General features: G+C 63.7%; 104 protein-coding genes (2 of these 104 running past the window's edge). 47 read left to right on the top strand and 57 right to left on the bottom strand.

Translation table 11 applies throughout. The annotated features are described in order from the left end of the window. The 5 genes from exoK to EB233_RS01295 form a co-directional block, all read left to right on the top strand. A protein-coding gene (gene exoK, locus EB233_RS01315; RefSeq protein WP_081294156.1) for an endo-1,3-1,4-beta-glycanase ExoK crosses the window boundary here: on the top strand, window positions 1-808 show its 3' portion. The gene continues 74 nt to the left of window position 1, outside the view; 808 of the gene's 882 nt are visible here — the last part of the coding sequence; its start codon lies off the left edge, out of view; its stop codon occupies window positions 806-808. Between the two features lie 50 nt (window positions 809-858). After that, on the top strand, window positions 859-2,190 hold the full coding sequence (locus tag EB233_RS01310) for a UDP-glucose dehydrogenase family protein (RefSeq protein WP_064990381.1): 1,332 nt from the start codon (window positions 859-861) through the stop codon (window positions 2,188-2,190). 67 nt (window positions 2,191-2,257) lie between these two features. After that, window positions 2,258-3,703, top strand: a complete 1,446-nt coding sequence (locus EB233_RS01305; protein WP_064990382.1) for a GMC oxidoreductase — start codon at window positions 2,258-2,260, stop codon at window positions 3,701-3,703. A 13-nt stretch (window positions 3,704-3,716) separates the two neighbouring features. Then, window positions 3,717-4,166 (top strand): hypothetical protein, encoded by a 450-nt coding sequence (locus EB233_RS01300; protein ID WP_064990383.1) that lies wholly within the window; start codon window positions 3,717-3,719, stop codon window positions 4,164-4,166. Between the two features lie 67 nt (window positions 4,167-4,233). Further along, window positions 4,234-5,313: a glycosyltransferase gene (locus EB233_RS01295; protein ID WP_064990384.1), complete on the top strand. Its 1,080-nt coding sequence runs from the start codon at window positions 4,234-4,236 to the stop codon at window positions 5,311-5,313. A gap of 28 nt (window positions 5,314-5,341) precedes the next feature. On the opposite strand, the gene EB233_RS01290 is transcribed toward EB233_RS01295, so the two are convergent. Further along, window positions 5,342-6,364: a phosphoribosyltransferase family protein gene (locus EB233_RS01290; RefSeq protein WP_027052697.1), complete on the bottom strand. Its 1,023-nt coding sequence runs from the start codon at window positions 6,362-6,364 to the stop codon at window positions 5,342-5,344. Between the two features lie 52 nt (window positions 6,365-6,416). Next, window positions 6,417-7,913: a lipopolysaccharide biosynthesis protein gene (locus EB233_RS01285; protein ID WP_027052696.1), complete on the bottom strand. Its 1,497-nt coding sequence runs from the start codon at window positions 7,911-7,913 to the stop codon at window positions 6,417-6,419. Between the two features lie 185 nt (window positions 7,914-8,098). Here EB233_RS01285 and EB233_RS01280 point away from each other — a divergent pair, with 185 nt between their 5' ends. The 6 genes from EB233_RS01280 to EB233_RS01255 all read left to right on the top strand — a co-directional run bounded on the left by EB233_RS01280 (window position 8,099) and on the right by EB233_RS01255 (window position 15,776). Beyond that, window positions 8,099-9,271, top strand: a complete 1,173-nt coding sequence (locus EB233_RS01280; protein WP_064990385.1) for a glycosyl transferase family 1 — start codon at window positions 8,099-8,101, stop codon at window positions 9,269-9,271. Between the two features lie 10 nt (window positions 9,272-9,281). Then, a complete protein-coding gene (locus tag EB233_RS01275; protein WP_064990386.1) occupies window positions 9,282-10,271 on the top strand; it encodes a glycosyltransferase family 2 protein in 990 nt (329 codons plus the stop codon). Beyond that, window positions 10,271-11,221 (top strand): glycosyltransferase family 2 protein, encoded by a 951-nt coding sequence (locus EB233_RS01270; protein WP_064990387.1) that lies wholly within the window; start codon window positions 10,271-10,273, stop codon window positions 11,219-11,221. Before EB233_RS01275 ends, EB233_RS01270 begins: the two co-directional genes overlap by 1 nt. Then, the gene (locus EB233_RS01265; RefSeq protein ID WP_064990388.1) at window positions 11,211-12,194 is read left to right on the top strand and encodes a glycosyltransferase family 2 protein; all 984 of its coding nucleotides are present in this window, start codon (window positions 11,211-11,213) and stop codon (window positions 12,192-12,194) included. Before EB233_RS01270 ends, EB233_RS01265 begins: the two co-directional genes overlap by 11 nt. 74 nt (window positions 12,195-12,268) lie before the next feature. Further along, window positions 12,269-13,165, top strand: a complete 897-nt coding sequence (locus EB233_RS01260; protein ID WP_064990389.1) for a UTP--glucose-1-phosphate uridylyltransferase — start codon at window positions 12,269-12,271, stop codon at window positions 13,163-13,165. Between the two features lie 226 nt (window positions 13,166-13,391). Further along, window positions 13,392-15,776: a polysaccharide biosynthesis tyrosine autokinase gene (locus EB233_RS01255; protein ID WP_064990390.1), complete on the top strand. Its 2,385-nt coding sequence runs from the start codon at window positions 13,392-13,394 to the stop codon at window positions 15,774-15,776. 85 nt (window positions 15,777-15,861) lie between these two features. On the opposite strand, the gene EB233_RS01250 is transcribed toward EB233_RS01255, so the two are convergent. Together EB233_RS01250 and EB233_RS01245 are read right to left on the bottom strand one after the other, a co-directional pair. Continuing rightward, window positions 15,862-16,944 (bottom strand): acyltransferase family protein, encoded by a 1,083-nt coding sequence (locus EB233_RS01250; protein ID WP_064990391.1) that lies wholly within the window; start codon window positions 16,942-16,944, stop codon window positions 15,862-15,864. A 140-nt stretch (window positions 16,945-17,084) separates the two neighbouring features. Continuing rightward, window positions 17,085-18,992, bottom strand: coding sequence for a propionyl-CoA synthetase (locus EB233_RS01245; RefSeq protein ID WP_064990392.1), 1,908 nt, complete (start codon window positions 18,990-18,992; stop codon window positions 17,085-17,087). An 804-nt stretch (window positions 18,993-19,796) separates the two neighbouring features. Between EB233_RS01245 and EB233_RS01240 the strand changes: the two genes are divergently transcribed. The 3 genes from EB233_RS01240 to EB233_RS01230 are packed head-to-tail and all read left to right on the top strand — an operon-like array spanning window position 19,797 to window position 21,498. After that, window positions 19,797-20,081, top strand: coding sequence for a PqqD family protein (locus tag EB233_RS01240; protein ID WP_027052687.1), 285 nt, complete (start codon window positions 19,797-19,799; stop codon window positions 20,079-20,081). Continuing rightward, complete coding sequence (locus EB233_RS01235; RefSeq protein ID WP_064990393.1) at window positions 20,081-20,515, top strand: lasso peptide biosynthesis B2 protein; 435 nt, start codon at window positions 20,081-20,083, stop codon at window positions 20,513-20,515. The genes EB233_RS01240 and EB233_RS01235 overlap by 1 nt, the downstream gene beginning before the upstream one ends. Beyond that, window positions 20,512-21,498 (top strand): phosphoenolpyruvate carboxykinase (ATP), encoded by a 987-nt coding sequence (locus EB233_RS01230; RefSeq protein WP_064990394.1) that lies wholly within the window; start codon window positions 20,512-20,514, stop codon window positions 21,496-21,498. The genes EB233_RS01235 and EB233_RS01230 overlap by 4 nt, the downstream gene beginning before the upstream one ends. A 60-nt stretch (window positions 21,499-21,558) precedes the next feature. Here EB233_RS01230 and EB233_RS01225 read toward each other — a convergent pair whose 3' ends face one another. From EB233_RS01225 to EB233_RS01155, 15 genes are all read right to left on the bottom strand, one after another. Beyond that, window positions 21,559-22,587 carry a nucleotidyltransferase family protein gene (locus EB233_RS01225; protein ID WP_064990395.1) on the bottom strand — a complete coding sequence of 343 codons (1,029 nt, stop codon included), beginning with the start codon at window positions 22,585-22,587 and terminating at the stop codon, window positions 21,559-21,561. Window positions 22,588-22,651: 64 nt separating this feature from the next. Continuing rightward, a complete protein-coding gene (dhaK, locus tag EB233_RS01220) occupies window positions 22,652-23,638 on the bottom strand; it encodes a dihydroxyacetone kinase subunit DhaK (RefSeq protein WP_064990396.1) in 987 nt (328 codons plus the stop codon). A 32-nt stretch (window positions 23,639-23,670) separates the two neighbouring features. Further along, window positions 23,671-24,096 (bottom strand): hypothetical protein, encoded by a 426-nt coding sequence (locus EB233_RS01215; RefSeq protein WP_027052682.1) that lies wholly within the window; start codon window positions 24,094-24,096, stop codon window positions 23,671-23,673. Between the two features lie 9 nt (window positions 24,097-24,105). Next, window positions 24,106-25,680: a phosphoenolpyruvate--protein phosphotransferase gene (gene ptsP / locus EB233_RS01210; RefSeq protein ID WP_064990397.1), complete on the bottom strand. Its 1,575-nt coding sequence runs from the start codon at window positions 25,678-25,680 to the stop codon at window positions 24,106-24,108. A 41-nt stretch (window positions 25,681-25,721) separates the two neighbouring features. Further along, entirely contained in the window at window positions 25,722-26,024 is a 303-nt protein-coding gene (locus EB233_RS01205) for an HPr family phosphocarrier protein (protein WP_027052680.1), read from the bottom strand. 18 nt (window positions 26,025-26,042) lie between these two features. Continuing rightward, window positions 26,043-26,432 (bottom strand): dihydroxyacetone kinase phosphoryl donor subunit DhaM, encoded by a 390-nt coding sequence (dhaM, locus tag EB233_RS01200; protein ID WP_027052679.1) that lies wholly within the window; start codon window positions 26,430-26,432, stop codon window positions 26,043-26,045. Beyond that, on the bottom strand, window positions 26,429-27,031 hold the full coding sequence (gene dhaL / locus EB233_RS01195) for a dihydroxyacetone kinase subunit DhaL (RefSeq protein ID WP_064990724.1): 603 nt from the start codon (window positions 27,029-27,031) through the stop codon (window positions 26,429-26,431). The genes dhaM and dhaL overlap by 4 nt, the downstream gene beginning before the upstream one ends. A 72-nt stretch (window positions 27,032-27,103) precedes the next feature. Beyond that, window positions 27,104-28,747 carry a dihydroxyacetone kinase subunit DhaK gene (locus EB233_RS01190; protein ID WP_064990398.1) on the bottom strand — a complete coding sequence of 548 codons (1,644 nt, stop codon included), beginning with the start codon at window positions 28,745-28,747 and terminating at the stop codon, window positions 27,104-27,106. Between the two features lie 58 nt (window positions 28,748-28,805). Beyond that, window positions 28,806-29,819, bottom strand: a complete 1,014-nt coding sequence (locus tag EB233_RS01185; RefSeq protein WP_064990399.1) for an ABC transporter ATP-binding protein — start codon at window positions 29,817-29,819, stop codon at window positions 28,806-28,808. Beyond that, on the bottom strand, window positions 29,812-30,924 hold the full coding sequence (locus tag EB233_RS01180; protein ID WP_064990400.1) for an ABC transporter ATP-binding protein: 1,113 nt from the start codon (window positions 30,922-30,924) through the stop codon (window positions 29,812-29,814). Before EB233_RS01180 ends, EB233_RS01185 begins: the two co-directional genes overlap by 8 nt. A 2-nt stretch (window positions 30,925-30,926) precedes the next feature. Beyond that, window positions 30,927-31,133, bottom strand: coding sequence for a hypothetical protein (locus tag EB233_RS01175; RefSeq protein WP_027052674.1), 207 nt, complete (start codon window positions 31,131-31,133; stop codon window positions 30,927-30,929). After that, window positions 31,130-32,080 (bottom strand): carbohydrate ABC transporter permease, encoded by a 951-nt coding sequence (locus EB233_RS01170; protein WP_027052673.1) that lies wholly within the window; start codon window positions 32,078-32,080, stop codon window positions 31,130-31,132. The genes EB233_RS01175 and EB233_RS01170 overlap by 4 nt, the downstream gene beginning before the upstream one ends. Beyond that, complete coding sequence (locus EB233_RS01165) at window positions 32,077-33,024, bottom strand: carbohydrate ABC transporter permease (RefSeq protein WP_027040434.1); 948 nt, start codon at window positions 33,022-33,024, stop codon at window positions 32,077-32,079. Before EB233_RS01165 ends, EB233_RS01170 begins: the two co-directional genes overlap by 4 nt. Before the next feature lie 214 nt (window positions 33,025-33,238). Next, on the bottom strand, window positions 33,239-34,570 hold the full coding sequence (locus EB233_RS01160) for an ABC transporter substrate-binding protein (RefSeq protein ID WP_027052672.1): 1,332 nt from the start codon (window positions 34,568-34,570) through the stop codon (window positions 33,239-33,241). 233 nt (window positions 34,571-34,803) lie between these two features. Further along, on the bottom strand, window positions 34,804-35,502 hold the full coding sequence (locus tag EB233_RS01155; protein ID WP_064990401.1) for a PIG-L deacetylase family protein: 699 nt from the start codon (window positions 35,500-35,502) through the stop codon (window positions 34,804-34,806). Between the two features lie 28 nt (window positions 35,503-35,530). Between EB233_RS01155 and EB233_RS01150 the strand changes: the two genes are divergently transcribed. From EB233_RS01150 to nhaA, 5 genes are all read left to right on the top strand, one after another. Beyond that, window positions 35,531-36,421 carry a DMT family transporter gene (locus EB233_RS01150; protein WP_064990402.1) on the top strand — a complete coding sequence of 297 codons (891 nt, stop codon included), beginning with the start codon at window positions 35,531-35,533 and terminating at the stop codon, window positions 36,419-36,421. Window positions 36,422-36,468: 47 nt separating this feature from the next. Continuing rightward, on the top strand, window positions 36,469-38,928 hold the full coding sequence (gene hrpB / locus EB233_RS01145) for an ATP-dependent helicase HrpB (protein WP_064990403.1): 2,460 nt from the start codon (window positions 36,469-36,471) through the stop codon (window positions 38,926-38,928). Between the two features lie 119 nt (window positions 38,929-39,047). Next, window positions 39,048-40,379 carry an ActS/PrrB/RegB family redox-sensitive histidine kinase gene (locus EB233_RS01140; RefSeq protein WP_032917113.1) on the top strand — a complete coding sequence of 444 codons (1,332 nt, stop codon included), beginning with the start codon at window positions 39,048-39,050 and terminating at the stop codon, window positions 40,377-40,379. A gap of 64 nt (window positions 40,380-40,443) precedes the next feature. After that, the gene (locus tag EB233_RS01135) at window positions 40,444-41,007 is read left to right on the top strand and encodes an ActR/PrrA/RegA family redox response regulator transcription factor (protein WP_064990404.1); all 564 of its coding nucleotides are present in this window, start codon (window positions 40,444-40,446) and stop codon (window positions 41,005-41,007) included. 297 nt (window positions 41,008-41,304) lie between these two features. Then, complete coding sequence (gene nhaA, locus EB233_RS01130; RefSeq protein WP_064990405.1) at window positions 41,305-42,501, top strand: Na+/H+ antiporter NhaA; 1,197 nt, start codon at window positions 41,305-41,307, stop codon at window positions 42,499-42,501. A gap of 13 nt (window positions 42,502-42,514) precedes the next feature. Here nhaA and EB233_RS01125 read toward each other — a convergent pair whose 3' ends face one another. The 3 genes from EB233_RS01125 to cueR form a co-directional block, all read right to left on the bottom strand. Then, window positions 42,515-43,015 (bottom strand): MmcB family DNA repair protein, encoded by a 501-nt coding sequence (locus EB233_RS01125; RefSeq protein ID WP_171892196.1) that lies wholly within the window; start codon window positions 43,013-43,015, stop codon window positions 42,515-42,517. A gap of 138 nt (window positions 43,016-43,153) precedes the next feature. Beyond that, window positions 43,154-43,321: a hypothetical protein gene (locus EB233_RS01120; protein WP_154674559.1), complete on the bottom strand. Its 168-nt coding sequence runs from the start codon at window positions 43,319-43,321 to the stop codon at window positions 43,154-43,156. Window positions 43,322-44,218: 897 nt separating this feature from the next. Beyond that, entirely contained in the window at window positions 44,219-44,635 is a 417-nt protein-coding gene (cueR, locus tag EB233_RS01115) for a Cu(I)-responsive transcriptional regulator (RefSeq protein ID WP_064990407.1), read from the bottom strand. 224 nt (window positions 44,636-44,859) lie between these two features. Here cueR and EB233_RS01110 point away from each other — a divergent pair, with 224 nt between their 5' ends. After that, window positions 44,860-45,477, top strand: a complete 618-nt coding sequence (locus EB233_RS01110) for a L,D-transpeptidase (RefSeq protein ID WP_064990408.1) — start codon at window positions 44,860-44,862, stop codon at window positions 45,475-45,477. A 143-nt stretch (window positions 45,478-45,620) separates the two neighbouring features. On the opposite strand, the gene EB233_RS01105 is transcribed toward EB233_RS01110, so the two are convergent. From EB233_RS01105 to trpS, 3 genes are all read right to left on the bottom strand, one after another. After that, window positions 45,621-46,190, bottom strand: a complete 570-nt coding sequence (locus EB233_RS01105) for a NifU family protein (protein WP_027052658.1) — start codon at window positions 46,188-46,190, stop codon at window positions 45,621-45,623. 146 nt (window positions 46,191-46,336) lie between these two features. Continuing rightward, window positions 46,337-46,828, bottom strand: coding sequence for a universal stress protein (locus tag EB233_RS01100; RefSeq protein WP_027052657.1), 492 nt, complete (start codon window positions 46,826-46,828; stop codon window positions 46,337-46,339). Between the two features lie 130 nt (window positions 46,829-46,958). Next, complete coding sequence (gene trpS / locus EB233_RS01095) at window positions 46,959-48,026, bottom strand: tryptophan--tRNA ligase (protein ID WP_064990409.1); 1,068 nt, start codon at window positions 48,024-48,026, stop codon at window positions 46,959-46,961. Window positions 48,027-48,261: 235 nt separating this feature from the next. On the opposite strand from trpS, the gene EB233_RS01090 reads away from it, so the two are divergent. Further along, window positions 48,262-48,507: a type II toxin-antitoxin system VapB family antitoxin gene (locus tag EB233_RS01090; RefSeq protein WP_064990410.1), complete on the top strand. Its 246-nt coding sequence runs from the start codon at window positions 48,262-48,264 to the stop codon at window positions 48,505-48,507. After that, entirely contained in the window at window positions 48,507-48,911 is a 405-nt protein-coding gene (locus EB233_RS01085) for a type II toxin-antitoxin system VapC family toxin (protein ID WP_064990411.1), read from the top strand. Before EB233_RS01090 ends, EB233_RS01085 begins: the two co-directional genes overlap by 1 nt. Here EB233_RS01085 and murJ read toward each other — a convergent pair. From murJ to EB233_RS01055, 6 genes are all read right to left on the bottom strand, one after another. Further along, on the bottom strand, window positions 48,886-50,484 hold the full coding sequence (gene murJ, locus EB233_RS01080) for a murein biosynthesis integral membrane protein MurJ (RefSeq protein WP_064990412.1): 1,599 nt from the start codon (window positions 50,482-50,484) through the stop codon (window positions 48,886-48,888). The genes EB233_RS01085 and murJ overlap by 26 nt on opposite strands. 46 nt (window positions 50,485-50,530) lie before the next feature. Then, window positions 50,531-53,332 (bottom strand): [protein-PII] uridylyltransferase, encoded by a 2,802-nt coding sequence (locus tag EB233_RS01075; protein ID WP_064990413.1) that lies wholly within the window; start codon window positions 53,330-53,332, stop codon window positions 50,531-50,533. Window positions 53,333-53,547: 215 nt separating this feature from the next. After that, the gene (locus EB233_RS01070; RefSeq protein WP_064990414.1) at window positions 53,548-54,345 is read right to left on the bottom strand and encodes a glycosyltransferase family 25 protein; all 798 of its coding nucleotides are present in this window, start codon (window positions 54,343-54,345) and stop codon (window positions 53,548-53,550) included. Beyond that, the gene (locus tag EB233_RS01065; protein WP_064990415.1) at window positions 54,342-55,148 is read right to left on the bottom strand and encodes a glycosyltransferase family 25 protein; all 807 of its coding nucleotides are present in this window, start codon (window positions 55,146-55,148) and stop codon (window positions 54,342-54,344) included. The genes EB233_RS01070 and EB233_RS01065 overlap by 4 nt, the downstream gene beginning before the upstream one ends. 340 nt (window positions 55,149-55,488) lie before the next feature. Beyond that, the gene (locus EB233_RS01060) at window positions 55,489-56,292 is read right to left on the bottom strand and encodes a glycosyltransferase family 25 protein (protein ID WP_064990416.1); all 804 of its coding nucleotides are present in this window, start codon (window positions 56,290-56,292) and stop codon (window positions 55,489-55,491) included. A 69-nt stretch (window positions 56,293-56,361) separates the two neighbouring features. Further along, entirely contained in the window at window positions 56,362-57,213 is an 852-nt protein-coding gene (locus tag EB233_RS01055) for a glycosyltransferase family 25 protein (protein WP_064990417.1), read from the bottom strand. A gap of 197 nt (window positions 57,214-57,410) precedes the next feature. On the opposite strand from EB233_RS01055, the gene EB233_RS01050 reads away from it, so the two are divergent. The 3 genes from EB233_RS01050 to EB233_RS01040 all read left to right on the top strand — a co-directional run bounded on the left by EB233_RS01050 (window position 57,411) and on the right by EB233_RS01040 (window position 61,295). Next, window positions 57,411-59,936, top strand: coding sequence for a heavy metal translocating P-type ATPase (locus EB233_RS01050; protein ID WP_064990418.1), 2,526 nt, complete (start codon window positions 57,411-57,413; stop codon window positions 59,934-59,936). 43 nt (window positions 59,937-59,979) lie between these two features. Then, window positions 59,980-60,372 carry a CopM family metallochaperone gene (gene copM, locus EB233_RS01045; protein WP_027052650.1) on the top strand — a complete coding sequence of 131 codons (393 nt, stop codon included), beginning with the start codon at window positions 59,980-59,982 and terminating at the stop codon, window positions 60,370-60,372. Window positions 60,373-60,449: 77 nt separating this feature from the next. Further along, window positions 60,450-61,295 (top strand): aldo/keto reductase, encoded by an 846-nt coding sequence (locus tag EB233_RS01040; protein WP_064990419.1) that lies wholly within the window; start codon window positions 60,450-60,452, stop codon window positions 61,293-61,295. A 75-nt stretch (window positions 61,296-61,370) separates the two neighbouring features. Here the strand turns inward: EB233_RS01040 and mutS are convergent, their stop codons facing one another. After that, window positions 61,371-64,097, bottom strand: coding sequence for a DNA mismatch repair protein MutS (gene mutS / locus EB233_RS01035; RefSeq protein ID WP_064990420.1), 2,727 nt, complete (start codon window positions 64,095-64,097; stop codon window positions 61,371-61,373). Window positions 64,098-64,291: 194 nt separating this feature from the next. Between mutS and EB233_RS01030 the strand changes: the two genes are divergently transcribed. Both EB233_RS01030 and EB233_RS01025 read left to right on the top strand, forming a co-directional pair. After that, window positions 64,292-65,452 (top strand): glycosyltransferase family protein, encoded by a 1,161-nt coding sequence (locus tag EB233_RS01030; RefSeq protein ID WP_244277711.1) that lies wholly within the window; start codon window positions 64,292-64,294, stop codon window positions 65,450-65,452. 132 nt (window positions 65,453-65,584) lie between these two features. Continuing rightward, complete coding sequence (locus EB233_RS01025) at window positions 65,585-67,864, top strand: NADP-dependent malic enzyme (RefSeq protein WP_064990422.1); 2,280 nt, start codon at window positions 65,585-65,587, stop codon at window positions 67,862-67,864. A 175-nt stretch (window positions 67,865-68,039) separates the two neighbouring features. On the opposite strand, the gene EB233_RS01020 is transcribed toward EB233_RS01025, so the two are convergent. Beyond that, window positions 68,040-68,945 carry a LysR substrate-binding domain-containing protein gene (locus EB233_RS01020; protein ID WP_064990423.1) on the bottom strand — a complete coding sequence of 302 codons (906 nt, stop codon included), beginning with the start codon at window positions 68,943-68,945 and terminating at the stop codon, window positions 68,040-68,042. A gap of 117 nt (window positions 68,946-69,062) precedes the next feature. Between EB233_RS01020 and EB233_RS01015 the strand changes: the two genes are divergently transcribed. Together EB233_RS01015 and speB are read left to right on the top strand one after the other, a co-directional pair. Next, complete coding sequence (locus EB233_RS01015) at window positions 69,063-70,163, top strand: polyamine ABC transporter substrate-binding protein (RefSeq protein WP_064990424.1); 1,101 nt, start codon at window positions 69,063-69,065, stop codon at window positions 70,161-70,163. Between the two features lie 75 nt (window positions 70,164-70,238). After that, on the top strand, window positions 70,239-71,198 hold the full coding sequence (gene speB / locus EB233_RS01010; RefSeq protein WP_064990425.1) for an agmatinase: 960 nt from the start codon (window positions 70,239-70,241) through the stop codon (window positions 71,196-71,198). Here speB and EB233_RS01005 read toward each other — a convergent pair. Continuing rightward, window positions 71,195-71,884, bottom strand: a complete 690-nt coding sequence (locus EB233_RS01005) for an antitoxin Xre/MbcA/ParS-like domain-containing protein (protein WP_064990426.1) — start codon at window positions 71,882-71,884, stop codon at window positions 71,195-71,197. The genes speB and EB233_RS01005 overlap by 4 nt on opposite strands. A gap of 342 nt (window positions 71,885-72,226) precedes the next feature. Further along, entirely contained in the window at window positions 72,227-73,219 is a 993-nt protein-coding gene (locus EB233_RS01000) for an adenosine kinase (protein WP_064990427.1), read from the bottom strand. A 259-nt stretch (window positions 73,220-73,478) separates the two neighbouring features. On the opposite strand from EB233_RS01000, the gene EB233_RS00995 reads away from it, so the two are divergent. Continuing rightward, window positions 73,479-74,381: a DMT family transporter gene (locus tag EB233_RS00995; protein ID WP_064990428.1), complete on the top strand. Its 903-nt coding sequence runs from the start codon at window positions 73,479-73,481 to the stop codon at window positions 74,379-74,381. An 89-nt stretch (window positions 74,382-74,470) separates the two neighbouring features. Beyond that, window positions 74,471-75,169, top strand: coding sequence for a sulfate transporter family protein (locus EB233_RS00990; RefSeq protein ID WP_064990429.1), 699 nt, complete (start codon window positions 74,471-74,473; stop codon window positions 75,167-75,169). A gap of 16 nt (window positions 75,170-75,185) precedes the next feature. Here EB233_RS00990 and EB233_RS00985 read toward each other — a convergent pair whose 3' ends face one another. The 5 genes from EB233_RS00985 to EB233_RS00965 all read right to left on the bottom strand — a co-directional run bounded on the left by EB233_RS00985 (window position 75,186) and on the right by EB233_RS00965 (window position 78,698). Then, the gene (locus tag EB233_RS00985; RefSeq protein WP_027052638.1) at window positions 75,186-75,989 is read right to left on the bottom strand and encodes an isocitrate lyase/PEP mutase family protein; all 804 of its coding nucleotides are present in this window, start codon (window positions 75,987-75,989) and stop codon (window positions 75,186-75,188) included. 74 nt (window positions 75,990-76,063) lie between these two features. After that, the gene (locus EB233_RS00980; RefSeq protein ID WP_064990430.1) at window positions 76,064-76,918 is read right to left on the bottom strand and encodes a hypothetical protein; all 855 of its coding nucleotides are present in this window, start codon (window positions 76,916-76,918) and stop codon (window positions 76,064-76,066) included. A gap of 69 nt (window positions 76,919-76,987) precedes the next feature. After that, the gene (locus EB233_RS00975; RefSeq protein ID WP_064990431.1) at window positions 76,988-77,650 is read right to left on the bottom strand and encodes an HAD family hydrolase; all 663 of its coding nucleotides are present in this window, start codon (window positions 77,648-77,650) and stop codon (window positions 76,988-76,990) included. Continuing rightward, a complete protein-coding gene (gene dut, locus EB233_RS00970; RefSeq protein WP_064990432.1) occupies window positions 77,647-78,132 on the bottom strand; it encodes a dUTP diphosphatase in 486 nt (161 codons plus the stop codon). Before dut ends, EB233_RS00975 begins: the two co-directional genes overlap by 4 nt. A gap of 95 nt (window positions 78,133-78,227) precedes the next feature. Beyond that, complete coding sequence (locus EB233_RS00965; protein WP_064990433.1) at window positions 78,228-78,698, bottom strand: Lrp/AsnC family transcriptional regulator; 471 nt, start codon at window positions 78,696-78,698, stop codon at window positions 78,228-78,230. Between the two features lie 115 nt (window positions 78,699-78,813). On the opposite strand from EB233_RS00965, the gene EB233_RS00960 reads away from it, so the two are divergent. Next, window positions 78,814-79,062: a DUF6356 family protein gene (locus EB233_RS00960; protein WP_064990434.1), complete on the top strand. Its 249-nt coding sequence runs from the start codon at window positions 78,814-78,816 to the stop codon at window positions 79,060-79,062. Window positions 79,063-79,077: 15 nt separating this feature from the next. Then, window positions 79,078-79,878, top strand: a complete 801-nt coding sequence (locus EB233_RS00955) for a class II glutamine amidotransferase (protein ID WP_064990435.1) — start codon at window positions 79,078-79,080, stop codon at window positions 79,876-79,878. Between the two features lie 22 nt (window positions 79,879-79,900). On the opposite strand, the gene EB233_RS00950 is transcribed toward EB233_RS00955, so the two are convergent. Further along, a complete protein-coding gene (locus EB233_RS00950; RefSeq protein WP_064990436.1) occupies window positions 79,901-80,974 on the bottom strand; it encodes an NAD(P)/FAD-dependent oxidoreductase in 1,074 nt (357 codons plus the stop codon). A 194-nt stretch (window positions 80,975-81,168) separates the two neighbouring features. Between EB233_RS00950 and EB233_RS00945 the strand changes: the two genes are divergently transcribed. Next, complete coding sequence (locus tag EB233_RS00945) at window positions 81,169-82,761, top strand: peptide chain release factor 3 (protein WP_064990437.1); 1,593 nt, start codon at window positions 81,169-81,171, stop codon at window positions 82,759-82,761. Window positions 82,762-82,839: 78 nt separating this feature from the next. On the opposite strand, the gene EB233_RS00940 is transcribed toward EB233_RS00945, so the two are convergent. From EB233_RS00940 to EB233_RS00930, 3 genes are all read right to left on the bottom strand, one after another. Beyond that, window positions 82,840-83,310, bottom strand: coding sequence for a VOC family protein (locus tag EB233_RS00940; RefSeq protein ID WP_027052629.1), 471 nt, complete (start codon window positions 83,308-83,310; stop codon window positions 82,840-82,842). Window positions 83,311-83,340: 30 nt separating this feature from the next. After that, window positions 83,341-83,868: an SRPBCC family protein gene (locus tag EB233_RS00935; RefSeq protein WP_064990438.1), complete on the bottom strand. Its 528-nt coding sequence runs from the start codon at window positions 83,866-83,868 to the stop codon at window positions 83,341-83,343. A 96-nt stretch (window positions 83,869-83,964) separates the two neighbouring features. Further along, complete coding sequence (locus EB233_RS00930) at window positions 83,965-84,309, bottom strand: ArsR/SmtB family transcription factor (RefSeq protein WP_064990439.1); 345 nt, start codon at window positions 84,307-84,309, stop codon at window positions 83,965-83,967. A 197-nt stretch (window positions 84,310-84,506) separates the two neighbouring features. Here EB233_RS00930 and ilvD point away from each other — a divergent pair, with 197 nt between their 5' ends. Further along, on the top strand, window positions 84,507-86,351 hold the full coding sequence (ilvD, locus tag EB233_RS00925; protein WP_064990440.1) for a dihydroxy-acid dehydratase: 1,845 nt from the start codon (window positions 84,507-84,509) through the stop codon (window positions 86,349-86,351). Window positions 86,352-86,390: 39 nt separating this feature from the next. Here ilvD and EB233_RS00920 read toward each other — a convergent pair whose 3' ends face one another. Beyond that, window positions 86,391-88,145: an ABC transporter ATP-binding protein gene (locus EB233_RS00920; RefSeq protein ID WP_064990725.1), complete on the bottom strand. Its 1,755-nt coding sequence runs from the start codon at window positions 88,143-88,145 to the stop codon at window positions 86,391-86,393. Between the two features lie 204 nt (window positions 88,146-88,349). On the opposite strand from EB233_RS00920, the gene EB233_RS00915 reads away from it, so the two are divergent. Both EB233_RS00915 and EB233_RS00910 read left to right on the top strand, forming a co-directional pair. Continuing rightward, a complete protein-coding gene (locus tag EB233_RS00915; RefSeq protein WP_064990441.1) occupies window positions 88,350-89,630 on the top strand; it encodes an amidohydrolase family protein in 1,281 nt (426 codons plus the stop codon). Between the two features lie 109 nt (window positions 89,631-89,739). Continuing rightward, window positions 89,740-90,663, top strand: a complete 924-nt coding sequence (locus EB233_RS00910; protein ID WP_064990442.1) for a DMT family transporter — start codon at window positions 89,740-89,742, stop codon at window positions 90,661-90,663. Here the strand turns inward: EB233_RS00910 and EB233_RS00905 are convergent. Further along, entirely contained in the window at window positions 90,660-91,562 is a 903-nt protein-coding gene (locus tag EB233_RS00905; RefSeq protein WP_064990443.1) for a phosphotransferase family protein, read from the bottom strand. The two genes, EB233_RS00910 and EB233_RS00905, sit on opposite strands and share 4 nt — an antisense overlap. A gap of 95 nt (window positions 91,563-91,657) precedes the next feature. Between EB233_RS00905 and EB233_RS00900 the strand changes: the two genes are divergently transcribed. Next, complete coding sequence (locus tag EB233_RS00900) at window positions 91,658-92,290, top strand: class I SAM-dependent DNA methyltransferase (protein ID WP_064990444.1); 633 nt, start codon at window positions 91,658-91,660, stop codon at window positions 92,288-92,290. Here the strand turns inward: EB233_RS00900 and EB233_RS00895 are convergent. Next, window positions 92,287-94,740 (bottom strand): GcvT family protein, encoded by a 2,454-nt coding sequence (locus EB233_RS00895; protein ID WP_064990445.1) that lies wholly within the window; start codon window positions 94,738-94,740, stop codon window positions 92,287-92,289. The two genes, EB233_RS00900 and EB233_RS00895, sit on opposite strands and share 4 nt — an antisense overlap. Continuing rightward, window positions 94,737-95,624, bottom strand: a complete 888-nt coding sequence (locus EB233_RS00890) for a phosphotransferase family protein (RefSeq protein ID WP_064990446.1) — start codon at window positions 95,622-95,624, stop codon at window positions 94,737-94,739. The genes EB233_RS00895 and EB233_RS00890 overlap by 4 nt, the downstream gene beginning before the upstream one ends. Window positions 95,625-96,047: 423 nt before the next feature. Here EB233_RS00890 and EB233_RS00885 point away from each other — a divergent pair, with 423 nt between their 5' ends. Continuing rightward, a complete protein-coding gene (locus tag EB233_RS00885) occupies window positions 96,048-96,824 on the top strand; it encodes a DeoR/GlpR family DNA-binding transcription regulator (RefSeq protein ID WP_064990447.1) in 777 nt (258 codons plus the stop codon). Between the two features lie 65 nt (window positions 96,825-96,889). On the opposite strand, the gene EB233_RS00880 is transcribed toward EB233_RS00885, so the two are convergent. Both EB233_RS00880 and EB233_RS00875 read right to left on the bottom strand, forming a co-directional pair. Then, window positions 96,890-98,251, bottom strand: coding sequence for a sensor histidine kinase (locus EB233_RS00880; protein WP_064990448.1), 1,362 nt, complete (start codon window positions 98,249-98,251; stop codon window positions 96,890-96,892). Window positions 98,252-98,261: 10 nt separating this feature from the next. Then, on the bottom strand, window positions 98,262-98,936 hold the full coding sequence (locus EB233_RS00875) for a response regulator transcription factor (protein WP_064990449.1): 675 nt from the start codon (window positions 98,934-98,936) through the stop codon (window positions 98,262-98,264). 284 nt (window positions 98,937-99,220) lie between these two features. Here EB233_RS00875 and EB233_RS00870 point away from each other — a divergent pair, with 284 nt between their 5' ends. From EB233_RS00870 to EB233_RS00835, 8 genes are all read left to right on the top strand, one after another. Next, window positions 99,221-99,820 (top strand): class I SAM-dependent methyltransferase, encoded by a 600-nt coding sequence (locus EB233_RS00870; RefSeq protein WP_027052615.1) that lies wholly within the window; start codon window positions 99,221-99,223, stop codon window positions 99,818-99,820. Continuing rightward, window positions 99,817-100,434: a DedA family protein gene (locus tag EB233_RS00865; RefSeq protein WP_027052614.1), complete on the top strand. Its 618-nt coding sequence runs from the start codon at window positions 99,817-99,819 to the stop codon at window positions 100,432-100,434. Before EB233_RS00870 ends, EB233_RS00865 begins: the two co-directional genes overlap by 4 nt. A gap of 79 nt (window positions 100,435-100,513) precedes the next feature. After that, entirely contained in the window at window positions 100,514-101,425 is a 912-nt protein-coding gene (locus EB233_RS00860) for a LysR family transcriptional regulator (protein WP_064990450.1), read from the top strand. A gap of 221 nt (window positions 101,426-101,646) precedes the next feature. After that, window positions 101,647-102,801 (top strand): ABC transporter substrate-binding protein, encoded by a 1,155-nt coding sequence (locus EB233_RS00855; protein ID WP_064990451.1) that lies wholly within the window; start codon window positions 101,647-101,649, stop codon window positions 102,799-102,801. Between the two features lie 186 nt (window positions 102,802-102,987). Then, entirely contained in the window at window positions 102,988-103,986 is a 999-nt protein-coding gene (locus EB233_RS00850; protein ID WP_064990452.1) for an ABC transporter ATP-binding protein, read from the top strand. 14 nt (window positions 103,987-104,000) lie between these two features. Further along, entirely contained in the window at window positions 104,001-104,951 is a 951-nt protein-coding gene (locus tag EB233_RS00845; protein ID WP_208986335.1) for an ABC transporter permease, read from the top strand. After that, window positions 104,941-105,756 carry an ABC transporter permease gene (locus EB233_RS00840; RefSeq protein ID WP_027052609.1) on the top strand — a complete coding sequence of 272 codons (816 nt, stop codon included), beginning with the start codon at window positions 104,941-104,943 and terminating at the stop codon, window positions 105,754-105,756. The genes EB233_RS00845 and EB233_RS00840 overlap by 11 nt, the downstream gene beginning before the upstream one ends. Window positions 105,757-105,855: 99 nt before the next feature. Next, on the top strand, window positions 105,856-107,283 hold the full coding sequence (locus tag EB233_RS00835) for a gamma-aminobutyraldehyde dehydrogenase (protein ID WP_064990454.1): 1,428 nt from the start codon (window positions 105,856-105,858) through the stop codon (window positions 107,281-107,283). A gap of 132 nt (window positions 107,284-107,415) precedes the next feature. Here EB233_RS00835 and EB233_RS00830 read toward each other — a convergent pair whose 3' ends face one another. The 7 genes from EB233_RS00830 to fdhF form a co-directional block, all read right to left on the bottom strand. Beyond that, window positions 107,416-107,730: a hypothetical protein gene (locus tag EB233_RS00830; protein WP_064990455.1), complete on the bottom strand. Its 315-nt coding sequence runs from the start codon at window positions 107,728-107,730 to the stop codon at window positions 107,416-107,418. Between the two features lie 89 nt (window positions 107,731-107,819). Further along, window positions 107,820-108,182, bottom strand: a complete 363-nt coding sequence (locus tag EB233_RS00825) for a nuclear transport factor 2 family protein (protein ID WP_027052606.1) — start codon at window positions 108,180-108,182, stop codon at window positions 107,820-107,822. Between the two features lie 85 nt (window positions 108,183-108,267). Beyond that, complete coding sequence (locus EB233_RS00820) at window positions 108,268-108,747, bottom strand: carboxymuconolactone decarboxylase family protein (protein ID WP_027052605.1); 480 nt, start codon at window positions 108,745-108,747, stop codon at window positions 108,268-108,270. A 109-nt stretch (window positions 108,748-108,856) separates the two neighbouring features. Then, window positions 108,857-110,410, bottom strand: coding sequence for an alpha/beta fold hydrolase (locus tag EB233_RS00815; protein ID WP_064990726.1), 1,554 nt, complete (start codon window positions 110,408-110,410; stop codon window positions 108,857-108,859). A 112-nt stretch (window positions 110,411-110,522) separates the two neighbouring features. Next, window positions 110,523-110,834, bottom strand: a complete 312-nt coding sequence (locus EB233_RS00810) for a formate dehydrogenase subunit delta (RefSeq protein ID WP_064990456.1) — start codon at window positions 110,832-110,834, stop codon at window positions 110,523-110,525. Further along, window positions 110,824-111,654 (bottom strand): formate dehydrogenase accessory sulfurtransferase FdhD, encoded by an 831-nt coding sequence (fdhD, locus tag EB233_RS00805; protein WP_064990457.1) that lies wholly within the window; start codon window positions 111,652-111,654, stop codon window positions 110,824-110,826. Before fdhD ends, EB233_RS00810 begins: the two co-directional genes overlap by 11 nt. Window positions 111,655-111,656: 2 nt before the next feature. Continuing rightward, window positions 111,657-114,535, bottom strand: partial view of a formate dehydrogenase subunit alpha gene (gene fdhF, locus EB233_RS00800; RefSeq protein ID WP_064990458.1) — the 3' portion only. Its footprint extends 34 nt past the window's final position; the window shows 2,879 of its 2,913 coding nt (coding positions 35-2,913); its start codon lies off the right edge, out of view; the stop codon is at window positions 111,657-111,659.

Genomic DNA, 114,535 nt, shown 5'->3' with positions numbered 1-114,535 from the left:
CGGCCTGCGGCGATTGAGTCTGCTCGGTGCGCTGTTGCTGTCCGCTCTTGGCTGCCTCACGGCGGTCCCTGCCCATGCACAGGATATCCAGTCCTCCCCCTCTTTCGTCGACGATTTCAAAAGCTTCGATCGTTCGCGCTGGTATGTGTCCGATGGCTGGAACAACGGCAGCCATCAGAATTGCACCTGGTCGAAGGGACTGGTCGCGCTTTCCGATGGCGTGCTGTCGCTCGGCTTCGAAAAGCAGAAGCTGAAGGATCGCGAGTTCGCCTGCGGCGAGATCCAGACCAAGCAGCGCTTCGGCTACGGCACCTACGAGGCGAGGATGAAGACCGACACAGGCTCCGGCCTCAATGCGGCGTTCTTCACCTATATCGGTCCGTCCGACAAACAACCCTGGGACGAGATCGATTTCGAGATCCTGACCAAGGACACCTCCAAGGTGCAGGTCAACGCCTATATCGCCGGCAAGGGCAAGAACGAGAAGCTGGTGGAGGTGCCGGGCGGCACCGACAAGGCCTTCAACGACTACGCCTTCGTCTGGGAGAAGGACAGTTTGCGCTGGTATGTCAACGGCCAGCTGGTGAACACCATCACCGACCCGGCAAAGCTGCCCAGCCATGCGCAGAAGATTTTCTTCAGCCTTTGGGGCAGCGACACCATGAAAGGCTGGATGGGCGCGTTCGAGGATCCGGGCCGCAAGCTTTCTCTGCAGGTCCAGCGCGTCGCCTTCACCGCGCTGGGTGAGCCCTGCCAGTTTCCCGAATCGCTCGTTTGCAGCGTAAAAGAGCTGGGAAAGACCAATTGAACCGGCCGGACCGAAAAACGGTTCGCGGCCATGGATGGGAATGAAACCGAATGAATTTGACGGTGTTTGGAATCGGCTATGTCGGCCTCGTGCAAGCGGCGGTGCTTGCCGAGGTTGGCCACCAGGTTGTTTGCGTCGATATCGACGCAAACAAGGTGGAGCGGCTCAACCAGGGCTTCGTCCCGATCTTCGAGCCGGGCCTCGAAAGCCTCGTCAGGGAAAACCATGCCGCCGGCCGCATCAAATTCACCACTGACGCCGCCGCCGCCGTCCGGCACGGCGAAATCCAGATGATCGCCGTCGGTACCCCGCCCGGCGAGGATGGATCGGCCGACCTGAAATATGTGCTGGCGGTCGCCGAGACCATCGGCCGCGAGATGGAAACCACCAAGATCGTCGTCGGCAAATCGACCGTGCCGGTCGGTACCTGTGAAAAGGTGAAGGCAAGGATCGCCGAAACGCTGAAGAAGAGAGGACGCGACGATCTGAGCTTCGATGTCGCCTCCAATCCCGAATTCCTCAAGGAAGGCTCGGCCGTCGCCGATTGCATGAAGCCGGACCGCATCATCGTCGGCACCTCCAGCGAGGCAACCGAGGCGGTGATGCGCGAGCTCTACGCGCCGTTCAACCGCAACCACGAGAAGATGATCGTGATGGACGTGCGCAGCGCCGAATTCACGAAATACGCCGCTAATTGCATGCTGGCGACCAAGATCAGCTTCATGAACGAGATGGCCAATCTGGCCGAGCAGCTCGGCGCCGACATCGAGGAGGTGCGCAAGGGCATCGGCAGCGATCCGCGCATTGGCTACCACTTCATCTACCCAGGTCTCGGCTATGGCGGCTCGTGTTTTCCCAAGGACGTTCGCGCCCTGATCAAGACCGCCGAGGGCGTCAAGTTCGACGCCAAGCTGCTGCGTGCCGTCGAGGAGCGCAACAACGATCAGAAGTCCGTGCTCTTCGACAAGGTGCACCGCTATTTCAAGGGCAGCCTCAAGGGCAAGACCTTTGCTTTGTGGGGTCTCGCCTTCAAGCCCAACACCGACGACATGCGCGAGGCGCCGGCGCGTGTGCTGATGGAGGCGCTGTGGAACGCCGGCGCGACCGTTCAGGCCTATGATCCCGAGGCGATGCAGGAATGCCAGGCCATCTATGGTCAGCGCGACGACCTGCTATTGTGCGGCACCAAGGAAGCCGCGCTGCGCGGCGCCGACGCGCTGCTCATCGCCACCGAATGGAAGAGTTTTCGCGCCCCGTCCTTCGATGCCTTGAAGGATGCGCTGGCCACGCCTGTCATCTTCGACGGCCGCAACCTCTACGACCCCAAGGTCGTGGCGCGCCATGGCATCGAATATCACTCGATCGGCCGAATCGCGGCATGAGAGCGGACATGGACAGCGGGAACCCGAATCAGGCGGTCGCGCGCGGCGCGGAAAGGAATTGCAGCTGATGGTGCTGGACGTAAAGCCGGAGCAAATCACCAGGGATCATTTCGATGTTGTCGCGATCGGTTCCGGTTTCGGTTCGGCCTTCTTCCTGCACGAGTTCGCCAAGCGGCGTAAGGCACGCATCCTGGTGCTGGAATGGGGCCGGCACAACACCCATGAATGGCAGCTCGGCCAGAACGCCAACACCGACATCGACGACGAGACGACCTACAAGACAGACAATGCCGACAAGCCGTGGAACTACACGATCGGGCTGGGTGGCGGGACCAACTGCTGGTTCGCGCAGACGCCGAGGTTCCATCCCAACGACTTCAGACTGAAAAGCACCTACGGCATCGGTAATGACTGGCCGATCAGCTATGACGACGTCGAGCCGTTCTACTGCGACGCCGAAGAGATCATGTCGATCTCCGGCGATCCCGACATGGCGGCGATGCTGCCGCGCTCGAAACCGTTTCCGCAACCGCCGCATCGCATGTCGACGCCGGACAAGATGATGAAGGCGGCCCAGCCCGACCAGCACTTCGTCATGCCGACCGCCCGCGCCCGGGTGCCGACCTCACAGCGCACCTCGTGCTGTGCCAATCTGCGTTGCTGGCTGTGTCCGGTCGACGCGAAATTCACCGCCAACAATGGCCTGATGCATGTCTTCGAGCATCCCGACGTTTCGGTCTGCCTCGGCGCGGAAGTACGGCGGCTCGATCATGCCGGCGGCACGGTCCGGGCCGTCAGCTTCGTTCATGACGGCAAGGAATATCAGGTCAGCGGCGACCTCTTCATTCTCGGCGCCAATGCCATCCAGAGCGCCGCGATCATGCTGCGTTCGGGCCTTGGAGACGAATTCGTCGGGCGCGGCCTGCATGAATCCTATGGTTGGAATTTCGAGGTCTATCTCGACGGCGTCGACAATTTCGACGGCAGCACCATCACCACCGGCCTGAATTTCGGCCTTTATGACGGTCCGCACCGGTCAGAGCACGCAGCGGCGCTGGTCTATTTCGAAAACCGCTGGCAGCACGGGATGCGGGCCGAGAAGGGCCGGGTGCGCCAGGCGCTGCCGCTTGTCGTGGTCACCGAAAACCTGCTCGATCACGAAAATTTCGTCACCCTCGACGAGAACGACAACGCCTTCGTAAGCTTCAAGGCACCGTCGGACTACGCGGTCAAGGGCATGGCCCGGGCGCTGGATAAATTGCCTGGACTGCTGGCCCCGCTGCCGGTCGAACGGCTCTTCGACCGCGGTATCCGGCCGACGGAATCGCATGTCCAGGGCACGCTCAGGATGGGCACCGGCCCAGCCGATTCAGTGATCGATAGCAACATGATCCATCACCGATTGAGAAACCTGGTTGTCGTCGGCACCAGCACCTATCCAAGCTGCTCTTGCGCCAACCCGAGCCTGACCGCGGCGGCCTTGTCCCTGCGGGCGGCGAGCCGGATCTCGTGAAAGGAGCGGGCCGATGATCGAAGTCACACGGCGCTCGGCACTGGCCATCCTGGCGGGAGGCGTCGCGTCGACGGGCGTTGCCTATGCGGCCGTCTCCTCGTTTTCCGACGAGGACCTGATTCGGGTCTCCCTCGAAAAATACCTCGGCAGGCTGAACATGCGCATCGAGCATCTGCAGCAGTTCGCGCTGGAATTCCGCAATCGAAATCCGTGGGTCTTTCCAAGCGAGAAATTGAGCGATGCCGTCACTCTGGTGGAGGCGCTCAAATTGGGCGCCGCACGCCGCCTCCTGCCCCAGCAGAAGCGCGAAGATCTGCGGCGTTTCGACCGCTGGGTCATTGCCGAATTCCATATGCTGACGGACTACGCCTGGCGCAGTTCGCCTGACGATCCGATCCGGTTCACCGGATGGCACTCATGCACCAATCCGTTCGCGGCGCTTGATCCGCCGCGCAATGCCTGAGACGGCCTTCTGCGCGGCTCTTCATCGGTCGCAGGAATGAAACGTGAAAGACCAGGAGCCAGGGACCATGAAAGTTCTTTTTGCAGGCGGCAACGGCTACCCGCCGGAGTTCAGCGGCGGCGTTCAGTCGAGCACGCATCATCTGGCCGAACAGCTGATCGAACACGGACATGAGGCCGCGGTGCTTGCCGCCCTCTTCGGCGACGGCGTCTTCGGCCTGAAGGCGCGCGCCAAGATGAAGCTCTTGCGCCAACCCGCGGTCGTCGACAGTTTTCCCGGCTACCCGGTGATCCGGGCGTGGTTTCCCTGGGAAGCAGCAGGTTTTGCCGTCAAGAAACAGAGGCCGGATGTGGCGGTGGTCCAGTGTCACAAATCGGTGCCGCTCGGCAAGGCGTTGCAGGCCGAGGGCGTGCCGCTGGTCGTCTATCTCAGAAATGTCGAGTTTCATGAACTGGCCGGCGATCTGCGCGAATTGCGCTCCGCGCTCTACATCGCCAATTCGGAATTCACCGCGCGGACCTACAGCAGGGAATTCGGCATCGAGGCGACAGTGATTCCACCGACCATCAATCCGACGCATTACAGCACGCCGACCACGGGCCAGTTTGTCACGTTGATCAACCCCTATGAGGAAAAGGGCTTCGAGCTGGCGGTGCGCCTTGCCGGCGCCTGTCCTGAAATCCCGTTCCTGTTCGTCGAGAGCTGGAAGCTGGAGGACGACCATCGGGCGCGCATCGAGGAAACGATCGCACCGCTCGGCAATGTCACGCTGGAAAGCCGCACCAGCGACATGAAGACGGTCTATGGCCGCACCAGGATCCTGCTTGCGCCGTCGAAGTGGGAAGAGGCCTGGGGCCGCGTCGCGTCGGAGGCCCACTGCAGCGGCATTCCTGTCGTAGGCTCGCGGCGCGGTGGCCTGCCCGAAGCGATCGGCCCCGGCGGCGCGGTGCTCGACTATGACGCTCCGCTCATCGACTGGGTCGCGGCCGTCAGGCTGCTGTGGAACGACAACAAGGAGTATGAGCGGGTTTCCAGTCTGGCGCGCGGTTTCGCGGCGCGCCCGGAGCTCGATCCCGATCGCCAGTTCGTCACCTTCTCCTCGATATTGGACAGGGCGGTCCGGCAGCGTGCCCTGCAGGCTGCCTGAAAGGCACCCGCACAGCGCACGATCCGGATCAGGCCGGGCGCTTGACCCGGTTTTTCAGGCTCTCGTAGCCACGCGCGCCAAGCAAGGCGCGGGCTAGTGCCTTGGCTGCCCCCTTGCGGCCGTCCTGCGAGTTGATCTGCCGCAGCCTGGCCGGCAGGTTGCGCGCCGCATGGCCGAGCGCCGGCAGCGACAGCTTGTCGGGAAAGCTCACCATATGCGTTTCGACGCACAGCACCGGCTTGCCCGACAGTTCGGTGATCCTCAACGCCTGCGGATGTTCGCTTTCGATGAACAGGATGGCGTCGGATTTGCGGTAGAAATCGGCCTTGAAACTGCCATGCGCGCCAAGCCGCTGCCGCTCCGCCTTGCTCGGCAGGTCGAGCATGACCAGTTGATCGTACTGGATGCCGTTTCTGGCCAGCCAAGCCTCGGTCAGCGCGCGGTATTTCTCCAGCCGGCTGGTGACCAGCCAGCCGATCCTGTGGGTCGGCGCATGCAGCGGCCGTGCTTCGCTGAGGAATTTCTCGTAGGCCGGCCCGTCGTCGTTTTCCGCCTCGGTCGGATCCAGGCAGAGCACGCCGTCGATGTCGACGCAGCATTGCGCCAGGAATTTGTGATGCATGAAATTCCACTGGAACATGCGCGGATGCAAGACCACTTCGAAGACGAGGTCGGTTTCCGCGTGCCGCGGCTCCAGGCCGAACACGGCGGCATAGGTGAAATCGCCCTCGATGCCGGCAGCCTCGATACGGGCACGGGCATCGCGCATGGCGTTGCCGCCGGCGATGCTGTCGTCGATCACCAGCACCTTGCGCATGTCCGAGACCTTGCGGTCGAGCGCGGCGCGGCGCTTGGTGATGCCTGATGTGTAGACGCGGCCGTCCAGGAACGAGTCCAGGTCGGTCATCGGAATGTTCGCCGCAAGGCTGACCAGCGTCGCCGCCAGCACGCCACTTCTGGGAACGCCTACCACTAGGTCGATGTCGCGTGGCAGCCGGTGAAGGTTGCTGACGATCGTGTCGTTCATGTCGGAGATCGATCGGTAGTGCATGGATCAGGCCTGATGCTCGTGTGGATGTGGTTTGCTCAAAAAGGCGCCGAAATCATTGCGCCTCGCGCGGCGTTGCCGCCGGCTGTCTTGCCGGCAGCATTTTCAGGGCCTCGCGCAAGGCCTCGCGGCCGGATGCGAAGGCCAGCGCGACGGCGATGGTGATGAGGTAGGCAAGAATGGCGCCGCTGGCCAAGGCGATGACATGCTGCTGCGGCAGCAGCGGCTTGATCAGCCAGACCGCCGCCAGCGCCAGATGGGCGCCGAGCACGAATGGCGTTGCGGCGCGCAACACATGGCTGGCCCGCAGCGGTCCGCTCTTGCCGACATAAAGCCACAGGAACGGCGTGCGCAGATATTCGCTGACTGCGTAGGCGATCGCCACGCCGAGCGCGCCATAGGGCAAGCCGATCGCGAAGGCGAGCACCGATGTCACTGCCGTGATGATGCCCCAGCGCATGAAGTCGCCTGAGCGGCCCTGGCTGACGAAAAGCCAGCCCGCGGGGTTGTTCAGCGGCTGCAGCAGGCCGGCAAAGCCGAGCGCCAGGAAGATCGCGGCGCTCGCGCGCCACTGCTCGCCGAGCACGAAGGGGATCAGCACGTCCGACATGGCGGTAGCGAAGGCGACGCCGGGCAGCGCCACCAGCAGGATCAGCGGCATGACGCGCAGATAGGCGCTGCGATAGCGATCCGGTTCGTCCTTCAGCCTGGACAGCGCCGGCACCATGACCTTCGACAGCGGATTGGTGATCTGGCTGAGCGGGAACAGAAGCAGCTTGTAGGCGCGGTCGTAAAGGCCGAGCTGGGCCTCGCCCCAGTATTTGCCGATCAGCACATTGTCGAGGTTGCGGGCGAAGAAATTGGCGAAATTGAAGCCGGTGATGCCGGCGCCGAAATTGATCAGCTCGCCGATGCCCGCGACCTTGCGCGGCATGCCGGGCCGCCAGCGCGAGCTTGCCCAGAAGCACAGCGTCGGCAGCACCGCACCGGTCAGCGTGCCGGCAAACAGCGCCCAGTAGGAGCGGTCGATGAAGGTCCAGGCGATCGATACGGCTAGCCCGGCAACCGCGCTGGCGACATCGATGACCGCCAGGCGTCCGAACTGCATGCGTCGCGTCAAAAGCGCCAGATGCTGGGCGCCAAGCCCATAAGCCATGATCTGCAGCCCGAACGCGGCCACCAGTCCGGCGACGCGCGGCTCGCCGTAGAAGGCGGCGACCAGCGGTGCTGCGGCCGCAAGCACGCAGGCCAGGATGGCGCTGACGGCGACATTGATCCAGAAGAGGTAGTTCACCTCCTCATGCCGGATGCCCGATTTCTGGATGGTCGCCTGGGTCAGGCCGAAATCCTGGAACAGCGCGATGAAGGCCAGCACCGGCGCGCACATCGCGACGACGCCGAAATCCTGCGGCGACAGGAGCCGCGACAGCACGATGACGGATATGATCTGTGTCGCGACCCGCACCGATTGCGACAGGGCGGTCACCACCGCGCCTCGGCCGACCGACTTGCGCAGCGAGCCTTCTGGCGGATCGAATGGATTGGCTTCCAAATTCAGGATTCCTGATCTTTGCGCGGATTCCGAAAAATCGAAACCCACAACCGCCGCCAACCCCAAACTACGGCAATAATTTTGCAGTGCAACAGAAAATGTCCACGGCCGCGCCAAAAATGTTGCGATGCAGCAAGAGCTGTACTAGCATCCCTTTGGGTGGGTCAAACAGCGGTCGAGTTTTAATGCTGCATGTCTTGTACCTGGTGCACGATGTCTCCGATCCGGCGGTTCGCCGACGCCTCACAATGCTCAGGACAGGTGGCGCCCGGGTCACGCTGGTGGGCTTCCGCCGCACCGCCACGCCGATTGCCGATATCGAAGGATTGCGCCCAGTCGACCTCGGCGTGACGCGCGACGGTCGATTCGCGCAGCGCCTGGCAGCGGTGGCGAAAGCTGCGATTTCAATCGGTTCAAAGCTCAAGGACACGCCCAGGCCCGATCTCATCATCGCGCGCAATCTGGAAATGCTGGCGCTTGCTCGCCGCGCCAGGTCGGTCTTCGGCGCCATGGTGCCGATCGTCTATGAATGCCTCGACATCCACCGCCTGGTGCTGCGCGACGATGTCCTTGGCAAGGCGCTGCGTGCCACCGAGCGCCATCTGGCGCGCGACGTGAAGCTGCTGGTGACCAGTTCGCCGGCCTTCATCGCCAATTATTTCAAGCCCTTCCGCCAGGTTGCCGCACCCGTCGAGCTGGTCGAGAACAAATATTTCGAGGCAGCGGCGATCTTGCCCGGCGAACCTGAGGCAATGGAAGGGCCTGCCACCCCACCATGGCGGATCGGCTGGTTCGGTGCGCTGCGCTGCCGCCGCTCGCTCGAGCTCCTGGCAGATTTCACACGCCGCATGGATGGACGTTTCGAAGCCGTGCTGCGCGGCCGCCCGGCGCTCTCCGAATTTCCGGACTTTCATGCCTTCGTCGATGCCGAGCCCTATCTGTCGTTTCGCGGGCCCTACCGCAACCCGGAGGACATGGCGGCGATCTACCAGGACGTTCATTTCTCCTGGGCGATCGATTTCTTCGAAGAGGGGCAGAATTCGGAATGGCTGCTGCCCAACCGCCTCTATGAAGGCTGCCGCTTCGGCGCGGTGCCGATCTCGATGGGTCATACCGAAACCGGCCGATTCCTCAATGAGCAGGACATCGGCGTCCTGTTGCCCGAAGCTTCATCGGACGCACTCGAAACAGCACTCGGCAAGATGGAGGAGCACCGCTTCGGCAGGCTGAAGGCGCGCGTGCTTGCATGCAATCCGAGGACATGGAGCTACGATCGCAGCGACTGCCGGGCATTGGTCGAAAAACTGCGCCGCCTGACCACCGTGCGCGAACCGCTCGCCGCCGAAGCCCTGGCATAGGACCTACCCGATGACGCAAGCGCCTCTTTCCTGTCTGATCGTGATTCCCTGCCTGAACGAGGCGACCCATATCGGTACGCTGCTTGATCAGTTGCGGCCCTCCGCCGAAAGGCTTGGCGCCAGGATTGTCGTTGTCGATGGCGGCAGCACCGATGGCACGCTGGCCATCGTCGAGCAGATCGCCGCCGCCGATGCATGCGTCATCCTGCTGCACAACGAGCGGCGCATCCAGAGCGCGGCGATCAATCTCGCCGTCGGCACGTTTGGCGAAGGCGCGCAGTATCTGATCCGCATCGACGCCCATGGCGGCTATCCCGACGACTATTGCGACCGGCTGGTCGAGGAAGCACTGGCCACATCAGCGGATTCGGTCGTGGTTTCCATGCGGACCAGCGGCAGCGGCGCCCTGCAGAAATCGGTTGCGGCGGCGCAGAATTCAAAACTCGGCACCGGCGGCTCCAAGCACCGCCATCTCTCCGCCGGGGAATGGGTCGACCACGGCCATCACGCCCTGATGCGGATATCGGCATTCGGCGCTGTCGGCGGCTATGACGAGACGTTCAGCCACAATGAGGATGCCGAGCTCGACTACCGGCTGCGGCAGGCCGGCTACAAGATCTGGATGAGCGGCAAGACGCAGATGGTCTATTATCCGCGCGCCTCGCTCAAAGGCCTGTATCTCCAGTATCTCGGTTATGGCCGCGGCCGCGCCAAGAACGTGCTGAAGCACCGCGTCATCCCCAAGGTCCGGCAGATGGTGCCGCTGGCGGTCTTCCCGGTGGTCCTGCTGGCGGTCTTCTCGTTCGTGCACTGGATCGCGGCGGTGCCGCTGCTGGTCTGGGCTTCGGTGTGCCTGGGCTACGGTCTGGTGACGGCCATCCGCCAGCGCAATGCCGACATCGCGCTCGCTGGCGTCTCGGCCATGGTCATGCATTTCGGCTGGTCCGTCGGCTTCTGGCTGCAGCTTCTCGGCCTCGGCGCGCGACGAGGGGTGGCGTAATGGCGGTCCAGGCCAGGAACCGCAGCATCGACATCGGCGTGTGCACGTTCCGGCGGCCGGAGCTGGCCGATACGTTGCGTTCGCTTGCCGCCATGGGGATGCCCGAAGGCTTCGATGTAGGTGTCATCGTCGCCGACAATGACGACGCGCCGAGCGCCCAGGCCCTGGTGGCAGCGCTGTCGCGGGATTTGCAATTGCCGATCCGCTATCGGCATGCCCCGGCGCGCAACATCTCGGTCGCCCGCAACGCTTGCCTCGATGCCAGCGAGGCGGATTTCCTCGCCTTCATCGACGACGACGAGACTGCTTCCACCCGTTGGCTGTCCGAGCTGGTCGCGACGGCCGAGGATAGCGGTGCGACAGCTGTGCTCGGCCCGGTGCGGGCGCTCTACCGCCCGGATGCACCTGAATGGATGCAGCGCGGCGATTTCCATTCGACCTTGCCCGTCTGGGTGCGCGGCGAGATCCGCACCGGCTACACCTGCAACGTGCTGCTGCGCATGGGATCGGACAGCCTGCATGGCCGTCGCTTCAGCCTGGCGCGCGGCCAGACCGGCGGCGAAGACACCGAGTTCTTCGATCAGATGGTCAAGGCCGGCGGCCGCATTGCCTTCTCCAGGGAGGCCTGGGTGGACGAGGTGGTGCCGCGCTCGAGGGCGGCGTTTGACTGGCTCGGCCGCCGCCGTTTTCGCGTCGGTCAGACGCATGGTCACCTTCTGGGCAGCAATGCGCGTGGCATCGGGCTGATCAAGCATGTCGGCCTCGCCTCGGCAAAGGCCATCTATAGCTTCGCCTCGGCGCTTGCCGTCGTCGCCAGCCCGGTGCGCAGGAACCGCAGCGTGCTGCGCGGCATCATGCATCTCGGCGTCGTCAGCGGCCTTGTCGGTGTCCGCGAAATCCGCCTCTACGGTCAATCCTCACCTGGGGAAGGAGGCAAACGTGCAGTCTGACGTTTCCCCAACCTCCGATGTTTCAGTCCCCGATATTTCCTTCGTGATTGCCGCCTACAATGCCGAGGCAACGCTCGACCGGGCGATCGCCAGCGCCATCGCGCAGAAGGGCGTCAGCGTCGAGATCATCGTCGTCGACGACCAGTCGCGCGACGCCACGCTCGATGTGGCTCGGTCCTATCCCCAAGACATTGTGCGCGTCGTCGCCCTGGCCAGGAATCGTGGTCCCGGCGGCGCCCGAAATGCCGGGCTCGACGTCGCCCGTGGCCGGTGGATCGCGGTTCTTGATTCCGACGATGCCGTCTTTCCCGGCCGTCTCGCCGCCATGATCGGCCGCGCCGAAAAGGCGGATGCCCAGATCGCCGTCGACAATCTCCAGGTCATCCGCGAGGACGGCGTGGTCGAGGATGCGATGTTCCCCAGGCACTATCTGGAAGGCTTGCGTGAGATTTCGCTGGCCACCTACATCGCCGGCAACATCGTCTTTGAATCGAAGTTCAACCTCGGCTACCTCAAGCCGATCTTCCAGCGCCGGTTCCTGGACGAAAACCGGCTGCGCTACGATGAGCAACTGAGGATCGGCGAGGACTACATCCTGTTTGCCGAGGCGCTCGCCAAGGGCGGCAGATGCGTGGTCGAGCCCGACATCGGCTACGCCTACCATATTCGCAGCGGCTCCATCTCGCGTGTGCTCGAGCTTCACCATGTGGAAGCGATGCGCAAGGCGGATGCCGTATTCGCTCAAACCCATCGGATGGACGAGGCAGCCCAGGCGGCCTTTGCCCGGCGCGGCCGCAGCCTGCGCAAGGCGGCCTCCTTCCTGGCGATGGTCCAGCACATCAAGGCGCGGTCCCCGCTCAAGGCGATCCGGACGGCGCTCAGCGACCCGGCGGCGATCAGGCACATGGGTATGCCTATCGCCGTGCGGTTGCGACGAGTAGCGGCACAGTTTGCCGTGGGGGTGGGGAGGTGAAGATGCAGGCACATGGAGGGATTTTTCGTGGCCTGTGAGTGGACTGAAGTCGATCTCCTCAGAAGGAATTTGCGATGAAGAAAATCAGGAAGGCCGTGATACCGGTGGCGGGGCTTGGAACGAGGTTCCTGCCGGCGACCAAGTCGATGCCGAAGGAAATGCTTCCCGTGGTCGACAGGCCTGTCGTGCAATATGCGGTGGACGAGGCCTTCGAAGCCGGCATCGAGCACGTCGTCTTCGTGACCGGCCGCAACAAGGCGGTCATCGAGGACTATTTCGACCTGCATCCGGAATTGATCGGCACCCTTGAGCAGACCGGCAAGAAGACCCAGCTGGAGGCGCTCGAAAGCATGCTGCCGGTGGCCGGCGCCACCTCCTTCATCCGCCAGCAGTCGCCGCAGGGCCTCGGCCACGCCGTCTGGTGCGCCCGTGAGGTCATCGGCAACGAGCCCTTCGCCCTGCTTTTGCCCGACATGGTCTCTTTCGGCGGGCGCGGCTGCCTGGCCGAGACCGTCGACCTTTATGAGCGTACCGGCGGCAACGTCATCGCCGTGGAACGTTGCGATCCGGGCGAGACCAACAAATACGGCATTGTCGGCCGCGGCGCCGATATTGGCGGCGGTTTCGAGGTCTCCGCCATGGTCGAAAAACCGGCCCCGGCCAACGCGCCGTCGAACTTCTACATCAACGGCCGCTACATCCTGCAGCCCGAGATCTTTGCGCTGCTCGGCAATCAGCAACGTGGCGCCGGCAACGAGATCCAGCTGACCGATGCCATGGTCCGCCTGTCGAAGGACCAGCCATTCTTCGCCCAGCCTTTCCTGGGCCGCATGTTCGATTGCGGCTCCAAGGAAGGCTTCATCCAGGCCAACATCGCCTTCGCGCTGGCGCGTGCCGACATGAAGGGCCCGGTCTTCGAGATGCTTCAGGAGTTCGTCCGGTCGCATGAACGTCAGGAAGAAGCCGCATAATGCCCATCTTTCGGGAGTATTGCCGGATGGCTGGCGGCGAGGGGCCGACAGGCCCCCGCCGTCTGGCATGAAGCTTGCTTTGCTTCGTGGCAATGCTCCCGACCGTTGAGGCGCCTGCAAGCCAAGGCACGATCCCGGAGATTTTCGGAAAAGATCATGCCCAAACAAAGAGATAGAGCCTCAGCCCGATAATCGGGAACGCAACAGGCTCTGGATTGGACCGACGATGAACTATGCCAATTTCCCTCTCGACAAGAGGATGCCATTGCCGAATTCGGACGCAGGAAACGGCGAAGACTTCATCGATATCGAGCGGCTGCTTGGCATGGCCGCGCGGCAGGCCAAGGTGGTTGCCGTGTGCGCCGCCATCGGTCTTTTCCTGGGTATGCTGTATCTGCAGACAACACCGCCCAAATATGTGTCGATCTCGAGCGTGCTGATCGACGAGGGCCTGAACAAGATCGTCGACGATATTTCGGCGGCGTCGACGACCATGCAGACCGATAGCGCCATTCTGAGCCAGATCGAGATCCTGACCTCGACGCGGCTTGCCGCGGTGGTCGTCGACAAGCTCAAGCTCGACCAAAACGACGCGTTCATGAACCCGCCGCAGTCGGCGCTTGCCCAGGGCGTCGGCCTGATCCGCGGCCTGATCCAGTATGTTCGTCCGAGCCCTATCATCCCAGGCGTCGGCGACATCAGCAAGCTCGACCCGGCTGCCCGCGACGCGCTGATTGCCGCGTCGCGCCGTGACTACGCGATTCTCAAGCTGCAGAACGAGATTCGTGCCGATCGCGTTGGACGAAGCTACGTCATCGCGCTTGGCTATCAGGCGACGGATCCGGGCCTGGCGAAAGCGATCACCAAGGCCTATGCCGATGCCTATCTTGCCGATCAGCTCGACGCCAGCTTCGATGCCACCGAGCGCGCGGCGGTCTGGCTGCAAGGCCGGCTGACGGAACTGCGCGAAAGCTCGCAGCAGGCATCCCTGGCGGTCGAAAAATTCAGGGCCGCACACGGCCTGTCCGCCAACAGCGATGGCCAGTTGATGAGCGACAAGCAGCTTGCCGACCTCAACGCCCAGCTCATCGTGGCGCAAGCCGACACGGCGCGCGCCAGCGCCCGCTACCAGCAGTACAAATCGATCATCGACAGCGGCTCCGAAAACGCTTTCAGGGATGCCGCCATATCGGCCGACCAGCCGAGCAGCTCGGTCATCTCCACCCTCAAGACCCGCTATCTCGCGGTCGCCAAGCGGCAGCAGGACGTCGAGGCGAATTTCGGCCCCACTCATCCGCAGGCCGTGGCGCTCGCCAAGGAAAAGGCCGACATATCGGCTCAGATCTTCGGCGAGCTGAAGCAGCTCACCGAAAGCTATCGCAACGAGTATGAGGTGGCGTTGGCGCGCGAGACAGCGCTGCGGGCCAATGTCGCCACCGCACAGGGCAAGAGTTCCATCGACAACCAGTCGCAGGTTCAGTTGCGCGAGCTCGACCAGAAGGCGACGGCGCTCACCACGCTCTATCAGACCTTCCTCGGCCGCTATGAGGAAGCAGCGCAGCAGCAATCCTTCCCGGTCGGCAAGATCCGCATCATCTCGGACGCGTCGACGCCGCTCTCCGCCTCGAGCCCGCGCACCATCATCGTGCTCGGACTGTCCCTCGTGCTCGGCATGCTGATGGGCGCCGGCTTCGGCGGCCTCAACGAGTTCAACGAGCGGTTTTTCAGGACCGGCGAGGAGGTCCGTGACCGCGTTGGCCTCAAATTCCTCGGCTATTTGCCGACCATCGGCAGCAAACCGGCCAAGGAGGACAAGCAGGCCGAGGCTCAACCGGATCAGAAGGATGCCAGATCGCCGGCCGCCATCGAAAGGCGGGCACGCATGCGGGTCAGCATCGACGCTCCGGCATCGATGTTCTCCGAAACACTGCGCAGCGCCAAGATCGCCTTCGATGTAGTGATGGAAGGGCAAGGCAGCCGTGTCATCGGCGTCATCTCGGTGCTTCCCGGTGAAGGCAAATCGACGGTCGCGGCCAATCTCGCCGGGCTGCTTGCCGCTAACGGCGCCAAGACGCTGCTCATCGACGGCGACTTGCGCAATCCTGGCCTCAGCCGCAGCCTCGGCATGGAGGCCGAGCAGGGCCTGATGGAGGCCGTGGTCAACGGCCAGACCTGGCAATCCGTCGGCAAGATCGACCGGCAGACCAAGCTCGCCATCATCCCGGCCGTGCTGCGCGGCAACTTCTCGCACACCAGCGAGCTTCTGTCCTCGGCCGGAATGCGGCGTTTCATCGAGAATGCCAAGGAGACGTTCGAGTACATCGTCGTCGATCTGCCGCCGCTCGGACCGGTGGTTGACGCCAAGGCCTTCGCGCCGCTCGTCGACGGCTTCGTGCTGGTCACCGAATGGGGCCGCACACCGCGCGCCATGGTGCGGTCGATGTTGGAATCCGAACCCTATGTCGCCAACAAGATCGTCGGCGCGGTGCTGAACAAGGTCGACCTGAAGAAGCTCGCCAAATACGGATCGTTCGGCGCGTCGGAGAAATTCTTCGACAAATATTCGAGCTACTATCTCGACAAGTCGGAAGTGCGCAGCAGGGCGGCCTGAGCCTGGCCGTTGCCCTTGAGGCCCGGCCGCATTTGTCGCCACTGGGAGATAGCTTGGCCATTCGCTATCTGGGGCAGGCGGTTGGTCACGCCGCCTTGAGCCGGTAGCGAAAAACGGTGTGATCGAGCAACAGCCGGACGCGCGGCTCGGCTTCGGTGGCCACCAGCCAGCTTGCCGCGATCATGGTCGCGCCGACCAGGGCCATGGAGACGAGATAAGGCACCCCGGCACGGACCATCGGCCCAAGCATCGCCGCGCCGATGACGTCGTGGATCAGATAGAGCGGATAGGTCATCAGGCCGATCCGGCGCCAGCCCCTCCAGCTGAGGTCGAGGCGCAGCGACCACGCCATCAAGGCGATGGCGACGAGGAAGATCAGGATCGGCGGCGCATAGGGCATCACGGCATTGACCTTTATGCTGTGGACGTTGACCGAACTGGCGATCTGCAGCACGCTGCCGCCAAGGAACAGCAGGCAGAAGCCAAGACGAGGGACCGTCAGCGCCTTGAACCGCATCAGCCAGATGAGCACGCCGACGGCGAAGAAGCAGCCGTGATGCACCAGGGTGAGCTGCAGCCAGCGCGTTTCAGCGAAGTCGGCCCAGCCGAGCGGATAATAGAGGCACCAGAACAGCGTGCTGATCAAGCCTATACCGATGGCGACCGTCTCCATCAGGTGGAAACGGCCGAGCCGCAGCAGCACCCAGACGATGGCGTAGAAGGCGATCTCGATGCCGAGTGTCCAGTAGACGCTGTCCACCCAGGGGCCATAGGGCGCGAACAGGCCGGTGCGGACCAGCCTCACCACCGCATCGGTCGGCCAGCTCAGGCCGATGAGCAGCAACAGCACGGCGGTGATGGGCGCACAGATCCAGACCGCCGGCGCCAGCCGCTTCACCCGGGCCTCGAAGAAGCGCAGCGGCGTCGATTTCTCGGCGCTGAAGGCGATGACGAAGCCGCTGATGACGAAAAAAACCTCGACGCCGACCCAGCCTGACCCGACCCAGGCGCCTATACCAGGCTGTGCCGGCACGCCGCCCGTGGCCTGCGCCGAGATGCCATCGGGATAGGCCCACACCCAGAAGCCGTAGTGGTAGACCATGACCATCACGGCGGCGAGGAACCGTAGGATGTCGACGCCGCCAAATGTAATTTTCTGCTGAGCCATACCGCACCGCCGGATGGCCCCCCACGAAAAGTGTAGGGTGGAATGTTGCGATGCACAATCAACGATTGCGGACCGCGGCGATCACAAACTTCGCCGCCGCGAAACATCCGGATGGCGGCGCGTCACATGCGCCGATGGTATCAAACCCCGATGCCGCGTGCCTTCATCGCAACGGTGATCTCGTCCAGGATGGCCGGGTCGTCGATGGTTGCCGGCATCGCCCACGCTTCCTTGTCGGCGATCTTCTGCATGGTGCCGCGCAGGATCTTTCCCGACCGCGTCTTGGGCAGGCGCTTGATCGTCACCACGGTCTTGAAGGCGGCGACCGGACCGATGCGCTCGCGCACCAGCGCGACCACCTCCGTCTCGATGGCGCCGCCGTCGCGCGTAACACCGGCGTTCAGCACCACGAAACCGAGCGGAATTTGCCCCTTCATCGCATCGGCGATGCCGACGACTGCGCATTCGGCGACATCGGGATGGGCGGCCAGCACCTCTTCCATGGCGCCGGTCGACAGCCGGTGGCCGGCGACATTGATGATGTCGTCGGTGCGGGCCATCACATAGAGATAGCCGTCCGCGTCGATCATGCCGGCGTCGGCCGTCTTGTAGAAGCCGGGGAACTCGTCGAGATAGGCCTGGCGGAAGCGCTGGTCGGCGTTCCACAGCGTTGGCAGGCAGCCTGCCGGCAGCGGCAGCTTGACCACCACATTGCCGAGCGTGCCGCGCGGCACCTCGTGGCCGGCATCGTCGAGCACGCGGATGTCGTAGCCGGGCATCGGCACGCCGGGCGAGCCATATTTCACCGGCAGCAGGCCAAGCCCGGTGGGATTGATGGTCATCGGCGAACCGGTCTCGGTCTGCCACCAATGGTCGACGACAGGCACATTCAGCTTCTGCTCCGCCCATTTGATGGTTTCGGGGTCGGCGCGCTCACCGGCCAGGAACAGCGTACGGAATTTCGACAGATCGTATCTGGGAACGAACTCGCCTTTGGGGTCCTGTCCCTTGATGGCGCGGAAGGCCGTCGGCGCGGTGAACAATGCGACGACGCCGTGGTCGGAAATGACCCGCCAGTAGGTGCCGGCGTCCGGCGTGCCGATCGGCTTGCCTTCGAACAGGACGCTGGTGCAGCCATGCAGCAGAGGGCCGTAGACGATGTAGGAATGTCCGACCACCCAGCCGACATCGGATGCCGCCCAGAACACTTCGCCGGGCTTGACGCCGAACTCGTTTTCCATCGTCCATTTCAGCGCGACCATATGGCCGCCATTGTCGCGCACGATGCCCTTGGGCTGGCCGGTCGTGCCGGAGGTATAGATGATGTAGAGCGGGTCGGTTGCAAGCATCGGAACGCAGTCGACATTGGCGCCTGCTGCCCGTTCGCGCGCGACGGCATCGGCATAATCGATATCGAAATGGTCTTTCAGGTCGCAGCGCAGCTGGTCGCGCTGCAGGATCAGGCAGGCGTCCGGCTTGTGGCGGGACATCTCGATCGCCTTGTTGAGCAGCGGCTTGTAGGCAACGATACGGCCCGGCTCGAGGCCGCAGGAAGCCGAGATGATCAGCTTCGGTTTGGCGTCGTCGATACGGGTGGCCAATTCATGCGAGGCAAAGCCGCCGAAGACCACCGAATGCACCGCGCCGATGCGGGCGCAGGCGAGCATGGCCATGGCCGCCTCCGCCACCATCGGCATGTAGATGATGACGCGGTCGCCCTTGCCGACGCCACGGTTCTTCAGCACCGAGGTCAGCGCCACCACTTCGCGCTTCAGCTCGGCATAGGTGAATTTCTTCACCGTACCGGAGATGGCGCTGTCGTAAATCAGAGCGATCTGGTCGGCGCGGCCGCCCGCGACATGGCGGTCGATGGCGTTGTAGCAAGTGTTGCAGGTCGCACCGGGAAACCAGCGGCCGTAGACGCCGGCATTGGCATCGAACACCTTGTCCCAGGGCGAATACCAGTCGATGGCGTCCGCCGCCTCCGCCCAGAATTTTTCCGGGTCGCGTTTCCAGCCGTCATAAACCTCGTGATAGCGTGAAGCCATCCGTAACCTCCCCAGGAACCATTTGCCGTCTTTGCTAGCAGCCTATGCTGTTTGTTCCGGCGCTGTCTTCCCTGATTTTAGTCTGAACCGGTCCCGGCTTGACCCTTGGCGCGCTCTGTCATGAAGTGAAGCCTTCTCGGGGGAGGATCCGACAATGCATCATCTCGTGTCGAACGGGGCAAAACCGGTGTTTGTGGTCGATCGGTGCGGTGCTCGCGCCCGCAACCGCAACTGCGCCGGCCGAAGACGCGTCCGCACGGTGATCTTGCAGGGCCAGGACGGCAAGCCGCTCGAGACACCGCATGAGGAGCGGCCGGCGCGTCCTTATCGTGACCGGACAGCCTCGCTAATGCAGGCCGGTAGCCGACTAACAAACAGCATTCATTGGATAAAATTCGACCGCGCTAGATCGGCAGAGCCACAAGCATGAGGCCGACGCCGCCGAAGATCAAAATAGCTGCCGCCAGGGTCTTCCGATGACGTTCGAAAGTCGTCGGAGCCCGCTCCCAGTTGTAACGCATACGCTATCTCCCCAAAACCCCGGGAGTCCTTACCTTACTTAGGGGAAGAAATGCAACGGCCCTGCCGGTCAGTTCACCTGCTTGTCATCTCGCGCGAACGACTATTTCTGGGGCGATTTCGGACACGAACAGGCACTTGAATGCGATTTGTCGACAGGGAGGATCATGCGAAGCTGCAAGACCGCACAAGCCGGGATGCTATCTCTCCCGGCCGGCCGATAGACAGCACTACACCACCGCGCTATCTCATTTCAGGGATCTTGCGGGCTTGTTGGGGTTGGTGATGGAAATTGTCTCTGGAACGATATTGCGGTTGGCGGACGACGCCTCGGTTCAGCATGTCGGTGACGGTGCGGTCGTGCTTCTGGCGCGCAGCGGCCAGCTTTATACCTGCAACGGCACGACCGAAGCCTTTCTCGACAAGGTCGATGGTGCGCGCAGCTTCGATCAGATCGTCGGCCTGCTTTGCGAGGAGTTCGAGGCCGATAAGGATACGCTCGACGAGGACATGGCGGCATTGGCCGCCGATCTCGTCTCGGAAGGCATTCTCGCCACCCCGGGGTCTTGATGGCTGACGGTCCGCTTCTGCGCGCCCTATTTCGCTGCCATCTCTGGGCAAGCGCGCGGCTGCTTCCGGTCCTCATTGCCGGGCGCAGCTTCGAAGATATGCTGAAATGGGCGCCGCTTGCCTCATCGACACCCTATCGGGGCCTGTCCGCCGCCTACATCGTCGCCCACGTCAACCGCACCGTGCGCCATCCCTGGCTGATGCGCGACCGCAGATGCCTGCGCGAAGGCCTGCTCGGCCATCGCTTCCTGCGCCTCGCCGGCTTCGATCCGGAGTTGCGCTTCGGCGTCGATCCGAAGTCGCTGCAGACGCCACGCGTCTCGGCGCATTGCTGGGTCTGCCTCAACGGCAGGCCGGTGGTCAGTGATAGCCTTCCCGGCATGGTCGAGATTTACCGTCACCATGCCGATCCCTCGAAGGTGCACCCCGCTTGAACAGGCCTTCAGCATGCTATGGCCTCAACGGCCAGGTCCTTGGCATTGCGGCCGACCGGCCTGAGCTGTGGCGGGATTTCGACAGGATGCTGGGCATCCTGCGTATCGACGATGCCGTCGAACCGGGCTTTCGCCTCGACATCGCCGAGATGGATGTCCTGGACGAGGACCCCGGCGGATCGCTCGTCTTCGACGGTGAGATACCCGAAGACGGGTACTGCCGGATGATCGTCCACGGTGCCACCGTCAATCTCATTTTTCCCGGACGACAGACCGTTGCCGTCAATGACGAGGAAGGGTGGGCGAAACTCCGGGTTCGTCCTGGCAGCAAAGCAGCCTGGACGCCATCGATGCTGGTGCTGGACGCCGCGCTCGACGCCGGCGGCCAGCATATGCTGCACACGGCCGGGCTGACGCTGCCAGGCAGTGACGCCGTCGTGCTGATCCATGCGCCGAGCGGCACCGGCAAGACCACGACGTCGCTGGCGCTTGCAACGCAAGGCTTTGGCCTGTGTTCGGACGATGCCATGATCCTGGATCCTGCTGCGGACAGTCCGGTGGCCTGGGGGTTGCCGCGCCATGTCAAGATCCACGAGAAGACCGCCGAAATGATCCCGCAGGTTGCGCCGTGCCTTGGCCGGTCATGGGACAGGAATGGCGAACAGGCCGTCTCGCTGGAGCGGTTGAGCGAGATCGTCCGCGTCGAAAGCCCGGTCGCTCGGCCGGTGGCGGCCCTGCTGCACCTGGCCCGCTCGCCCGACAGTCAAACCCGGCTCGTGCCCATGGCGCGGACCGACGCGATGGTGGCGCTGGCGATGGACAATGTCCGCACCGGCATGACCGGCCTGCTGCCGCTGCAGAAACGCCGGCTGGCGACGATCGGCAGGTTGGTTTCCTCGGTGCCGACCTTCACCCTGGAAGTGGGCGCCCGCCCTGCCGACGCGGCGGCGCTGATAAGCGCCACGTTGGGAAAGCAGGACTGAGGACCTAGTCACACTGTCTGCGGCCTCCTTGTTTTGCGCAATTCCGGGCGGAAAACCGTTTCACACTTTTCCTGGAATTGCTCTTGCCTTGGCCAGCCGCTGGATCCAGCGGAAAGCATCGCGGCGCAGGCGCGAACCGATCTTTTCCCGAGAATTGACCCTGAGCAGCGTGGTCGTCGTTATCAGCCGCTTGGCAAGCCTTATCGAGAGATCGGGCTTGATCCGCCCGGCGAGCTCAAGCGCGCGGGCCTCGCCGAACAACTGGCCGGTGACATTGAGCACGATCGCCAATTCGAGCTCGATGCCGGTCATCCGGGCGGCGTCGAGCAGGCGGGTTTCCGATTCGGCTGACTGCAGAGCCCGCACCCCTTGCAGCACGTCGACGCAAAGCTGCAGGCGATGGAATTTGTGGCCACCGGCGGCGTGCACGATGGCGATCGTCAAAAGTGCGGCCGGCGTGTCCGTCACGTCGCCGTCGATGATGCCCAGTTCACGGAAACCCAGCGACAGGCGCCGCCGCATGCCGGTGTCATGCACGAGATCGCCATGCAGTTCGACCAGCAGGCTGGAGTTCTCCTTTTCCAGCCATTTGAATTCCTGCAGCTGGTAGGACTCGGCCTCATTGCTGCCGAGCTCGAAGCCGCATCCCGCGATCACCTGGTTTGCCCGGGCAAGGTTTGCTGGCTCGACGAGGATATCGATATCGGTAAACGGCCGGTCGGAAACGTTGCGATAGAGCTTGCGCGCAAAGACCGGCCCCTTGACGATCCGCGCCGGAATGCCTGCTGTCGCCATCCCCTTCATGATGCGGTCGCCATGGTATTGCAGCAGCATCGACTGGCCGGTGGCGATCGTCGCCTTGTTTCGCAAATCGTCAAGCTTCTCCCGCAAGCCGGCGTCAGGTGGCAACCGCGCGTCGCCCCCCTCTTGCAGTTTGCGCAGCATGATCGGCAGGACGCCGTGGAATTCGGCATTGTCGAGCAGCGCCGACAGCACCTTTGCCGACAAATTGTCCTCGACCGCAGTGGCCTCCGGATCGGCGAAGCGCAACAGCAGTCTTTCTTCGGTGGAAGTAAGGGATGGCAGCATCAACCGGACAAATGTTGTGTAGATTAACCGGAATGGTTGCAGAAAAGCGTGGCTGTTGCCAGCTTTACATGCCCCAGTGCAAGGCTGCCGTGTGGACAGGCGCGTCCCACCAGCCGGTCATCTCGTCGTCGAGCATGGTGAGGGTGATCGAGCAGCCGGCCATGTCGAGCGAGGTGACAAAGCTGCCGACCAGCGAGCGAGCTATCGTCACGCCCCGCTTCTCGAAGATTTTTCGCGCGCTATTGTACATCAGATAGAGCTCCATCAGCGGCGTGCCGCCGAAGCCATTGACGAACAGCAGCGCTGGACCTTTCGCCCTGTCTCCGAGATCGCCCAGGATCGCGGTGCAGATCTCCTCGGCGATCGCATCAGCGCTTTTCAAGCTATCGCGGCGGCGGCCGGGCTCGCCATGGATGCCGACGCCGAATTCCATCTCGCCGTCGCCGATATCGAAGGTCGGCTTGCCGGCCGCCGGCACGGTGCCGCTGGTCAGCGCCACACCCATCGAGCGGGTTGCGGCGTTGACGCGTTCGCCCAGCGTCTTCAGCACGGGCAGGGCCAGGCCATGTTCGGCCGCCGCGCCGACGATCTTTTCCACCACCAGCGTGCCGGCGACGCCGCGCCGGCCGGTCGTGTAGGACGAATTCTCGACGGCGACGTCGTCATTGGTCACCACCTGCAGGACGCCGTCGGACATTTCGGCCGCCATGTCGAAGTTCATCACATCGCCCTCGTAGTTCTTGACGATGAACAGGCAACCGGCGCCGGTGTCGACGGCTTGCGCCGCCGCCAGCATCTGGTCCGGTGTCGGCGAGGTGAAGACCTGGCCGGGGCAGGCGGCGTCCAGCATGCCATGGCCGACAAAGCCGCCATGCATAGGCTCATGGCCCGAGCCACCGCCGGAGATCAGCGCCACCTTGCCCGGCCGCAAGGTCCTGCGGCGGACGAATTTGTGCTCCTCGCCAAGCACCAGTATATCGGCATGCGCGGCGACGAAACCGTCGAGGCTCTCGGTCAGCACCGTGTCCACCGCGTTCATAAATTTCTTCATGGCGTCCTCCCAAACAGCCCGGCAAGAAACGGTCAGCTGCCACTCTTGCCGGCGATGCTGGTGATCTTCTGGATGAATTCGTTGATCGCCCGGTCGAGCGCCGCGTTCTGCTTGTCGTCGCCGAAATCCGGCACGACAAGCGACACATGCCGCGTCTTGCGCATGCCTGCGGCGACAGACATTTTTCCCGGATGCGCCTGATGGTAGGCGGCGAGGAACTGATCCCGCTCGGCCGGGCTGAAATGGCAGACGGAAAAGATCGAAGGCAGATGTTTTGAGGGAATCGGGATCGTATAGGCCGGGCTCGAAATCTGCGTCACGAAGCTGCGGTGTTTGCCGAGCGCGTCGGCGAGGCGCTGGCGCATGCCCGATGGGCGCTGGTCGATGACCTGCGACAGGATCGTCTTGTAGGCACGGATCGCCTCTTCGGAACCGGGTTCGGGTTTGATGTCCGCCATGCCAGCCGCCTAGACCGAAACATCTGATATGGCCGCTTTGGCCATGGCGAGTTGCGCCGGCGCGACGGACAGATCGCGCAAGCCCGCTTCGAGCAGCGAAGGGATCGCGGCGGGATCGCCGCCGGCATCGCCGCACAGGCTGACGGGAATGCCGGTTTCCCGTCCGAAGGCCGTGACCGAGCCGATCAGCCGCAGCACCGCCGGATGGCGGACCGAATTGAGATGGGCGACCGCTGCATTGTCACGCGCCGCCGCCATCACATATTGCGTGAGGTCGTTGGAGCCGATCGAGAAGAAGGCGACATCGGCGAACGCCTCGGGCGCGATGGCCACCGACGGCACCTCGACCATGATGCCGAGCGGCGGCATCTCTTGTGCCACACCGCGCGCGGCAAGCGCCGCCTGCTCCTCGGCGAACAGAGCGGCTGCGCGTTCATACTCATCGGCCATCGCGATCATCGGAAACATGACCCTGAGATTGCCGTGTGGAGCGGCGCGCAGCAATGCCCTGATCTGCGCGCGGAAAATGTCGAGCCGCGCCAGCGACAGCCTGATACCGCGCAGCCCGAGGAACGGATTGCCTTCCTCGACGGTGAAGCCCGGCACCGGCTTGTCGCCGCCGGCGTCGACGGTGCGGATCGTCACCGGTTTGTCCCCGGCCCACTCCAGCACCTTGCGGTAGGCGCGATACTGCGTCTCCTCATCCGGCAGCGTCTTGCCGAACAGGAACTCGGTCCGCATCAGCCCGACACCGTCGCAGGTCGCGATATCGATGCCGTCGACATCCGACGGATCGGCGATGTTGACCTGCACGCGCACCGCCGTGCCGGCCTTGGTCACCGCCGGTCGGGCGAGAAAACGCCGTGCCATGCCCTGGCGGGCCGCGAAGGAAGAGGACGAATGCCGGAACGAACCGATCTCATCAGGCGAGGGTGCGAGCACGATGCTGCCGTGCTCGGCGTCGAGCAGCGCGATGCCGGCAAAATTGGCAAGTGGTTCACGCAGCCCCACCACCATCGGCACGCCACGCGAGCGCGCCAGCATGGCGACGTGGCTGGCGGTGCTGCCTGCCTTCAGCGCGATGCCACCGCCATTGCTCCAGTCGGTCTCGAGAAAGCGCGTCGGGGCGATGTCCTCGCCGCAGAGGATGGCGCCGGAAGGCGCAGCAGCGCCGCCGTCCGCTGTCAGGGCGCGCAGCACCTGGTCCCTGATATCGCGCAGATCCGTGGCGCGGGCGCGGAAATAGTCCTGGTCCGAGGCCTCATAGCCGGCGATCTCGGCATCGAGTGCCTGCCGCCAGGCCGCGTCGGCGGCCTTTCCGGACGCGATCGATGCGAAGGCGGGTCCGCTCAGCGCGTCGTCCTCCAGCATGGCGATGTGGAATTCGAGTATGCCGGCGGCGTCGCTGTCGGCGGTTTCCACTATTGTCGCAAGCCGGCTCACCGCCTTGCCGATCGCGGCTTGCAGCGACGTCGTCTCTTCCGCTGATGTGGCTTTGCCTGTGTAGACGGCCGGCGGCCGGTCGAGGTCGAACAGCGGCCCCTCGGCATAGCCGGCCGAGGCCGGAACGCCCTCAATCCGCATAGCCCATTTTCCTTGCGCGCCGGCGCAGATGCGAGCCGGCTTCAGGCCGAGCGGACATGGCCGGCATCCTCGTCGAAGTCGCGCCGCACCAGGTCGATCAGTGCGCGGACGGCGTCATCGGCACCGTTGCCGCTGGCCCTGATATGCAGCACCGTGCCCTTCGGTGCCTTGGCCGCCATCACCTTGACGATGCTCTTGGCGTCGAACCACGGTCCGTTGGCGGCAAGCGCTATTTCCACGTCGGCGGCAAATGTCTTGGCCAGCTTGGTGAACTTCACCGAAGGACGCGCATGCAGGCCCACATCGTGGGTGATCAGGACGGTCGCTTCGGCGGCTGTGGACATCTCAAAATTCCCGTTCACTCACGACGGCGACAATTCATGCGCCGTCGCCACCACTTCCTTCAGCGAGGCGCCGCCGGACGACTCGGTCGCCGCCATCACCGCGCCCTCGACGATCGGCGCGTTGCAGACGATGATCTTCTGCGCCCGCGGCTCGCCGATCATCTCCACCGCCATTTCCGAATTGGTCTCGGCGCCGCCGAGATCGACAAGGATGGCGACACCGGCTTCCGACCAGGCCTTGTCGATGGCGCCCATGATCGCCTCGACGCTGGTGCCAAGCCCGCCATGGCCGTTTCCGCCGCACCATGCAAGCGGCACTTCGTCGCCCACCATCTGGCGTACCATGTCGGCGGTGCCCTCCGCGACCAGCGGCGAATGCGAGACGATCACGATCCCGACATTGCTCATGCGCTTTCCCCGATCGCCTGTCCCACCGTGCGCACCAGCAGCGCGGTCGAGCGCGCGCCGGCATCCATATGGCCGATCGAACGGTCGCCGAGGAACGAGGCGCGGCCGCGCAGCGCCCTCATCGGCACGGTCGCCTCGGCGGCGGCGTCGGCGATGTCGGCTATTTCCGCCGCTGGCTTTCCGCCAGCCAACGCGTCATGCACCGGCTGCAGCACATCGAGCATGGTCTTTTGTCCGATCTGCGACTTGCCGCGCGCGGCCACCGCCTCGATCGCCTTGCCAAAGGCAGCCGTCAAGTCGGCACGGTCGGGGTCCGCCGAAATCTCCTTGCCCAGCGCCATGAACAATGTGCCGAAGAGCGGGCCGGAGGCGCCGCCTACCGTCATCACCAGCTTGGTGCCGATCGCCTTCAAGGCATCCGGCAGCGGCTTCGCGGCGAACGCGTCGGCCTCGGCTCGCACGGCTTCGAAGCCGCGCTTCATGTTCAGCCCGTGGTCGCCGTCGCCGATCGCCTGGTCGAGCGCCGTCAATTCCTCGGCGTGAGCGGCGATCGCGTCGGCGGCCGCCGCGATCAGCCCGGCAAGATTCAACGCCGCCATGTCGTCAAGATTCCCGGTTTCCAGCTTGCCGGCAGTAGCGAAAGAACGGTCGTTCGACAACTGGTGCATGCGTCAGGCCGTGACGAGAAGCGTCGCGGCGGTCGCGAACACCTCGGCCACCGCGTGGGCGCCGGGGTCGATCACGCCTTGCAATTTGGCGCCGACATAGGCGGACCGTCCAGCCTTTGCCTTCTCCATGGCGGCCGTCGCCTCGGCGCCACGCCGGGCGGCCGCCGCTGCCGCCTCCAGCCCGTTGGCGTCGAGCGCTTTCAGGGCTGGCTCCAGCGCATCGACCATCGTGCGGTCGCCAAGCTTTGCACCGCCATAAAAAGTCATCCGTTCGAGCCCAGCAAGCAGCGCCTTGGCCACGTCAGCGCCGCTGTCCACGGCCTGCGCGGCCGCAGTGAAGAAGATCGACAGCAGCACGCCGCTGGATCCGCCCATCGACCCGCTCAATATGTCGCCGATCGCGCCAAGGGTAGCCGCCGGGCTCACCAGCGGCAACGTGTCGACCCGTTCGACGATGCTGCGCGCGCCGGTCGCCACCGTCGAACCGGTATCGCCGTCGCCCGCCTTGGCGTCGAGCCCGTTCAAGATCGCTTCGAGCGAGATCAGTCTTTCGCAGAGCGTGACGATCAGGCGCCTTGTGGCGGCATCCTGGCTGGCCTTGCGTGCCGCGCTGTGTCCGCCGGCTTTCGCCATCGGCACGATGGCTGGTGCCGCGACCGGTTTGGCCGGCATCCAGGCGTGCGGGCCGACCGGTGCCATCAAGGCGGCTTCGCGCGCTGCATCGAGCCGGATCAGCGACAGCGAGAAGCCGTTCATGTTGAGCGCCGTCATCAGCGATCCCGGGCCGATCACCAATTTGATGGTTTTGGCCAGAGGCGAGGCCAGCACCGCATTGGCAATCAGCGACATCTCGAGCGGCGTGACGGAGCCCAGATTGTTGATCAGCAAGGCATGGCTTGCCTTCGGATCGTGCCGCACTGCCAGGCGCTCCGCCATGATCGCCACCAGCTTCTCGGCGCTCTGCACAGCGATGCGTTCGACCCCGGGCTCGCCATGGATGCCGAGGCCAAGCTCGCCGTCATCTTCGCCGAACCTGTCCTCGTGCGGCTGGCCGGGGATGGAGCAGGACGACAGCGACATGCCGAGCGAGACGATGTCCTTCGCCGCCGCGCGCGCGGCTGCCGCAATATCGGTCAGATCATAGCCGGCTTCCGACAGATAGCCTGAAACCTTGTGCACGAACAAAGTGCCGGCAACGCCGCGCGGCTGGGCAATATCGGGCAGCGCGATGTCGTCGGCGACGATCACCATCTCGACACGAAAGCCCTCGGCGCGCGCCTTCTCGGCCGCCAGGCCGAAATTCAGGCGGTCGCCGGTGTAGTTCTTGACGATCAACAGGCAGCCGGCCGGCCCGGTGACCGCGCGGATGGCCGCCAGCACCGCTTCGACGCTCGGCGAGGCGAAGATTTCGCCGGAGACAGCCGCCGTCAGCATGCCCTTGCCGACAAAGCCGGCATGCGAAGGTTCGTGTCCGGCGCCGCCGCCGGACACGACGCTGACCTTCGTCTTGTCCCAATCGGCGCGCAGCACGACCTTGATCTCGGGATAGCCGTCGAGGCGCGCAAGCTCGCCCGAGCCGATGGTCCGCAACAGGCCGTCCAATGCCTCGGTGACGATCGTTTCCCTGTGGTTGAAAAAGTGCTTCATCGAATTCGTCCCGTATTCGCGATCGTCAATCAGAAGCGGCGCGATGCGCCGGAATGGTTCACATCAGTCTTTGCCCGTCGGCGCCGAAATACAGCGGCGAGCGGTAGCGGATCATCACTCTGTCGCCTTGCGACAGATCGGTATCCGGGTCGGTCAGCGTCACCAGCTTCTTCGGTCCCACCGTCACGTGCAGATGGTTCTGGTCGCCGAGATGCTCGACCCAATCGACGACGCCGTCGGCGTGGCCATTCATGGCCTTCTCGATCGCCAGATGTTCGGTGCGCGCGCCGATCGTCCTGGTGCCGGCCGGCGCGCCTGCATCGGGCAGCAGGCCGGTCGGCAGAAGGTTGATCGCCGGCTGGCCGAGCCTCGCCGCGACATGCAAGTTCGCCGGCTCGGAGTAAATCGTTCGCGGCGATCCGATCTGCACCAGCACGCCATCGGCGAGGATGCCGATGCGGTCGGCCATGGTCATCGCCTCGATCTGGTCGTGGGTGACATAAAGCATGGTGGCGCCGAGCTCTGACTGGATGCGCTTCAGTTCGAGCCGCAGATCCGCCCGCAGCTTGGCGTCGAGTGACGACAGCGGCTCGTCCATCAGATAGATCGCCGGCTTGCGCACCAGCGCCCGGCCGATGGCGACGCGCTGCATTTCGCCACCCGACAGTTTGGTCGAGCGGTTGGTGAGCTTGTGATGGATGCGCACCATCTTCGCCACCTCCTCGACCCGCCGGCGGATCTGGTCTTCCGGGATCTTGCGTGCCGGTGAGCGCAACGGGAAAGCGAGATTGTCGAAGACCGACAGATGCGGATAGAGCGAGTACTGCTGGAACACGAAAGCCGTGTCGCGTTCCGCCGGTGACAGTGTCGTCGCATTGTGGCCGCCGATTTCGATCGTGCCGGTGTCTGGCCGTTCCAGGCCGGCGATCAGCCGCAACGTCGTCGTCTTGCCGGCTCCCGTTGGCCCGAGCAGCACGACGAATTCGCCGTCTTCTATATGTAGGTCGAGACCATTGACGGCGACATGCTCGCCAAAACTCTTGGTCACGTTCTTGATGTGCACGTCAGCCATGCTGCGCTCTCCCCTGAGAGGCGGTATCGTGAACCGCGGTTCTCACCGCGCGGCCCGATCCCTTGTCGAACAGCGACAGCCGGGCGCTGTTCAGCGTGAGGCCGACATGGTCGCCGGCATTGAGCCGGATTTCGGCCGGCACACGCGCCTTGATGATGCCGTCCGCCGTTTCCACCGCGACGATCTGCGTGGTGCCGAGATATTCCGTTCCATAGATGGCGCCGCGTAGTTTCGAGGCGTCGTCGAAACGGATGTGTTCGGGCCGGATACCGAGCGCCATGTCGGCTGGTGCGATGTCCTCGCGCACCTCCGGCACCGCGACCTTCGCGCCCTGGACGACGATCTCCTTGGCGCCCTTGGCGAGCCCGCCGCCGAAGCCGAGGAAATTCATCGGCGGCGAGCCGATGAAGTCGGCGACGAACATGGTCGCCGGGCGATCGTAGATCTCGCGGGGCGTCCCGAACTGTTCGATGACGCCGTGGTTCATGACAGCGATCTTGTCGGCCATCGACATCGCTTCCATCTGGTCGTGCGTGACATAGACAGTGGTCGCATGAATACGGTTGTGCAGTTCGCGCAATTCATGGACCATCAGATCGCGGAATTCGGTATCGAGCGTGCCGAGCGGCTCGTCCATTAGGAAGCACTTCGGCCGTCGCACGATGGCGCGCCCGAGCGCCACCCGCTGGCGGTCGCCGCCGGCAAGGCCCGAGACGGATTTGTTCAACAGATGGTCGATGCGCAAAAGCTTCGCGGTCTCTTCGACGCGGCTGCGGATCTCGGCCGACGGCATTCCTTGCGCCAGGAGCGGAAAGCCGATGTTCTTGCGCACGTTCATGTGCGGATAGAGCGCGAACAGCTGGAAGACGAAGGCGATGTCGCGCTCGCGTGCCCGCAGCATGGTGACGTCCTCGCCGCCGAGCAGGATCTCGCCGCCGGTCGGCAGTTCCAACCCGGCGATCATGCGCAGCGTCGTCGTCTTGCCGCAGCCCGAGGGCCCGAGCATGACGAAGAATTCGCCATCCTCGACGACGAAGTTGGAATCCTGCACGGCGACGAAATCGCCGAAGGCCTTTCTCAAGTGCTGGACGCGGATTTCGGCCATGGTTATTCCGGGAATTTCGAGACGATGATGAACATCACGGTGCCGGCAAGCATGGTGATGAAGGAATAGGTGTAGAGCGACAGCGCGAAGGGCTGGAACAGCATCAGGAAGCCGATGGCGATCAGCGCCGTCGCAATGTTTTCCATCAGCCCGCGCCTTGCCCAGCGGGGCCAGCGCGATCTGCGTTTGACTGATTTGGTCATGCTCATTTGCGCACCGCGCCGAAGGTGATGCCGCGCAGCAATTGCTTGCGAAGCAGGATGGTGAAAACCAGGATCGGCACCAGGAAGATCGTCGTGCCGGCGGCCACCGCAGGCCAGTCCTGGCCGCCTTCGCCGATAATGGTCGGAATGAAGGGCGGCGCGGTCTGCGCGGTTCCCGATGTCAGCAGCGCGGCGAAGGCGTATTCGTTCCAGGCGAAGATCAGGCAGAAAATGGCGGTCGCCGCGATGCCGGTGGTCGCCTGCGGCAGCACCGTGCGCCAGAAGGCCTGCAGGCGCGTATAGCCGTCGATCATCGCCGCTTCCTCATACTCGCGCGGGATCTCGTCGATGAAGCCTTTCAAGAGCCACACCGCCAGCGACACGTTGACCGCCGTGTAGAGCAGGATCATGCCGAGCGCCGTGTCCGACAGCCCAAGCTCGCGGTACATCAGGTAGATGGGGATCGCGACCGCGATCGGCGGCATGAAGCGCGTCGACAGGATGAAGAACAGCAGGTCGTCGGCCAGCGGCACCTTGAAGCGCGAGAAGCCATAGGCCGACAGCGTGCCGAGAAAGACGGCGCAGAAGGTAGAGCCGAAGGCGATGATCAGCGAGTTGACGAAGCGCGGCAGGAAGTTGGACGGGCCGGCGATCACCATGTTGCGCTTGCGCACCGTCTCGTCGCAGAAGCCGGTCGCCGGTCCGAGCGAGTTGATGTATTCCGGCGTCTGTCGCGTCCGCGTCGTGAACAGGTTGCAATAGCCTTCGATACTCGGCTGGAAGACGATTTTTGGCGGATAGGCGATCGAATCCGGCGGCGTCTTGAAGCTTGTGGCGAAGATCCATAGCAGCGGCACGATCGAGATCAGCGCATAGGCGATGATGATCGCTCCGGCGATGCGCTTCGAACCTGCCGAGGGGGCGACGACCGAATGGGCTGTGGTCAGGCTCATCTCTGCTTCACCTTGTTGAGCGCCTTGACGTAGATGTTGGCGAGACCGAACACCGCCACGAACAGGATGATGGCGAAGGCCGAGGAATAGCCGGTGCGCCAGCTCTCGAAGGCCTGCCGCTTCAGCGTGATCGAGGCGACCTCGGTGGTCGAGCCTGGCCCGCCGCCGGTGAGCAGGTTGACCATGTCGAACATCTTGAAGTTCTCGATGCCGCGAAACAGCACCGCCAGCATGATGAAGGGCAGCGCCATCGGCAGCGTGATCGACCAGAACTGCCGCCAGTTGGAGGCGCGGTCGACCTCGGCCGCCTCATAGATGTATTCGGGGATCGAGCGCAGGCCGGCGAGGCAGATCAGCATCACGTAGGGCGTCCACATCCAGGTATCGACGATGATGATCGACCACGGCGCCAGCGAGACGTTGGAAAGCATCTGGATGCTTGTCGGCGGAATGCCTGACACGAACGAGATGACATAGGAGAACAGACCGATCTGCGGCTCGTAGAGGAAGCGCCAGAAATTGCCGACCACCGCCGGCGACAGCATCATCGGCACCAGGATCAGCGTCGTCCAGAAGGCGTGGCCGCGGAACTTCCGGTCGATCAGCCAGGCCAGCGTGAAGCCGATCAGCGTCTGCAGAAGGATGGTCCAGAACACGAAATGCGCCGTCGTCTGCATGGCGATCCAAATGTCCTGGTCGCCGAGGATGCGCTGGTAGTTGGCAAAACCGAGGTTCTTCACCACCTCGTTCGGCCGGTTGGCCCGGTAATTGGTGAAAGAGAGGTAGATCGCCCAGAACAGCGGGAAGATGTTGATGGCCAGCAGCAACAGGATCGTCGGCGAGATGAACAGCCAGGCGAGGCCTTTGTCGCTGATGCCCCGCACCTTGCGGGCCAACGGTTCCGGGGTCGCCCGGGCAACGTTCTCCGCGGTCCGATTGAGCATGGTCAGTCCTGCTTCGGTCACTTGGCTCGTCTCTGTGATGGAATTTATCTGAACTGCGTCCCGTGCCAAGGGTGGCACGGGACCCAGAGCATGATGCCGAGAAGTGTGAAGCGGTTTTCGGACGACATCATGCTCTATCTCGGATTTTAGAGGCGGAGATTTCAGGTCGGCTCGACCTGAAATCTCCGGCTCGGGGTCGGGCTCGGGAGGAGCCTTACATCTTGCCGTCGTCCTGGAACACCTGCGTCCAGTCCTTGACCAGGCCGTCAAGCGCATCCTTGGCGGAGCCCTGGCCGGCGACGACATAGTCGTGGAAGCGCTTCTGCGAGGCCTGCAGCAGCGGGGCGTAGCTCGGTTCGGCCCAGAAGTCCTTGACGATGGCCATCGAGTCGAGGAAGGCCTGCGCGTAGGGCTGGCTGGACGGGAACTTCGGATCGTTGACCACGGCGTTCAGGCAGGAATAGCCGCCGAGCGCCCACCACTTGGCCTGCACGTCCTTGTTGGCGAACCACTTGATGTATTTCAGCGCCGATTCCTGCTTGTCGGAGTAGGAAACCACCGAGATGCCCTGGCCGCCGAGCTGGGCGAACTGGTCGCCGTCGGGCCCCTTGGGATTGACGAAGTAGCCGATCTTGTCGCCGCCGACATTTTCGTCCTTCTGCAGGCCGGGCCAGGTGAAGGCGAAGTTCATGTGCATCGCCACCTGACCGGATTTGAAGGCATCGACGCCTTCGCCCATGTAGCTGTTGGAGGCGCCGGGCGGCGTGCAGCAATCATAGAGCGCCTTGTAGAATTCCAGTCCCTTCACCGACTTGTCGGAATTGACGAAGCCCTGCATCTCGTAGGGCTTCTTCGGGTTCTCGTACTGGAAGCCGTAGCTGTAGAGCACGTCCATGGCGCCCATGGTGATGCCTTCCGAGCCACGCTCGGTGTAGATCGAGGCGCCATAGACGGTCTTGCCGTCGATCTGCCGCTTCTGGAAGAATTCGGCGATCTGCTTCAACTGGTCGAAGGTCTTCGGCGGGCCGAGATCCCAGCCATACTTCTCCTTGAATTCCTTCTGCAGTTCCGGCTTGGAGAACCAGTCCTTGCGATAGGTCCAGCCGACGACGTCGCCCATGGCCGGCAGCGCCCAGTAGTTCGGCGTGTTCTTCGGCCATTCCGAATAGCCGACGACGGTTGCCGGCACGAAGTCGTCCATGCTGATCTTCTCCTTGTCGAAGAAGTCGTTCAGCTTGACGTAGTGGCCGTTCTCGGCCGCGCCGCCGATCCACTGGCTGTCGCCGATGATCAGGTCGCACAATTTGCCGTGCGAGTTCAGCTCGTTGAGGAAACGGTCGGCATAGTTGGTCCATGGCACGAATTCGAATTTCATGCCGATGCCGGTTTCCTTGGTAAAATCCTTGGACAGTTCGACCAGCGCGTTGGCCGGGTCCCAGGCGGCCCAGCAAAGCGTCAGGTCTTCAGCGTGCGCGGCGTTCGAGACGGCTGTCGACGCAACCATCGCCGAGGCCATTCCCAAAGCCATTTTCAAGCTCGATTTCATGCCTTCCTCCCATTTGCGAAACGCGCCCGGATGACGGTTTCAAGAGCCCTCAACCTCTCTCCTCAGAGGCCCAAACATGGCGGCGCCGAAGCGCGGCAGATGTTTAGTAATTTGTTTAGTGATGCAATTTTTACTAAACAAGGCAAGCGAATTCGTTGCTGCGCCGCAACATGTCGAAACGCAGGCTTGAAATCGTTAGGAAATCATCGCCGGATGGTTCTTCCGTCAACCCTTCAGCCGGCTTCTCCGACGATGTTCGTCGGTGGCGTCACCGGCCGGACGGGCGGCGCGGGCGGCAGCAAGGCGCGTATGTCGGCAAAGGGAAATGTCGGCTCGAAGCGAAAAGCCTCGGCCAGAGAACCGGGGACGGCGTTGCATTGACCGGCGCGAAATTCATTCTGGGTGCACGCCCTGTCGACATATTGCTCCGGCCGTTGCGAACGGTGCGCACGGATCGCCTGCATCTTGATATCCCGGTAGGCGGATATGTCGACATAGTGCGTCGGCGAGAATCCGGTGCCGCCCATCGTGTCGGCATGCAGCACCGGAACCGCGAAAGAGGCCGCGATGCGCACGCCGTCCGACAGCGCGCGATGGTCGGCGTGATAGTCGTTGGGCGCGTGCGAGATGACCAGGTCCGGCCCGGTCTCGCGGATAAGGGTCTTCAGCGCGCCGATCAGCCCGGCATCGGCCACCAGTTCGCCGTCGGGAAAGTCGAGAAAGCGCGGCGCCGCGCCAAGCAGTGCTGCCGCGGCCGTGGCTTCCTCGCGACGGACACTGGTGAGAACCTTGGCATCGCTCTTGCCGCCCCTGGCACCATCCGTGGCCACGGCAAAAGTGAGGTCTGCGCCTTGCGCCGCATAGGCGGCCAGCGTACCGAACATGAAGATCTCGATGTCGTCCGGATGCGCACCGAGCGCCAATATCTTCAAGCTACTCTCTCCCCGGAAATGGAAAAACGTGCCGAACGGAATCCTGCTCGCCCTGATCGCCTATGCAAGCTATTCGGGCAGCGATGCCGTTATCAAGAGCCTGGGCGGACAGTTCTCCGTCTTCGAGATCGGTTTCTTCGGCACCTTGTTTGCCGGCATTTTCCTGTTCTTCACGCGTCCGGCGGGCGAGCGCTGGCGCGATTTCTGGCGCATGAAGCGGCCATGGGCCGTGCAGGCCCGCGCCTGGGCCGGCATCGCGTCCGGCGTGCTCAGCGTCTATGCCTTCACCCACATTCCACTGGCCGAAGTCTACGCCTTGATCTTCCTGGCGCCTTTGCTGGTCACCATCCTGTCCACCGTGATCCTGAAGGAAAAGGTCGGCCCCTGGCGGTGGTTGGCCGTGTTTGCGGGCTTTGCCGGGGTGATGCTGGTGGTGCGGCCGGGTTTTCGCGAATTGAACCTCGGCCATCTGGCTGCCTTCGTGAATGCTTTCCTCGCCGCGGCCAGCGTCATCCTGCTGCGATCGCTAGCGCAACAGGAGAAGCGCACATCGATGCTCGGCGTGCTGGTCGGTTATGGCCTGCTGTTCAACGGGGCCGGCGTTGCCGCTACCGCGTTCACCTTGCCGAATGCCATGCAGCTTGTCTGGCTGGCGCTGGCCGGCGCCTTCACCGCCGGCGGACAATTCATGCAGCTGCTCGCAGCCAAATACGCTCCCGCCAACCGCATCGCGCCGACGCATTATTCGCAGATCGTCTGGGCGGTGATCCTCGGCGCGCTGTTCTTCCAGGAGTACCCCGACTGGCTGTCGCTGGTCGGCCTCGCGATCGTCGGCGCGGCCGGTCTGCTGACCATGGTGCGCGAGGAGGTGCGGCTCGGCACGGTGCGCTGGAACCCGTTTGCGCGCACAAGGCTTTGAACCCGTGCCGGTTGCACGGTGGCCGTGAGCGCTGATATGCGGGCGCGATGACGACAAAACCCTTGCCGGAGCTTCCGGTATCCGCCGTGCTGCCGGCGCTGAGCCAAGCGCTTGGCTCCGGCAACAGCGCGGTGCTGGTGGCACCTCCCGGCGCCGGCAAGACCACGCTGGTGCCGCTGGCATTGCTCGAAGCGCCCTGGCTGGGGGCCGGAAAGATCGTCCTGCTCGAGCCGCGCCGGCTCGCCGCCCGTGCCGCCGCGCGCCGCATGGCGCAATTGCTGGATGAGGAGCCGGGCGCCACTGTCGGCTACGCCATGCGCATGGAAAACCGCACTTCGGCAAAGACCCGGATATTGGTCGTCACCGAGGGCGTGTTGGCCCGCATGATCCTCGACGACCCCGAATTGCCCGGCGTCTCGGCAGTGATCTTCGATGAATTCCACGAGCGTTCGCTCGATGGCGATTTCGGTCTCGCTTTGGCGCTCGACGTGCAAGGCGCGCTGCGTCCGGACCTGCGACTGCTGGTGATGTCGGCGACACTCGATGGCGCGCGCGTCGCGAAGCTCCTGTCCGGCGCACCAGTGATCGAAAGCGAAGGCCGCGCCTTCCCCGTCGACATCCGTTATGAGGAACGGCCGGCTGGTATCCCGATCGAGGATGCCATGGCCAAGGCGATCCGCGGTGCCCTTGCCGACGAGAGCGGCAGCGTGCTTGCCTTCCTGCCCGGCCAGCGCGAGATCGAGCGTACCGCCGAGCGGCTGGCCGGCAAGGTCGGCACCGACACCGGCATCGTCCCGCTCTATGGCCAGCTCGACGGCAAGGCGCAGGACGCCGCGATCAAGCCGCCGCCGCCGGGCCGCCGCAAGGTGGTGCTGGCGACCTCGATCGCCGAGACCTCCATCACCATCGACGGCGTCCGCGTCGTCATCGATTCCGGCCTGTCGCGCCTGCCGCGCTATGAGCCGGCCAGCGGCCTCACCCGGTTGGAAACCGTGCGCGTCAGCAAGGCTTCGGCAGACCAGCGCGCCGGCCGTGCCGGGCGCACGCAAGCCGGCGTCGCCATCCGGCTGTGGCGCGCCGAGCAGACATCGGCACTTCCCGCCTTCACGCCGCCGGAAATCCTCGAAGCGGACCTTTCCGGCCTGCTGCTCGACTGCGCCGCCTTCGGTGTCGCCGACCCGGCGGGTCTCGCCTTCCTCGACCCGCCGCCGGCCCCGGCGCTCAACGAGGCAAGGGTGCTGCTGCGCGCGCTCCATGCCATCGACGAGACTGGGCGTTTGACGGAAGCTGGCGCTTCGATGCGCAAGCTCGCTCTGCCCGTGCGGCTGGCGCATATGGTCGCCGAGGCTGCTAAGAACGGCCATGCTCTCGAGGCGGCCATGCTCGCCGTGCTGCTCACCGAACGCGGTCTTGGCGGCGATGGCGCCGATCTCGAACGGCGGCTGATGCGCTTTCGCGGCGAAAAATCACCTCGCGCCGCCGCCGCGCGGCAACTGGCTGAACGGCTGGCGCGGCAGGTGGGCGGGGCGAAGAACAGCGAAACAGCTTCCGTGGGTTCCTTGCTGATCCACGCCTGGCCGGATCGCGTCGCCAAGGCGCGTGGCGAGCGTGGCCGCTTCGTGCTGGCCAATGGCTCCGGCGCCATGCTTGATGCCGCCGACCCGCTGGCGGGCGAACCGTTTCTGGTCGTCGCCGACCTGCAGGGCAAGGCCCAGAATGCCCGCATCGCGGCGGCGGCGGCAATCGGCGAGGACGACATCCGCGCCACGCTGGCCGACCGGATCGAAACGCGCCGGCAAACCAGTTTCGACCGCGAGCGGCGCGCCGTGCGCGTGCGCGAAACCGTGCGTCTCGGCGCCATCACGCTCGCCGAGCGCATGCTGCCGGCGCCGTCAGGCGCCGATGCCGATAGGGCGATCCTGGACGCCTTGCGCGAGCACGGCCTGTCGCTGTTGAGCTGGAGCAAGGAGGCCGAGGCGCTGCGCCAGCGGCTGTCCTGGCTGCATCGCGGCCTCGGGTCGCCATGGCCCGACATGTCGGATGAAGCGCTGGTTGAGCACCTTGACGACTGGCTGCTGCCCTTCCTGTCGGGGGCCGCATCCTTCGCCGCAATCGGTCCGGGCGTCATTTCGGCTGGCCTGGCCTCGCTCGTGCCGCATGACCAGCAGCGCCGGATCGAGACGTTGGCGCCGACCCATTTCGACGCTCCGTCCGGCAGCCACGTGCCGATCCGCTATGACGGCGAATGGCCCGTGCTTGCGGTTCGCGTGCAGGAGCTGTTCGGCCTCGACCGCCACCCCTCGATTGCCAATGGCACCGTGCCGCTGACGCTCGAACTGTTGTCGCCGGCGCACCGGCCGATCCAGACCACGCGCGACCTGCCCGGCTTCTGGCGCGGCTCCTGGGCCGACGTGCGGGCCGACATGCGCGGCCGCTATCCCAAGCATGTCTGGCCGGAGAACCCGCTGCTTGCCACGGCTACCGCCCGCGCGAAGCCGCGAGCATGATCCCAGAAAGTGGGAACCAGTTTTTGCAAAAAGATCATGCTCGAACAAGAAGTAGAGCTCCAATCCGGCTCCATCGAATTGGAGCGGACCTAGCCTTGGGCGCTTCGCGGCTGTAATCCATGGCCATGATCAATGTTTTGCGTTCGCCCGATTTTCAGCAGAGCCAGCGGCTGCGCCTCAACACGCTGATCCGGCTGCGCTGGCTGGCCATCGTCGGCCAGAGCGTGACGGTGCTCGTCGTCGCCTATGGCCTGAAATTCCCATTGCCGGTCAGCCTGTGCTTTGCGCTGATCGCCTGTTCGGCCTGGATGAACCTGTTCCTGGCCTTCCGTTTTCCGGCCGCGCACCGGCTCACCCCTTTCGCCGCCTTCGGCATCCTGATCTTCGACAGCCTGCAGCTCGCCGGCCTGCTCTACATGACCGGCGGCTTGACCAATCCGTTCTCGCTGCTGATGACCGTGCCCGTCGTCATCTCGGCGACATCGCTGCCCCTGCGCCTTACCGCCGTTCTCGGCGGGCTGGTGATGATTGCCGCGACCTTGCTGGTATTCGTCCATCTGCCGTTGCCCTGGTATGAAGGCGCGCCGCTCGCCATGCCGTTCATCTATGTCGCCGGCATGTGGATGGCGGTGCTGTCATCGATCGCCTTCACCGCCATGTACGCCTTCCGGGTGGCCGCCGAAGCGCGGCTTCTTGCCAATGCGCTTGCCGCCACCGAACTGGTGCTGCAGCGCGAACAGCATCTTTCGGCGCTCGACGGCCTGGCGGCTGCGGCGGCGCATGAGCTCGGCACGCCGCTCGCCACCATCACGCTCGTCGCCAAGGAGATGGAGAAGGCGCTCGGCAGCGATCCGAAATACGGCGATGACGTGAAGCTGCTGCGGTCGCAAAGCGAACGCTGCCGCGAAATCCTAAAACGCCTTACGAGCCTGTCGTCCGAGGGCGAGGCGCATCTTTCCCGCCTGCCGCTGACCTCGCTGGTCGAGGAAGTCACCGCGCCGCACCGCGACTTCGGTATCTCGATCAAGCTGCGTCCGGGCGAGCGCAGCGGCCCCGAGCCAGTCGGGCGCCGCAATCCGGGCGTCATCTACGGCCTTGGCAATCTGGTCGAGAACGCCGTCGATTTCGCCCGCAAGAGCGTCACCGTGCGCTGGAGCTGGGACGAGGACGCCGTGACCTTCTCGATCATTGACGACGGCCCCGGCTTCCCGCCCGAGATCATCGACCGCATTGGCGAGCCCTATATGTCGACGCGCCAGGGGACCGAGGCAGGCGGTGGCCTGGGGCTCGGCCTGTTCATTGCCAAGACGCTTCTCGAACGCTCGGGCGCCACGCTCGATTTCCGCAATTCGAGCGGCTTGGGCGAGGGGGCCGTGGTGCAGATTTCGTGGCCGAGAACGGTCTTCCTGAACCCCGAAACGGCCCCGGCCACCATGTTTGACACTGCGTAAATTGGACAATAGCGGCGCAAAACTATATCTGCGTAAAATTGAGGCAGCAGGAATTTTCAAGACGATGACAGGCGACGAAAATATTGGCGCAATGGTTGAAGGCGAGGATACCTCGCTTCTGATCGTCGATGACGACAAGCCGTTCCTCACCCGTCTGGCCCGCGCCATGGAAACCAGGGGTTTCGTGGTCGAAACCGCCGAGAGCGTCGAGGAGGCCGTGGGCAAGGCGCGCGCCAAGCCGCCGGCCTATGCCGTGGTCGATATGCGGCTCGGCGATGGCAACGGCCTCGACGTCGTCGCCGCCATCCGCGAGAAGCGCGAGGATTCCCGCACCATCATCCTGACCGGCTACGGCAACATCGCCACCGCGGTGACGGCCGTGAAGCTCGGCGCCGTCGATTACCTGTCGAAGCCCGCCGACGCCGACGATATCTTCGCCGCGCTTACCCGTACCTCGGGCGAGCGCGCCGCGCCTCCGGAAAACCCGATGTCGGCCGACCGCGTGCGCTGGGAGCATATTCAGCGCGTCTACGAAATGTGCGAGCGCAACGTCTCCGAGACCGCGCGCCGGCTCAACATGCACCGCCGCACGCTGCAACGCATACTGGCCAAGCGCGCGCCACGTTAGATCGCTGGGCAGGCAGAGCAATTGCCTCGGGCCGATCTTCCAAGGTGGAGGCTATCAATTATCGAAGTCAGCGCCGCCCCTCATCGCCCTGCCGGGCACTTCTCCCCGTATAATGACGGGGAGAAGGGGCTGGCCGCGATGTCGGCGCCCTTCTTGCGACGTTGGTTATTGGCGAAATCGGCGATGACTGCGTTCCCTCGCCCCGTTTACGGGGAGAGGATGCCGGCAGGCAGGTGAGGGGCGGCGCCGGCGCTGGAGAATGAAGCCTGCCGAGCAGGCGGTACGACGGAGGGTGACATGCAGGAGAGCAAACAGCGGCCGGTTTCCGTCTTCCGCGAATTTCTCGATGGCGAGGCGGCCGGCGGCATCATCCTGATGGTCGCGGCAGCCCTTGCGCTGATCGTCGCCAACTCTCCCCTGGCCGAGACCTATTTTTCTGTTCTCCACGCCTATCTCGGCCCGCTCAGCGTCTCGCATTGGGTCAATGACGGGCTGATGGCGGTGTTCTTCCTGCTCGTCGGGCTGGAGATCAAGCGCGAGATGCTGGACGGCCAGCTTTCGACCTGGCCGCGCCGGGTCCTGCCGGGCATCGCGGCGGCCGGCGGCATGCTGGTTCCGGCGCTGGTCTATGTCTTGATCAACCGCGACAATGGCCCGGCGCTGTCCGGTTGGGCGATCCCGACCGCAACCGACATCGCCTTCGCGCTCGGCGTGCTGTCGCTGCTCGGCAGCCGCGTGCCGGCGTCGTTGAAGGTCTTCCTGACCGCGCTTGCCATCATCGATGACCTCGGCGCCGTCATCATCATCGCCATCTTCTATACGAGCGGCCTGTCGCTGGCCTATCTCGGCGCCGCTTTCGCGGTCATAGCCGTGCTTGTCGTGCTCAACCGCATGCGGGTGATGACGCTGGTACCCTATCTCGTGCTTGGCGCCATCCTGTGGGTGCTGGTTCTCAAGTCGGGCGTCCATGCCACACTTGCCGGCGTCGCCCTGGCGCTGACCATTCCGCTCGAGCGTTCCGCCGGGATCGGCCATGATCTCCACCATTCGCCGCTGCACCGGCTCGAGCACGGCCTGCACAGGATCGTGCCGTTTTTCGTCATCCCGATCTTCGGCTTTGCCAATGCTGGCGTTTCGCTCGCCGGCCTCAGTTTTGGCGCGCTGATCGAGCCGCTGACACTGGGCGTCGCCGCCGGCCTCGTCGTCGGCAAGCTGGTCGGCGTGCTTGGCTCCTCGGCACTTGCCATCAGGCTTGGCCTGGCCGACCTGCCCGCCCATGCCGGCTGGTCGCACATGGTCGGCATCTCGCTGCTTTGCGGCATCGGCTTCACCATGAGCCTGTTCATCGGCCTGCTCGCCTTTGCCGGCGATGTCGCCCTGCAGGACGCGGTCAAGGTCGGCATCCTCGCCGGCTCCTTCATCGCCGCCATCCTTGGCGCCGCGGTGCTGTTGATGGCACCGGCTGCGGGTGGAGCGGAGGAAGACACGGAGTAGGGCGCGAAGCGCGCTACTCGCTCTCCCCCTCCAGCGCCGGCACCGAGACGCCGGCGAGTTCCGCCGCCAGCAGCCGCGAAGCACCGGCGCGTGCGATCCGCAGCATCAGCGCCTTGCGCGTTGCCGCCGCCATGCGGTGTTCCGGCGCTTCGCGCAGGATCTCGGCGCCGTAGCCGTCCGAGAGGATGAAGCCGCACTCCTGGGGAAAAATCTCCGAAGGCACGCCGGGATGGGTGGCGAAGAAGAAGCGGTCGGAATGCAACCGATAGTCGGGCCATTTGCGGTCGACGCGGAAATCCTCGATCGAGGATTTGATCTCGATGATCCAGATGTCGCCTTGCCGGGTCAGCGCCACGAGGTCGGCGCGGCGGCCGGTGGCCAGCGACAGTTCAGGCAGCACATGCGCGCCCATTTCCATGAGCAGCCGCTGCACGCCGCGCCGCACCAGCATGGCGCGTTCGGACTGGCGACCGTCAATGAGGGGATTGATCGCGATAGGGGAGATGATCGGCATGGCAGCCACCATGCCAGATTCTGTTCACGGTTTGAACCCTTTTTGCGGGGTGACGCGCATCCCATAGGAAACCAGCAAGGACGAAACCGAGTTCAGCCCAGCGAAGCGCCTCGGGAGCAGTGCTGCCAATAGCGCGGATCAGCGCGACTGTCCCTGACTAACTCTTTGTTTTTCGAGGAACCGCTTGGCGTGTTCCCCCCACTCCGCAGCCGTCGTTTTGTGCTCTTGAACGTAGGTTTCAAAAGCCTTGCGCAGAGCGTCAAGGTCCAAAGCCCAAAGCCGCTCGCCTTTGTCGTCGTTCAACATGACCTTACCCAAGCCCCTTGAGCCGACGGTATGCTCCCCAGATCAAGTCTTCAAGAACCGGTCCTGACTTCTTTTGGGTGTATCGCGGCCGTCAAATAGGATTACTTTGCGACAGAGGACCGAATGGAGGCCGTGGGGAGTTTACTGGTAGAAATGAAGTTGAGTTCGGAAAAGGACGGTACCTGTGCGGCCGCTGCAGCCAAATACCTCATGGCCTGGGGACTTCAGTCTTAATTGAGCTATTGCTAATATTGTTATAGCTTGGGCAGTGCGGAGACGATCCCACAAGCCTGACCCGCAACGACCCGGCACGACCCCACGTCCCCCAGACTGCGAGCGTGCCGGGCCGTTCCTACAGGACGCCGCCCGGCGCGATCGCTCGCGCAACGATTGGTCTCTCAAACAGACAATCGCCTGCGCCGGGCGATTACACGTTTGGCGAACCTCGGCCTGGCTTGGGGAGTCTTCCGTGATCGCGCAATATCCGGCCGGGTGCAGTCTGGTATTGATCTTTGCTAAACGGCCCTATGTCTTGCCGGTCAACTTCCGTTCTTCACTAGAGAACGGCAGGACTAAAGTCCTGCGTGCTTATACCCAAAGGTCTGAGAGGACCGTTTAATTTCCGCTAATGTCCATTGGACGTTCCGTTACTTTAGACAATCAGAATATAACAGAAGACGTTGGGGACTATAGCCGCGAAATGGCCGGCGCAGTTTGGCTTTGGGTTCTAGGGGGGCGCCGGCCATTGCGGGTGTGGGCTATTGGGTGTGATTGTCCCCGCACGATCAACGTATATGTATATTAGCACTCGCGCAAATAAGACTGAAGTCCCTTGTTCCGCCGGACCTGACCGGACCTCCTCACCACTCTGACTTCCTCCGGACTAGCCTACCCTTCCTATGGCCTCGCTGAAACGGCCCTGTCGCCAGGCGCCCCCGCCATGTCATCCAGGATCGGGCAGTCCGGCCTGTTGTCGCCATGACAGGCATGGATGAGCTTCTGCAGGGTCGAGCGCATGGATTGCAGCTCGCGCACCTTTTCCTCGATCGCCGTGACATGGGCGGCGGCGATCTCACGCACGTCGGCGCTGGCACGGCCGCGATCCTGGTAGAGCGCCATCAACTGGCGGCAATCGTCGATGGAAAAGCCGAGGTTGCGCGCACGGCGCAGGAAGGCCAGCCGGTGGATGTCGTCGCCGGAATAGTCGCGGTAGCCGTTGGTGGCGCGCGCCGGCGCGATCAGGCCGATCTCCTCATAGTAACGGATGGTCTTGGCCGGCAGGCCTGATCTTTGGGCTGCATCGCCGACATTCATGACTGATCCTCGATTCCACGTAACCGTTTGATGTCGCCCCCATTGAATTTACTTCACAATCCGGTGAGGGCTGTTGCCGAAATGCCATACTGATACGCTTACCAGCGGGTAAGGCCACGCATATAGGCATCGTGCGCTTGGCAAGCAAAGCAAATGCCAGCATGAATGATGGCGAGAAGGCGGCCGACTCGTGCCGCACAATTTAGCGGGGCACGGATCACCTCATGCGGATGAAGTCGCTTGCAATAATTGCCGCATTGGCGTTCTCCACCGCACTCGCCGGTTGCAGCACCATTGGCGGGCAGATCTTCTCCAACGACTATGGCGCGGTGACCGATGCTGGTTACCAACTGCCACGCATCCCGATCGAAAAAGTGCCGAGGCAGTTCCACCGGCAGGAAGTGAACTACGACACCAAGGAAAAGCCGGGCACCATCATCGTTGATACGCAGAACAAGTTCCTCTACTTCGTCGAGGGCGACGGTCGCGCCATTCGCTACGGCATCGGCGTCGGTCGCGAAGGCTTCGAATGGCACGGAACCGCCCACATTGCGTTGAAGCGCGAATGGCCGACCTGGACGCCGCCGCGTGAAATGATCAAGCGCCAGCCGGAACTTACCAAGTTCGCGAATGGCATGGAGCCGGGCCTGAAGAACCCGCTTGGCGCGCGCGCCATGTATCTCTTCAACAAGGGCGGTGACATGGGTTACCGCCTGCACGGCAGCCCGGAATGGAATTCGATCGGCAAGGCGATGTCATCCGGCTGTATCCGGCTGATGAACCAGGACATCATCGATCTCTACGACCGCGCATCGGTCGGCGCCAAGGTCATCGTGATGTAAGGACCACGATCCCCAGGGATCATGGTCAAACGTGAAGACAAGTTTCGTACGCGGACCGTCTAGGCAACAACGGACGTCCCAAACAGAAAACCGGGCAATTCGGCCCGGTTTTTTGTTTTTTGGATGAAGTCGGTACGGAGCGGTTAGGAAACCTGTTCGACCTGCTGCACTTCAGGCACGAAATGGCGAAGCAGGTTCTGGATGCCATGCTTCAGTGTTGCCGTCGATGACGGGCAACCGGCGCAGGCGCCTTTCATGTGCAGGAACACCGTGCCGTTTTCGAATCCACGGAAGGTGATGTCGCCGCCATCCTGCGCCACCGCCGGGCGCACGCGGGTATCGAGCAGTTCCTTGATGGTGACGACGAGTTCCTCGTCCGCCTTGTCGTAGAATTCGCCGGTCTGGCTGGTCTCGGCGGCCGGGCCGGCCTTGGCCATGACAGGCGCACCGGACATGAAATGCTCCATGATGGCGCCGAGGATCGCCGGCTTCAGGTGCTGCCAGTCGGGGCCGTCCTTGGTCACGGTGATGAAGTCGTAACCGAAGAAGACACCGGTGACACCGGGGATTTCGAACAGCCGGCCGGCCAGCGGCGAAGCCGTTGCCGCGCTATCGGCATCGCGGAAATCGGCCGTGCCTTCGACAAGCACTTCCTTGCCAGGCAGGAATTTCAGCGTCGCCGGATTGGGCGTCGATTCGGTCTGGATGAACATGGCCGTCTCCGTGCCCGTTTCGGGCAGATAGTTTGGAATAGTTCTAAATAGGCCCTATCGGCGGGACATTCAAGCGAAAGGCATCGCCCGAACGGCTGGCTGGCAGAATGTTTTTGCTGGCTGGGGAGCAGAATCCCGGGCGGGCTTCAGGCGAGGCTGTCGATCTCGTCGTCCGACAGATTCTGTGGCACCACGGTCACCGGAATAGGGAAGGCCGCGCCCTTGCCGGCCACGGCGCCGACCAGCGGTCCCGGCCCTTCCTTGCCGGCGCCGGCCGCCAGAACCAGGATGGCGATATCCTGGTCTTCCTCGATCAGCTTGTGGATCTCTTCCGTCGGCTTGCCTTCGCGCACCACCATCTCGGGCTCGATACCGAGCTTCTGGCGCACCTTGTTGGCATAGCCGTCCAGGGCCGCGCGCGCCGTGGCGTTGGCCTCCTCGCGCATGATCTTCTCGACGCCGAGCCAGTGCTGGAAATCGTCCGGTACGATGACATAGAGCAGCACCAGCGTGCCGCTGGTGCTCTGCGCCCGCTTCGAGGCGTAGGCGACGGCGCGCTCGCACTCGGGCGTATCGTCGATGATCGTCAGGAATTTCCTGCGATGACCGGCTTCGCGGCTGAGGCGTTTGGAGACCATGTCTATCTACTCGGTGTCTATTCGGCGGCAATCTGCCACTACGGCAGACCGGCGGCAAGCCGCCGGTCTTTGAGCCGGTATGTCCCTTGGCCAGTATGCCCAGTGTTGGCGCGGTGGGCGGGTGCCGCGGTCAGCCTTGCAACAGGCCGATAATGTCGCGCACCGTCTTCATTGTCGTTTCGGCGAGCACGCCGGCGCGTTCGCCGCCGTCCTTGAGCACCGCGTCGACATAGGCGCGGTCGCCTTCGATGCGGCGCATCTCACCGGCGATCGGCGCCAGCTTCTCCACCGCAAGGTCGGCCAGCGCCGGCTTGAACACCGAAAACTGCTGGCCGCCGAATTCCTTCAGCACGTCCACCTTCGAGATTTCGGCGAGGCCGGCATAGATGCCGACCAGGTTTTCCGCCTCGGGCCGGCTTTCCAGTCCGTCGAGCTCGCTCGGCAAGGCCTCCGGATCGGTCTTGGCCTTGCGGATCTTCTTCGAGATGGTGTCGGCATCGTCGGTGAGATTGATGCGCGACAGGTCCGATGGGTCCGACTTCGACATCTTCTTCGACCCGTCGCGCAGGCTCATGATGCGAGCCGCCGGGCCGCCGATGACCGGTTCGGTGATCGGGAAGAAGCCGTTCACCGTCTCCTCGCCGACCTGCATTGCGACGCCGACGCCAAGCCTGGCGATGCGGTCCGAAAAATCATTGTTGAACTTCTGCGCGATGTCGCGGGTCAGCTCCAGGTGCTGCTTCTGGTCCTCGCCCACCGGCACATGGGTGGCGCGGTAGAGCAGGATGTCGGCAGCCATCAGCGAGGGATAGGCGAGCAGGCCCAGCGAAGCGTTTTCCCGGTCCTTGCCGGCCTTGTCCTTGAACTGCGTCATCTTGTTCATCCAGCCGATGCGCGCGACGCAATTGAAGATCCAGGCAAGCTCGGCGTGCTGCATCACCCGCGATTGGTTGAAGACGATGTGCTTCTTCGGGTCGATGCCGGAAGCGAGGAACGCCGCGGTGATCGAACGTGTCTGGTCGGCAAGGTCGTCATGGACGAGCTGCGCGGTCAGCGAATGCAGGTCGACGACACAATAGATGCAGTCGGAGGTGTCCTGCAGGGCGACAAATTTCTTGATGGCGCCGAGATAGTTGCCGAGATGCAGATTGCCGGTCGGCTGGACGCCGGAGAAGACGAGTGGCTTGAAGGCGGTCATGATGTCCTCATGGCTTGTGGAGGGCCGTATAAGCGTGATTCCGAAAAGTTGCAGACTTTTCGGAGCCAATCACGCGGCTGGAAACCGCGCGCGGCGAAAGTCTTGCGACGGCGCGCTTATGGACGAGAGTGGGGCGAGGATCAAGAGGTGCATCGGTCGCGTGAATCCGCTCATTTATGTTGACATGATGATGTAGATCACTACATAATTCACACTACATGAAAGCAAGGTTGTGATGACCATTAACATCAACAACAAAGAGGCAGACAGCCTGACGCGTGCCTTTGCCAAGATCGAAGGCGTTGGCCTCACTGAGGCCATCGTAATCGCCATGCGCGAGGCTCTGCAGAGCAGACGCAACCGCGAGACACCATTGGAAACGGCGGCACGGCTCAGAGCTGAATTCGGAATTGAGTTGAGCGAACAGGCGCGCAAACCACTGCCGCGCTCCGTCTATGACGAATTGTCTGGCGAAGACTGATGTTTGTCGACGCGGCCGCTATCGTCGCGATGCTCAGCCATGAGGCCGAGGCCCAGCGCTGCGCGCAGGCGGTCATGGAAGCAACGGCTCCGTTCACGTCGGCAATCGCCGTCTGGGAAGCGGCAATGGCGCTTTCGCGATCCGAAAAGCTAGCAGTACCGGTCGAAGTGAGCCTCAAGATAGTCAGTCGGTTTCTCGAAGAGCGGGCTATCGCCTTGCGGGAGCTTCCGCCTGCCTCTGACGCAACGTCGTTGTCCCTTGAGGCTGCATCGCGGTTTCGCAATAACGCCATCCGGCTGAACTTGGCGGACTGTTTTCACTACGCGTGCGCGCGCTACTACGCCGTTCCGATGCTCTCGACTGCCGATGAATTCCGGCTTACGGATCTGGAGACTGTTCCTTAGGCGCCGGCGCCCCCTTGCGCCCGATATTGCGCCGGATCATGCCGAAATCGGCGCCTCCGGTGGCAAACGCGGTGACGAAGTAGAGCAGCGCGCCGCCGGCCACCAGCGCCAGTACCGTCGTCGCCTTGACGACCAGCGGCGAGCCGGGGCCGATCCTTGCCGCGAAATGGTGCTCGGCGAAATACAGCGCCACGGCCATCACCGCGGCCGACAGCGCCAGCCGGGGAATGCGCTTCATGAGCGGCACGTCGCGGCCCCAATGGCCGCGCCGGATGAGCACGGCAAGCAGCATCAGCGCGTTGACCCAGCCGGCCACGGCCGAGGCGACCGCAATGCCGGGAGCACCCATCCTGGGGAACAGGGTCAGCGCGGTGGCGACGTTTACCGCGACCGAGATGGCGGCGAAGATCATTGGCGTGCGTGTATCCTCGCGGGCGAAATAGCCCGGGGTAAAGGCCTTGATCAGAACGAAGGCCGGCAAGCCCAGGCCGAAGATCGCCAGGATCGCCGCCACGGTCGGGGTCGAATGATTGGCGGCAAACGCGCCGCGCTCATAGACCAGCCGCACGATCGGCTCCGCCATCACCCAGAGCGCCGCCGCCGCCGGCAAGGTCATGAACAAGGTGAACTCGACCGAGCGGTTCTGCAGATTGGCGGCCTCGATGAGATTGCCCGATTTCAGCGCCCGCGACAGCTCGGGCAGCAGCACGATCGCGACCGCTACGCCGACTACACCGAGAGGCAGCTGATAGACGCGGTCGGCATAGGCGAGCGAGGACACGGCACTGTCCTGCGCCGACGCGATCGCGGTACCGATCAGCTGGTTGATCTGGGTGATGCCGCCGGTGATCGCCGCGGGCAGCGCCAGGATCAGCAGCCGCTTCACGTTCGGCGTCATCCTCGGGCGGCGAAAGCCGATCGCGATGCCGGCGTTGCGCACCGCCACCCAGACGATGGCGAGTTGCACGAGGCCTGCCGCCAGCACGCCCCAGGACAGGCTGAAGCCGACAGCATGGGCACCCAGCCCATGATACCAGGCGTAGCCGAGCACGCTGATCAGGATGATGTTGAGGAAAGCCGGGGCGATCGCCGCCGCGAAATAGCGGCGCAGCGAATTCAGCATGCCCGCCATCATGGCGGCAAGCGACATGCAGATGAGATAGGGAAACATGATCGTCGCCAGTGCGACGGTCGTCTCGAATTTGCCCGGCGTGTCGGCAAAGCCCGGCGCCACCAGGTAGCGCACGATGAGCGGCATCGCCAGTTCCATGGCGATGGTCAGCGCCAGCAGCGCCGTGAACAGAACGCCGAACACTTCTTCGGAAAAGCGCTTGGCGCCGTCGGTGCCATGCGTCTCGATCTCCTTGGCAAACAGCGGCACGAAGGCGGCGTTGAAGGCGCCTTCGGCGAACAGCCGGCGAAAGGTATTGGGGAACTGGAAGGCGGCGTTGAAGGCGTCGGCCACCGGTCCGGTGCCGAGCGCTGCCGCCATCAGCATCTCGCGGCCAAAACCGAGCGCGCGGCTCATCAGCGTGCCGGAAGCGACAGTGGCGAATTTCTTGACGAGGCTCATGCGTTTGGGGACTGCCTGCACGATTGGGACGAAGGGGTGATGGATCTCACTCGGCGGCCGCCTTGCTCCTGCCGCCGCGTTCGGGCGCTGTGCCGTCGAGCGTTGCTGTCAGCCGGTTGCGGATGGTGGTGATGCGCGAAGGGCTGTCGATCTTCTGACCGGTGAGATCGTTGACGTAGAAGGTGTCGATGACCTTCTCGCCGAACGTTGTGATGTGTGCCGAGGCGATGTCGAGCGACAGGTCGGACAGCGTGCCGGTGATCTCCGACAGCAGGCCCGGGCGGTCGAGCCCCTCGACCTCGATGACCGAAAACCGGTTCGACAGCGTGTTGCGGATTTCGGCGCGCGGCGGAATCTTGAACACCTTGGCGCCGCGCTTGGGCTTGGCGCGCTTCTCGATCATCTCTGGCAGCCAGCTCTTGCCCGACAGCACGTCCTCGATCAGCCGGCCGACGCGCTCGGCGCGCCTGCGCTCATCCTCGTCGCGGTCGAATTCCCGTGAGATCAGGATGGTGTCCAGGGCGCGGCCATCCGATGTGGTGAAGATCTGCGCGTCGACGATGTTGCCGCCGGCCCCGGCGCATGCCCCGGCAATGACCGAGAGAAGACGGGGATGGTCCTGCGCCAGCACGGTGATCTCGGTAACGCCCTCGAACTGGTGTGTCTTGACCATCGTGGCGAGCCTGTTGCCGGCCGCGTCCGCCTCGCGGATGAACTCGGCGTGGCGAAGCTGGTCCGGCAGGTCGACGGTCAGCAAATAGTTCTCGTAATGCAGGCCGACATAGCGCTTGCGTGCCTTGTCGGGCCAGTCGGCGAGCGCTTCGGCCAGGCGTTCGCGTGCCGCCGCCGTGCGCTGGGCGCGCGACACTTCCGAAAAGCCGCCGGTCAGGAGCAGTTCGGTCTCGTAATAGAGCGTGCGCAGCAGTTGGCCCTTCCAGCCATTCCACACACCCGGGCCGACGCCCCTGATGTCGCAGACGGTGAGGATCAAGAGCAGCTTCAGCCGCTCGACCGACTGCACGATCGCTGCGAAATCCTCGATCGTCTTGCGGTCGTTGAGATCGCGGGTCTGCGCCGTCATCGACATCACCAGGTGGTTCTCGACCAGCCAGGCGACCGTCTCGGTATCGGCCGGGGAAAGCCCCATATGCGGACAGATGCGGCGTGCGATCCGCGCGCCGGCCTCGGAGTGATCCTCCAGCCTGCCCTTGGCGATGTCGTGCAGCAGCACGGCGACATAGAGCGCCTCGCGGCTCTTCCTCAGGCCCGGCATCAGCGAATGCGACAGCGGATGCACTTTCTCGCCGTCGCCGCGTTCGATCTCGGCCAGCACTCCGATGCAGCGGATCAGGTGCTCGTCCACCGTATAGTGGTGGTACATCGAGAACTGCATCATGGCGACGATCTTGCCGAAGTCGGGGATCAGTTTGCCCAGTAGCCCAGCCTCGTTCATGCGCCGCAGATTGAGCTCGGCATTGCGGTCCGAGGTCAGGATATCGAGAAACAGCCGGTTGGCTTCCTCGTCGCGCCGCAGCGACTTGTTGACCAGGCCGAGCGAGCGGGTGAGCAGCTTCAGCGCGTCCGGGTGGAATTCCAGCCCGTGCTTGTCGGCGAACCAGAACAGCCGGAGCAGATTGACCGGATCGCGTTCGAACACCTGGTCGTCGGCGATGTTGATGCGGTGATTGTCGACGATGAAATCGGACGTGCCGGCAAGCTTGCGCTTGCGGCGCTGGAAGGTGAGGAAGATGCGGTTGAAGCCCGGCACGTGCTTGGCCTGCTCCTCCTCCAGCGCGGCGCAGAAGATGCGGGTCAGGTCGCCGACATCCTTGGCGACGAGGAAGTAGTGCTTCATGAAGCGTTCGACGGCCGACAGGCCGGGATGCGTGGTGTAACCCAGTCGCTCCGCGATCTCGCGCTGAATGTCGAAATGCAGCCGCTCCTCGGCCTTGCCGGTGAGGAAATGCATGTGGCAGCGTACCGCCCACAGAAAATCCTCGGCCTTCTGGAATTCACGGTACTCGGCCTCGGTGAAGACGCCCTTCTCGACCAGTTCCTCGCCGGTGCGCACCCGGTAGAAGTACTTGCCGATCCAGAACAGCGTCTGCAGGTCGCGCAGGCCGCCCTTGCCGTCCTTGACGTTGGGTTCGACCAGATAGCGGCTTTCGCCGGCCTTGGCATGGCGCTCGTCGCGTTCGGCGAGCTTGGCCTGGACATATTCCGGGCCGGTTGTGCGCACCACCTCGTGGTCGAAGCGCAACATCAGCTCGTCATAGAGCTTGCGTTCTCCCCACAGGAAGCGCGCTTCCAGGATCGAGGTGCGGATGGTGATGTCGGTGCGTGACAGCCGCAGGCACTCGTCGATGTTGCGGGTGGCGTGGCCGACCTTCAAGCCAAGATCCCACAGCATGTAGAGCATGTATTCGACGGTCTGCTCACCCCACGGCGTCTGCTTGTAGGGCAAGAGGAACAGGAGGTCGATGTCGGAGCCCGGCGCCAGCGTGCCGCGCCCATAGCCGCCGACCGCGACGACGGCCATGCGTTCGGCCGACGAACGGTTCTTCACCTGGTAGACATGCGTCGCCGCGAAATCGTAAAGCGTCCGGATCAGCTCATCCATCAGATGTGACAGCCGCTCGGCACAGGCATTGCCGCCGCCATCTTGCCTCAGCATGGCCTCGGCGATCTTCCGGCCTTCGGCAAGCCGGCCCTTGAGAAGCTGCAGAACGCCGGCGCGGGCGGCCGGTCCGGAACCGTCGCCGGCGGTGGCCGTCGTCAGCGCGGTCATCTCGCGGCGCAAGGCGTCGCCGTCGATCAGTTCATCGAGCTTCAGGGATATTTTCGCCATAGGTACCGGTTGGCCTTGCCATTTCGGCGGCGTCTATAGCGCGTTTTCGCGGCGCTGTGTATGGGGCCGGCCGACAGCCCGGCAAGCGGCCTGAAGCAATTCCAGGAAAGGTGTGAAAACCGCCTTTCCCGGGAAAGGCGAGTTACGCTTTCCCTTGGAAGTGCGTCAAGAGCAAGAGATCGGGCGGTTCGGCGACACCTTGAAACGATGCCCCGCTAGTCCGTTGCCTCGATCGGATCGAGAGGCACGACGATCTGTCGTCGGAATCTGCAGAAGTCGGCGATCCACCGTATGGTACGTCCGGCCTCTCTTGTGATTCTCACGGTTGTCGGCTTCCTGCGTCGTGTCATAAGCCCACTCGCGGTTCGCGCGGCATCCCGTTCCTGATCAAGCAGGCTTGGCAGCCTGTCGGCAACGAACTGGTCCTGCGCGCACAAGGCGGGAACAAGTTGGTAGACAGTCTTGCTGGCTGACAGGATGGGGTCGAAGATGAGATCATCGACAGCTATGTTGATCTGCGCGGTCGCTTCCAGAAAGTCGCGTGCCGTTTGCCGCGAAAGGAGATAACCCCCGGCCCCCGGATGGCCCTTGCGGAGCCGGACCACGGAAAAACCGTTGCCGGCAGCGCTCCTCCTTCTCTGGATTACGGTTCTGGAGAAGAACGTCTCGAGCTTCACGACATCCGCGTCTGCCGGCACCCAACTGGTATTGCTCAGCAAAGCCCCCGCCTTGCCGGAGAAGACCATATCGTCTTCGAACACAGCGCCGTACGGGGCATCGTCCTGGGCAATGATCGTCCAGCAGGCACGATGGCTGTGCAGGCAGGCGATCTCGCTGCCGGAAAGCGGCCGTATGGCGTGAATCGCGTGCTGTGGCTGCAGTGCCAGGTCGGGATATTGCTTTGAATCGATCCCCGCGACTCGCTGGAACCCGATGTTGATACGGGCAAACTCCGCTGTCATGTGGGCAAGCCGTTCGGGGGACCGATCGAGATTGATGACCAGACGCTTCATTGGTCGCTTGCCTCGATCGGGCTGAGGGGGACGACAATCTGTCGCCGGAACCTGCAGAAGTCGGCAATCCACCGCGCAGTCCGCCGGACCTCTCTCCTGACTCGCGCCGTGACCGGCTTCCTGCGCTTATTCGCAAGTCCGCTGGCAACCCACTCGGCGTCCCGTTCCTGCGCAAGCAAACTGGGCAACTTGGCGCCGACGAAGTGTTCCTGCGCGCACAGGGCTGGAACCAGCTGGTATATCGTCTTGTCGATCGATGTTGCGAACGCGGGATCGAAAATGAGATTGTCCACTGCCACGTTGACCCCCTCGGTTGCCAGGAGAAGGTCGCGGGCAGCTTGCCTGGAGAGCAGGTAACCTCCGGCTCCTATATGGTTCTTGCGCAGTCTGAACATGGAAAACCCGTTGCCGACGCAAACCCTTTCCCTCTGGATTACTGTGGTGTGGAAGAATGTCTCGAGCTTGACGACGTCGGCATCGGCCGGGATCCAGTTGGTATCGGCAAGCAGCGCACCGGCTCTGGCCGAAAACACCATGTCGTCCTCGAAGACGGCGCCATAGGGTGCCTCGTCTTGCGCAATGATGGTCCAGCAGGCGCGATGGCTGTGCAGGCACGCGATCTCACTGCCGGACAAACGCTGTATGGCGTACAGTGGATGCTGGCGTTGCAGCATCAGGTCTGGATGCTGCCTTGCATCGATTGCCGCCACCCGATCGAACCCGATGCCGATGCGGGCAAACTCCGCTGTCATGTGGGCAAGCCGCTCGGGGGACCGATCGAGATTGATGACCAGACGCTTCATTATTTAACAAGTCACTATTTCACAAGGATAATGGCTGGGCTCTAGCACAGGTATAGGCAGTGTTTGCCGACTTTTTTGGGGGAGAATTTTTGCGGCAATGAAATGAGAAGAGCCAATACGAATTTTTACAATAAGTCAATCAAAATCAATTCAATTGTCTGGGAATGCAAAAGATTTCTATCTCTGCCTCATCAAGCACAAAGGGAAGGGTGAAGCAGAACCAAAATCTGTACTTATACTGGCGAAGTTTCCGGAGATTTTCTGCCGTGGGGGCTGGTTGGCCTTGCTTTCGGACGGCCTAAAACGCGTTCTCGCTGCCGGGGATGGCCCGGCGAGAAATCTATTCTTTCGCCGCGGGCGGATCGAGAGGGACGACTGTGTAGCGCCGCCCCCTGCCATGGTCGATGATCCATTCGACGACGCGTCTGGTCTCCCTCCTTATTTTCTCGGTGACGGGCCTTCTGCGTTTGATGGTCAGCCCGCTCGCGACCCATTCGGCGTTCCGTCCCTCGACAAGCAAACTTGGCAGTCTGCCGCCGACGAACTGATCCTGTGCGCAAAGCGCGGGCGCAAGCTGGTAGATCGTCTTTTCGCCTGACGTGGGGAACGCCGGATTGAAGACGAGATCATCGGCCGCCGCGCTGACCTGTGCCGTAACGTCGAGGAGGTCGCGCGCCATTTGCCTCGACAGGATATAGCCGGCAGTTCCGACGTGGTTCCCGCGCAGCCTGACCAAGGAAAAGCCGTGACCGACGGCGGTGCTTTTCCTCTGGGTCATGGTCTTAACGAAGAATGTTTCGAGCTTGACGGCATCCGCATCGGCCGGAATCCAGCTCACGTCGGCAAGCAGGGCACCGGCTTTCGCCGAGAACACGATGTCGTCCTCGAAGACGGCGCCATAAGCAGCGTCGTCCTGCGCGATGATCGACCAACAGGCGCGATGGCTGTGCATGCAGGCGATCTCGCTGTGGGACAGGCGCCGGATGGCGTACATCGCATGCTGCGGCTGCAGCATCAGGTCCGGATGTTGCCTCGCATCGACTGCCGCAACCCGCTCGAATCCGATGCCGATGCGGGCGAACTCCGCCGTTATATGAGCAAGGCGATCGGGAGATCGATCGAGATTGATAACCAGGCGCTTCATCGGCCAACGAAATCGCTATTTTGTGGTGGTTTCAGCGTCCTCCGGCTAACGCGGAAGCTGGCACGTATTCTACAGTGCGACGCTTGGTAATGGAGCCGCCAGCGATCCGTCAAGCGGTCTGCTCGTTTGCCCGGTCGAATCGAAGGGGACGACAATATGTCGCCGGAATCTGCAGAAATCGACGATCCACCGCTGGATTCGCCCAGCCTCTTTCAAGATCCTCGCGGTGGCCGGCCTTTTGCGTTTTACCGCAAGCTCGTCCACGGCACATAGGGCATCCCGTTCCCGGCCGAGAAGGCTCGGCAAGCGGTTTCCGACGAACTGGTCCTGTACGCACAGCGCAGGGACGAGCTGGTAGATTTTTTTGCTCGATGAACTTCGCAATGCCGGGGTGAAAATCAGATCATCGGCGGTGACATTGATCTTTTCGGTCGCTTCGAGGAGATCAAGGGCTGCTTGTCTGGAGATGATGTAGCCTCCGGTTCCCGGATGGTTCTTATAGAGCCTGGACGTTGAAAACCCGTGGCCGGCGGAGATGCTTCTGCGGTGGATCAGTGTCCTTTTGAAGTAGGTTTCGAGCTTGATGATATCGGCATCGGCCGGGATCCAGCCATCATCGGCAAGCAACGGGCCGGCATTTGCTGAAAAAACCACGTCGTCCTCGAAGATGGCGCCATAGCGGGCCTCGTCGCAAGCGAGGATCGACCAGCAGGCCCGGTGGCTGTGCAGGCAAGCGATCTCGCTGCCCAGCAAACGCCGGACCCCATATATCGGATGCTGCGGTTGTTGTGCGAGTTCAGGGTGGCTGCGAGCGTCGACCGCCGCGATCCGTTCGAACGCGGTGCCGATACGGGCGAACTCGGCAATCATATGGACAAGCCGATCCGGAGAGCGATCGAGGTTTATGACCAGGCACTTCATTGTCGGACAGAGTCCAGCGGCAAGGAGATCAGAGTAATATTAGAGGGCTTAACATTAGTGCGGGCGCGCGAGCGTGTATAGTTGCCAATCGGGCAATCCGCTGGCTGCCGAAATGCGAAAAATCAAAACAGCTCTTGACCTTCCAGTTACTGGAAGCACTACCTCCGTCCGATACAGAGGCATAGAGGCAATTTGGAATGACGCATTCAAACCATGATCAGCACGGCGATCATCACACACACGGCGCACATGGCGGCTGTTGCGCGCCGAAAGGCGCGGCCGTTGACGCGGGTGCTGTTTTGCGCGATCCGGTCTGCGGCATGACGGTGGATTCGGCCGCTGCCAAGCCGACATCGGAGTATGGCGGGCGCCTCTTCCATTTCTGTAGTGAAGGTTGCCGCACGAAATTCCAGGCCGAGCCGCAACAATACCTGACCGCCACCGACCCCGTCTGCGGCATGAGTGTTGACCGCTCGGCGGCGGAGCATTTTGTCCGCCATGAAGGCCAGGGTTTCTATTTCTGCTCAGCCGGCTGCAAGGCGAAGTTCGAGGCGGACCCGCTGAAATATCTGGGGGACCGGCCCGCGCCCCAGCCGATGCCCAAGGGAACCCAATACACCTGCCCGATGCACCCGGAGATCATCCGCGACAAGCCCGGCTCATGCCCGATCTGCGGCATGGCGCTGGAGCCGATGGGCGTACCATCCGGCGATGAAGGGCCAAATCCCGAGCTGGTCGACTTCACCAGGCGGTTCTGGGTCAGCGCGGCTTTGTCGATCCCGCTTCTGATCATCGCCATGGCCCCGATGGTCGGCCTAAGCTTCGAAAACCTGGTCAGCGATCGGACGAAAAGCTGGGCGGAGTTGGCGTTGGCAAGCCCGGTGGTGCTCTGGGCCGCCTTTCCCTTCTTCCACCGCGGCTGGGACTCGGTCCTCAACCGCAGCCCCAACATGTGGACGCTGATTTCGCTGGGGGTTGGCGCTGCCTATCTCTACAGCATCGTCGCCACACTTTTCCCCGACATCTTCCCGCATCAGTTCCGCGGCCATGGCGGCGCGGTGCCGGTGTACTTCGAGGCTGCCGCCGTCATTGTCGCGCTGGTCTTCCTTGGCCAGGTGCTGGAACTACGCGCCCGTGAAAAGACCGGATCGGCGATCCGCGCCCTGCTCGATCTGGCGCCGAAGACCGCGCGGCGTATCGCCGAGGACGGTTCGGAAACCGATGTGCCGCTGGACAGCGTCAAGGCCGGGGATCGCCTGCGCATCCGGCCCGGAAATGCGGTGCCGGTTGACGGCACGGTGCTCGAAGGCCGCTCTTCCATCGACGAATCGATGATCACGGGTGAGCCGCTTCCGGTCGAAAAGGTCGAGGGCGACACCCTCACCGGCGGCACGCTCAACAAGAACGGCTCGCTGATCATGCGCGCCGAACGGATCGGCGCCGAGACCACGCTGGCGCGCATCGTCGAACTTGTCGCAAAGGCGCAGCGCTCGCGCGCGCCGATTCAAGGTCTGGCCGATCGCGTTTCCTTCTACTTTGTTCCGGCCGTCGTCCTCGTCGCGATCACGGCGTTCGTCGTCTGGGCGATTTTCGGCCCGGAGCCCAGCCTGATTTTCGCCATCGTCTCGGCGGTCTCGGTGCTGATCATCGCCTGTCCCTGCGCGCTCGGCCTCGCCACGCCGATGTCGATCATGACCGCCACCGGGCGCGGGGCGCATGCCGGCGTGCTGATCAAGGAAGCCGCCGCGCTCGAACGCTTCGCCTCGGTCGATACGCTGATCGTCGACAAGACCGGCACGCTGACCGAGGGCCGGCCGAAGCTGACGGATGTTATCGCGGCAAACGGCTTTCCCGAAGACGAATTGCTGGGGCTCGCCGCAAGCCTGGAGAAGGGGTCGGAGCATCCGCTGGCCGAGGCCATCGTCGAGGGCGCTGCCGCGCGCGGTGTAGCCATCACCGATGCCAGCGGTTTCGAGGCAGTCACCGGCAAGGGCGTTTCCGGCACGGTTTCGGGCAAGACTGTCGCGCTCGGCAATGCCGCGATGATGCGCGATCTCGGCATCGACGTCTCCACCCTTTCGCCCAATGCGGAAACGCTGCAGGGCGATGGCAAGACGGCGATGTTCGTGGCTGCCGACGGCAAGCTGGCCGGCATCGTCGCCGTCGCCGATCCTGTCAAGGCGACCGCTGCCGAAGCAATCAAGGCGCTGCATGACAGCGGCCTGAGGATCATCATGGCGACCGGTGACAACGAGCGCACGGCGAACGCAATCGCCAAAAGCCTCGGCATCGACGAGGTTCGCGCCGGACTGTTGCCGGAACAGAAGGCAGCCCTTGTCGAGGAACTGCGCGCAAAACGCGCCGGGGTCGCCATGGCCGGAGACGGCGTCAACGATGCGCCGGCCCTGGCCAGCGCCGATGTCGGCATCGCTATGGGCACCGGCGCCGATGTGGCGGTCGAAAGCGCAGGCATCACCCTGGTCAAAGGCGATCTCAATGGCATCGTGAGGGCACGCACGTTGGCCCAGGCGACGATAGGCAACATCCGCCAGAACCTGTTCTTCGCCTTCCTCTACAACATGCTCGGCGTGCCGGTCGCCGCCGGTGTGCTCTATCCGCTCACCGGCATGCTTCTGTCGCCGATGCTGGCGGCGGCGGCGATGAGCCTGTCCTCGGTCTCGGTCATCGCCAACGCATTGCGGCTGAGGACGTTGAAACTCTGATCCAAACCCCCAAATACGACACCCAAGCAACAGGAGACCATGAATGACCTTGGCCAAGAAACTCGTGCTTTTGCTGATGGCGGCCGGAATGCTGCTCGCCGTCTTCCTCGAAAGCGTTCCGGCGCAGAGCGAAGAGATGAAACACGACATGGCTGGCATGTCGATGGACGCGACTAGTCCTTCGACCGAAGGCTACAAGGCGGCGATGGACAAGATGCATGCCGACATGATGGCGTCCCAATACACCGGCAATGCCGACGTCGACTTCGTCCGCGGCATGATCCCGCACCATCAGGGCGCCATCGACATGGCCAAGGTCGAGCTTGCCAATGGCAAGGACCCGGAAATCCGCAAGCTCGCCGAAGGCGTCATCGCCGCCCAGGAAGCCGAGATCAAGCAGATGCAGGACTGGCTTGCCGCTCATCCGGTGAAGTGATCGCCGCCGACGGCTTCGATCTGGATTTCTCCCGGCGATTGTGTTGCGATGCCTTTCGACCGCGCCGGGATTCTCTTATGCCATCAACGATAAGAACCACCAGACTGCCTTCTGGCGAAGCCGTCCAGGTGCTCGGCCAAGGCACCTGGAAGATGGGCGAGAATGCCGGTCGTCGTACCGATGAGGTCAACGCCCTGAAGCTCGGCCTCGACCTCGGCATCACGCTGATCGATACCGCCGAAATGTATGCCAGCGGCGGCGCCGAGGAGGTGGTGGCGCAAGCCATTGCCGGACGCCGCGCCGAGACCTTCCTGGTTTCGAAAGTGCTGCCGTCCAACGCCTCGCGCGCGGGCGTGGAGCGCGCCTGCGAAAACAGCTTGATGCGGCTCGCCACCGACCGCATCGACCTCTACCTCCTGCATTGGCCGGGCAGCGTGCCGCTGTTGGAGACGGTCGAGGGCTTCGAGGCCTTGAAGAAGGCCGGCAAGATCCGCCACTGGGGCGTCAGCAATTTCGACACCGAGGAAATGGAGGACCTGGCCGGCTTGCCCGATGGCGGCCACGTCCAGACCAACCAGGTACTCTACAATCTGGTCCGGCGCGGCCTCGAATTCGATCTGGCGCCCTGGAGCCGGAAGCGCGGCATCCCCTTGATGGCCTATTCGCCGGTCGAGCAGGGCGCATTGGCGCGCAATGCCAGGCTCGATGCCGTCGCCGCCCGCCACAATGCCACGGCGGCACAAATCGCCCTGGCCTGGGTGATGCACCAGGAGGGCGTCATCGCCATCCCCAAGGCCAGCAGCCAGGAGCATGTCCGCCAGAATTTTGCCGCGCTGGACATAAAGCTTACGTCGCAGGATCTCGCCGAACTCGACCGTGCATTCCCGCCGCCCACGCGCAAACGCGGACTGGAAATGATCTGACCCGCGGTGACGCTGCCAATCTCCCCACGAGGCGAGGAGATTGGAAGTTCCGGCGCCGCCGTCCGGATTGCAAAGCTACTTCCCCGCCAGCCCTTTCAGCCGGTAAAGCGCCTCCAGCGCCTCGCGTGGCGTCATCTCGTCGGGGTTGATGTCGCCGAGCGCGGCACCCAGCGCGTCGTTCTTCACCGGCTTGGGCGCTTCGCGCTTCACGGCGACCGAAAACAGCGGCAGGTCGTCGACCAGCCGGTTGGCCTTGCCGGAAACCTCGCCTTCCTCCAACTGGTGCAGCACCTGCTTGGCGCGGTCGACCACCGCTTCCGGCAGGCCGGCCAGCCGCGCTACCTGGACGCCGTAGGAGCGGTCGGCCGCACCTTTGCCGACCTCGTGCAGGAAGACGACGTCGCCTTCCCATTCCTTGACCCGCATGGTGACGTTGGACAGCCGCGCCAGCTTGCCGGCAAGCGAGGTCATCTCGTGGAAATGGGTGGCGAAGATCGCCCGGCAGCGGTTCTTCTCATGCAAATATTCCACGGCCGCCCAGGCGATCGACAGACCGTCGAATGTGGCGGTGCCGCGGCCGATCTCGTCGAGGATCACCAGTGCCCGCTCGCCGGCCTGGTTGAGAATGGCAGCCGTTTCGACCATCTCGACCATGAAGGTCGAGCGGCCGCGCGCCAGATCGTCCGAGGCACCGACGCGCGAGAACAGCCTGTCGACGACGCCGACATGGGCCGATGCGGCCGGCACGAAAGAGCCGGTCTGGGCAAGGATGGCAATAAGGGCGTTTTGCCTGAGGAAGGTAGATTTACCGCCCATGTTGGGGCCGGTCAGCAGCCAGATGGCGCCATTCTTGGCACTTCCCTCCGGCGAGAGGTCGCAATCATTGGCGACGAAGGGGCCTTCGCCCGAACGGCGCAACGCCTGTTCGACCACTGGATGGCGGCCGCCTGATATCTCGAAGGCAAGGCTTGAATCCACCAGCGGCCGGCACCAGGCTTCGCTTTCGGAGAGCAGGGCGAGCGCGGCAGACACATCGATTACCGCCAGCGCACCCGCGCCGGCGCGGATCGCGTCGGCCTCGCCGACCGCTTCCGCCGTCAGCGCATCGAAGGCCGCCAGTTCGATGCTCAGCGCCCGGTCGGCGGCATTGGCGATCTTGGTCTCGAGTTCGGCAAGCTCGGTCGTGGTGAAGCGCATGGCATTGGCCATGGTCTGGCGGTGGATGAAGCGCGCCTTGGCGCCATCGCTGCCGGTCATCACCGCATGGTGGTTGGCGGTCACTTCGATGTAGTAACCCAGCACATTGTTGTGCCGGATTTTCAGCGAGCGTATGCCGGTCTCCTCGATCAGCGAGCGCTCCAGCCCGGCGATCACTTTTCGCGACTCGTCACGCAACGCCCGCATCTCGTCGAGTTCGGGGTGGTAGCCGCCGCGCACGAAGCCGCCGTCGCGTTTGAGCAGCGGCAGTTCCTCGCCGAGCGCGTGCACCAGATGCCGGGCGAGCGCCTGGGGCAGCGCCTGGATAGCGGCCATTGCACCAGCCAATTCCTGGGGCAGGGCGGTGGCGGCGAAGATTTCGGCGATGGCGCCGGCAGCTTCGAAGCCGGCGCGCAGCGCGCCGAGGTCGCGCGGGCCGCCGCGGTTGAGCGCCAGCCTGGACAAGGCGCGCGGCATGTCGGCGACGCTCTTGAGGCTCGTCCGCACCGCCTGGCAAAGCCGCGTCTCGGATCGGAAGAACGACACCGAGTCGAGACGCGCACCGATCGCCGTCGGGTCGGTCAATGGCGCCATCAGCCGGTCGGCGAGCAGCCTGGCGCCGCCGCCGGTGACTGTGCGGTCGATAGCCTTGAACAGTGAGCCCTCGCGGCTTCCGGACAGCGTGCGCAAGAGTTCGAGATTGCCGCGCGTCGCCGGATCGATGAACAGCGTCGAGCCCTGTTCCTCGCGTTCGGGCCGCGACAGCGGCGGCCGCTCGGCCTTCTGCGTCTTCTCGACATAGGCGATGGCGCCAGAGATCGCCGACAGTTCTGCCCGCGAAAACGTACCGAAACTGTCCGGCGTCGCCACCTCGAAGAAGCGCGCGATGCGCCCCGTGGCCGATGCCGAATCGAACAGCGACGGCGGCTGCGGATTGGCGACGCGGCCGAGCACGTCGAACACCGGCCTCAGCTCGGAATCGTGAAACACCGGCTCGGCGACGATCAGCTCGCGCGGGTCGACGCGGAAAATGTCGGCCAGCAGCCGGTCGGCGGTGGTCTCCGCAACCCGGAAGGCGCCGGTCGAGATATCGATCCAGGCAATTGCAAAGCTGTGGTCGCTGCCGCCCTTCACCCGCCCCAGCGCCATCAGGAAGCTCGATTCCGACGGCGCCAGCAATTTGTCCTCGGTGATGGTGCCCGGTGTCACCAGCCGCACCACATCGCGGCGCACCACCGATTTCGAACCGCGCTTCTTGGCCTCGGCCGGATCCTCGATCTGCTCGCAGACGGCGACGCGGAACCCCTGGCCGATCAGCTTCTGCAGATAGTCGTCGGCCGCGTGCACCGGCACACCGCACATCGGGATGTCGTGGCCCTGGTGCTTGCCGCGCTTGGTCAGGACAATGCCCAGCGCCCGGCTTGCTTTTTCGGCATCGTCGAAGAACAGCTCGTAGAAATCGCCCATGCGGTAGAACAGCAGCGAATCCGGGTTCGCCGCCTTGATCTCGATGAACTGCTCCATCATCGGCGTCACGGCGGCGCCGGGCTGTGGCGGCGTCACCGCCTCGGGGGCGTCGGGCTCGTTCGGGCTGTGCATATTCATGCCGGCACGCTAGCAGATGTGACCATGGGGTTTAATGCCGGCGGCTCGAAAAGCAGGGGAAACAGCAAGCCAGAGCGATAGCCGTGGACCGCTGCATTGCCTCGGCTGGCGGGAGAGTGTCATTTGCCAATGTACTCGCTCCAATATATTAGCAAGATCTTGTGGATAGGGACGGTCAGGAAACTTTCGAGGAAATGGTCGGGCCGATCGACTCTGCGGTCGAGCGGCTCTGGCTGAAAGCGGCGTGGCAGACCGGCCAGAGGTTGGGCGCGCTGAGGCAATTGGCGGCCAAGCGGCTTCCTTTCGCGCTTCCTGCCACCGGTCCCTTGTCCGATCTCGACGGCGGCATGCAGGTTGCGATTTACGTGCTCAGCCACGATCCGCTTGTCCTCTACACGCCGATCGGCGGGCAGCGTCCCCTGAGCTCCGTCGCGGCAATCGGCCGGCGGTTTGCCAAGCGCCGCGCCACATTCCTGCTGATGCCGAGCTGGACGCTGGAGCGGCCGCACATCGTCGCCAAGATTGGCCGGGACCTCGCCTGGTACCGCGCCCGCTTTCCGCTGCACGAGCTGGTCTTTCTCTGCAACACCGAGGAGGAGCGTCGCCTGATCGCGGCGGTCGGCGGCATGGCGATCTTCTCAAATCACAATCTGATGGTTTCCGAGGATATCTTCCGGCCTTTGCCGGATGTTCCGGTCGAATTCGACGCCGTCTACAATGGCCGCATCTCGCACACCAAGCGGCACTATCTCGCCTTCGGCATAGAGCGCCTGCTCCATGTCACCTTTTCGATCGGCGAATTGCCGCTGGCCGGGGATCGCGCCTTCATCCGTCGCCTGCAGGCGCAGTCGCCAAGGCATTCCATTGCCAATCCGCTCGATGAGGGCCAGCCAGGATGGCTGTCGCCGCAGGAGGTCAATCGAGCCTACGCTCGCGCGGCGGTAGGGCTCTGTCTATCTCCAGCCGAAGGAGCGATGTGCTCCAGCATGGAGTACCTCATGGCCGGGTTGCCTGTCGTGAGCACGCCAAGTCTTGGCGGCCGCGACGTCTTTTTCGATCCGGATTACTGCATCATCGCCGAGCCGGATACGGCGGCGATCCGGCGTGCGGTCGAAACGCTGCGCGACCGCGCGATTGCGCGCGAGGAAATCCGCAACCGCACGATGGCGAAGGTGTGGCCGCAGCGGCGGGCGCTCATGGACTTTCTGTCGGCGCTGTTCGAGCGCATGGGAAGCGACCAGCCACCGCTTTCGCAATGGCCCTTTCCCGGCACCCGCACCTTGCGGCGCTGGACCGCGCTGCGCGAGCATGCGCGCGAAATCGCGGCATTGAAGCCTACGCCGTATGGCTCCTGAACGGCCGTCTCCGCATTGAAGCAGCTTTGCCGCGCTTGGCGGTTTACATGCAGCGGCGCGTGGTCTTAATTCATCATCTAAAAGGCGCCCACTTCAAGGAGGCGCGGCATTGGCGAGGAAATCAAAAGCATCATGGCCAGGAAAACCGAGACCAACGGTCCGTCCGTCAGCGCGCAGGAAGCGCTCGAATTCCACGCGATGGGCCGGCCCGGCAAGCTGGAGATCGTCGCCACCAAGCCGATGACGACGCAGCGCGATCTGAGCCTCGCCTATTCGCCGGGTGTCGCCGTGCCGGTGCGCGCCATCGCCGAAGACCCCAGCCGCGCCTTCGACTATACGACGCGCGGCAACATGGTCGCTGTCATCTCCAACGGCACCGCCATCCTCGGCCTCGGCAATCTCGGCGCGCTCGCCTCGAAGCCCGTCATGGAAGGCAAGGCGGTGCTGTTCAAGCGCTTCGCCGATGTCGATTCCATCGACCTCGAGGTCGACACCGAGGATGCCGACGAGTTCATCAATTGCGTGCGCTTCCTCGGCCCCTCCTTCGGCGGCATCAACCTTGAGGATATCAAGGCGCCGGAGTGCTTCATCATCGAGCAGCGCCTGCGCGAACTGATGGATATCCCTGTCTTCCACGACGACCAGCACGGCACCGCCATCATCTCGGCCGCCGGGCTGATCAACGCGCTGGAAATCACCGGCCGCGACATGAAGACCACCAAGATGGTCTGCAACGGCGCCGGCGCCGCCGGCATCGCCTGCATCGAACTGATGAAGGCGATGGGCTTCGCGCCCGAAAACATCATCCTGTGCGACACCAAGGGCGTCGTCTTCCAGGGCCGCACCGAAGGCATGAACCAGTGGAAGTCGGCGCATGCGGTCAAGACCGACACGCGCAGCCTCGCCGAGGCGCTCGACGGCGCCGATGTCTTCCTCGGTCTCTCGGCCAAGGGCGCGCTGACCACCGCCATGGTGCAGTCGATGGCCAAGAACCCGATCATCTTCGCCATGGCCAATCCGGATCCCGAGATAACGCCGGAGGAAGTGGCCGAGATCCGCACCGACGCCATCATGGCCACGGGGCGTTCTGATTACGCCAATCAGGTCAACAACGTGCTCGGCTTCCCCTATATCTTTCGCGGCGCGCTGGATGTGCGGGCGACCACCATCAACGACGACATGAAGATCGCCGCGGCGCGCGCGCTCGCCGAACTGGCGCGCCAGGACGTGCCCGACGACGTCGCCGCCGCCTATCAGGGCAACCGGCCGAAATTCGGGCCCAACTACATCATCCCGGTGCCGTTCGACCCGCGCCTGATCTCGGCCATTCCTCTTGCCGTGGCAAAGGCGGCGATGGAGTCCGGCGTCGCCCGCAAGCCGATCCTCGATCTCGATCGCTACGCGCAGGAACTGTCGGCGCGCCGCGACCCGATCGCCTCCACCTTGCAGCGCATCTACGACCGCGTCCGCCGCCAGCCCAAGCGCATCGTCTTCGCCGAGGGCGAGGAGGAGCAGGTGATGCGCGCCGCAGTCTCGTATGTGAACCAGCGGCTCGGCACCGCCATCCTGCTCGGCCGCGACGACGTCATCAAGGAAAACGCTAAGCACGCCGGCATCGATCTCAACAAGCAAGGCATCGAGATCATCAATGCAAGGCTGTCACGCCGCAACGGCATCTACACCGACTATCTCTATGAGCGCATGCAGCGCAAAGGCTTCCTGTTTCGCGACTGCCAGCGCCTGATCAACAACGACCGAAACCACTTCGCCGCCTGCATGGTGGCGCTGGGCGACGCAGACGGCATCGTCACCGGCGTCACCCGCAACTATTCGACAGCGCTCGACGACATCAGGCGCGTCATCGATGCCAAGCCCGGCCACCGCGTCATCGGCGTCTCGATCGTGCTGGCGAGGGGCAAGACGGTGCTGGTCGCCGACACCGCGGTGCACGACATGCCGAATGCCGAACAGATCGCCGACATCGCCGAGGAGGCGGCCGGCTTCGCCCGCCGCATGGGCTACGAGCCGAGGCTCGCCATGCTTGCGTACTCCACGTTCGGCCATCCGCAGGGCGAACGCTCGGAGCGCGTCCAGGAGGCCGTGCGCATCCTCGACAAGCGGCGCGTCGATTTCGAATATGACGGCGAAATGGCGGCCGACGTCGCGCTCAACGCCCGCGCCATGGCGCAGTACCCGTTCATAAGGCTTACCGGCCCGGCCAATGTGCTGATCATGCCGGCCTTCCACTCGGCCTCGATCTCGACCAAGATGCTGCAGGAGCTCGGCGGCTCGACGGTGATCGGCCCGCTGCTGGTCGGCCTGAACAAGCCAGTGCAGATCGTCTCGCTGAACGCCAAGGATAGCGATATCGTCAACATGGCGGCAATCGCGGCCTATTCGGCGGGGACTTGAGTAAATCCACACATGCCAGGTTCCGGACAAGCATGGCGCCGACCGGTTGATGTCCATCGGCAAAAAAGAGCGGCCGCAACCGGCGTCACCGCCAGCGAAACGACGCCGCAACGATCCTCCACCGGGCCTCGCCTTAGCAAGACAGCCTAACCATATAGAGGTGGCACAACAGCCCTCAGGCCAGCCCCATCGCCTGCTTGTGGCCGGCAATCTCCAACAGCAGCCATTCCCGGAACCGCCTGATTCCGGCCGAGCCGCGATGGCCCGGCTTCTGCTGCAGGCAGTAGCTTTCCGCAATGGTGTGGCGCTCCGGGAATGGCGCCACCAGCTGACCGCTGGCCAGCAGGTCCTGCGCCATGATGTTGTCGACCAGCGCCACGCCGCCGCCATTGACCGCCTCGCGCACGGCCAGCGCCGGGTCATGGAAGATCGGACCGGATTTCGCGTCGACCCTGAGGCCTTCCAGTTCGAACCATTCCTCCCACCAGGCGGTGGTGTTTTCATGCAGCAGCCTCAGTCCGGCGAGATCGGCTGACGTTCTCGGCGCATGCGGGCCGGCAAGCAGGGCCGGCGCGCAGACGGGAAAGATCACCAGTGACACGAGTTGGATGGTGTCCGCATTGGCGGTCTCGGCGGTGAACAGCACGCGCAGATCGGCACTCGGATTGCCACCCCGGTTCTGATCGTCATGGATCGACACGTCGAGTTCGAAATCCGGGTTGGCCTGGCGAAAACGCGGCAGCCGGTCGGCGAGCCACAGGTTCATGAAAGTCGCGTTGATCGACAGCGAGGCGCGCCTGGCGGCAACGGGTCGGCCGTGGCTGCCCATCTCTTCGGTGGCGGCCTCGATCGACCTGAAGGCGGTTGAGAGCCGGCGGGCAAAGTGGCTGGCTTTCGGCACCAGTGTCACCTGGCGGATGCCGCGCTCGAACAGCTCCATGCCCAGCGCCTGTTCCAGCGAACGGATATGCCGGCTCACCGCCGAGGGCGTCAGCCGCAACTCGTCGGCGGCATCCTTGAAGCTGTGCAGGCGCGCCGCCGCTTCGAAAGCCCGGATCGCATTCAACGAAGGCAGCTTCATCGGCAGAGACAAAACTTGAGATGAGTTTTTGTCAAGTATGAGGAACAAAAATGCCGTTTGTCCAACCGTGCCGAGCGGGCAATTCTCGCGCGATCCGACCTCCTTGGGAGACCCGCCATGCGCCATCTTGCCACTCTTGCCGCATCGATGTTCGCCCTCAGTGCCCTGACGGGCGGTGCCCTGGCCGCCGAGGACAAGACCGTCAACATCTACTTCTGGTATGATTACGTGCCCGCCGACACGATCGCCGAGTTCGAGAAACAGACCGGCATCAAGGTCGTGTACGACACGTTCGATGCCGTCGAGATGCTGACGACCAAGGCGCTGACTGGGGGCTCCGGCTATGATCTGATCATGCCGGGCGCGTCGATCGTCGGCCAGTACATCAAGGCGGGCGCCATCCAGAAACTCGACAAGACAGGGATTCCCAACGCTGGGGGTCTCAATCCCGACATCATGGCCTTCCTGGCCAGGCAGGATCCGGGCAACGCCTATGCGGTGCCCTATGCCTATGGCACCACAGGCATCATCTACAACAAGGCCAGGATTGCCGAGCGGATGAAGGACGCCCCGCTCAACAGCCTCGACATGATCTTCAAGCCGGACGTGGCGAAAAAATTCCAGGATTGCGGCATCGCCATGGTCGATTCGCCCGAGGGCGTGATGTCGATCGCGCTCAACTATCTCGGCTTCGATCCGTTCTCCACTGATGAGAGCGAGATCAGGAAGGCGGCCGATCTGCTGACCGCGATCAAGCCCTATGTCAGGCATTTCAAATCCGGTTCGATCATGAGCGAGATGGCGGCCGGCGATCTCTGCCTGGCGCTTGGCTGGAGCGGCGATGCGATCGGTGCGGCGACCAAGGCGGTCGACGCCAAAAGCGGCGCCGATGTCGGCTATTCCATCCCCAAGGAAGGCACGGAAATCTTCTTCGACGTCATCACCATCCCAGTCGATGCGCCGCACCGCGAAAACGCCGAAGCGTTCCTTGATTTCCTGATGAAGCCGCAAATTGCCGCCCGCTTCACCAATGCGACGCTCTACCCGAACGCGGTCGAGGCGGCGGCGCCGATGATCGACGAGACCGTTCGCGACAATCCCGACATCTATCTCTCGCAAGAGACGATGAAGCATCTGTTCGCCGCGCAGCCGCGCGACCAGAAATCGCTGCGCCTGGTCACCCGGCTATGGACCGGCTTCACCACCGGAACCAACTGATTCCCGGCCTGCTTTGGCCCTGCACTTGTTTCCAGAAAAGCCCGCACCTCTCTCCAGAAAAAAGATGTGATCGATATGCTCAATTCCCTGCCGCGTTCGCGCCAGACCGACGATGCCGTTTTCGGCAAGACCATCTATGGCGGCTCGCACGAGCCGGTCTATGGCGGCGTGCTGTCCTTCATGCGCCGCCGGCTGACCCGTAACCTCGACGGCGTCGATGTCGCCGTCTGGGGCATTCCGTTCGACGCCGCCGTGTCGAACCGGCCTGGCGCCCGCTTCGGTCCGCAAGGCGTGCGGCGCGCCTCGGCGATCCTGGAAGGGGACCCGCAATATCCCTTCCGCGCCGATCCGTTCGAAAGACTGGCGGTCATCGACTATGGCGATTGCGGCCTCGATTTCGGCCGGCATGACGAAACGCCATGGCAGATCGAGGCGCAGGCCAGCGAGGTCGTCGATGCCGGCGTCACGCTGCTGTCGATCGGCGGCGACCATTACGTCACCTGGCCGCTGCTCAGGGCGCACGCGAAGAGATACGGGCCGCTGGCGCTGGTCCAGTTCGACGCCCATCAGGACACTTGGCTCGACGAGGAGAAGCGCATCGACCATGGCTCGTTCGTCGCCAGGGCGGTTGCCGAAGGCCTGATCGTGCCGGAGCGCTCGATCCAGGTCGGCATCCGCACCCACGCGCCGGACAGCTGCGGCCTCGAGATCCTTCACGGCGAAGATGTCGCCGAACTCGGCGTTGTCGGCGTTGTCGAGCGCATCACGGCGCGTGTCGGCGACGCCAGCACCTATCTGACCTTCGACATCGACTGCCTCGACCCGGCTTTCGCGCCCGGCACCGGCACACCTGTCGCCGGCGGCCTTTCTTCGCGCGAGGCGCTGATGATCCTGCGGCGGTTGGGCTCGCTCGATATCATCGGCGCCGATGTCGTCGAGGTGGCGCCGGCCTATGATCATGCCGACGTCACGTCGATCGCCGGCGCCGCCGTCCTGCAGCACTATCTTGGCCTGCTGGCCGAGAAGAAGGGCTAATCCGGCGCGAACACCCGCGCCGCCTCGACCACTTCATCGATCCGGTCCTGCCGCAGCAGGTCGATCGGAATGCGGCCGTCGAGTTGCGCCGCCGGCCGCGTCAGCCACAGCCAGGCGAGCCTCGGATTGCCGATCAGGGACTGGACGTCGGCAATGCCTGGCACTGGCCTGCCGTCGACGAACTGCGCCAGCGGGAAGACGTGCTTGCGGCCGCCCTTGCGCAGGGCGATGACGTCGCCCCGCTTTTGCCAGCGGTGCAGGGTCGAGCGGGCGATGCGCAGATTTTCTTCGAGATAGGTCGAGCCGGCGACACGGCCGGCCCAGTCCTCGATCAGCATCGATTCGAGGTCGTCGGACCGGGGCGGTGGCGGAAGCGCTTCATCGGCCTGCAAAGCCGTCGGCATATCCGTGGTGCCGGCTTCGCTGCGGCGCGCGGCTTCCGCCGCCAGCGCGCGCACGAATTTCGAGGCAAGGCCGGGAAGGTCGGCATGAATGGCGTCGATGGCGCGCTGGTGCTTTGGCGACAGCAAGGTGACGGCCGACGCTATGCTGCCGGCGATCTTGCCGACCGAGACCACGGTGGACTGGTTTATGGCCTCGTCATAGTGGGCAAGCGCGCGCTCGACATCCTCCGCGACCATCTCCGCGAAGTCGTCTTGTCCGAGACCTGTCTGAAATCTGCTCATGGACCTGTCTTCCGGCCGCGCGTTTCCTCCCTCGGCGGCGGTCGCTTGCTGAATTTCTAGTGCGGTAAACGGAAATCATGGCGGCGACGAACCGCGCCGCCCGACAGCTTGCTGTCTTGCATCTTCTCAACACCCCATCTGACCGAGGGCGTCCCGAAATGTCAGTCGCGGGACGCTCGCGATTTCGTGTAGGGGCGATGTGTGACAGTAACGCGACGGTGAGAAGCGGTCCGCGCAGCGGACGAAAAGCCAATTGCTTGGCTTTTCGAGCTTCGAACGCCCTGAGCCTGCGAAGGGCTGTGGCACGGCCGGCTGTTAACAACAGAAGCGCCGGGCTTTCAGTTACAGCAATCCCGCCAGTTCAGCCTCTTTGCGCAGATTCTGTCTTGGCCTCGGGCCGATCTGCTGGATCACCAGGCCGGCCGCCAGCGAGCCAAGGTCGCCGCAGGTCTTGAGGTCGCGGCCTTGCGTGTAGCCATGCAGGAAGCCGGCGGCGTAGAGATCGCCGGCGCCCGTCGTGTCGACGAGTTCCCTGATGGCGGTCGCCTGGATGACCACCGTCTCGTCGCCGCGCACGATGACCGAGCCCTTTTCCGACCGCGTCACGGCGGCGATCCTGCAGTCCTTGCGGATCCTGGCCAGCGCCTCGTCGAAGGACGATGTCTGGTAGAGCGACTTGATCTCGTGGCTGTTGGCAAAGACGATGTCGACCGTGCCGGAGCGCATCAGGTCGAGGAACTCGTCGCGGTAGCGGTCGACGCAGAACGAATCCGACAGCGTCATCGACACCTCGCGGCCTGCCGCGTGCGCCAGTTTCGCCGTCTGCCGGATCGCTTCCTTGGCGCGCGGCGGGTCCCACAGATAGCCCTCGAAATAGGTGACCTTGGCGCCGGACGCCTTGTCGGCCTCGACATCCTCCGGCCCGAGCTCGACGCAGGCGCCGAGATAGGTGTTCATCGAGCGTTCGCCGTCGGGGGTGACGAAGATCATCGAGCGCGCCGTCGGCGGCTCGCCGGTTAGCGGCCTGGTGTCGAAGGCGACGCCCTGGGCGTGGATGTCATGCGCATAGATGTCGCCCAGCGCATCGTTGGAAACCTTGCCGAAGAAGGCGGCGCGTCCGCCGAAAGAGGCGACGCCGGCGGCGGTGTTGCCGGCGCTGCCGCCGGAGGCCTCGATCGCCGGGCCCATGCGGCTGTACAGCAACTCGGCGCGCTGCGTGTCGATGAGGTTCATCGCGCCCTTGATGATGCCGTTGGTCTCGAGGAATTCCTCCTCGCACTGGGCGATGATGTCGACAATGGCATTGCCGATGCAAAGCACGTCATAATCCGGCATCAATGTCTCCACCAAAAACCTAGAACAATTCCAGGAAAAGTGCTTAGCGGTTTTCCCACAGGAATTGCGTACAAAGAGAGAGCCGGCTTCTTGCCACGCCCGGGCGGGTCTACAGCATGAGCCCGAAAATTGGCAACCGATTTTCTGTCGTTCCCGCGCGGCGGTGACAACCAGGCGCTATGATAATTCGACCGTGGACGAAGCATTTCTTCGCGCGTTGCCTAGAACAAGCCCGATCATATGCGAGAGCGGCGAGCCCATGTCTGCAAAGAGCGATACAACCACCGACCTGGCATTGCTCGGCGTTCTGGCTGTGCTGTGGGGCGCTTCCTACACCTTCATCAAGATCGGCGTCGAAACGATCCCGCCGGTCACCTTCATCGCCGCCCGCACCTTGATCGCCGGCGGCATCCTGTTCGCCATCATCCGTTGGCGCGGGCTGACCATGCCGGGCGACGCTGCAAGCTGGCGCCGCTTTGCCTTCCAGGCCTGCCTCAACAGCGTCATCCCGTTCACGCTGATCGCGGCGGCCGAGCGCTCGGTCGATGCCGGCCTTGCCACCATCCTCAATGCGACCTCGCCGATCTTCACCTTCGTTTTCACCGCGCTCATCACCCGCCATGAGCCGGTCACGGTGCGCAAACTGGTCGGTGTCGGCGCCGGCATAGCCGGCATCTGCCTCATCGTCGGCACCGAGGCGTTGGGTGGCCTCGGTCACGAATTGTGGGCGCAAATCGCCATCGTCGTGGCGACGGTCTGCTATGCCGGTGCCGCCATCTTCGGCCGTGGCTTCAAGGGTCTCGATCCGATGCTGCCGGCCGCCGGCTCGATGCTCTGCGGTGCCGTCATGCTGGTGCCGCTCAGCCTAGCGGTCGACCAGCCCTGGACGCTCGCACCCTCGATGGCCTCGATCCTGGCCCTGATCGGCCTGTCGGTCTTCTCGACGGCGCTCGCCTTCGTCATCTATTTCCGCCTCATCCACACGCTGGGTTCGGTCGGCACCACGTCGCAGGCCTATCTGCGCGTGCCGATCGGCGTCGGCATCGGCGCCGCCGTCCTCGGCGAAAGCCTCGGGCCGACCGTGTGGTTCGGCATGGCCTTTGTCATTGCCGGCGTCGCGGCCATGACCATCCCGGTCAGAAAGCCGGCGTTTGCTAGGTAGCGACCCGCGCTTGTGCTCGCGACCCGCGCTGCCTATCTCGTGAACGTTCCGCCTTTCGGCGGTGTCCGCTGACCTGGGGTTGATGCACGGTGATTTTCGACGCTGCCCGCGCCGCGGCCATCGAGCTGCTCTCGCCGCCGTTTCGTGCCGTGTTCATCAAGACGCTGGGCCTGACCGTGCTGGCGCTGGTCGCCTTGTGGTTCGGCTTGACCAGCCTTGTCGAATGGCTGGCCCTGCCATGGCTCGAGACGCTGTTGCCCGGCATACCGTCCTGGGCTGGCTGGCTGGGCGGCATCATCGCGGCGATCGTGCTTGCCTTCGGCATGGCGCTGCTTGTCGCGCCGGTCACGGCGGTGATCGCCGGCCTCTTCCTCGACGATGTCGCCGAGGTGGTCGAGCGCACCGACTATTCCGCCGACCCGCCCGGCCGTGCCATGCCGGCGCTGCGTTCGCTGGTGCTGGCGGTTAAATTCTTCGGTGTCGTCATAGCAGGCAACATCGTCGCGCTCCTGCTTCTGCTTGTGCCGGGCATCAACATCGCCGCCTTCTTCATCGTCAACGGCTATCTGCTCGGCCGCGAATTCTTCGAATTCGCCGCCATGCGCTTTCGCGCGGAAGACGAGGCCAGGGCCTTGCGCAAGAACTACGCTGGCACGGTCTTCCTTGCCGGGCTGGTCATCGCGGCCTTTCTTGCGGTGCCGCTGCTCAATCTGCTGACACCCCTCTTCGCCGCCGCCATGATGGTGCATCTGCACAAGGCGATTTCGGCGCGAGAGAGCCGTCGCTAACCGCCAGCTGGGCCCTCTAGCCGAGGGATTTGCCGAACAGCTCCTGCAATTTGCCGAACGGCATGGCGGCGCGGGTAAAGCCGAACGTGCCGTCCTGCTGGATTTCGCGCGCCGCCGTCTCCAGCATGCCGTAGGCGAAGTTGGTCAGCCATGGCCCCAGCGAAATGCGTTTGACGCCGGCCATGGCAAGATCGGCGATGGTGAAGCCTGGCTTCGCCATGACGTTGACCGGCTTGCCGACCGCTGAGCAGAGGGTGCGCACCATCTCGACGTCGCCGATGCCCGGCGCGTAGAGCACGTCGGCACCGGCCTTCTCGAAGGCCTGCAGCCGCTTAATGGTGTCGTCGAGGTCGGACTTGCCCCAGAGAAAATTCTCGGCCCGCGCCGTGAAGACGAAATCGCGCTTGAGTGCCCGTGCCGCCTCGACCGCCGCCGCGACGCGTTCGACCGCATGCGCAAAATCATAGATCGGCTTGTCGGGATCGCCGGTGTGGTCCTCGATCGAGCAGCCGGCAAGGCCGGCCGCTTCCGCCGCGAAGATGGTTTCGGCGGCCTGCTCGGCGCTGTCTCCTTTGCCTTTCTCGAGATCGGCCGAGACCGGCAGGTCGGTCGCCGCCGTCACCTCGCGGCAATGGTGGATCATCTGTTCGAAGCTCACGGCGCCGTCTGGCAGGCCGCGCGAAAAGGCAAAGCCGGCGCTGGTCGTCGCCAGCGCCTTAAAACCGAAGGAGCCGAGTAGCTTGGTCGTGCCCGGATCCCAGGGATTGGGCATGACGAAGGTCGAGGCATGCAGGTCGCGAAAGATCTTGCCCTTGTCCATGAATGCTCCCCATCACGAGTGTCGGCGCGGATGCTATCGCGGTGTCCGCGGCTGGGCAAACGAATGCGCTTGGTTCAGAAGCGTTTCGCGTTCTCTGCTGACAACTTCTCGAACGCATCGGAATCCTTGACGTAGCGTGAAGTCTTCGTGTCCCAATGGTAGGTGACGGAAATGTCGTGCGACGCTGCATCGGGCGCAGCCTCATCGCAACTTTCACCACTCGGCACCGTGGCGTCGGTCGCCGTCACCTTGATCGCCGCATAAGGCTTTCCGTCGTCCAGCGTCAGGAAGGCCAGATCCTGGCTGCGTTTGTAGGCGCAGACGTTCTCATCGAACGTGTTGATCGTGTCGACCAATTGAAGGCGGTCCTCGCGAGGCAGGATCAGCAGCGTACTCACATAGCCCTGGTTGGAATTGAAATGCGTGCTCATGGAGATGAGCACGTCGTCGCCAGCGCCGATCGAAAGCTTGTTCGGCTCGCGGAAATAGGTGCTGCGGTCGACCGCGACATTGGCCGCATCGAGCAGTTTCGGCTTGGCCGTCACGTCGTAGAGCGCCAGCACCGCATAGCCTTCGGCACTGTCGGGAGAATCGCCGAGATCGAACAGCATCGCCAGCCGATCCTTGCCGCCAGCCTTGATGGGAAGCACCGCCGCATTGGGCAGGTTCGTCGTCTCCGGCGGCGAGCCGCCGTCATCGCCACCGGCAATGTGGCGCATATCGATCGGCAATCCGCCCTTGTAGAAACCGTCCTTGTCGGCGCTAAGGTCCGGGATGACCATCCTGGCCAGGTCGAGATAGGTGACATCGCTGCGGCCGGGCAGCGGGCTGTCGAGTTCGGGAAAGCTCACGGCCTGCGCGCCGGCCGCCGTCCAAAAGAACGGCAGCAGCATCAACGCGAGCGTGAAGCGGAGCAGGTTCGTCGGCATGAGTGTCGCCCGAGATCAGGCCTCACGCTAGCACGGGTTCCAGCATCGTGCAGCCGTGTCGAAACTGGATCAGTGGATCGGCACCAGGCCGGCCAACTCGCGCATGTCGTCGAACAGGATGCCGCCGGCCTGGACCAGGCCATCGCGGTCGGAATAGGGATCGCCATGATAGGAAAACACCCGCATGCCGGCGGCAATGCCGGCCTGCGTCCCGGCGACGCTGTCCTCGATGACGATGCAATCGGTGGGCGCGAAGCCCATGGTCCTGGCCGCATGCAGGAACAGGTCCGGGAACGGCTTGCCGCGCGAAACCATGGTGGCGGAAAACAGCGCATGTTCGAACAGCGGCAACAGCCCGGTCTGGCCAAGCGTGATGTGCATTTTCGAGATTCTGGCCGAGGTGGCGACGCAATAGGGGATACAGGCCGCACGGACCGCCTCGATGAATTCCCGGACGTAAGGGATCGCCTCGACGCCATGGGAAAACAGATCCGGCAGCCCTGCGTTCCAGCGATCAACAAAATCGGCGCCGAGGCGGACCTCGGTCTCGGCTTCGATTTCCTTCTGCACCGAGGCCATGCTGCGGCCGGAGAAGTTCTTGCGGCAATATTCGAAATTTGTCGGGTAGCCGGCGGCACTCAGCCATTCGGCGAGGCGCCGATTGGCGAGATTTTCGGTGTCGACGAGTATCCCGTCGCAGTCGAAGATGACAAGCTTTGGTATCTTGGTCACGCTGTCCCGGTCGATCCGAACCCGCCGGCGCCTCGCGCCGTGCCGCCGGCCAGCGAACGCTCTTCCACCGCCGCCTGCGTCACCGCGGCGAAGACGATCTGGGCTATGCGCATGCCGCGCGTCACCGCAAAATCCTCGTCACCATGGTTGATCAGCAGCACTTTCACCTCGCCACGGTAGTCGCTGTCGACCGTTCCCGGCGAATTGAGGACGGTGAGGCCATGCTTGAAAGCAAGGCCGGAGCGCGGCCGCACCTGGCCTTCCATGCCTTCGGGGATTTCCAGGATCAGCCCGGTCGGCACCAAAGCGCGTTTTCCCGGCAGGATCAGCAGGGGCCTGTCGTCGGGCACCGCCGCACGCAGGTCCATGCCGGCGGCTCCGGCGCTTTCGTAAGCGGGGAGGGGAAGTCCTTCGGCGTGCGGCAATCTGACGAAGCCGACAGTCGGACCGATGACGGAGGAGTTTTGGAGGGCTGCGCGCATAAAATCGATCCTATCGGCGCGATTGCCGATTCGGTCAATTCGCCCGCACCGCTATCAACGGCTTTCTTTCGGGCATCACTGTGACCGAGCACACCTCAGCGCACTTCCATCGGTACGACCGTGGTCTCCTTGATCTCCTCCATGACGAAGGAAGCGGAGACATCCGACAACGCCACCTTGGCGATCAGCCGCTGGTAGAGCCGGTCATAGGCCTTCACGTCGGCAACGCGGGCGCGCAGGACATAGTCGAGGTCGCCGGACATGCGGTAGACCCCGGTGATCTCGGGAAAGCCGGTCACCGCCGCGCGGAATTTCTGCAGCCAGTCCGGATCGTGATTCGATGTCCGGACTAGGATGAACACCGACAGGCCAAGTCCGAGCTTTTCGGGGTCGACCAGCGCCACGCGGCCGGTGATCACGCCATCCTCCTCCAGCCGCTTGACGCGCCGCCAGGAGGCATTGCGCGACAGGGCCACCCGTTCCGACAGCTGGTCGACCGACAGCGTTCCGTCGCGTTGCAATTCGGCAAGCAGCTTTCGATCGATTTCGTCGATTTCCATTGGCATGTTGGGATATTTGTCCCAACGAATAGCGAAACACAAGGATATTTTGAGACCAATGAACCGACGAGGCGTGTCAGGATACTTACTATCTGAACTCAAGTGCTGAAGGGGACCCAGCATGTCGGTCGCAAGGATTTTCACCTCTCATCCGGCCAAGGTCGGTGAAACCTACTTTGGCCATATGGCCTTTGCGGCGTGGTTTTCCTCGCGCCTGCTGATGGCGGCCGGTGCCGCGCTCGTTCACGCTTTCTTGCCATTTCTCTTCGAGACTACCGCCAGCCGAATCGTCCGCGAGCTTTACGAGCGGACGCACAACAGAGGTTCGCACGCGATCAAGGAGCCGGCGGCTCTCGCGGATCGCGCCTAGAGGACGACAGAAGCAATGTGCCGGTGGGCGGCCTATCTCGGTGAAGCGGTCTTTCTCGAGGACATCCTCACGGCGCCCTGTCACTCGCTGATCGCCCAGAGTCATTGCGCCCAGGAAGCCAAGTCGCCGACTAATGGCGACGGTTTCGGCCTTGCCTGGTACGGCGACCGGCCGGGGCCCGGCCTTTATCGCGATATCCTCCCGGCCTGGTCCGATCCCAATCTGAAGAGCCTTTGCCGGCAGATCAAATCCGGCCTCTTCCTCGCCCATGTGCGGGCCTCGACCGGCGGCGCCACCAGCCGCATGAACTGCCATCCCTTCATCTCCGGCCCATGGTCGTTCATGCACAACGGCCAGATCGGAGGCTTTGAAAAAATCCGCCGCGCGCTGGAGAATTCGCTGTCCGACGCCGTCTTCGACCAACGCGAAGGCACTACCGATTCCGAACTCTTCTTTCTCCTGATGATCGACGAAGGACTGGCTGGGGACCCGCAAGGCGCCGTCTCGCGCGCGACCTACCGGGTGCTCGAAACTTCCCGCCGAGCCGGTCTCGAACCTGCCCTGAAACTCACCGCCGCCTTCGCGGACGGGCAGGCACTGCACGCGGTGCGTTACGCCACCGATGCCCACGCGCCGACGCTCTACACCTCCAGCTTTCGCAAGGGTGGCGGTCGATGCATCGTCTCCGAACCTTTCGATCGTGAGGGTGGCGACTGGCAAGCGATCCCGCCATCGTCCTTCGTCACCATGACGAAGGACGGCATCGACATCGGGCCCTTTGCTCCAGCCGCGGCCAAGCTGGCGCTGGCCGGGTAGCTGCCTGCGATCTGCTTACAGGCTACTGCGCGAACCGGCCCAACCCGTAGGGCGTCAGCAGCGGATCGCGCTCGCCGTCAAGAATCTCCCTTGCGGCGAACAGGCCTACGGCCGGCGCCAGCGTGATGCCGGAATGCATGACCGCGACGTAGAGCCCGTCCAAGCCCTCGGCGCGCCCAATGATCGGAAAGCCGTCGATCGGCGTCGGCCGGTAGCCGAGAGTATGGAAATCCAGTTCAAGCTCATCGCTGCCGCGTAGGCTGGCTTTCAGGAAAGCAAACAGCTCCCGGGCGGTCGCTCCGGCATCCATACCCGGATCGGCGCCGCCGAAATCCGAGCCGGCGATGATGCGGCCCTCGGCCGTCTGGCGCATGTGCAGCCGCTCGGCCAGCACCAGCCCGTTGAGCAGTTTCCTGTACGGCCGCGAATGGACGATCAGGCCAGGAGGGGTTTCGATCGGCAAGGTGACGCCGACATTCGCGGCAAGATCCGGCGAGCCGACACCGGCGGCGATCACCACCTCGTCGGCGCTCATCAGGCCATGCGAGGTGTCGACGCCGCTGATCCTGTCGCCGGTCTTGACCAGTGCGGTCACCGTACTGGCGACGATCCGGGCGCCATGCCGTTCGGCATCGGCCAGCAGCGCCTTGGTTGCCGCAACCGGCTCGGCGACACCCTCCTCGGCGACATAGAGGGCGAAGTTCGGCAGCTCGGCGAGATTGGGCTCGATGCGCGCCGCGTGGGCGCGGTCGATGTGCTCGATGCCATAACCCCAGGACGAATGCTCGGCGATGTAGGCTTCCATGTCGCTTGCCGACATGTCCCAACGCAGTCCGCCGCACCAGGCGAGCGGCAGCCCAGGCAGCTCGTTTGATAGCCGCTTCCATTCGGCCATGGCGCGGCTGCGCAGGCGGAAATAGATCGCGGGATTGCCCCAGCTGGCGTTGATCCAGGCAAAGGAATTGGGTGTCGCGACGCCACCGGCACCGCTCTCGGAAACGACCGTCACCCGCGCGCCAGCCTTGGTCAGATGCCAGGCGATGGAGGCACCGATAATGCCGGCGCCGATGACAATGACCTGTTTTTCCGAAGCCATGCTTCCTCCTCTGTCTCATGATGCAAGGGATGTTCCCCAAGTGGCATTCCTGCGGCCGCTTGCCAATGTCGAAATGCACGCAGGCTTGAAGGATGGTGAGAGACGGCATCCGTAGCCACTTGCGTTGCCGGAGCGGTCGACAGCCCGGCACTGCGCTGCTAGAAGCCCGGCCTGTCACACGGATACTCCAGAGAATGCCCGAAACAATACCAGAGGAAGTAGCGCGCCGCCGCACTTTCGCGATCATCGCCCACCCCGACGCCGGCAAGACCACGCTCACTGAAAAGCTGCTGCTGTTTGGCGGCGCCATCCAGCTTGCCGGCGAGGTCAAGGCCAAGAAGGATCGTATCCAGACCCGGTCCGACTGGATGAAGATCGAGCGCGAGCGCGGCATTTCGGTCGTCACCTCGGTGATGACGTTCGAATATGAGGACAATGTCTTCAACCTGCTCGACACGCCCGGCCACGAGGACTTCGCCGACGACACCTACCGCACGCTATCTGCGGTCGACTCGGCGGTTATGGTCATCGACGCCGCCAAGGGCATCGAGCCGCGCACGCTGAAACTGTTCGAGGTTTGCCGGCTGCGTGACATTCCGATCATCACCTTCGTCAACAAGATGGACCGGGAAAGCCGTGATCCGTTTGAAATTCTCGACGAGATCGAGCAGAAGCTGGCCTTGGATACGGCCCCCATCACCTGGCCGATCGGCCGTGGCAAGACGTTTTCCGGCACCTACCACCTGGCCCTGAACGCCGTGCGCAAGGGCGACGACGAGAAGGAGCGCACGCCGGTCAACGGTCCCGATTCCAACCGCGTCGCCGGCCTGCTGCCGGAAAACGAGCGCGAGGCCTTCATCGAGGAGCTGGAGCTCGCGCGAGAAGCGTGCAGACCCCTTGATATAGAAGCCTTTCGCGAGGGCCATCTGACGCCGGTCTACTTTGGCTCGGCGCTGCGCAATTACGGCGTGCGCGACCTGATCGAGGCGCTTGGCGCCTTTGGCCCGCCGCCGCGCGCGCAGGAGGCCGACACCCGTAAGGTTGAGGCGACCGAGGACAAGATGACCTCCTTCGTCTTCAAGATCCAGGCCAACATGGACCCCAACCATCGCGACCGCATCGCTTTCGTGCGCGTCTGCTCGGGCAAGCTCGAGCGCGGCATGAAGGCCAAGCTGGTGCGCACCGGCAAACCGATGAGCCTGTCGGCGCCACAATTCTTCTTCGCCCGCACCCGCGTCACGGCGGACGAAGCCTTTGCCGGCGACGTGGTCGGCATCCCCAACCACGGCACGCTGCGTATTGGCGACACGCTGACCGAGGGCGAGGAGATACTTTTCCGGGGCGTGCCGAATTTCGCCCCGGAAATCTTGCGCCGCGTCCGGCTTGGCGACGCGATGAAGGCGAAAAAGCTCAAGGAAGCGCTGCACCAGATGGCCGAGGAAGGCGTCGTCCAGCTGTTCTCGCCCGAGGATGGCTCGCCGGCCATCGTCGGCGTCGTCGGCGCCCTGCAGCTCGACGTTTTGAAGGAGCGGCTGAATTTCGAATACACGCTGCCGGTCGAATTCGAGATGTCGCGCTTTTCCGTCTGCCGCTGGATTTCGGCCGACGACAAGGCCGAAGTGCAACGCTTCATCGAAGCGCATCGTGGCGACATCGCCCGCGACCTCGACAACGATCCGGTGTTCCTGGCCCAGCACGCTTTCTCGCTGAACTACGAAGCCGAACGCTGGAAGGCGATCCGCTTCGCCACGATCAAGGACTACCAGGTCCGCGAAAAGGCCGCTTGACCTCTTCCTTCTCCCCGTTTCACGGGGAGAAGGTGCCCGAAGGGCGGATGAGGAGCAGCGCCGACGTAAAGGGGTCGCTTACCCCTTCGCAGCCGCCTCGAGTTTCCCGATGTCGATCTTGCCCATCTGCATCATCGCTCCCATGACGCGGCCGGCCTTGGCCTTGTCGGGGTCCTGAAGCAGGCGCGGCAACTGCTCCGGCACGACCTGCCAGGAAACGCCGAACTTGTCCTTCAGCCAACCGCAGGGGCCGGGTTCGCCACCGCCCTCGGTCAGTTTCGTCCAGAAATGATCGACCTCGGCCTGCGTCTTGCAGTCGATCGAGAGCGAGATCGCCTCGGTGAACTTGTATTGCGGACCGCCATTGAGCGCCTGGAACTGCACGCCGTCGAGCTCGAACGAGGCGACCAACACTTTGCCCTCGTCGGCGTGGCCCTTGGGCCAGCGCGTAACGCTCAGCACCTTCGAATTCTTGAAGATGGAGACGTAGTGGTTCATGGCGTCTTCGGCCTGGCCGTCGAACCACAGGAAGGTGGTGATCTTTTGCATGGTTTTCTCCTCGGGTTTCTTTGCGGGAAATCAGGCGGCGCCCTTGGCGGCGTCCTGTAGCGAAGTGAGATAGGCGTCGAGCTGGGCATAGCTTTGCGCCATGCCGCTGGTCATGCCGGTGCCGAGCGCGCTGTCGCGCGCCGCTGACGAAGCGTAGAGCACAGTCTGCGTCAGCAGCGTCTTACCGGTCTGTTCGGCAAAGATCACCGTTCCAACCGTCTCGCCGCCGGTCCAGTCCTCGTCGAACAGTTCGGTGGCGACGAGGCGGCTTGGGCGCACGATTTCGCGATAGGCGCCGCTCATGCCCATGCTGCGGCCATCACGGTGCTGCCAGACGTAGCGGGTGGCGCCGCCGACTCTGAGGTCGATCTCGCAGACCGCCAGACGCCAGCCGTCCGGGCCGTGCAGCCAGCCCTTAAGCAGTTCGGGAACCGTCCAGCAGTCGAACACCATCGGGCGGGGCGCGTCGAAGACCCGGGTGATCTGCACCTCGCGATCGCTGGGCGTGGTCACGGTCAATGTGGCGGCGGTCGAGCCGGGCAAAGTTGTGGTGCTCATAATAATCCTCCTGCTGTTCGTCCAAGGACGTTTGGCCAACCGGCGATCCGACACGGCTTTTGATTTTTCCCTTTGGGATGAAGACGCCGGCTTCGGCTATTGTTCCGCGTCGCCGGCCGTCTTGTTGGCCTGCATGGCACCCAGCAAGGCGTCGAGGCGCTGGAAATTGCCTTCCCAGATCTTGCGGTAGCGCTCGAGCCAGTCATTGGCTTCGGCCAGCTGTTTTGCTTCCAGCCGGCACGGCCGGCGCTGCGCGTCCCGGCTGCGAGAGATAAGGCCGGCGCTTTCGAGCACCTTGAGATGCTTGGAAATCGAGGGCTGGCTCATGGCGAAGGGCTCGGCCAGTTCCATCACCGATGCCTCGCCTTCGATGAGCCGGGCAAGGATGGCGCGCCGCGTCGGATCGGCAAGCGCCGCGAAGGTGGCATCGAGCTGGTTCATGACGTATCCATAGCCAATAGGGTATATACCCAATTGGCTATATAATGCGAGGCTTGGCTCGTCAACCGCTCAGTGGGCTTTCGTGGCGTATTGCAAAAATGTGGTCAGACCATACTTGCGAGTCTATAACGCCTGCGGTCCGAACTCAGCGCCGCCTCGCTCCGCATCGAGCGCAGTCAGCCAGCTAAGGAAAATTCATGCCTGCCTATCGCTCCCGCACCACCACTCATGGCCGCAACATGGCCGGCGCCCGCGGCCTTTGGCGTGCCACCGGCATGAAGGATAGTGATTTCGGCAAGCCGATCATCGCCGTGGTCAACTCCTTCACCCAGTTCGTGCCGGGTCACGTCCATCTGAAGGACCTTGGCCAGCTGGTCGCGCGCGAGATCGAGAAGGCCGGCGGCGTTGCCAAGGAATTCAACACCATCGCGGTCGATGACGGCATCGCCATGGGCCATGACGGGATGCTCTATTCGCTGCCGTCGCGCGAGTTGATCGCCGATTCCGTCGAATACATGGTCAATGCGCACTGCGCCGATGCCATGGTCTGCATCTCCAATTGCGACAAGATCACCCCCGGCATGCTGATGGCCTCGCTGCGCCTCAACATCCCGACAGTCTTCGTTTCCGGCGGGCCGATGGAAGCCGGCAAGGTGGTGCTCGCCGGCAAGACGCAAGCGCTCGACCTGGTCGACGCCATGGTCGCGGCCGCCGACGACAAGATCTCCGACGAGGACGTCAAGGTCATCGAGCGCTCCGCCTGCCCGACCTGCGGCTCCTGCTCGGGCATGTTCACCGCCAATTCGATGAACTGCCTGACCGAGGCGCTGGGCCTGTCGTTGCCGGGCAATGGCTCGACGCTGGCCACGCATGCCGACCGCAAGCGGCTGTTTGTCGAGGCCGGCCATCTCGTTGTCGATCTCGCCCAGCGCTATTACGAGCAGGACGATGAAAGCGCACTACCACGCAGCATTGCCTCGAAGGGCGCATTCGAAAACGCCATGACGCTCGACATCGCCATGGGCGGCTCGACCAACACGGTGCTGCACATCCTGGCCGCAGCCCACGAGGGTGAGGTCGACTTCACCATGGAGGACATCGACCGGCTGTCGCGGCGGGTGCCGGTGCTGTGCAAGGTGGCGCCGGCCAAATCGGACGTTCATATGGAAGACGTTCACCGCGCCGGCGGCATCATGGCCATCCTCGGCCAGCTCGACAATGCCGGGCTGATCAACCGCGATCTGCCGACCGTGCACACAGCAAGCCTTGGCGAAGCGCTCGACCATTGGGATATTTCCCGCACCTCCAGCCAGAATGTCCGCGACTTCTTCCTCGCCGCGCCCGGCGGCGTGCCGACACAGGTCGCCTTCAGCCAGGACCGCCGCTGGGATGATCTCGACCTTGATCGCGAGAAGGGCGTCATCCGTTCGGCGGAAACGCCATTCTCGAAGGACGGTGGCCTGGCCGTGCTGAAAGGCAATCTGGCGCTCGACGGCTGCATCGTTAAGACGGCCGGCGTCGATGAGTCGATCCTGAAGTTCACCGGCCCGGCGCGGGTGTTCGAAAGCCAGGACGCTTCGGTGAAAGCCATCCTGGCCAACGAGGTCAAGGCCGGCGATGTCGTCGTCATCCGCTACGAGGGCCCGCGTGGCGGACCCGGCATGCAGGAGATGCTCTACCCCACCAGCTATCTGAAGTCGAAGGGCCTGGGCAAGGCCTGCGCGCTGGTCACCGATGGGCGCTTCTCCGGCGGCACGTCTGGCCTGTCGATCGGTCATGCCTCACCTGAAGCCGCCGAGGGCGGCACGATCGGGCTGGTCCAGGAGGGCGACACGATCGAGATCGACATCCCCAACCGTACGATCCGTCTCGCCGTCAGCGATGCCGAGCTCGAAGCGCGTCGCGCCGCGATGGAGGCGAAGGGCGCCCTGGCCTGGAAGCCGGAGGAAAAGCGCAAGCGCAAGGTGACGACCGCGTTGCGCGCCTACGCCGCCTTCGCCACCAGCGCCGACAAGGGCGCGGTGCGGCACGTTCCGGAGTAAAGCTTCTTCCTTCTCCCACAGGGGGAGAAGGGAAGGACGCTACGGCATCAACTGGTACTCATAGAGCTTCTGGTAAAGCCCGCCCTGGTTGAGCAGGGTCCGGTGCGGGCCGCTCTCCACCACCTTGCCGCCCTCCAGCACCACGATCGTGTCGGCCTGGTGTACCGTCGACAGGCGGTGAGCGATGACGATCGTCGTGCGTCCCTCGGTCAGCTGCTGCAGAGCGTCGCGAAACAGCGCTTCGGATTCGGCATCGAGAGCGCTGGTCGCCTCGTCGAGCAGCAGGATTTCGGCGTTGCGCAGCATGGCGCGCGCGATCGAGATGCGCTGGCGCTGGCCGCCGGACAAGAGGCCGCCATTCTCGCCGACATCGGTCTCGTAACCTTTCGCCTGCGCCATGATGAAGTCATGCGCGTTGGCGGCCTTGGCGGCGGCGATCACCTCCTGGTCGGTCGCGTCCTCCCGCCCAAGCCGGATGTTGTGCATGATCGTGCCGGCGAACAGGAACGTGTCCTGGCTGACATAGGCGATCTTTTCCCTGAGCGAGGCAAGCGTCGCCTGCGAAATGTCCTGGCTGTCGAGCAGCACCTTGCCGCTCTTCGGGTCGTACATGCGCATGATCAGGTTGAGGATCGTCGACTTGCCGCCGCCGGATGGCCCGACCAGCGCCGTCATCTTGCCCGGCGCGAAGGTCAGGTCGAACCCGTCGAGCACCGGAGGACCGTTCTGATAGGCGAAGCTGACGGCGTCGAACCGGATCTCCCCCGGTCCGGCCCGAAGCGGCCGCGCATCGGGCTTCTCCGCCAGCGTCAAAGGCTCGTCGGCAAGCTGGAACATCATGCGCACGCCGACAATGCCGCTTTCGAGCGAGATGCGGACTCGCGCCAGGCGCTTGGCCGGTTCATAGGCAAGCAGTAGTGCGGCGATGAAGGCCATGATGTTGCCTGGCATCTGGCCGCCCTGCAGAACCAGGAGGCCGCTGATCATCACGGCGCCGGCGATCGCCAACCCGGCAAGCGTCTCCATCACCGGGCTGGTCACCGCTTCCAGCGCGGCGATGTTGTTGGCCCGGTCCTCGACGTCTGCCACCGCCTTGTACATGCGTTTGCGCATCAAGCCTTCGAGGTTGAAGGATTTGACGACGCGCACGCCGATCGCCGTTTCCTGCATCACCTGGATGATCTGGCCGACCGAGCGGAACTCCATCGCGGCGAACTTGCGCACACGCTTCAGGATGCGGTTGACGCCGTAGATGGCCAGGGGACCGACGGCGAAGCAGATCAGCGACAGCGCAGGCTGCTGCCAGACCATGACACCGATCAATGCAAGCAGCGTCACCAGATCGCGCACGTAGGACGTCACAATGAGATCGAGCACGTTGCGCGCCGCCTGCGCATTGTTGGTCATGCGGGTGATCAGGTCGGATGACGAGGTCGAGTGGTAAAATTCGATGCCTTGCGCCAGGATGCGGTCGTAGATCTTGCGCTGCCGGTCGGCAATGATGGCATTGCCCACCCGGCTCATGAAATAGGCCTGGACGAAATTGGCGAACCCCTTGAGGATGAAGATCCCGGCGACCGCCGCGCCAATCATGTTGACGCGTTCGATCCGCTTGTCGATCACGAATTCATTGGTGATTTCGCGCAGGATCCAGGCGCTGGCGGCCGTCATGCCGGCGACCACCAGCATCGACACGATGGCCGCGGCATATCCGAACATATGCTGCCGGAAAGACTCTTTGACCAGCCGCACGATAAGGCGTTGGTTCTCCACCGAGCGTTCGTCGCGTTTCAGGAACGGCAAGTTCAAGTTCACACGGGAGTTCCATGGTTTGCGACTATGGCCTTGAGTCCGGAGCCGATCGCTGCGTGGACGAAAGGCGGCTTATAGAGCGAGTTACCTCCGGAGGGAACCTTTCGCACCCGCTGAAAGAAACGGCTGCGGCAAGCGGTCTTTTGCGCCACCATGGCCAGATGATTCTGAATGGGATGACGACAAATGGATTTCGACCTTATCGTTCGTGGCGGCACGCTGCCTGACGGCAGGATCGCCGATATCGGCATTATCGGCGAGACGATCGCGGCGATCGAGCCTGAACTGAGTGTCACGGCAGGCACGGCGGTCGATGCGCGCGGCAACCTGGTCTCGCCGCCCTTCGTGGATCCGCATTTCCACATGGACGCGACGCTGTCCTATGGCATTCCGCGCATCAACGCGTCGGGCACGCTGCTAGAAGGCATTGCGCTATGGGGCGAATTGAAGCCGCTCTTGACGCATGAGGCGGTGCGCGACCGCGCGCTCGCCTATTGCGACTGGGCGGTGTCGATGGGCCTGCTCGCGATCCGCACCCATGTCGACGTTTGTGACGACCGCCTGCTGGCCGTCGAGGCCCTGCTCGACGTGAAGAAAACCATCTCCCCCTACATCGACCTGCAACTCGTCGCTTTCCCGCAGGACGGTTTCTACCGCTCGCCGACGGCGCGCCAGAACACCATTCGCGCGCTGGACATGGGCGTCGACATCGTCGGCGGCATTCCGCATTTCGAACGCACCATGGCCGACGGCACGCGCTCGGTGACCGAGCTTTGCGAGATCGCGGCTGCACGCGGCCTGATGGTCGACCTGCATTGCGACGAGACCGACGACCCGCTGTCGCGCCACATCGAGCAACTGGCCTATGAAACACAGCGCCTCGGCCTGCAGGGCAAGGTGGCCGGCTCGCACCTCACCTCGATGCATTCGATGGACAATTATTATGTCTCGAAGCTTCTGCCGCTGATCGCCGAGGCCGGGGTTTCCGCCATCCCCAATCCGCTGATCAACATCATGCTGCAGGGCCGTCACGACAGCTTCCCGAAGCGGCGTGGCATGACCCGGGTCAAGGAGATGCTGGCGCTCGGCATCCGCGTCGGCTGGGGCCAGGATTGTGTGCTCGATCCCTGGTATTCGCTGGGCACCGCCGACATGCTCGACGTCGCCTTCATGGGCCTGCACGTCGCCCAGATGTCGAGTCCCGCCGACATGGCGCGCTGTTTCGACATGGTCACCAACGTCAATGCCGCCATCATGGGTCTCGACCATTTCGGCCTGGCGGTCGGCAAGCGTGCCAGCCTTGTGATCCTCGACGCCGGCAATCCGATCGAGGCCCTGCGCCTGCGCGCCGAGCGCATCTGCGTCATCGCCAGGGGCAAGGTGGTGGCGGAACGGACAAGGCAGGATACCAGGCTTTCGATCGATGGAAGGCCGGTTATGGTGAACCGTAGGCACAAAACCGCGTAGCGCCACCCGATTTCCGCTACTGGCCTTGCCGATTTTCGGGTTTTCTCCTCGTCAAAGCGGCTGCTTGCGTCTACGACGCAGCCTACGCGAGGGAGGAATCGGGATCGGCATGACGCAGCCCGTGGCGCAGAATTCCACAATCAGGAACGTGCTTGTGGCCGGCATTCTGCTGATGCTGGCCGGCGACTTCCTGTTTGCGCTGAACGATGCCATGGGCAAATGGCTGGTCGCCAGCTTCTCCGTCGGCCAGGTGGTGCTGATCCGCTCCATCGGCGCTTTCTTCGTGCTTGGCCCGATGATCGCCCATCAGGGCACCGCCAAGCTGTTTCGCATGGAACGGCCCGAACTGCAGGTCCTGCGCGTGGTGGCGACCACGCTGGACACCGCGCTCTTCTATGCCGCGGTGGTCTATCTGCCGCTTGCCGATGTGATGAGTTTCTACATGGCTGGGCCGATCTATGTCGCGGCCCTGTCGCATTTGCTGCTTGGCGAAAAGGTCGGCTGGCGCCGTTGGGTGGCGATCCTGCTCGGCTTCTGCGGCGTGGTGATCATGCTGAAACCCTCCACGGCCGCATTCTCGCTGTCGTCGGGTTTCGCGCTCGTCGGCAGCTTTGCCTTTGCCTTCGCCATCATCCTCAGCCGAAGGCTGCGCGGCACCAGCGATACCAATCTGGTGACATGGCAGACCATCGGCACGCTGCTGGTCGGCGCCGTGCTGACCATTGGCGCATGGCGCACGCCCTCGGCGCTCGATTTCGGTGCGATGCTGCTGCTCGGCATCGTCTCCTGCGGCGCCCATCTCATGATCACCAGGGCACTCAAGCTGGCGCCGGCCTCGACGCTGGCGCCACTGCACTACACGCTTCTCTTGTGGGCGGTGGTGTTCGGGCTGGTGTTCTTCGGCGACGTTCCCAGTCCGCGCATCCTGATCGGCTCGGGCATCGTCGTCCTCGCCGGCCTGTTCATTTTCCACCGTCAGAAGGTGGTCGACACCACGGTGCCGCCGGAGAATGTTCCAAAGGGCGTAAACTAACCCAGGCGTATGGCAGCTAGGTGCCTTGAAAACTCCGGCGTCTCCATCAATTCCTTGCAGCGCGCGAACCGCCCGTCGGCATAGGCGCGGAAATCGTCGACCGGATTGTTGTTGGCGAGTTGGATCAGTCCCCACAGCGTCCACAAAAGGTCGCACATCGCCTTGTAGATGACGACGCGTCCGCGCTCCGCCGGGCGCGCTTCGCCGCCGAAGTAGGCGCGCATCATCTCCTCGTCCTGCGCCGCGTCGAACTTGCCTTCGACGCTGAGGTCGCCGAGATCCCAGAGCGGGTCGTTCATCCCTGAATATTCCCAGTCGACGATCCACATCCGCTCGCCTGTGTCGAGGAAGTTCTCGCACAGCGGATCGCAATGGCAGGCGACGAGGGGCAGCGGATGGGCGGCCAGGGCCGACCGCACGCTGCCGGCCTCGCGCACCACGTTGTGATAGCCGGCGGGCAGCGTGACGTCCTTGGTCGACAGCACCTTGAGATAGTCGTCGATCATCGAAAACAGTTCGAAGCGGAAGGGAAACACCGCACCGGATTCGTGCAGCTTGCGAAAGGCCTCCCCGGCGCGGGCCGGGCTGCCCGGCCGTTCCCTGAATTTCTCCGGTGACATCGTTACCGCGCCGGTGATGAAGCGCGTCACCATCACCCCGGTGCCGGCGTCGGCATGCAGCACTTGCGGGCTGACGCCGGCCTTTGCCGCCTCGCCAGCGGCCACCGCTTCGTTGGCGCGGTTGATGTATTCCTCGGTGCCCTTGCCTGGAATGCGCAGGCAGAGATCGCCGGCCCTGAAGACGAGGTTGGTGAGGCCGCCAAGCCGTTCCAATGGGCCGCTATAGCCGGCCAGTACCGGAATGGCGGCAAGTTGCGCCCGCGCCTCTTCTGTCGCCATGCCTGCGTCCCCACGCCGATATTTCTCAGCGCAACGGTTCCACAATTTTCGTCGTTTGGCTATCATGCCGCAAAGACAATGGATTGGGGAACAGGTTGGCGGACAGCAAACATCATGGCGCGCTGGGCGAGGCCTACGCAGCCAAGCGCCCCGAAGAGGTGGCAGCCCTTTATGACCGCTGGTCGCAGACCTACGACGCCGATATGTCGGCCGCCGGCTACCGCCATCCGACGATCTGCCTTGCCTTGCTGACCCGTCATCTGCCGCGCGGCTCAGCCCCGCTGCTCGACGCCGGCGCCGGCACCGGGCTCATCGGCGAATGGCTTGATATTGCAGGCTATCCGCAAGTCGAGGCTCTCGACATCTCGCAAGGCATGCTGGACCAGGCCGCCCGCAAGGGCGTCTATTCGGCGCTGCATTGCCTGGCGCTCGGCGGCAGGCTGCCCTTTGCCGACGATGCCTATGCCGGGATTGTTGCGGCCGGGGTCTTCACCTCGGGTCATGTCGGGGTCGAAGGGCTGGACGAGCTGATCCGCATCTGCCGGCCGGGTGGTGTCATCGCGCTGACGGTGAAGAACACGCTCTGGGAGCAGGGTTTTGCTTCGCGCATCGCCGAACTCGAAGCGCAAGGGCTCGTCACCCGCGTCGAGGAAACGCGCCCTTACGTCTCGATGCCGGGAGAAGCCGATACCGTACCGAGCCGCGGCCTCGCCTTGCGGGTGAATTAGGCTTTCACCCGCTCCGCCGCTGGATCATACATCGGCTCCAGATGGATTTTCGCCGGCGTCCGCTCCATCGCCACCACCAGCTCGTAGGCGCCCGAGGTGAGAAAATCGTCGCTCACCCCGTCGGCGTTGCGCACATAGCCATAGCCGATGTTTTTGCCCACAGTGTAGCCGTAGCCGCCGCTGGTCAGGTAGCCGACCGGCTCACCATCGCGCAGGATGGTCTCGCGGCCAAGCAGCACGATTTCGGGATTGTCCACCGTGAAGCCGGCAAAGCGTTTCTTCAAAGGAGCGCCGCCGATCTTCTCCAGCGCGCGCCGTCCGACGAAATCGGTGTTCTTGCGCAGCTTGACCGCCCAGCCGAGACCAGCCTCCTGCGGCGTGTCGTTGGGCGTGATATCGGAACCCCAGGCGCGGTAGCCCTTTTCCAGCCGCAGCGATTCCAGCGCCCGGTAGCCGACCGGCCGGATGCCGTATCTGCCGCCTGCCGCCATCAGCGCGTCGAAGACTTCGCCTGTCGCTGCAATCGGCACGTGCATCTCCCAACCGAGCTCGCCGACATAGGTGACGCGCAGCGCCCGAACTGTGTGGCCGGCGATGGTGATTTGGCGCACGTGTCCGAACGGGAAGCCGGCGTTCGACACATCGGCATCGGTCACCGCTGAAAGCACATCGCGTGCACGCGGCCCCATCAGCGACAGCGTGCCGAAATCCTCGGTCACGTCGGTCAGCCCGGCATCGAGGCCTTCGCCTATGTGGTCGCTGATCCATGAGGCATCATGTATGCGGAAACCGGTGCCGGTGACGATGTAGAACTTCTCCTCGGCCAATCGCGCCACGGTGAGGTCGGCCTCGATGCCGCCGCGCGTGTTGAGAAGCTGCGTGTAGATCAACCTGCCGACCGGCTTGCTGACATCGTTGGCGCAGATCCAGTCCAGTGCCCTGGCCGCGTCGGGTCCGCTCAGCTCATATTTGGCGAAGGACGACTGGTCGAAGATGCCGACATGCTCGCGCACATGCCGGTGTTCGTCGCCAACCGCCGCGAGCCAGTTCTGGCGTCCCATCGAATAGATGTCCCGCGGCTCCACACCCTCTGGCGCGAACCAGTTCGGCCGTTCCCAGCCGAGCTTCGAGCCGAACACGGCGCGCTGCTGCTTCAGCCTGTCGAAAAGCGGCGAGACGATGCTCGGCCGGCCTGAGGCATACTCCTCGTGCGGGAAGCCGATCGTGTAGTGCTTGCCATAGGCTTCCAGCGTGCGCTCGCACACCCACTGCCGGTCGCGGTGCAGGTTGGAAAAACGCCTGATGTCGACCACCCACAGGTCGAGCGGCGCTTCGCCGTCGACCACCCATTGCGCCAGCACCCAGCCGGCGCCGCCGCCCGAGGCGATGCCGAAAGCGTTGAAGCCGGCGCCGACGAACATGTTGGCGCATTCGGGTGCCGTGCCGAGAATGAAATTGCCGTCCGGAGTAAAGCTCTCCGGTCCGTTGATCATCTGCTTGACGCCGACCGTCTCCAGCGCCGGCACGCGCGCGATCGCCTGTGTCATGTGCTGTTCGAAATGGTCGTAGTCGTCGTCGAACAGCCGGAACTCCCAGTCATTGGGCACGTCCCCCCCGGGGAGACCAGTCGTCCACGCCTGCGGATTCGGCTCATAGCCGCCCATCACCAGCCCGCCGACCTCTTCCTTGAAATAGGTGCGCCGGTCTGGGTCGCGCAGCGTCGGCGCATCGGTCGCCAGCCCCGCGATCTTCTCGGTGACGATGTACTGGTGCTTGACTGGCTGCAGCGGCACGTTGATCCCGGCCATTGCGCCGACCTGCCGCGCCCACTGGCCGGCACAGTTCACCACCTTGTCGCAGGCGATGTCGCCTTGATCGGTCTTCACCGCGGTGATGCGGCCATCCCTCATCTCGAAGCCGGTGACGCGGACATTCTCGAACAGCTTGGCGCCATGCATGCGCGCGCCCTTGGCCAACGACTGGGTGATGTCGGAAGGGCTCGCCTGGCCGTCGGTGGGCAGCCACGAGGCGCCGACGAGATCGCCAGTTTCCATCAGCGGCCACATCGCCTTGACCTCGGCCGGAGACAGAAGATGCATGTCCATGCCGAAGCTCTTCGCCGTCGTCGCCAGCCTTTTGTATTCGGTCCAGCGGTCGGCATTGGTGGCGAGCCGCAAGCAGCCGGTCATCTTCCAGCCCGTGGCAAGGCCAGTTTCGGCCTCCAGCCCCTTATAGAGATCGACCGAGTATTTGAGCACGCGGGTGATCGAGGCCGAGGAGCGCAACTGCCCGACCAGGCCGGCCGCGTGCCAGGTCGAGCCCGAGGTCAGCTTGCCCTGTTCGATGAGCACGACGTCGGCCTTGTGGTCGCGGGCCAGATGATAGGCCGTCGAACAGCCGATGATGCCGCCGCCGATGACGACGACCGCGGCCTGGCTGGGTAAGGTCATGATTTCAGGATCCCGTATTTTGTCCGGTAGTTTTCCAGCGCCGCGTCGAGCCGCACCAGGTTTTCCTCGGTGTAGGCGACGTAGTCGATGCCGGGTGCGTCGAGATAGAGTTCCGACACCATGCTCCACATCGCCTCGCGCAGCAGCGAGGCGCATTGCATGGCGGCGTGCGAACGGCGGATCGCCTCGTCCGGCTCCTTCATGAAATACGCGGTCAGGAAGGCGAAGGATTCCGCATCGCTCATGCCGGCGTTCGAGGCGACGCCGGCAAGGTCGAACATCGCCGTGTTGAAGCCGGCATATTCAAAATCGATCAGCCACAGCCTGCTGCCGTCGTCGAGAATGTTGGCCGGCAAAAGATCGTTGTGGCCAAACACGATCGGCAGCAGTTTCTGCGCCCGCTCCAACTCGTCGGCCAGCGTCAGCAGGCGCGGCAAGTCGACGCGCTTGCGGCTGCCGCCTTCCTCAAGCGTGCGCGCATAGTCGCGGATCACGTGGAACACCCAGAACATGAAGCCGGCGCCGGAGATATGGTTGGGCATCTCCCGGTGAAAGGCGCGCATCAGGGCGGCGACGCGGCCGAGATTGGCGCGAACGTCCTCCGCCAGATAGGTCTTGGCGCCAAGGAACGCTGTCACCAGGATTCCCGGTTCGGCATACTGCACCGCCGGTGCGAACCCGGCGGCATGGGCTGCCCGCGCGGTCATCGCCTCGCGCTCGCGGAAGACATGGTGGAAAGGGTAGTCCTGGCCGAAGCGCACGACATGCCGTCCGGCAGCGTCACTGACGACATAATTGGCGTTGCTCAGGCCGCCGGGCAGCGGGGCGATCTCGATGGCGCCGGTCCAGCAGGGCAGGGCGCGGATGCGATCTTCGGCAATCACGGAATTATCCCTGTTTTGCTGGCCTGGTTTGCGGGCTTCGACAAGGCGCCGTGGACAGCGAGACGATGCTCGGGAGAAACGCAAATAATCTCGTCGGTGCGGGACGCCAGGATTGGTATCCCGCACCGCACCGACGAGCCCCTTGGCCAGGTTTGTGAACCCGGCATCCGCCCCCGCGGATCTCAGAATTCATTCCGCCAGACACGATCAAGACCGTCTGGTCGGTGAGTTGCGGGTCTGCCATCACCCTCCCGTTGCAGTTCCGAAACCCCTGTTTATGCCTGGATTTCACGCCAGGGTTGCCCGGTTGTCAACAAAAACATGTGACTTTTTTTGGGTGTTTTGCCCGAACGGAGTGGGATTCCCTTTAAAAGCACTCGAATTACCTTAAAACCGGTCAAGCATCTTAATCCGGGAAACCAAATGGTCCATTCCAAACGCCACGGCGAAATCCTGCGGGTGCTCCAGGAAGAAGGAACCGTGACCATCGCCAGCCTTGCCGACCGGCTGGGTGTTTCGCTCGAAACCGTGCGCCGGGATGTCAAGCCGCTCACCAGTGATGGCTCGGTAGTGAAAATGCATGGCGCCATCGGCCTGCCGTCGATGGTTGGCGAAGCGCCCTTCGAACGACGCATGCGCGAGAATGCCGATGCCAAGCGAATCATTGCCCGCATGGTCGCCGCCACCATCCGCGACGGCGAATCGGTCATGCTCGACACCGGCACCACGACTTCGTTCCTGGCCCGCGAACTGCTCGGCCATCGGCGCCTGACGGTCGTCACCAATTCGTCCGACATCGCCCGCACGCTGGCCACCATCAACGGCAACAAGGTCTATATGGCCGGAGGCGAATTGCGCAGCGATTCAGGCGCCGCGTTCGGCACTTCGGCCATCGAGTTCGTCAGCCGCTTCTCGGTCAGCCATGCCGTCATCTCCACCGGCGCCGTCGATGCCGTGACCGGCGTCATGGATTATGATCTGGAAGAGGCCGAATTCGCCCGCATGGTGCTGTCGCGCGGCCAGCGGTCGCTCGTGGTTACCGACCACACCAAATTCGGCCGCCAGGGCCTGGTTCAGGTCTGCGGCTTCGACGGCTTCTCCGAACTCGCTACCGACCAACCGCCGCCACGCGATATCGCCGCCGCGCTGGCACAGGCCGGCGCGCGGCTCAGCATCGCCGGCGGCGAAGCCGGGTTCTGACCGAAACAAGCCACTGATGGGCGCGCGCACCGCACGCCTGCATGGGCCGATCGCTTGCGATGACTCTATGCGGGCAAGGCGCGAAAACTCATCCTGAAGCATGCACCGCTGGGCTTGCCGTCGAGGATCTCGATGCGGCCGCCATGCAGTTGCATGATTTCCTGCACGAGGTTGAGGCCGAGCCCGGCGCCGTGATCTTGCGGGCGCAACCTGTAGAACGGCTCGAAGATGCGCTCCCGCTCGCCCGGCGGCACCCCGTCGCCTTCGTCCCGCACCTCGATGACGGCCGGAGCCGCAACGCTGATGGTGATCTTGCCGGCGCGGCCGCCATGCTCGATGGCGTTCTGGACGATATTGGTCACGGCACGTTCGATCGCGGTGCGGTCGCCGCTGGCGAGGACCGTCTCCCGTTCCGGCTCGAACGACATCTCGTACCCGGCCGCGAATGCCATCGGCGCGAGATCGACGATGACGCCGCGCGCGATCGCCACCAGGTCGAGCTTCGCGAAGGATGTAGCTTGCCGGTCGAGGCGTTGCAGGTCGAGCAGCTGGTCGGTCAGCGTTGAAAGTCGTGCCGCGTCCTGCAGCAGCCGTGCCCGCTCCGGCGTCGCCGGCAGCGAGGCAAGGCGCGTGTTGAGGATGGCGACCGGTGTCCTGAGTTCATGGGCGGCATCGGTCAGGAAGCGCTTGTGACGCTCGTAGCCTTTGTCGAGACGCGCAAGGGCAGCGTTCACCGCCTTCACCAGCGGCGTGACTTCCCTTGGAACGTCCTTCAGCGGCAGCTGCACGCCGCGCTGGTCGATGTCGATACGCTCGGCTTCGGCCGCCGCATGGCCAAGACCGGAGAGAGCGCCGCGCACCACCCAAGGCGTGGCGAACAGCGTCGCCAGCGCCATCAACCCGGCGAGCGGCAAGATGCCTTGCAGGAAGAATTGCGGCGCCTGCCCGAGCAGGCGCATGAGCGAAAGCCCGCCCTTGGTGCCGCTGAAAATCTGGACATTGCCGGCGGCAGTGTCGGTCCAGCGGATCTTTCCCTCCGGCGGCGCGGCCTCGCCGATTGCATGGTCGATACGGGCGTCGCTGATGGTGTCCAGCAGTCCGACAAAGGGCTGGAACAGTGCCGGTACCGTGCCCTCCTGCAGCCGTTGCCCCTGCTTGTCACGGATGACGAACCAAAGGTCGGGAACGTTCGATCGCAGCATTGCCATGTCCGGCGTCTCGTTGACGACGAGCCTGCCGCCTGCATCGCGCGCCACCGCATCGGCCAGCACGTCCATCGTTCCGTCCTCGTAGTCGTGTGGGATGAGGCCGGTGGCAAGCATGCCGCCAATGATGCCGACGATGATCAGCGTCAGCATCGCGCATTGCAGCAAGGCGATGCGCAGCACCAGGCTCCATTTCAGCGAACGCGGGCGCTTGAGGCTCATCGCTTGGTGCTCATGGCGTTTCGCGCAGGAGATAGCCGACGCCGCGAATGCCGTTGATCGTCACGCCACTCGCCGCTTCGGCAAGCTTGCGGCGCAGGCGCGAGACATGAGTGTCGAGCGCGTTGGACTGGATCTCGTCATCGAGGCCGAACACCGCTTCCATCAAGGTTTCGCGCTGCACCATGCGGCCGGTGCGCCGCATCAGCGCCTCCAGCACCAGCAGCTCGCGCCGCGGCAGGCTGAGCGGCTCGCCGCGGATCGCGGCCTCGCGATGTCCGACATCGAGCACCAGATCGCCGGCGCGGATGAACTGCGACTGCAACGGTGCCGGGCGCCTGAGCAGCGCGCGCAAGCGGGCCAGCAATTCCTCGAAAGCGAACGGCTTTGCCAGATAGTCGTCCGCGCCCATGTCCAGCCCGTCGACCTTGTCCGACGTATCGCCCTTCGCCGTCAGCATCAGCACCGGCGTGGTGTTCTTCGCCGAACGCAATCTCGGCACCAGTGACAGCCCGTCGCCATCCGGCAACTGGCGGTCAAGCAGGATGGCGTCGTAGCTGTCGGCGGCAACGAAGCCTTCTGCCTCGACGATCGAGCCGGCGTGATCGACCACCATGTCGTGGCGCTTCAGCGCGGCACGCAGCGCCGAGACCATCTCGGGCTCGTCTTCGATCAGCAAGATACGCATCGACAATCCCCAGGCAACGAACACTCATCGGGCGCTACCGCGCCAACATTGCGTAAACATGGCAAGCCGAACAACCCGAGGACGACAGACGCTTTCTTTGCGTTCGCTATATTGCGCAATGTCTATGCAATCCAGTCGCGGCAAACAGCGCCGGTCGGCACGAATCGCCATGCCGGCGTCAAGGCGTCGGGCCCGGATACGCAACAGCTTCGGGTCCGACGCTGAAACGAAATCAGGTCGCCGCGCCAACTGGTGGCGTGTTCTTGTCCGGGATCGAGGATATTATGTCTGCAAATGATGCTCTGTCTTTTCTGATGGCGTGGACCGTTGCGCCGTTCAAGATTGGCTCGGTCACGCCGTCCAGTTCGAGCCTCGCGGCATTGATGACGCGCGATATCGGTTCCGAGACAGGCCCAGTGCTGGAACTCGGTCCAGGCACCGGCCCTTTCACACGCGCGCTGCTGTCGCGCGGGGTGCGGGAGGAGGATTTGACGCTGATCGAGTCCGATCCGGATTTTGCGGCTCTGCTCATGCGGCGCTTTCCCTCCGCCCGGATCTTTGAAATGGATGCAGCCGGTCTGCGCCATCTGTCGCTGTTTCCCGGACCGGTGGTCGGTGCCGCCGTCAGCGGGCTGCCCTTCCGGCTGATTTCGCCACGCAAGACGCTTGCCATTCTTGAAGGCGTTTTCGCGAACCTTCGGCCGGGCGGAGCGCTCTATCAGTTCACGCTCGGCCGGCGCTGCCCGTTCGACCAGTCGCTGCTCGATCGGCTCGATCTTGACGCCACCCGGGTCGGCCATACCTTTCGCAATTTGCCACCTGCCACGGTCTATCGCATCGCCAGGATCAAGACGTCAGGGACCTATGACTGGCGCATCGCATGACCGGTCCGTTGTCGGCCATTCTCGGCTTTGGTCTGTTCGGCGTTTTCTGCCTCGCTTTCACCGAGAAGATCCTTCCGGTTCCGCCCTCGCATGTGCTGCTGCTGTTTCTCGGCATGACGGCGGCGCCGGACGGTTTCACGCTGGCGATCCTGCTGGTGGTGACGACGCTTGCCTCTTTCTCCGGCTGCCTTGTCTGGTACGGGGTTGGCCGTCGGATCGGATTTGACCGAGCCGACAGGCTGATCGAACGTGCCGGCAGATATGTCTTCCTGCGTCCCGCCACCTATCGCAAACTTGGTCAGGCCTATCGCCGCAAGCATGTGCGGGTGTCCCTGCTGGCGCAGTTCATCCCGACCGTGCGCAATTACCTGCCGATCGCGGCAGGCGCGCTTTGTCTGCCGGCTCTGCCCTTCGCGATCGCGACGCTGCTCGGTGCGACCATCTGGAATGCGGGCTTTCTCCTGACCGGCTATCTCTTGCATGGCAGCGGCCAGGATTCCTTCACCGTGGGCTTGCGCATCATCATCATCGTCGTGGCACTGGAGACGACCTTCATGCTGGCGTTGCGCTATGGCCCCGCATGGCGGCGCCGCATCAGGCTGGAGCGCGGCTGAGTGCGGCAACAGTCGCCAGTCATGGGATAAGCTCCTCCGCTGGCTTTCCTTCGCTTGGCCGCCGGTGTTTAGTCCGGCCATGGCTTTCACCATCCGCCAGTTGCAGTTCTTCATCGCCGTTGCCGAGCAAGGCACGGTGTCGGGCGCGGCGCAGAACCTCTCCATCTCGCAATCGTCGGTCACCGAAGCGATCAAGGAGCTCGAAAACGATCTCGGCGTCGAACTGTTCGAGCGGCATCCGCGTGGCCTCAACATCACCCATAAAGGCCACCAGTTCCTGCGCCACGCGACGAAGATCCTCGCCGACGTCTCCGACGCCCGCCGCTCTTTTTCCGGCGAACAGGCCGTGGCGGGTGGCCGGCTGCAACTCGGCGTCACCTCGCTGGTCGCCGGCTATGTGCTGTCGGACCTTCTGTCCCGCTATCGCCGTGCCTATCCGGGCGTCGAGGTCTCGGCCATCGAGGACAATGGCGACTACCTCGAACATCTCCTGATCGGCGGCAAGCTCGACATTGCCGTCATGGTCACCTCCAATTTACGCGACCGCACGGCGCTGCAATCGGAAATCCTCGAAGTCTCGGCCTATCGCCTGTGGTTGCCGCTCGGCCATTCGCTCGCCGGCGCCGACATCATCGGCATTGGCGACATTGCCGGCGAGCCGCTGATCATGCTGACTGTCGACGAGATCGAGGAGAATACCGGAAAACTGCTTACGGCGATCGGCGCCAAGCCGCATGTCGCCTTTCGCACCCGCTCCGTGGAAGCGGTGCGCAGCCTGGTCGCCACCGGCGCTGGCGTGGCGTTACTGCCCGACCTCGTCTACCGGCCATGGTCGCTGGAAGGCGACCGCATCGAATCGCGCGATGTCTCCGGTTCCTTGCCGGTGGTGCAGGTCGGCGTGGTCTGGCGGCGGGGCTCCGGCCTGCCACAGGCGGCGCGCGATTTCATCGGCCTTGCCCAGTCGCAGCGGACCGTCCGCCAGCGTCCTTGATTGAAAAGTGCAAATCTATCGGAAAAACCGATATCGACTTTCTGATAAATGAATTTGCGAAACCGGATTTTTCCACGCACCTTCCGTTCCAAGGACCAAAGTCGCCATCAGAGCGGTATCAAGTCCATAGGACGAACTGACAGTTTTTCAGTCCGCGCGTGACCTCAAGCGAAAACCGGAACCGGTTTTCGGGGGCTAGGCGCCAAAATGGGAGATCGACGATGAATTCATTCCTGAAGTCATGCACTGCGCTGACGGTCGCGCTGACCTTCTCTGGTCAGGCAATCGCCCAGGTCAAGGAACTGGGCAAGGGCGAAGGCCAGGTCAACATCGTTGCCTGGCCCGGCTATATCGAGCGCGGCGAGACCGACAAGGGCTATGACTGGGTCACGGCCTTCGAGAAGGAGAGTGGCTGCAAGGTCAACGTCAAGACCGCCAACACGTCCGACGAGATGGTCTCGCTGATGAACGAGGGCGGCTTCGACCTCGTCACGGCTTCGGGCGACGCCTCGCTGCGCCTGGTCGCGGGCAAGCGGGTGCAGCCGATCAACACCGATCTCATCCCGAGCTGGAAGACGGTCGACGACCGGCTCAAGGACGCGCCCTGGTTCACCGTCGACAAGGTGCATTACGGCGTTCCCTACCAGTGGGGGCCTAACATCCTGATGTACAACACCGAGGTGTTCAAGGAAGCGCCCAAGAGCTGGAACGTCGTCTTCGAGGAGATGAAGCTGGCCGACGGCAAGTCCAACAAGGGCCGCGTCCAGGCCTATGACGGCCCGATCCACATTGCCGACGCTGCCAATTATCTGATGTTCCACAAGCCGGAACTCGGCATCAAGGACCCCTACGAGCTCAACGAGGCCCAGTACAAGGCCGCGCTCGACCTGCTGCGCGTCCAGCGCACGCTGGTCGGCCGCTACTGGCATGACGCCGCCATCCAGGTCGACGATTTCCAGAATGAAGGCGTCGTCGCGTCGGGTTCGTGGCCGTATCAGGTCAACACACTGGTTGCCGCCAAAAAGCCGGTCGCCTCGACGGTGCCCGAAGAAGGCGTCACCGGCTGGGCCGACACCACCATGATGGAAGCCGACGCCGCCAACCCGAACTGCGCCTATATGTGGCTTGAACATTCGCTGTCGCCGAAGGTGCAGGGCGATGTCTCTGCCTGGTTCGGATCGCTCCCCGTGGTGCCCGCAGCCTGCAAGGGCAACGAGCTCTTGACCGACGAAGGCTGTAAGACCAACGGTTACGACAATTTCGACAAGATCAAGTTCTGGAAGACGCCGGTGACCAAATGCGCCAGCCAGAACAACCAGTGCGTGCCCTATTACCGCTGGGTGTCGGACTATATCGGCGTCATCGGCGGACGCTAAACTCCAACGGTTGGCGCTGCCGCTCACCCTTACCCTCTCCCCGTGAAAAACGGGGAGAGGGGGATCGCCAGCGTCGGTGCGCTTCCCTTCTCCCCGTCACCATGCGGGAAGAAGGTGCCGGCAGGCGGATGAGGGGCAGCACTTGCGCCCGAATTTTTGAAGAGCCTGACAGATCAGGACAACCCCATGACATCAGCCGTTTCCTTCAAAGAAGTCTCGCGCCATTTCGGCAGCGTTCGCGCTGTCGACGCTGTCGATCTCGACATTGCGCCGGGCGAGTTCTTCGCCATGCTCGGGCCGTCGGGTTCTGGCAAGACGACGTGTCTTAGGTTGATTGCCGGCTTCGAGCAGCCGACGGCCGGCTCGATCTCGATCTTCGGCGAGCGTGCCGAGGGCGTGCCGCCCTATCGCCGCAACGTCAACACCGTCTTCCAGGACTACGCGCTGTTCCCGCACCTCAATGTGTTGGACAATGTCGCCTACGGGCTGATGGTCAAAGGGGTCGGCAAGGCCGAACGGCACAAGGCGGCCAAGGAGGCGTTGTCACTGGTGCGGCTGCCCGGCTATGGCGCCCGCCGCCCCGGCCAGCTCTCTGGCGGCCAGCGCCAGCGCGTCGCACTCGCCCGTGCGCTGGTCAACCAGCCCAAGGTGCTGCTGCTCGACGAGCCGCTCGGCGCCCTCGACCTCAAGCTGCGCGAGAACATGCAAGAAGAGCTGAAATCGCTGCAGAAGGCGCTCGGCATCACCTTCGTCTTCGTCACCCACGACCAGGGTGAGGCGCTGTCGATGGCGGATCGCGTCGCCGTCTTCAACGACGGCAGGATCATGCAGATAGGCACGCCCGAGGAAATCTATCAGCGGCCGAAGACGCGCTTCGTCGCCGATTTCGTCGGCTCCTCCAACGTGCTGCCACCGGACTTCGTCCAGCGCTATTCCGGCCAGCACCGCTGGGGGAGTCTCAGGCCGGAATCAATTCGCGTCGGCCGCGCCACAAGTGGCGAAGGCGTCGCCGCGCGCCTCGTCTCGACGAATTATCTCGGCGCTACTACCAGGCTGGCGCTCGATGCCGACGGATTGAAGCTGCATGCCGTTGTGCCGGCCGGCACGGCTTTGCCGGTCGAAGGCGAGGCGGTCGTGCTCACCTTCAACCGCGAGCATCTGCATCTGATGGACGAGCCGGCATGAGCGTCGACGTCACCATGCCGCGAGCCACGGCGCCCGCCATCCTGCCCGGCAGCGGCGGCATGCGGGGTGCGCTGTCAGACCTGTTCTGGCGTCGGCCGCAACTCCTGCTCCTGCTGATGCTTTTGCCGCCGGTTCTGTGGCTCGGCATCGTCTATATCGGCTCGCTCTTCGCGCTCCTGGCGCAGAGCTTTTTCTCCATCGACGAGTTCTCCGGCCTCATCAACCGTGAGCTCACGCTGAAGACCTATGGCGACCTGTTGCAGGCCGCCAATCTCGACATCATCCTGCGCACGGTGACGATGGCGGCGCTGGTCACGCTGGCCTCGGCCGTCGTCGCCTTCCCGATCGCCTACTATGCCGCGCGTTATGCGCGCGGTCGCTGGAAGGCGTTGTTCTATCTCGGCGTCATGCTGCCGCTGTGGTCGAGCTACCTGGTCAAGATCTATGCCTGGAAGCTGATCCTCGCCAAGGAAGGCATCCTCACCTGGCTGTTCGGCAAGCTGTATCTGCAATGGCTGCTCGACGCCTGGCTGTCGCTGCCGGTTGTCGGCGGCAATTCGCTGTCGGTGTCGTTCACCGGCACCTTCATCGTCTTCGTCTATGTCTGGCTGCCCTTCATGATCCTGCCGGTCCAGGCAGCACTCGAGCGGGTGCCCGGCAATCTGGTGGAAGCTTCGTCCGACCTTGGCGCGTCGCCCGGCCAGACGTTCCGCAACGTGCTGTTCCCGCTGGCACTGCCCGGCATTGTCGCCGGCTCGATCTTCACTTTCTCGCTGACATTGGGCGACTACATCATCCCGCAGATCATCGGCACCTCGCGGCTGTTCATCGGCCAGGCCGTCTATTCGCAGCAGGGCACCGCCGGCAATATCCCGCTCGCCGCCGCCTTCACCGTGGTGCCCATCGTCATCATGGGCTTCTACCTCTGGGGCGCCAAGCGCATGGGGGCCTTCGATGCGCTCTGACCGTGGTCAATCGGCTCCGCTCGGCCTGAAGATTGCCGCCGCCTGCGGCTTGCTGTTCCTGCATCTGCCGATCCTGCTGATCTTCGTCTACGCCTTCACCACCGAGGAAAAGAGCTTCGTCTGGCCGCCGCCCGGGCTGACCACGCAATGGTTCGCCGTCACCTGGAACCGGCCGGATGTCTGGGAAGCGCTGTCGCTGTCGGTGCGCGTCGCCGCCATCTCGACCGCGATTGCGCTGGTGCTCGGCACGCTGTGCGCCGCTGCTGTTTCACGGACAAAATTCTTCGGCCGAGAGACGATTTCGCTGCTGGTCATCCTGCCGATCGCGCTGCCCGGCATCATCACCGGCATCGCGCTCCGCTCGGCCTTTGCACTCGCCGACATCCCGTTCTCGTTCTGGACGATCGTGCTTGGCCACGCCACCTTCTGCGTCGTCGTCGTCTACAACAACGCGGTCGCCCGTTTTCGCCGCACCTCCGGCTCGATGATCGAGGCCTCGATGGATCTCGGCGCCGACGGCTTCCAGACCTTCAGGCATATCGTGCTGCCCAACATCGCCACCGCGCTGCTTGCCGGCGGCATGCTGGCTTTCGCCCTTTCGTTCGATGAGGTCATCGTCACCACCTTCACCGCCGGCCAGCAGCAGACCGTGCCGATCTGGATGCTGGAGGAACTGATCCGTCCGCGCCAGCGTCCGGTCACCAATGTCGTGGCCATGGTCGTCGTGCTGGTGACGCTGCTGCCCATCCTGTTTGCCTATTACCTGACCCGCGACGGTGACCAGATCGCCGGTTCGGGTAAATGAAGAACAGCGAATAGGGAGTAGCCAATAGCGAACAAGGGAGACTCAGCCCTATTCGCTATCAGCTATTCGCTACTCGCTCCTGACCAAGGAGAGACGCCCATGGACACCCAGATGCTGATCGGCTCGAAATTCGAGAAGGGCACGGAAACCGATGAGCCGATCCTCAATCCGAAGACAGGGGCGACGATTCTCAACCTGCCAGAGGCGAGCCAGGCGCAGATCGAGGCGGCAGTCAGTGCAGCCGGACAAGCGTTCGTCTTGTGGTCGCGCACCACGCCGGCGCAGCGCTCCGGCTACCTGCTCAAGATCGCCGACCGCATCGAGGCCGAAGCGAAAGAGTTCGCCGCTCTCGAAGCACTGAACTGCGGCAAGCCGATCAATGCCGTGCTCAACGACGAGATCCCGGCCATCGTCGACTGCTACCGCTTCTTCGCAGGAGCGGTGCGTTCGATGCCGGGCGTGGTCGCCGGCGAATACCTGCCCGGCCACACCTCGATGGTGCGACGTGACCCGATTGGCATCGTCGCTTCGATCGCGCCCTGGAACTATCCGCTGATGATGATGGCCTGGAAGCTGGCGCCGGCAATCGCCGGCGGCAACACGGTCATCTTCAAGCCGTCGGAACAGACGCCGCTGACGGCACTGAAGTTGGCGACGATTCTGGCCGATGTCCTGCCCGAAGGTGTCGTCAATGTCGTGCTTGGCCGCGGCGACAGCGTCGGCAACACGCTGATCAACCATCCGAAGGTCAATATGATCTCGATCACCGGTGACGTCGCCACCGGCAAGAAGGTGCTGCAGGCCGCCGCCAAGTCGGTCAAGCGCACGCATCTCGAACTCGGCGGCAAGGCGCCGGTCATCGTCTTCGACGACGCCGATCTGGGGGCGGTGGTCAACGGCCTGCGCGCCTTCGGCTATTACAATGCCGGCCAGGATTGCACCGCGGCCTGCCGCATCTATGCCGGCAAGAAGATCTACGACAAGCTCGTCGCCGATCTGTCCTCGGCCGTCTCGACCATCAAGTACGATCTATCGGACGACACCGAGAACGAGATCGGCCCGCTGATCTCGCGCCGCCAGCGCGATCGCGTGTCGAGCTTCGTCGAGCGCGCCTCGGAGCTGAAGCACATCGAGATCACCACCGGCGGCAAGCCGGGCGAGGGCACGGGCTTCTACTACCAGCCGACCGTCGTTGCCGGCGCCTTGCAGGAGGACGAGATCGTGCGCCGCGAAGTGTTCGGGCCGGTCGTCTCCATCACCCGCTTTGCCGAAGTCGACGAAGCGGTGAACTGGGCCAATGACAGCGACTACGGCCTGGCGTCATCGGTGTGGACCAAGGATGTTTCGCGTGCCATGGCGACCGCGGCCCGTCTGCAATATGGCTGTACCTGGATCAACACCCATTTCATGCTGACCAACGAGATGCCGCATGGCGGGCTGAAGCAGTCCGGTTACGGCAAGGATATGTCGCTCTACGCGCTCGAGGATTATACCGCCGTCCGCCATGTGATGGTTGCGCATACTTAGTTTTCCCTTCTCCCCGTTCACGGGGAGAAGGTGGCCCGAAGGGCCGGATGAGGGGCGGCGCAAGCCTTACAGAAGCTGGCTCTGCCCCTCATCTGCTTGCCGGCCCTTCTCCCGTAAACGGGGAGAAGAGTGCTATTCCACAATGCGATAGATGTTCCACAGGCTGGTGCCTGACACGACATAGGGCTCCATCTCCTTGCCCCATTTGGCGTGCGCGTCGATCTTGCCGATCTTGGCGAAGAACTGTTCCAGCTGGGCCAGGCTCTCGACTTGGTGATGCGCCTCGACCGTCGCCTCCCGCGCGCCGATCGATCCGGTCATGATCTGGAACTTGAGGTCGGCGAGGCCGACCTGCGAGCCGATCTCGCGTTCCCATTTCTTCAACAGTTCGAGCACGGTCTGCTTGTGCCCGAACTTGGCGTCGATCTGCCATCTGGCGCTGAACATGTCGGTTCTCCTCTTGAGCAATTCCAGGAAAAGTGCCCGGCGGTTTTCCGTCAGGGATTGCGTGAAACAAGTACTGTTTCGCGGTTGATCTATTCGTCCCAGGCCTGCACGACCGTCTGCCGCGCGATCCGGCCGTTCTTCAGCTCCAGCATCGCCGCGGCGAACACTTTCGTGCCGTCGGGATAGGCGCAGGCCTGGGTGAAGGCGAGGCTGTCGCCGTCGGCGATCGTCGTGTCGACCTTGTGGGTCATCGCCCGGCTGCAGATGTCGTCCCAGAAGGTGGCGATCGCCGCGCGGCCGCGAACTTCGCGCGGCTTGCTCGGCGGGTTGTTGCGGTCGATCACCCGCACCAGCGCGTCGTCGGTATAGAAGCTCGACAGCATCTTTCCGTCGCGGGTTTCGATCGCCTTCTTGATCGCCGCGCCATCTACGACTTGTGTCTTGGTCAGCATTTTGTCCTCCATGTGCCCGTCTTCACGATCGGGCGGTTCTATATTCAGTAGGCATCGCCCGGCGCTCACCGCCGGACAGGGATTTTCACTGCGACTTCGCCTTCACCGCAGCGAAGACGTCGTCTGTCTGCTTCTTGAAGGTCGCGAGATCGACCTGGCTGCCATTGAGGATTGTCGACCAGTGGCGCACAATCGCCGCCATCGCGATCGTTTCCTTGATCTCCTCGTCACTGGCGCCGTTGAGCTTGGCCGCCTCGGTATGGAAGTAGATGCAATATTGGCAAGGGATCTGCGAGGCGACCGCAAGGCCCATCAGTTCCTTGGTCTTGCCATCAAGCGCGGTTTTGGGATTGAGCTGGACGCCCTTGATTTCGGCCCAGGCGCCGGCGATCGCCACATCAGGCAATGTCTTGAACATATCCGGCACCGAGCCGAGCGTTGCCTGGATGTCCTTGTAGGCGGCCGTTGCCGACGCATCCTCGGCCTTTGCGGGAGTGATCGTGATCAGCGCCCCGATACTTGCGGCGATCACGAATGATCCGACATTCAGTTTCGGTTTGAGCATTTCATCCTCCGTTCGCAGCGCCTCAACGGCGATATCCGCCTTGGCCTGCTTGGGGGAATTGATAGCGCTTAAATCGACATGCCCGCTTCGCCCGAAAGCGCCATGGCTCTCATGGCCCGTCCGGGCCAGTGTGCCTGACCGAGAATGCCGCTGCTGCCGCCCGCGACGGCAAATCCAGCTTGAGCAATATGTTGGCGACGTGACGCTTGACCGTGTGCTCGCTCAGCCTGAGTTCGGCGGCGATAGCGGCATTGCTCTTGCCGTCGGCAACAAGGCTCACCACCTCGCTCTCCCTTACCGTCAGCACCGCCGGTTCGGCCGTTTTGGTCCTGGCACGACAGTCGGGCTCTAGGTGCTGTTCGGTCATTGCCCGTACCAGCGCCATCGGTTCGTCCAGATCGTCCAGCGCGATCCGGCTGGCATCCTCGAAATGCAGGCCTGAGCCGGTTGCGAGTTCCGCGACCAGCCGCGAAGCGATGATGTCGCCTCGGCTGGCGTGCGCGGCAAGCTGCATCGTTACACGGGCCGTCAACCCCACAGGCGGCCCCCGCAGTTCGATCTCACCGACATGGGCGCCCTGCGCGCTGGCCACGCCGATGCCTTGCGCCGCTTCGCGCAGTGCTGCCGCGCAGCGTATGGCGCGCGCCGGCCCCTCGAAGCGCGAAATCATCATTTCGCCCTGCGTCCCCAGCGCGCGGCCGCCATGGCGCCCAACCAGCAACCGCCAGGTTTCCTGGAACCGCTCGCTGCGTTCGCTCCACATTCGGTCGCCCATCCGCGTCGTATCGTAGATGCGCGTCACCAGAAGTGCCGCCAGCACGCGATCCACCTCGGCCACCGCAGGCTCACCAGTCAGGAACTCCTCGATCAGGTCGGCGACACGGTCGACGTCGCCGGTCCAGATCGGATGGTCGCGTCCGGGAATCTCGACCAGCCGCGCATTCGGGATTTTCTTGGCCAGGAAGCGGCTGGCGTCGGGATCGACGCGTGCATCGTTGCGGCGATGGATCAGCAGCGTTGGCGCGCCGATCGCCGCCAGCACGCCGCGCACGTCGATTTCCGCGTTCATCCGCGCCAGCGCCGCTGCTGCCGTCGGGCTCGCCGACAGCCGCTCGAAACGCGCCCACCACTGGGTGAAATGCGCGTCATCGACCCGGCCGGGCGCGAAATTGGGCAAGGTGGCTCCCGTGCCCCACGCCGTGTCGGCGTTGGCGATGAAGGCGTTGAGGCGTTCGGGCGGCATCACCCATTTGTGGAAATGCGCATAGCCGCCATAGAGCGCCAGCGCCCGCGTCCGCTCCGGATAGGTGGCGGCGAACAGCATTGCCATCGGTGCGCCTTCGGAAGCGCCGAGCAAGGCGGCCCGGCTGCTGCCGGCCGCATCCATCACCGCGCGCACATCGTCCATGCGGGTCTCCAGGCTGGGCAGGTTATGGACATCGACACGGTCGGAAAGACCGGTGCCGCGCTTGTCGAACAGGATCAGCCGTGAGAATGCCGAAAGCCGCCTCAAGAGCCTGGTATAGCCCTCGTCTTCCCAATGCAGGTCGAGATTGGAAATGAAGCCCGGGACGAAGACGAGATCAAACGAGCCCTGGCCGACCACCTGATAGGCGATCCGCACCTCGCCACTGAGGGCATATCGGGTCTCGATCGGCCTCACGAGTTTCTTGCGCCCGGCCTGACGATTTCTGATCGCCAACCATAGCAGAGCCGCGTCGATAGCGGCAGCTTAAACTTTAGCAGGAAGAAATATAAGCCGGCGCCGCCTGCGGCTATTTCTGCGCGCCAGCAAGGTCGCCCGGAGGGACCTTGATTCCAAGTTTCAAATCAGCCTCGGCTGGCGTGATCGGCCGTTTGATCCTGGCGGAGGCGACCACGACGAGTTCGTCGAAGCCGTCGGTGCCATTGTCCAGCATCTCGAAAAACTGCCGACGCATCCTGGGTTCCCAGAACTTGTTGATGTGCTCGGCGACGCCGGCAATGCCCTCCTCGCGCGGCCGGGAGTGGAAAAAGGCGGCGATCTGATTGGCCATGCGCACCAGTTTTTCGCTGGTGCTCGTGATGTGGTCTTCGTCATGCGACATGCTTGGCAACTCCCAAGACCACCCGGTCGGGGTGGGTGAAAACATCGAAATCATCACCGCGCACCAGCGCCACCAGCGTCATGCCGGCTTCATCAGCGGTGCGGATGGCAAGCGCGGTCGGCGCCGAGACGGCGATAATGAAGGCCGAGCCTATCGCCGCCGTCTTCTGCACCATTTCGACCGAGACGCGCGACGTCACCACGACAGCCCCCGATGCGCCGTTAATGCCGGCCTTGGCCAAAGCGCCGGCCAGCTTGTCCAGCGCATTGTGGCGGCCAACGTCCTCGCGCGCCATGACGACGCCCTTGCCGGGGATATAGAAGCCCGCGGCATGCACCGCGCCGGTTTCCTGATGCAGCGGCTGCACCTTCGACAACAGCTTCACGGAACGGGTGATATCTTCGGCATCAAGCGTAAGTTTTGACGCACTAACAGCATCGACGGAGCGCATCGCTTCCTCGATGGACTCGATGCCGCACAGCCCGCAGCCGACAGGTCCGGCAAGCCTGCGCCGCCGCGCCTCGAAGCGCGTATTGGCGAGATCCTTCAGCCGGATCTGGATATCGATGCCGGCACCGTGATCCTCGACCTCGATCGCCTCGATTTCCTGGCTGTCGGCGATGATGCCTTCGGTCAACGAGAAACCGAGCGCGAAATCCTCAAAATCGGCCGGGCTCGCCATCATCACCGCATGCGTCGTGCCGGCGAAGGAAAACGCCACCGGCGTCTCCTCGGGCACCATGCGGTTACCCGCAGCCGTGCCGCTGGCGCGGTGCGCCAGCCGCGATGTCTCAGTCGTTGCTTTGCGGCGCGCTGCCAAGACTACTCCGCCGCCTGCAGCGGGGCGATGCGCCGGCTGTGCTCGGCCTGCTCGTTGTAATCGCGCTGCCAGTCCGACGGGCCGTTCGAGGCGCCGACCTGTACCGCCGTCACCTTGTACTCCGGACAGTTGGTCGCCCAGTCGGAGAAGTCGGTGGTGATGACGTTGGCCTGCGTGTCCGGATGGTGGAAGGTTGTGTAGACCACGCCAGGCGACACACGGTCGGTGATCAGCGCCCGCAACGTCGTCTCGCCGGAGCGGCTGGTCAGCCGCACCCAGTCGCCATCCCTGAGTCCGCGGTTTTCGGCGTCATGTGGATGGATCTCAAGCCGATCTTCCGAATGCCACATGACATTCTCGGTGCGCCGCGTCTGCGCCCCGACATTGTACTGGCTGAGGATACGGCCGGTGGTCAAAAGCAGTGGGAAGCGTGGCCCGGTCTTCTCGTCGGTCGCAACATATTCGGTGCGGATGAACTTGCCCTTGCCGCGCACGAAACCGTCGATATGCATGATCGGCGTGCCGAGCGGCGCCTTTTCGTTGCAGGGCCATTGCACCGATCCGACACGGTCGAGCAGATCGAAGGAGACGCTGGCGAAGCTCGGCGTCGTCTTGGCGATCTCGTCCATGATCTCGGAAGGATGCTGGTAGTTCCAGTCCAGCCCGATCGCACGGGCAAGCTCCTGCGTCGCTTCCCAGTCGGCATAGCGCGCCTTTGGCTCCAGCACCTTGCGCACCATGTTGATGCGGCGCTCGGCATTGGTGAAGGTGCCGTCCTTCTCGAGGAAGGTCGAGCCCGGCAGGAAGACATGCGCGTAGTTCGCCGTCTCGTTGAGGAAGAGGTCGTGCACGACGACGCATTCCATGGCGGCGAGGCCGGCGGCGACATGCTTGGTGTCGGGGTCGGATTGCAATATGTCCTCGCCCTGGATGTAGATGCCCTTGAACGAGCCGTCGACAGCGGCATCCAGCATGTTGGGGATGCGCAGGCCGGGTTCATCGTCCAGCTTCACGCCCCACAGGCTTTCATAGATGTCGCGCACTGCCTCGCCCGAGATGTGGCGATAGCCGGGCAGTTCGTGCGGAAAGGAGCCCATGTCGCACGAGCCCTGCACGTTGTTCTGGCCGCGCAGCGGATTCACGCCGACACCAGGCCGGCCGATATTGCCGGTAGCCATGGCGAGGTTGGCGATCGCCATCACCGTGGTTGAGCCCTGGCTGTGCTCGGTGACGCCGAGGCCGTAATAGATCGCGCCGTTGCCGCCCTTGGCATAGAGCCGCGCAGCACCCCGGATCAGCTCCGGGTCGACGCCGGAAAGCTTGCCTACGGTTTCCGGGCTGTTCTCCGGCAAGGCGACGAAGGAAGCCCAATCCTGGAACTCCGTCCAGTCGCAGCGTTCGCGGATGAAGGCTTCGTCGAACAGCCCTTCGGTGACGATGACATGCGCCAGCGACGTCAGCACCGCCACGTTGGTGCCGGGCTTCAGCGGCAGGTGATAGTCGGCCTCGATATGCGCCGACTTGACCATCTCGGTGCGGCGCGGATCGAGCACGATCAGCTTGGCCCCCTGACGCAGCCGCTTCTTGAGCCGCGAGGCGAACACTGGATGGGCGGATGCGGGATTGGCGCCGATGATGACGGCGACATCGGTGAACTCGACGGAGTCGAAATCCTGGGTGCCGGCAGAGGTGCCATAAGTCTGGCCGAGGCCGTAGCCGGTCGGCGAGTGGCAGACGCGGGCGCAGGTATCGACATTGTTGTTGCGGAAACCCTGCCGCACCAGCTTCTGGACGAGATAGGTTTCCTCGTTGGTGCAGCGCGAGGAGGTGATGCCGCCGATCGAGGTGCGGCCGTATTGATACTGGATCCGGCGGAATTCCTTGGCCGTGTGGGCGATCGCCTCTTCCCAGCTCACTTCCCGCCAGGGGTCGCTGACCTTCTCGCGGATCATCGGCGACAGGATGCGGTCCTTGTGGGTGGCGTAGCCATAGGCGAAGCGGCCCTTCACGCAGGAATGGCCGTGGTTCGCCATGCCATCCTTGTAGGGCATCATGCGAATGACCTCGTCGCCCTTCACTTCGGCCTTGAACGAGCAGCCGACGCCGCAATAGGCGCAGGTGGTCACGGCCGAGCGCTCCGGCATGCCCTTTTCGAGCACTGTCTTTTCGCGCAGTGCATCGGTCGGGCAGGCCTGCACGCAGGCGCCGCAGGAGACGCATTCCGAGGCGATGAAATCCTCATGCATGCCGGCAACCATGCGCGATTCGAAACCGCGGCCTTCGATGGTCAGCGCGAACGTGCCCTGCACTTCCTCGCATGCCCGCACGCAGCGCGAGCAGACGATGCATTGCGCCGGATCATAAGTGAAATAGGGGTTGGATTCATCGCGGGCGATGTAGTCCACCGCCAGCGAACCATGGCCCGGCGCGACGCCGTTCTCTTCCTTGACGTGGTTGCGGCCTTCGACGCCGTAGCGGTTCTCGGAGAGGCCGACCGACTTCGCCACCGCGTCGAACTCGCTCGCGCCGGTCCCGGCCTTTTCGTTCCAGCCGGTCGGATGGTCGGAAACGTAAAGTTCCATGACGCCGCGGCGGATGGCGTCGAGCCGGTCGGACTGCGTGCGCACCACCATGCCTTCGCCCACCGGTGTCGTGCAGGAGGCCGGCGTGCCGCCGCGCCCTTCGATCTCGACCAGGCAGACACGGCAGGAGCCGAACGAATCCAGCATGTCGGTGGCGCAAAGCTTGGGAATCTCGACCCCACCTTCCATCGCCGCGCGCATGATCGACGTGCCTTCCGGCACGCTGATGCTGCGGCCGTCGACGATCAGCGTGATCTGCTTTTGCGCCTTCGATTCCGGGGTTCCGTAGTCGAGTTCCT

The sequence above is a fragment of the Mesorhizobium erdmanii genome (assembly GCF_013170725.1).
GTDB lineage: Bacteria > Pseudomonadota > Alphaproteobacteria > Rhizobiales > Rhizobiaceae > Mesorhizobium > Mesorhizobium erdmanii.
The sequence above is the reverse complement of the archived record's forward strand: the minus strand, read 5'-3'. Positions and strand labels throughout refer to the sequence as shown.

Coding starts and splice junctions, on each gene's coding strand:
- EB233_RS01310 (WP_064990381.1), top strand. CDS start 859: ATGAATTTGACGGTGTTTGGAATCGGCTATGTCGGCCTCGTGCAAGCG.
- EB233_RS01305 (WP_064990382.1), top strand. CDS start 2,258: ATGGTGCTGGACGTAAAGCCGGAGCAAATCACCAGGGATCATTTCGAT.
- EB233_RS01300 (WP_064990383.1), top strand. CDS start 3,717: ATGATCGAAGTCACACGGCGCTCGGCACTGGCCATCCTGGCGGGAGGC.
- EB233_RS01295 (WP_064990384.1), top strand. CDS start 4,234: ATGAAAGTTCTTTTTGCAGGCGGCAACGGCTACCCGCCGGAGTTCAGC.
- EB233_RS01290 (WP_027052697.1), bottom strand. CDS start 6,364: ATGCACTACCGATCGATCTCCGACATGAACGACACGATCGTCAGCAAC.
- EB233_RS01280 (WP_064990385.1), top strand. CDS start 8,099: ATGCTGCATGTCTTGTACCTGGTGCACGATGTCTCCGATCCGGCGGTT.
- EB233_RS01275 (WP_064990386.1), top strand. CDS start 9,282: ATGACGCAAGCGCCTCTTTCCTGTCTGATCGTGATTCCCTGCCTGAAC.
- EB233_RS01270 (WP_064990387.1), top strand. CDS start 10,271: ATGGCGGTCCAGGCCAGGAACCGCAGCATCGACATCGGCGTGTGCACG.
- EB233_RS01260 (WP_064990389.1), top strand. CDS start 12,269: ATGAAGAAAATCAGGAAGGCCGTGATACCGGTGGCGGGGCTTGGAACG.
- EB233_RS01255 (WP_064990390.1), top strand. CDS start 13,392: ATGAACTATGCCAATTTCCCTCTCGACAAGAGGATGCCATTGCCGAAT.
- EB233_RS01250 (WP_064990391.1), bottom strand. CDS start 16,944: ATGGCTCAGCAGAAAATTACATTTGGCGGCGTCGACATCCTACGGTTC.
- EB233_RS01245 (WP_064990392.1), bottom strand. CDS start 18,992: ATGGCTTCACGCTATCACGAGGTTTATGACGGCTGGAAACGCGACCCG.
- EB233_RS01240 (WP_027052687.1), top strand. CDS start 19,797: ATGGAAATTGTCTCTGGAACGATATTGCGGTTGGCGGACGACGCCTCG.
- EB233_RS01235 (WP_064990393.1), top strand. CDS start 20,081: ATGGCTGACGGTCCGCTTCTGCGCGCCCTATTTCGCTGCCATCTCTGG.
- EB233_RS01225 (WP_064990395.1), bottom strand. CDS start 22,587: ATGCTGCCATCCCTTACTTCCACCGAAGAAAGACTGCTGTTGCGCTTC.
- dhaK (WP_064990396.1), bottom strand. CDS start 23,638: ATGAAGAAATTTATGAACGCGGTGGACACGGTGCTGACCGAGAGCCTC.
- EB233_RS01215 (WP_027052682.1), bottom strand. CDS start 24,096: ATGGCGGACATCAAACCCGAACCCGGTTCCGAAGAGGCGATCCGTGCC.
- ptsP (WP_064990397.1), bottom strand. CDS start 25,680: ATGCGGATTGAGGGCGTTCCGGCCTCGGCCGGCTATGCCGAGGGGCCG.
- EB233_RS01205 (WP_027052680.1), bottom strand. CDS start 26,024: ATGTCCACAGCCGCCGAAGCGACCGTCCTGATCACCCACGATGTGGGC.
- dhaM (WP_027052679.1), bottom strand. CDS start 26,432: ATGAGCAATGTCGGGATCGTGATCGTCTCGCATTCGCCGCTGGTCGCG.
- dhaL (WP_064990724.1), bottom strand. CDS start 27,031: ATGGCGGCGTTGAATCTTGCCGGGCTGATCGCGGCGGCCGCCGACGCG.
- EB233_RS01190 (WP_064990398.1), bottom strand. CDS start 28,747: ATGAAGCACTTTTTCAACCACAGGGAAACGATCGTCACCGAGGCATTG.
- EB233_RS01185 (WP_064990399.1), bottom strand. CDS start 29,819: ATGGCTGACGTGCACATCAAGAACGTGACCAAGAGTTTTGGCGAGCAT.
- EB233_RS01180 (WP_064990400.1), bottom strand. CDS start 30,924: ATGGCCGAAATCCGCGTCCAGCACTTGAGAAAGGCCTTCGGCGATTTC.
- EB233_RS01175 (WP_027052674.1), bottom strand. CDS start 31,133: ATGAGCATGACCAAATCAGTCAAACGCAGATCGCGCTGGCCCCGCTGG.
- EB233_RS01170 (WP_027052673.1), bottom strand. CDS start 32,080: ATGAGCCTGACCACAGCCCATTCGGTCGTCGCCCCCTCGGCAGGTTCG.
- EB233_RS01165 (WP_027040434.1), bottom strand. CDS start 33,024: ATGCTCAATCGGACCGCGGAGAACGTTGCCCGGGCGACCCCGGAACCG.
- EB233_RS01160 (WP_027052672.1), bottom strand. CDS start 34,570: ATGAAATCGAGCTTGAAAATGGCTTTGGGAATGGCCTCGGCGATGGTT.
- hrpB (WP_064990403.1), top strand. CDS start 36,469: ATGACGACAAAACCCTTGCCGGAGCTTCCGGTATCCGCCGTGCTGCCG.
- EB233_RS01140 (WP_032917113.1), top strand. CDS start 39,048: ATGGCCATGATCAATGTTTTGCGTTCGCCCGATTTTCAGCAGAGCCAG.
- EB233_RS01135 (WP_064990404.1), top strand. CDS start 40,444: ATGACAGGCGACGAAAATATTGGCGCAATGGTTGAAGGCGAGGATACC.
- nhaA (WP_064990405.1), top strand. CDS start 41,305: ATGCAGGAGAGCAAACAGCGGCCGGTTTCCGTCTTCCGCGAATTTCTC.
- EB233_RS01125 (WP_171892196.1), bottom strand. CDS start 43,015: ATGCCGATCATCTCCCCTATCGCGATCAATCCCCTCATTGACGGTCGC.
- EB233_RS01120 (WP_154674559.1), bottom strand. CDS start 43,321: ATGTTGAACGACGACAAAGGCGAGCGGCTTTGGGCTTTGGACCTTGAC.
- cueR (WP_064990407.1), bottom strand. CDS start 44,635: ATGAATGTCGGCGATGCAGCCCAAAGATCAGGCCTGCCGGCCAAGACC.
- EB233_RS01110 (WP_064990408.1), top strand. CDS start 44,860: ATGCGGATGAAGTCGCTTGCAATAATTGCCGCATTGGCGTTCTCCACC.
- EB233_RS01105 (WP_027052658.1), bottom strand. CDS start 46,190: ATGTTCATCCAGACCGAATCGACGCCCAATCCGGCGACGCTGAAATTC.
- EB233_RS01100 (WP_027052657.1), bottom strand. CDS start 46,828: ATGGTCTCCAAACGCCTCAGCCGCGAAGCCGGTCATCGCAGGAAATTC.
- trpS (WP_064990409.1), bottom strand. CDS start 48,026: ATGACCGCCTTCAAGCCACTCGTCTTCTCCGGCGTCCAGCCGACCGGC.
- EB233_RS01090 (WP_064990410.1), top strand. CDS start 48,262: ATGACCATTAACATCAACAACAAAGAGGCAGACAGCCTGACGCGTGCC.
- EB233_RS01085 (WP_064990411.1), top strand. CDS start 48,507: ATGTTTGTCGACGCGGCCGCTATCGTCGCGATGCTCAGCCATGAGGCC.
- murJ (WP_064990412.1), bottom strand. CDS start 50,484: ATGAGCCTCGTCAAGAAATTCGCCACTGTCGCTTCCGGCACGCTGATG.
- EB233_RS01075 (WP_064990413.1), bottom strand. CDS start 53,332: ATGGCGAAAATATCCCTGAAGCTCGATGAACTGATCGACGGCGACGCC.
- EB233_RS01070 (WP_064990414.1), bottom strand. CDS start 54,345: ATGAAGCGTCTGGTCATCAATCTCGATCGGTCCCCCGAACGGCTTGCC.
- EB233_RS01065 (WP_064990415.1), bottom strand. CDS start 55,148: ATGAAGCGTCTGGTCATCAATCTCGATCGGTCCCCCGAGCGGCTTGCC.
- EB233_RS01060 (WP_064990416.1), bottom strand. CDS start 56,292: ATGAAGCGCCTGGTTATCAATCTCGATCGATCTCCCGATCGCCTTGCT.
- EB233_RS01055 (WP_064990417.1), bottom strand. CDS start 57,213: ATGAAGTGCCTGGTCATAAACCTCGATCGCTCTCCGGATCGGCTTGTC.
- EB233_RS01050 (WP_064990418.1), top strand. CDS start 57,411: ATGACGCATTCAAACCATGATCAGCACGGCGATCATCACACACACGGC.
- copM (WP_027052650.1), top strand. CDS start 59,980: ATGACCTTGGCCAAGAAACTCGTGCTTTTGCTGATGGCGGCCGGAATG.
- EB233_RS01040 (WP_064990419.1), top strand. CDS start 60,450: ATGCCATCAACGATAAGAACCACCAGACTGCCTTCTGGCGAAGCCGTC.
- mutS (WP_064990420.1), bottom strand. CDS start 64,097: ATGAATATGCACAGCCCGAACGAGCCCGACGCCCCCGAGGCGGTGACG.
- EB233_RS01030 (WP_244277711.1), top strand. CDS start 64,292: ATGGTCGGGCCGATCGACTCTGCGGTCGAGCGGCTCTGGCTGAAAGCG.
- EB233_RS01025 (WP_064990422.1), top strand. CDS start 65,585: ATGGCCAGGAAAACCGAGACCAACGGTCCGTCCGTCAGCGCGCAGGAA.
- EB233_RS01020 (WP_064990423.1), bottom strand. CDS start 68,945: ATGAAGCTGCCTTCGTTGAATGCGATCCGGGCTTTCGAAGCGGCGGCG.
- EB233_RS01015 (WP_064990424.1), top strand. CDS start 69,063: ATGCGCCATCTTGCCACTCTTGCCGCATCGATGTTCGCCCTCAGTGCC.
- speB (WP_064990425.1), top strand. CDS start 70,239: ATGCTCAATTCCCTGCCGCGTTCGCGCCAGACCGACGATGCCGTTTTC.
- EB233_RS01005 (WP_064990426.1), bottom strand. CDS start 71,884: ATGAGCAGATTTCAGACAGGTCTCGGACAAGACGACTTCGCGGAGATG.
- EB233_RS01000 (WP_064990427.1), bottom strand. CDS start 73,219: ATGCCGGATTATGACGTGCTTTGCATCGGCAATGCCATTGTCGACATC.
- EB233_RS00995 (WP_064990428.1), top strand. CDS start 73,479: ATGTCTGCAAAGAGCGATACAACCACCGACCTGGCATTGCTCGGCGTT.
- EB233_RS00985 (WP_027052638.1), bottom strand. CDS start 75,989: ATGGACAAGGGCAAGATCTTTCGCGACCTGCATGCCTCGACCTTCGTC.
- EB233_RS00980 (WP_064990430.1), bottom strand. CDS start 76,918: ATGCCGACGAACCTGCTCCGCTTCACGCTCGCGTTGATGCTGCTGCCG.
- dut (WP_064990432.1), bottom strand. CDS start 78,132: ATGCGCGCAGCCCTCCAAAACTCCTCCGTCATCGGTCCGACTGTCGGC.
- EB233_RS00965 (WP_064990433.1), bottom strand. CDS start 78,698: ATGCCAATGGAAATCGACGAAATCGATCGAAAGCTGCTTGCCGAATTG.
- EB233_RS00960 (WP_064990434.1), top strand. CDS start 78,814: ATGTCGGTCGCAAGGATTTTCACCTCTCATCCGGCCAAGGTCGGTGAA.
- EB233_RS00955 (WP_064990435.1), top strand. CDS start 79,078: ATGTGCCGGTGGGCGGCCTATCTCGGTGAAGCGGTCTTTCTCGAGGAC.
- EB233_RS00950 (WP_064990436.1), bottom strand. CDS start 80,974: ATGGCTTCGGAAAAACAGGTCATTGTCATCGGCGCCGGCATTATCGGT.
- EB233_RS00945 (WP_064990437.1), top strand. CDS start 81,169: ATGCCCGAAACAATACCAGAGGAAGTAGCGCGCCGCCGCACTTTCGCG.
- EB233_RS00940 (WP_027052629.1), bottom strand. CDS start 83,310: ATGCAAAAGATCACCACCTTCCTGTGGTTCGACGGCCAGGCCGAAGAC.
- EB233_RS00935 (WP_064990438.1), bottom strand. CDS start 83,868: ATGAGCACCACAACTTTGCCCGGCTCGACCGCCGCCACATTGACCGTG.
- EB233_RS00930 (WP_064990439.1), bottom strand. CDS start 84,309: ATGAACCAGCTCGATGCCACCTTCGCGGCGCTTGCCGATCCGACGCGG.
- ilvD (WP_064990440.1), top strand. CDS start 84,507: ATGCCTGCCTATCGCTCCCGCACCACCACTCATGGCCGCAACATGGCC.
- EB233_RS00915 (WP_064990441.1), top strand. CDS start 88,350: ATGGATTTCGACCTTATCGTTCGTGGCGGCACGCTGCCTGACGGCAGG.
- EB233_RS00910 (WP_064990442.1), top strand. CDS start 89,740: ATGACGCAGCCCGTGGCGCAGAATTCCACAATCAGGAACGTGCTTGTG.
- EB233_RS00905 (WP_064990443.1), bottom strand. CDS start 91,562: ATGGCGACAGAAGAGGCGCGGGCGCAACTTGCCGCCATTCCGGTACTG.
- EB233_RS00895 (WP_064990445.1), bottom strand. CDS start 94,740: ATGACCTTACCCAGCCAGGCCGCGGTCGTCGTCATCGGCGGCGGCATC.
- EB233_RS00885 (WP_064990447.1), top strand. CDS start 96,048: ATGGTCCATTCCAAACGCCACGGCGAAATCCTGCGGGTGCTCCAGGAA.
- EB233_RS00880 (WP_064990448.1), bottom strand. CDS start 98,251: ATGAGCCTCAAGCGCCCGCGTTCGCTGAAATGGAGCCTGGTGCTGCGC.
- EB233_RS00875 (WP_064990449.1), bottom strand. CDS start 98,936: ATGCGTATCTTGCTGATCGAAGACGAGCCCGAGATGGTCTCGGCGCTG.
- EB233_RS00870 (WP_027052615.1), top strand. CDS start 99,221: ATGTCTGCAAATGATGCTCTGTCTTTTCTGATGGCGTGGACCGTTGCG.
- EB233_RS00865 (WP_027052614.1), top strand. CDS start 99,817: ATGACCGGTCCGTTGTCGGCCATTCTCGGCTTTGGTCTGTTCGGCGTT.
- EB233_RS00860 (WP_064990450.1), top strand. CDS start 100,514: ATGGCTTTCACCATCCGCCAGTTGCAGTTCTTCATCGCCGTTGCCGAG.
- EB233_RS00855 (WP_064990451.1), top strand. CDS start 101,647: ATGAATTCATTCCTGAAGTCATGCACTGCGCTGACGGTCGCGCTGACC.
- EB233_RS00850 (WP_064990452.1), top strand. CDS start 102,988: ATGACATCAGCCGTTTCCTTCAAAGAAGTCTCGCGCCATTTCGGCAGC.
- EB233_RS00845 (WP_208986335.1), top strand. CDS start 104,001: ATGCCGCGAGCCACGGCGCCCGCCATCCTGCCCGGCAGCGGCGGCATG.
- EB233_RS00840 (WP_027052609.1), top strand. CDS start 104,941: ATGCGCTCTGACCGTGGTCAATCGGCTCCGCTCGGCCTGAAGATTGCC.
- EB233_RS00835 (WP_064990454.1), top strand. CDS start 105,856: ATGGACACCCAGATGCTGATCGGCTCGAAATTCGAGAAGGGCACGGAA.
- EB233_RS00830 (WP_064990455.1), bottom strand. CDS start 107,730: ATGTTCAGCGCCAGATGGCAGATCGACGCCAAGTTCGGGCACAAGCAG.
- EB233_RS00825 (WP_027052606.1), bottom strand. CDS start 108,182: ATGCTGACCAAGACACAAGTCGTAGATGGCGCGGCGATCAAGAAGGCG.
- EB233_RS00820 (WP_027052605.1), bottom strand. CDS start 108,747: ATGCTCAAACCGAAACTGAATGTCGGATCATTCGTGATCGCCGCAAGT.
- EB233_RS00810 (WP_064990456.1), bottom strand. CDS start 110,834: ATGTCGCATGACGAAGACCACATCACGAGCACCAGCGAAAAACTGGTG.